Origin of the sequence: Agromyces allii, from assembly GCF_009749385.1 — a bacterium.
GTDB classification, from domain to species: domain Bacteria; phylum Actinomycetota; class Actinomycetes; order Actinomycetales; family Microbacteriaceae; genus Agromyces; species Agromyces allii.
Genome location: NZ_WBIN01000003.1, coordinates 56,388 through 168,520 on the forward strand (window position 1 = coordinate 56,388; position 112,133 = coordinate 168,520).

The window sequence follows — 112,133 nt, forward strand, 5'->3', positions numbered from 1 at the left end:
CCCGGCGCCAATCGTCCGAACGGCCAGTGGAAGGTCGACGGCACGGCCCCGCTCAACGGCAACGAGGAGTGGAAGCAGGTCGACAACGGCCTCGCCGTCCGCGGTCGCATCGAGGAGATCTACTCCAAGGGCGGCTTCGCGTCGATCGACCCGACCGACCTGCACGGCCGGTTCCGGGTCTGGGGCCTCTACACGCAGCGCAAGCCGGGCATCGACGGCGGGCGCACCGCGACCCTCGAACCGCACGAGCTCGAAGACGAGTACTTTATGCTGCGCGTCCGCATCGACGGAGGCCAGCTGACCACCGAGCAGCTGCGTGTCATCGGGCAGATCTCGGTCGACTTCGGCCGCGACACCGCCGACCTCACCGACCGCCAGAACGTGCAGCTGCACTGGATCCGCGTCGAGGACGTGCCCGAGATCTGGCGCCGCCTCGAGGCCGTCGGGCTCGGCACGACCGAGGCGTGCGGCGACGTGCCGCGCGTCGTGCTCGGCTCGCCCGTCGCGGGCATCGCGGCCGACGAGCTCATCGACCCGACCCCGCAGATCGACGCCATCACGAGCCGCTTCATCGGCGACGAGACGCTCGCCAACCTGCCGCGCAAGTTCAAGTCCGCGGTCACGGGCCACCCCAGCCAAGACGTCGTGCACGAGATCAACGACGTCGCGTTCGTCGCGGTCGAACACCCCGAGCTCGGCGTCGGCTACGACCTCTGGGTCGGCGGCGGACTCTCGACCGCCCCTCGGCTCGCCGAGCGCCTCGGCGTCTGGGTCTCGCCCGACCGCGTGGCCGAGGCCTGGCACGGCGTCGCGCAGATCTTCCGCGACTACGGCTACCGGCGCCTGCGCAACAAGGCGCGCCTGAAGTTCCTGCTCGCCGACTGGGGCACCGAGAAGTTCCGCCAGGTGCTCGAGACCGAGTACCTCGACTCCCCGCTGCCCGACGGCCCCGCGGCACCCAAGCCGCTCGCGCACGGCGACCACGTCGGCGTGCACCGCCAGAAGGACGGCCGCTTCTACGTGGGCGCCACGCCGATCGTCGGCCGCGTCTCGGGCCCGACGCTCGTGAAGCTCGCCGAGCTCGTCGAGGCTCACGGCTCGTCGCGGCTGCGCACCACGCCGCACCAGAAGCTCGTCATCCTCGACATCCCCGAGACCCAAGTCGAGTCGCTCATCACCGGGCTCGACGAGCTCGGCCTCTCGGCGCGGCCGAGCCTCATCCGCCGCGGCACCATCGCGTGCACGGGCATCGAGTTCTGCAAGCTCGCGATCGTCGAGACGAAGGCCTTCGCGACCGCGGCCGTGCTCGACCTCGAGCGCACGCTCGACGGCTTCGACCTGCCGCACCCGATCAGCCTGCACGTCAACGGCTGCCCGAACTCGTGCGCCCGCATCCAGACGGCCGACATCGGCCTCAAGGGCCAGCTCGTCATGAACGACGCCGGCGAGCAGGTTCCCGGCTACCAGGTGCACCTCGGCGGCGGGCTCGCCACGGCCGACCGCGAAGAGGCCGGCCTCGGTCGCACCGTCCGCGGCCTCAAGGTCGAGGCCGACGGCATCGCCGAGTACGTCGAGCGGGTCGTGAAGCGCTTCCTCGACGACCGCGACGCCGTGGGCGACGAGACGTTCGCCGAGTGGGCGCACCGGGCCGACGAGGAGGTGCTGCGATGAGCGTGTCGCTCGCCCCCCGCACCGCGACGCTGCGCAGCCACGACGAGCTGCGGGCCCTCGCCGAGGCGGGCGACGCCGAACTCCGCAGCCTGGCCGACGACGAGGCATCCGCCTACGAGGTCATCGCCTGGGTCGCACGCAACTTCGATGCGGATGCCGCGGCGGTCGCCTGCTCGATGGCCGACGCGGTGCTGCCGCACGTCGTCGCGCAGTCGCTGCCGGGCGTCGACGTGCTCTTCCTCGACACGGGCTACCACTTCGCGAAGACGTACGAGACGCGCGACCTCGTGGCCGACGCGCTCGACGTGCGCGTGGTCGACGTGCTGCCCGAGCTCACCGTCGCCGAGCAGAACGCGCAGTTCGGAACCGACCTGTTCGCGCGCGACGCGGCCGAGTGCTGCGCGATGCGCAAGGTCGCCCCGCTGCACGACGCGCTCGGCGGCTACGAGCTGTGGTTCACGGGCGTGCGGCGCGACGAGGCCCCCACGCGCACGAACACGCCCCTCGTCACCTGGGACGAGCGCAACGGACTGGTCAAGGTCAACCCGCTCGCGGCCTGGAGCTTCGACGAGCTGATCGACTACTCCAACGCGTTCGGCGTGCCCGTGAACGACCTGTTGACGCAGGGGTACCCGTCGATCGGCTGCGAGCCGTGCACGAAGAAGGTCGCCCCCGGCGAAGACCCGAGATCCGGCCGATGGGCCGGCCTCGACAAGACGGAATGCGGGTTGCACGTATGAGCGCCACCGAGACCGTGCCCGTCGCCGAGGGCATCGACACGCTCGACGCCCTCGAGGCCGAGGCGATCCACATCATCCGCGAGGTCGTCGCCGAGTTCGAGCGCCCCGTGCTGCTGTTCTCGGGCGGCAAGGACTCCGTGCTCGTGCTGCACCTGGCCGCGAAGGCGTTCTGGCCGGCCAAGGTGCCGTTCCCGGTGCTGCACGTCGACACGGGCCACAACTTCCCCGAGGTCATCGAGTTCCGCGACCGCACGGTCGAACGGCTCGGGCTGCGGCTCGAGGTCGCCTCCGTGCAGGACTACCTCGACGACGGTCGCCTGTCCGAGCGCGCCGACGGCACCCGCAACCCGCTGCAGACGCAGCCGCTGCTCGACGGCATCGCCGCGGGCCGGCACGACGCGGTCTTCGGCGGCGCCCGTCGTGATGAAGACAAGGCGCGCGCCAAGGAGCGCATCCTGAGCCTCCGCGACGAGTTCGGCCAGTGGGACCCCCGCAACCAGCGCCCCGAGCTCTGGGACCTCTACAACGGCCGCCACACGGTCGGCCAGCACGTGCGCGCGTTCCCCATCTCGAACTGGACCGAGCTCGACGTGTGGCGCTACATCGAGCGCGAGGGCATCGAGCTGCCGCCGCTCTACTACGCGCACGAGCGCGAGGTGTACCTCCGCGACGGCATGTGGCGCGCGATCTCCGACGTCTCCCCCGCGCGGGCCGACGAGACGGTCGAGCGCCGCATCGTGCGCTACCGCACGGTGGGCGACATGAGCTGCACGGGTGCGGTGGAGTCCGACGCGGCATCCGTCGGCGACGTCGTGCGCGAGATCGCCCTCTCGACGCTGACCGAACGCGGAGCCACGCGTGCCGACGACCGCATCTCGGAGGCCGCCATGGAGGACCGCAAGAAGGACGGGTACTTCTGATGGGCGCACTGCTCCGCTTCGCCACCGCCGGGTCCGTCGACGACGGCAAGTCCACCCTCGTGGGCCGCCTGCTGCACGACTCCAAGGCGATCCTCGCCGACCAGCTCGAGTCGGTCACGCGCACGAGCGCCGAGCGCGGCTTCGGCGGCGAGCCCGGTGCGATCGACTTCGCACTGCTCACCGACGGCCTGCGCGCCGAGCGCGAGCAGGGCATCACGATCGACGTCGCCTACCGATACTTCTCGACGGGCCGCCGGTCGTTCATCCTCGCCGACTGCCCGGGGCACGTGCAGTACACGCGCAACATGGTCACGGGCGCGACCACGGCCGACGCGGTCGTCGTGCTCGTCGACGCGCGCAACGGCGTGCTCGAGCAGACCCGCCGCCACCTCGCCGTCGTCGCGCTGCTGCGCGTGCCGCACGTGATCATCGCGGTCAACAAGATCGACCTGCTCGACTACTCGCAGTCCGCCTACGACACGGTGGCCTCGGATGTCGCCGCGCTCGCGCGCGAGCTCGGCCTCGCCGACACGCACGTGATCCCGGTCTCGGCCCTCGCGGGCGACAACATCGTCGACCGGTCGGCGAACACGCCCTGGTTCGACGGCCCGAGCCTGCTCGAGCTCCTCGAGACGCTCCCGTCGCTCGACGAGCTCGAGACCGAGTTCGAGGCGCTGCGCATGCCCGTGCAGCTCGTGATCCGGCCGCAGGGGTCGCTCGCGCACGACGTCGCCGACGCCGAGGCGTTCCGCGACTACCGGGCGTTCGCCGGGCGCATCGCCTCCGGGACCGTGCGCGTCGGAGACCGGGTGCAGGTGTTCCCGGGCGGCGCGACGACGACCGTCACGGGCATCGACGCCGGGTCGACGACGGTCGAGGCGGCATCCGCCCCCCGCTCGGTCTCGCTGCGACTGGCCGACCAGCTCGACGCCGCACGCGGTGCCGTCATCGTCGCCGAGGGCGCGCTGCCCACCCCGCGCCGCGAGCTCGACGCCTCGGTGTTCTGGCTCGGCGCGACGCCGCTGCGGCCCGGCGCCCGCGTGCTCGTGAAGTCGGGCACCAGCACGGTGCAGGCGCTCGTCACCGACATCGTCGGACGCCGCGACCTCGACACGCTCGCCCTCGAACCGGCCGGCGCCCTCGAGATCAACGACATCGGCCAGGTGCGCGTGCGCCTCGCCGCCGAACTCCCCGTCGAGGAGTACTCGACGCACCGCCGAGCGGGCGCGTTCCTCGTGATCGACCCGCAGTCGGGCTACACGCTCGCGGCCGGCATCGTGACCGAAGCTCCGCCCGCCTCCCCCGAGGCCGTGGCCGAAGCCGAAGCAGCCGCCGCGTGGGTCGCCGTATGAGCGGCACGAGCGGCAGCCGGGCCCGCACCCGCACGATCGCTGGCCTCGTCGGCGGGCTCCTGCTCGCAGCCGCGATCGTCGCCACCGCCGTGATCGCCGGGGGCCTCGCATGAGCGCAGCCTCGAACACCGATGGAACCCTGACGGCGCACGTCGCCGCCGCCCGGCCGCGCCCCGCCGTCGGGCGCGTCACGCTCGTCGGCGCCGGCCCGGGCGACGCCGGACTGCTGACGATCCGCGGCCTGCGCGCCCTCGAGGCCGCCGACGTCATCGTCGCCGACCGCCTCGGCGCCCGCTCGGTGCTCGACGGGCTCGCCGATGAGGGTGTCGAGCTCACGGCCGAGGTCGTCGACGTCGGCAAGCTGCCCGGCCACCACGCCGTGCCCCAGGACGCGATCAACGCGCTCCTCGTCGCGCTTGCACGCGACGGCAAGCAGGTCGTGCGCCTCAAGGGCGGCGACCCGTTCGTCTTCGGCCGCGGCGGCGAGGAGGTCGCCTTCTGCCAGGAGGCCGGCATCGCCGTCGAGGTCGTACCCGGCATCACGAGCGCGATCTCGGTTCCGGCGATCGCGGGCATCCCGCTCACGCACCGCGGGCTCGCGACGACCTTCACCGTCGTCACCGGGCACGACCAGATCCAGTCCCTCGGCGGCGGCCGCGACCACACGGTCGTGCTGCTCATGGGCGTCGGCACGCTCGCGAACTCGGCCATCACGCTCTCCCGGGGCGAGCGCGGCCGTGAATGCCCTGTGGCCGTCATCGAAGACGGCTACGGCTCAGGTCAGCGTGTCACAGTGGGTACGCTCGACACGATCGCACTGCAGGCGGCCCGCCGCGGCATCCGCTCGCCCGCAGTCGTCGTCGTCGGCGACGTGGTGACCCTGAGCCCCTACGCACCAGAAGCCATCACGTCCGCGGCCGGCGCGCCTGCCGCGATCACCTCCCCCGAGGCCCCCGCCTCCGCAGACCGAAAGACCACGCAGCCATGACTCTCTCCCTCCGCGTCGCGATCATCGGCGCCGGCCCAGCCGGCATCTACGCCGGCAACATCCTGAACCGCCAGGTCACCGAGGCCGGCGGCGAGGTCGCGATCGACCTGTACGAGTCACTGCCCGCGCCCTACGGCCTGATCCGGTACGGCGTGGCGCCCGACCACCCCCGCATCAAGGGCATCGTCAACTCGCTGCACGAGATGCTCGACGCGGGCACGATCCGCCTCATCGGCAACGTCGAGGTCGGCCGCGACGTCACGGTCGCCGAACTGCAGGAGCGCTACGACGCCGTCATCTTCGCCACGGGCGCCCTGCGCGACGCCCCCCTGAACATCCCCGGCATCGACCTGCCCGGCTCGTACGGCGCCGCCGACTTCGTGGCCTGGTACGACGGCCACCCCGACGTGCCCCGCACCTGGCCGCTCGAGGCCCAGTCGATCGCCGTCATCGGCAACGGCAACGTCGCGCTCGACGTCGCCCGAGTGCTCGCGAAGCACCCGAAGGACCTGCTGTCGACGGATGTCCCGGCGAACGTCGTCGAGGGCCTCGAGGCCTCGCCCGTCACCGACGTGCACGTCTTCGGCCGCCGCGGCCCCGGCCACGTGAAGTTCACGCCCATCGAGCTGCGCGAGCTCGGCGAGGTGCCCGACGTCGACGTCATCGTCTACGACGCCGACTTCGAGCGCGCCGCGAACGACCCGCACGCCGAGCAGCTGTTCGCCTCGAACAACCAGGTCAAGGTCATGACCCGCACGCTCAACGGATGGCGCAAGCCCGCCGACCACGAGTACACCGCCTCGCGTCGCCTGCACCTGCACTTCCTGCACGCCCCCGTCGAGGTGCTCGGCACCGACGCCGTCGAGGCCGTGCGCTTCGAGCTCACCCGCCCCGTCGGCGACGGCTCGGTCGAGGGCACCGGCGAGTTCACCGACATCCCCGTGCAGGCGATCTACCGCGCCGTCGGCTACGCGAGCTCGCCCGTCGACGGCGTGCCGTTCGACGAGCGCAAGGCCGTGATCCCCAACGAGGGCGGCCGCGTGGTCGACGCGTCGGGCGCGCACCTGCCCGGCGTATACGCGACCGGCTGGATCAAGCGCGGCCCCGTCGGCCTCATCGGCCACACGAAGGGCGACGCGCTCGAGACCATCACGAACCTGGTGGCGGATGCCGCGGCGGGCTCGCTCCCGGCGGCCCTCGTCGACGCGGCCGACGGCGAAGAGATCTTCGCGCTGCTCGACTCGCGCGACGTCGCCTACACGACCTGGAACGGCTGGCTCGCGCTCGACGCCCACGAACGCGCGCTCGGCGAGGCGTTCGAGGCGCCCGAGCACTACGGCGACGTCGTGCGCGAACGCGTCAAGGTCGTCGCCCGCGACGAGCAGGTCGGCATCTCCCGCGACGGGGCCCTGGTCGTCTCGTGACCTACGTCATCGCGCTGCCGTGCGTCGACGTCAAGGATCGCGCCTGCATCGACGAGTGCCCGGTCGACTGCATCTACGAGGGTGAGCGTTCGCTCTACATCCACCCCGACGAATGCGTCGACTGCGGGGCCTGCGAACCGGTCTGCCCCGTCGAGGCCATCTACTACGAAGACGACCTCCCCGACGAATGGGCCGACTACTACAAGGCCAACGTCGAGTTCTTCGACGACCTCGGCTCGCCCGGCGGCGCCGCCAAGGTCGGCGTCATCGCGAAGGACCACCCCGTCATCGCGGTGCTGCCCCCGCAGGCGCATTAGTCCGCGCGTCGCCCGACGGGTTCCTCAGAACCCGTCGGGCGGCACCAGGGGCGGCAGGCCCGGTGTGCTCGTGACCGTCGCGGGGAGCCCTTCGGCGACGAACGCGGCGGACACCGCGAGCACGACGTCCGAGGTCGCCCTCACCCCGACCGCCGGATCGTGCCAGTACTGGAGGCGGGCGATGACCCGGCCCGGCGAGATCGACTGCACGACGGTCTGCACACGCTCGCGATCGATCCCCCCGACCGAGGCGGCGGCATCCCTCGCGCGCTCGAGCACGTGGTCGGCGGCATCGGCGCGGCCGCCGAGCTCGACGCGCACCTGCACCTCGCTGCGACGCGAGCCGCTGCGGGTGTGGTTGACCAGCGCGTCGGCCAGCAGCTTGGCGTTCGGCACGTGGACCGTGCGCCCGTCGACGGTGATCAGGATGACGGTCCGCGAATTCAGGTCGACGACGGTGCCGATGATCGGCTCCCCGTCGGGGCCCTCGACCATGATCTCGTCGCCCGCGACGACGGGCCGTCGCGTCTGGATGAGCACGCTCGCGGCGAAGTTGTCGGCGACGCCGCGGAGCACCAGCACGACGATGACGCCGACGGCCAGCAGGATCGCGATCAGCGGCTGCACGTTGGCACCGAGGAACGCGAGCGCGACGCCGATCCCGAGGAGGATCAGCAACGAACGCGTGAACCGGGTGACGAACGTCCGAACGCCGTCGGGAAGGTTCGGCACCCGACCGAGGACGGCCGACATCCCCTTGCCCGCGAAGTACGCGCCGACCCAACCGGCGATGAGCGCGATGACGGCGAAGAGCACCTGTCGCCAGGTGATCGTCGACTCGGCGAGCTGACTCAGGTCCACTCCGTCAGGATAGGAGCGCGGAGGCTCGCCGTCGGGCAGCCGCGCAGGCTGATCAGTCGACGAGCCACGCCCCGAGCGCCTCGCGGAACGCGTCGGGCTGCTCGACCCACGGGTAATGGCCGCAGTCGGCGAGCACGCGCAGGTCGGCGTCGAGCGCGGCCGCGTACGCCTCGACCGGCGCTACCCCCGAGAGGATGTCGGCGTCGCCGGCGATGACGAGCGTCGGCACGCGCGGCGCCGCGAGGATCCGGGCGGCCGCGTCATCCGGGACGCCCGTGAACCACGCCTCGACGGCGGCGAGCTCCCAATCGCCCACGGTGCTGTGCACGCGTTCGCGTGCGGTCCAGTGCGCGTACCCGGCCGGCCCCTCGACGGCTCGGGCCGCATCCCATTGCCGCTGGTCGACCGGCTGCGCACCGGTGAGCGACTCGAGCGCCGCGAACACCGCTGGATCGCCGCGGCGCCCGCCGATCGCATCGCCGTCCCACGCGGCATCCGTGAGCCATGCCGCGGCCGGAGTGACCAGTGCGAGACGTTGCAGCCGATCGGGGAAGCGAGCGGATGCCGCGAGCACGAGCCTCGTTCCGGCGGAGTGCCCGACGGCGTCGAACCGCTCGAGCCCGAGGTGGTCGGCGAGCGCGACCAGGTCGTCGGCATCGGCCCACCAGCCGTTGGAACGCCCGCCCGTGGTCGGTGTTCCGCGAGGATGCAGCACGACGAGCGACCGATCGGCGCCCGCGCCCGCGAGGTCTTCGAGGTAGTCGACGCCACGGCACGGCCCGCCCGGCACGACGAGCGCGGGCGGGAGGTCGGAGTCGACCGCGCCGATGGTCGAGTACGCGAGGTCGGTGCCGTCAGCGGCCGAGAAGGTCTGCACCCGCCGACCCTACCGGCGCCGGCCGACGATCCGATCCGGGCCACGGCGTCGGCGACAGCCGCCTCCCCGTGTCATCGGTCGTCGCTCCCGCCGAGGCGGTTCCCAGCACGTCGCGCATCGCCGAGAGCCCGCGTGCGAGGTCGGCCATGGTCGGCGCGCCGAGGCTGAGCCGCACGCCGCCGACCCGCTGCTGCAGATCGGCCAGCATCGAGTCGGGGTCGGTCACGAGCACGCCGGCGGCGTCGGCCGAACGTGCGACCGAGCGGGCGCGCTCCGGCGCCATCGGAAGGTAGACGTGGTAGCCGGACGCAGGCGCGACGAACAGGGCGGGGCCGAGCACGTCTCGCGCGAGCGCGATGCGCCTGGCTCCCTCGTCGCGGATCGAGGCGCGCACCGTGGTGGCGATGCCGGCGCTCACGAGCTCGTCGAGCAGCACGCAGATGAGCGGCGAGACCGGCAGGCCCAGGGCTCGCACCGCCTCGGCGATGCGGGGCCGGAATGCGCACGGCGGCTTGATCATGCCGACCCGGATCGCGGGGCTGAGGGCCTTCGACGCGCTGCTCACGTGGAACGTGCGCTCGGGCGCGAGCGAGACCAGCGCCGGCGCGCTGCGCTCTTCGGAGAGCGCGTAGACGTCGTCCTCGATGATGAACACGTCGTGCAGGCGCGCGACGCGCACGAGCTCGCGCCGACGCGAGGCGCACATCGTCGCGGCGGTCGGGTTCTGGAGGGTCGGCGTGACGTAGACCACCGGACGGGGCCCGCCGGCGCGTGCGTGCTCGTGCAGCCTGCGGTCGAGCAGGTCGGGCCGCATGCCCTGCCGATCGACCGGGACGCCGTGCAGCCGGTGACCGGCGAGCCGCGCGTAGCTCAGCGCACCGTGGAACGTGACCTCCTCGGTGAAAACGGGCACCGGGCGACCTCCCGGGGCCCCGCTGCTGAGTGCCATGAGCACGGCCGCGATGCCCTGTTGGGCGCCGTGCGCCAGCACGAGGTCTTCGGGCGCGAGGTCGAGTCCGCTCGCCGCGATCCAGGCGGCGGCCGACCTGCGGTACTCGAGGCGTCCGCCGGGCGGACCGCACGCCGAGAGCACCTCGGCGTCGACGCGGTGCGCGCTCGCGGCGAGCGCCTCGGCGATGACGTCGTCGGAGAGCATGCGCGGCGGCATGTTCATCGCGAGGTCGATGCTGCTAGCCGGCTGCTCGGCCCGGTAGCTCACGAACGTGCCGCGTCCGTGGGTTCCGCGCACGAGCCCGCGCAGCCCGAGCTCGGCGTAGGCCTTCGTCACCGTGCCGAGCGCGACGCCGAGCTGTTCGGCGAGCGCACGGTGCGGCGGCAGGCGCTCGCCCTCGGCGACGACCCCGTCGAGGATGTCCTCGGCGAGCGCCGAGACGAGTCGCTCCGACGTCGTCGCCGTTCCGGCGGCGAGCCGCGGCGACCAGCCCGATGAGACGCGCATGCCCGCTCCCTTCGCACGGAAGTGTCGTGTGACACTTTGCCGGAATCGGCCCGAGTGTCTCACCATCGTCGCACACGGGAATGGACGCCGAGCCTCGGCATCCGGATTCCCTCAGACGAAGGAGGCTGCCGTGCCCGTCGGATCAGGAGCCGTGCTCGGGATCGCGCTCGTCGCCCTCGCGATGGTGCTCACCCCGGGGCCGAACATGCTCTACCTGGCCTCGCGCAGCCTCTCGCAGGGCACCTCAGCGGGTTTCGTGTCACTCGGCGGCACCGCGGTCGGGTTCGTCGTGTACCTCACGATGGCCAACCTCGGCCTCGCCGCGGTGTTCGTCGTGGTGCCGTGGCTCTACACCGCCCTCAAGGTCGCCGGTGCCCTGTACCTGCTGTACCTCGCCATCCGGGCCGTCTCACCCGGCGGCATCGGACTGTTCGAGGTGCGGGACCTCGCCCGCGACACGAACGCCCGCCTCTTCTCGATGGGGCTCGCCACCAATTTGCTGAACCCCAAGGCCGCGATCATGTACGTCGCGCTCATCCCGCAGTTCATCGTGCCCGCGCACGGCCAGGTCGTCGCCCAGGGGTTCATCCTCGGCGGCGTGCAGATCGCGGTCAGCATGGCCGTGAACAGCCTCATCATCGTCGCCGCCGGGGCGATCGCCGCCTTCCTGCGCCGACGGCCGCGATGGCTGACCTGGCAGCGGCGTGCGACGGCGACGCTGCTCGCGGGCGTCGGCATCGGGCTCCTCGTCGAGGCCCCCGCGCCCGCGACGACGGCCGGCTAGCGACATTCCAGGCAACCCGCCACCCCTACGGAAGGACCGACATGACCTGCGAACTCGCCTCCGCCGAGCCGATCCGCATCGCGCCCGCCTGCGCGGACCTGATCGCACGCCTCCCGCTCGAGCAGGCCGGTTCCCAGGCCCGAAGCCGCCGCGAGTCGATCGGCCGCGCATGGCGTGCCGTGGTCGCGCGACTGCGCGACGTGCTGCGGCCCGATCCGGTCGATCTGCTCGACGACTACCCCGAGTCGGAGCGGGCCCGCGCCCTCGGGCGGCAGTTCGCCGCCCTGCACTGGGTGAACCGCTGAGCGGATCGTGTGCTCCGACACGGGCGACGGATGCCGCGGCGCGGCGCCGAACGCCCGCTACCGCTTCTGGTCGGCCGGCCCCGAGAGCTTCTGCGCGATGTAGATCGGGATGATCGACACGAGCACGAGCACGACGGCGATGACCGAGACGATGGGCGCCTGATTCGGTCGGAACATGTTGTTGAGGATGAAGATGGGCAGCGTCGTGACCCCGGAGCCCGCGGTGAACGTGGTCACGATGATCTCGTCGAACGAGAGCGCGAACGCGAGCAGGCCGCCGGCGAGCAGCGCCGACCGCAGCTGCGGGAACGTGACGAGCCGGAACGTGGTCCAGACGCCCGCGCCGAGGTCGGCGGAGGCCTCCTCGAGGTTCGTGCCCTGCCGGCGCAGGCGCGCGATCACGTTGTTGAAGACCGTCACGATGCAGAAGGTGGCGTGCGCGATCACGACGGTCCAGATCGAGAGCGGCACGCCCATGATCGTGCGGAAGAAGTTGTTCAGCGCGATGCCGGTGATGATGCCGGGCAGGGCGATCGGCAGGATCACGAGCAGGCTGATCGCCTCTCGCCCGAAGAACGCGAACCGCTGGAGGGCGAACGAGATGAGCGTGCCGAGCACGAGCGCGATGATCGTCGAGATGATCGCGACCTGCACGCTCGTCAGCACCGCCTCGAGCGCGCCGGCGCTCTGGAAGGCCTTCACCCACCACTCGAACGTGAATCCGGGCGGCGGCCACGTGAGCGAGGTCGACGTCGAGAACGAGTTCACGAGCACGACGAACAGCGGCACGTAGACCACCACGAGGATGATCGCGGTGATGACGCCGAGCGTGACGCGAGCGGGTCGGGAGAGGCGCATCCGTCTGCCTTAGAGGTTGTCGAGGGCGCCGGTGCGGCGCACGAGGAACAGGTAGCCGAAGATGATCACGATCGGGATGAGCGCGATCGCGGACGCCAGCGGGAGGTTGTTCGCGGCGCCCACGTTCGTGTAGACGAGGTTGCCGAGCATCTGGTTCGCGCCGCCGACGATGTTCACGGTGATGTAGTCGCCGAGCGAGAGCGAGAAGCTGAAGATCGTGCCGGCGATGATCGCCGGCAGGATGAGCGGGAAGACCACGAGCCGCAGGGTCGACCAGGACTTGCCGCCGAGGTCTCCCGAGGCTTCGAGCAGCGAGTCGGGCACGCGCTCGAGTCCGGCGTAGATCGGCAGGATCACGTAGGGCAGCCACAGGTACGACAGGGTGATGATCGTGGCCGGGAGCCCGTAGCCGGGTGTGTGCCCGCCGAACGGCGCGAGCAGCCACTCGAGGATGCCGTCTTGGGAGAGCACCGAGCGCCAGGCGTAGGCCTTCACGAGGTACGACGCCCAGAGCGGCGTGAGCACGAGGATCACGAGCACGCGCTGCATGCGCGGCGACGCGACCTTCGCCATGAAGTAGGCGATGGGCAGGGCGAGCAGCACGTCGATGATCGTCACGGCGAGCGCGACCCCGACCGTGCGCACGGTCACCGTCTGGTAGAGCGAGCCGGTGACGACGGTGATGATGTTGTCGAGCGTGAACTCGGTCGTGATCTCGCCCGTGAAGCTGTCGACCGACCAGAAGGCCGTGACGAGCAGCAGTGCGAGCGCGACGATGTAGACCACGACGAGCCAGAACAGGGGTGCCGCCAGGAGCAGCGCCAACCGCGTGCGCGGGTGGGTCGTGAGGAAGGCGGAGCCCGCCCGCGCCGCAGAGCGATGCGGACGGGACTCCACTGAGGCCGAGGTCATCAGCCCTTGATCTCCTGCCACGCGGCGGTCCATGCGGCGTAGTCGGTGCACGTGACATCCGTGCGACCGTCGAGGCACTTCTCGATGGGCGTGGTCCAGTACCAGATCTGCGACGCGTAGTCGGCGTCACCGGCGTGGTAGGCCTCGCAGTCGTCGCGGAAGTCGCACGCCGCGTCGGACGAGGGGGCCTCGCCGAAGTAGGCGGTCGCGGTGGCGTTCGCCTCGGGGCTGGCGATGTAGTCGAGCCACGCGTACGCGCAGTTCGGGTTCTTCGCCTCGGACGCGATCATCCAGGTGTCGGACCATCCGGTCGCGCCCTCTTCAGGCAGCACGACGTCGGTCGGCGCACCCTCGCCCGCGAGCACGTTCTGGATGACCTGCCAGCTCGTGCCGACGACGCTGTCGCCGGTCGTGAAGGCCTGGATCTCCTTGAGGTAGTCCGACCAGTACTCGCCCACGCTCTCGCGCTGCGTCTTCAGCAGGTCGACGGCCGCAGCGAGCTGGTCTTCATCCAGCGAGTACGGGTTCTCGATGCCGAGGTCGGGCTGGTGGGCCATCAGGTAGACCGCGGCATCCGCGATGTAGATGGGCGAGTCGTAGGCCGTGACCTTGCCCGCGTTCTCGGAGGCCTTGTCGAACACGACGTCCCACGAGGTGGGCGCGGTCGGGAACTGCTCCGTGTTGTACATGAGCAGGTTGGCGCCGTAGCCGTGCGGCACGCCGTAGGCGACGCCGTCGACCGAGTTCCACGGCTGGTCCTTGAGGAAGTCGTAGATGCCGGCGTAGTTCGGGATGAGCTCGGTGTTCACCGGCGCGACGTCGCCGCCCGCGATGAGACGCAGGGTCGCGTCGCCCGAGGCGGAGACCACGTCGTAGTCGCCCGTCTTCATGAGGTTCAGCGCCTCGTCGGACGTGCCGAACGTCTTGGTCGTGACCTCGCAGCCGGTCTCCTCGACGAACGGGGTGACCCAGTCGACGGTGGGGTCGTTGGTGCCGTCTTCGACGTAGCCGGGCCACGCGAGGATCGAGACCTGGCCCTCGTTCTCGCCGAGTTCGGTCGCGGCGTCGCCGCCCGAGTCGCCGGAGCCGCTCGAGGTGCCGCAGGCCGTGAGCAACGCGACCGAGGCGATCGCGAGGCCGACGACCGCGCCACGGCGGGCCGTGTGCGGAATGCGCTTCATGGTTCTCTCCTTCTGTGTGGGACTGCAGGGGTGGTGCTGAGCTGCGGTTTCGGTTCAGGCGACGGATGCCGCGGCATCCGCCTCGCTCGATGAAGCTGCGGGTGCCAGCGACACGACGTCGGCGTCGTGCCAGCTCACGTGCACGCGGTCGCCGCGGTCGCCGGCGGCGAGCCCTCGGCGGTCGTTCTGCGCGAGCACGGTCACGCGGGCGCCGGCGTCGAGGTCGATCACGGTGCGGATGCCGCTGCCGAGGTAGATGACCTCGACCACGGTGCCCGGGGCGCTGCGCACGCCGTCGCCCGTCTCGGGTTCGGCGGTGACGACGAGCTTCTCGGGGCGCACGGAGTGCTCGCCGCTTCGCCCGAGGAGGGCCCGCGAGCGTTCGTCGTCGAAGAGGTTCGAGGTGCCGACGAACCCGGCGACGAACCGAGAGCCGGGCCGCTCGTAGAGTTCGGCCGGCGTGCCGAGCTGCTCGATGCGGCCGTCGTTGAACACGGCGACCCGGTCGGAGAGGGTGAGCGCCTCCTCCTGGTCGTGCGTGACGAAGATGAAGGTGATGCCGAGGTCGCGCTGGATCTGCTTGAGCTCGACCTGCATCTGCTCGCGGAGCTTGAGGTCGAGGGCGCCGAGCGGCTCGTCGAGCAGCAGCACCTTGGGCTCGACGACGGTGGCGCGGGCGAGGGCGACGCGCTGGCGCTGGCCGCCCGAGAGCTGCGAGGGCTTGCGGTCGCCCATCTGCTCGAGGCGCACGGAGGCGAGGGCGCGGCGGGCGCGCTCGGTGCGCTCCTTCTTGCCGATGCCCCGCACGCGCAGGCCGTAGGCGACGTTGTCGAGCACGCTCATGTGCGGGAACAGCGCGTAGTCCTGGAACACGGTGTTCACGTCGCGGTCGAACGGCGCGCGCTTGGTGACGTCTTCGCCGAAGAGCTCGATGGTGCCACCCGTGGGCTGCTCGAACCCGGCGATGAGTCGCAGCACGGTGGTCTTGCCCGAGCCGGAGGGGCCGAGCATCGAGAAGAACTCCCCGGCCGCGATCTCGAGGTCGACGTGGTCGACGGCGGTCACGGCACCGAACTCCTTGGTGAGTCCGGTCAGCCTGATCGCCGGCTGGCTGTCGGTCATGCGTTGCTCCTTCGCGAGGCGTGTTCAAAATCATATGGATCCAGATGTCTGATTCCAGACCTCCGTGTTACGGTCGTGTCACAGTTTTCGAGCCGGACCCTGGAGGGCGGATGCCGCACGCAGCCGGCCGGACCGACGCCACCCGAGCCGTGGTCTTCGCCCCGCTCGAGGGCGCCGGGCGCGCCGAACTCGTCGAACAGCGCATCACCGACGCGATCGTCGCGGGCGTGCTGCGTGACGGAGAGCGCCTGCCCAGCGAGTCGGATCTCGCCGGGCGGCTCGGCGTCGCCGTCGTCACCGCCCGCGAGGCGCTCGTCGCCCTGCGCGACAACGGGCTCGTGCACACCCGTCGCGGCCGCGACGGCGGCAGCTTCGTCACCTTCGATCCGGATGCCTCGACCCGCATCGTCGAGCGCCGGCTGAGAGCGCTCAGCCGGGTCGAGCTCCGCGACCTGTCGCTGCACTACTCGGCGATCGCGGGCATGGCCGCCGAGGTCGCCGCCGACCGCGCGAGCGACGACGACCTCGCCAGCCTGGCCGACATCGACGCCCGCGCCGACCTCGCGACCGCCGGCGGAGCCCGCCGTGCGGTCGGCCGATTCCAGCTCGAGGTCGCCGCCGTGAGCCAGTCGCCGCGCCTCGTGCAGGAGGAACTGCGCCTGCAGGCCGAGGCCGGCCCCTTGCTCTGGATGTGCCTGCGGGAGGAAGATGCTCGTGATCGCAGCCGCAGCGTGCGGCTCGACGTGATCCAGGCCATCCGCGACGTGCAACCCGAACGTGCACGACGCGTCACGACGGAGCACATCGCCCAGGCGGTGCAGTGGCTGGTCGACGAGAAGTCCCGAATCGACCAGGCGTCGCACCCCGCCGGCGGTGCGGCATCCGCCCTCGACGCCCTCGACGCGGCATCCGTCACCCCGATGGAGCACCGCACCGGCGCGGACCAGGCGGTACCGGCTGAGCCGGCGGAAGCAGCGGAAGGAACCCCCGCGTGAGCACCACCCTCGATCTCGCGGCCGAGCACATCGCCCGGCGCGTGGCGTCGACGATCGAGCCCCTCCTGGCCATGGTCGACGGATGGCGCGGAGTGCTCGAAGCCGAACTCTCCGGCCCGTTCGCCGGCGCCCTCACCGGATCGTCCACCGCGCAGGCGGCCACGCTCGACGCCGTCGTCGAGGCGCTCGTGGGCGCCGAGCTCGAGCGCGACGGCGCCCTCATCACGGGTGCGGGCTTCGTGGCCTCGCCCGGGTTCCTCGCCGATGCGCAGTGGCATCTCGCCTGGTGGCTGAGCAGCGCGAACTCGTTCGGCACGGGCGCCGGCACCGGCACGGGGGCGGCCGGCGCGGCTCCGACGCTGCGGCGGCTCGAGGCCGTGAGCGACCCCGACTCCGAGCAGTTCCGCGACTACACGACGCTCGAGTGGTGGCGCGTTCCCGCACGCACGGGTCGCCGCCACCTGACCGGCCCCTACGTCGACTACCTCTGCACCGACGACTACACGGTCACGATCACGACGCCCGTCATGGCCGACGGCGAGATGGTCGGCGTCGTGGGCACCGACGCGTACGTCGCCCGGCTCGAGCGCGAGCTGCTGCCCGTGCTGCGCGAGTGGGGCGGCGCGTGCACGCTCGTGAACGCGTCGGGCCGCATCCTCGCCTCGACCGACTCTCGCCGGGCGACCGGCGCGCTGCTCCGGCTCGACGGGCTGTCCGAGGCGCTCGCCCCGCTCCACGAGGAGCACCCCGGGCATGCCGCACTGCTCGGCGGCGGGGAGTTCGTGCTGCCCTGCGGCGACACGACGCTCGCGCTCGTCGCGGAGGCGCCGGCCTAACCGCGCAGCGCGGCGCCCGGCGTGAGCACGAGCTCGGCGATCGCGGGGTCGCCGCCGAGCGAGACGAGCCGGTCGCGGTAGGCGCGTCGCGCCCGCGCGTAGTGCACGTCGCTCTCGCGGATCACGGCCATGAGGTTCATCCACTCGAACGTGCCCTGCAGCTCGAACGCGAGCTGCTCGGGATCGTCGAGCCCGGGCAGCTCGCCCTGCTTCACCGCGAATCCGGCCGAGGCGGCGAGGTAGCCGAGCCAGCTCTCGAGCTGGTCGGCGAGGGCATCGCGAACGGGGCCCGCCTTGGCGTGGAAGTCGGCCGCAGACGCCGAGAAGAAGCATCCGCCCGGGAACACCCGGTCCTGCGAGTACGCCACGACGCTGTCGAGCAGCGCGGTCAGGCGACGGATGCCGCGGGGCTGCACGCGCGCGGGCTCGATCACGGTCGCGGTGAACCGCTCGGTGGCGGCGACGATCGTGGCGAGCTGCAACTGCTCCTTGGAGCCGAAGAGCGTGGCGATGCCGCTCTTGCTGACGGATGCCGCGGACGCGAGCCGTCCGATCGAGAGGCCGTCGAGCCCTTCGAGCGAGGCCAGGTCGGCGGCGGCGTCGAGCACGTGGCGCCGGGAGGCGTCTCCCCTGGCGCGGCGTCCGTCGATCGAGCGGCCCTCCGTCATCGTCATGTCTTGCAGTTTACGCACGAACGTTCGTACACTCTACGTACGAACGTTCGTAGAGTTTCTGGAGGCACCCCGTGAGCGCACCGGCATCCGACACCGCGTCGATCCCGACCATGACCGACCCGGTGCGCGTGGTTCGTGCAGACCCGCGGGCGGGCACACGCGCGCCCCTCGCCCCGGCGACGGCACCGCCCGCGACGCCGCTCGCACTGAAAGCGGTGGCCGGCGGCATCCGGCTGGCGTCCTCGATCTCGCCCGAGCTCGGTGCCCGGCTCGCACTGCCGTTGTTCATGCGCGTCGGACGTCGCGTGACGGTCGCGGAGGCCGACGCCGGCACGCATGCCGAGGCCCGCCGCGGACGCGTGCGCATCCCCGGCATCCGCCGTTCGGGCGTCGACGTCGTGACCTACGAGTGGGGCGGCGGGCCCGACGTCGTCGTGCTCGCGCACGGCTGGCAGTCGCGCGCGAGCGTGTTCGCGCCGCTCGTGCGGGAGCTCCGCAGCGAGGGCTTCCGCGTCGTCGCGTTCGACGCCCCCGCGAACGGCGACTCCGACGGACGCGGCACCTACCTGGTCGACCACCTCGACATCCTCGCGGCGCTGCAGCAGCGATACGGCCGGTTCCACGCGCTGATCGGGCACTCCTTCGGCGGCACGGCCTCGCTGCTCGCCCCGGCCGAGGGCATCGACACGCGTCGCGTGGCGTCCATCGCGGCCGCGGGCTCTGCCCACGTGTTCGTCGACGAGTTCGGCACCCTGGTCGGACTCGACGCGCCGACCCGCGACGCGCTCGCCCGCGGATTCGTGCGCCGGCTCTTCGCCGACGTCGAGAACCCGTTCGAGCACTACTCGGCGCTCGCGCACCCGCTGCCCGAGGGCATGCCGCTGCTCGTCGTGCACGACCGCGGCGACCGCCGGGTGCCGTTCGCCGAGGCGCCGAAGATCGCCGCTGCGAACCCCGGGCGCACGCGCTTCGTGCCGACCGAAGGGCTCGGGCACAACCGCATCCTGCGGGCCGACGTCACGCTCGACGCCGTCGTCGAGTTCGTCACGGCGCCGGATGCCGCGCTGCAGGCGCCCGGCGCGTAGAGGCTCCCGCGTAGCCGCCCACCGTTTGCCGGGGCGGCACCTGCCTCGTCCAGCTCACCTCGGCGGGAGGGGATCGCGCCGGGGGGAGGATCCCCGGGCCGGAATCGCCCTCCCACGCCGCCGATCTCCTCCCGTGGCAACGGCCTGCGGCGCGCCCGGAACGCGTCGCTACGCGCCGAAGCCCCAGGGCTGCGCGCCCGCGTAGGTGGTCGCGCGGGCGCCGGCCGCGACGGCGGCGGTGAGCGCATCCGCCCTGCTCGCCCCCGCGGCGAGCGCCGCCACGAGCGCCCCGGCGAACGCGTCGCCCGCACCCGTGGTGTCGACGACGTCGACCGGGCCCGACGCGGCATCCACTCCGCCCCATCTCGCGCCCGCTGCGCCGAGGGTCACGCAGGCGTCCGCGGGCGACCCCAGGGCGACCCACTCGTGCTCGTTGACGATGACGACATCGGCCAGTTCGAGCAGGGCGGATGCCGCGGGCGAGACGGGCGACGCATTCAGCACCGTGAGCGCGCCGAGCGCCCGTCCCCGGCGAAGCACGGCCTCGGCGACGGCCGGCGCGAGCTCGAGCTGGCTGACCACGACGGCGGCGTCATCGGGGATCGCGCGCGCCGCGGCATCCGCCTCGATGCCGCCGTTCGCCCCGGCGACGACGATGATGCTGTTCTCGCCCGACGCGGCGACCGTGATGAACGCCTGGCCGGTCGGCCGGTCGGCGTCGACCGCGATGGCCGACACGTCGACGCCGTGCTCGGCGAGGCGTTCGACGTAGCGGCGGCCGAGGTCGTCGTCGCCGACCCGCCCGATGAGCAGCACGTCGGCGCCCGCCGCGGCGGCACCGGCCGCGAGATTCGCGCCCTTGCCGCCCGGCAGCAGCTCGACGTCGAGGCCGAGCACGGTCTCGCCGGGCGCCGGATGCGCCTCGACGCGCACCACCGAATCGACGTTGATCGACCCCACCACCACCACGCGCGCACCCATGCCGGGAGCCTACCGGCGCACCGGTTGGCACGCTTCGCGACGACCTCGACCTCGACCTCGCCCGTTCAGCCGACGGATGCCGCGGCGCACCGCGCGAGACCGCTGCGGCCGCCCGCGGCGAACGCCGCCCGCTGTCGCTCGGCACCCGACCCGCGGGCGAGCAGCGCCGCGACGGCTTCGGGGCATCCGTCGTCGGCGTCGTGCATGGCGAGGGCGGATGCCACGACCTCGGCGAGCGGCGCCATCCGCCCCTGCACGGGGTCGGGCACCGTCGCGGCGAACCCGTCGCGTGCGGCCGCCCACACGGCGGCGTCGAGCACCTCGCCGCTGAACGGGACGACCTGTGCCGACGCGGCGGCCGCGGCATCCGTCACGCCACCGGCATCCGTCGCCCGAGCGGCCCGTGCACCGCTCAGGATGCCGTCGGCGATGCGGCGGCAGAGCAGGGCGATCGTGACGCTGTCGGCGGCGTCGAGCTGCGCATCGGCCACCCTCAGTTCGACCGTCGGCAGGTGGTGCGAGGCGCGCAGCAGCCAGGCGATCAGCGGGCGATCGCGTGTGGCGCCAATGCCCACGAGGTCGTCGATGCGGCGCTCGTAGTCGTCGGCATCGGCGAAGGGCGCCGGAATGCCGGCCGTGGTCCACCGCCGGAGCACGATCGTGCGCCAACTCGCGAAGCCCGTGTCGGCGGTGCGCCAGTAGGGGGAGTTCGCGGCGAGCGCGGTGAGCATGGGGATCCACGCGCGCAGGCCGTTGAGCACGCGCACCCGGTCTTCACGGTCGTCGATGCCGACGTGCACGTGCAGGCCGCACACCTGGTGGTCGTCGATCATCGCGCCGATGTCGTGCTGGATGTGCGAGTACCGGGCCTCGGGCGTCACCGTCGGCGCCCGACCTGCGTCGAACGGGGTGCCCGTCGACGCAGCGTGCACCCCGAGGGCGACCGCGATGCCGTCGAGCGCGGCCCGGAACGCCTCGAGCTGCTGCACCGCCTCCGCGCCGTCGGTGCAGACGCCGGTCGCGATCTCGACCTGCGAGGCGAGGAACTCCGACGTCGCACCGGCGAATCCGGCGGCGTGCAGCGCGGCGATCGCCTGCGGAGCGAGCGGCACCGGCCGCAGCGTCACCGGATCGAGGAGCACGAACTCCTCCTCGATGCCGAAGGTCGTGACCGCGCGAGCGCTCGCACGCGAGGCCTCGACCTCGGGCGCCGGATCGTTCGCAGGCGAGGGCTCGGGCACGGTGCGCATCGCGGGCTCGATCGTCGTCATGTCTCATGCCTACCCGTCGGATCGGATCGCCGCGAGGGCTTGACCTCGGCGTCAGCCGAGCCCGGGTCGCTGCAGCGCGGCGAGGGCACGGGCCAGCGCGTACCGGGTGCGCCCGGTCGGCGTGCGGGGGTCGTAACCGAGCGTCTCGGCGAGGGCGTCGAGCCTCGCCTGCACGCTCGAGTGGTGCATGCCCAGGGCGGATGCCGCCTGCCGCACGCTTCCGGCGTCGGCGAACGCGTCGAGCACGGCCAGGGCACGCGGGTCGAGGGCGGCCAGCGCCGAAGCATCCGGATGCCGTTCGTCGTGGCGATCGGCGGCCTCGGCCAGGAGCAGGAGGGCACCGAGCTGGGCCGCATCGACCGCGGGCTCCGCAGCCGTGCCCAGCCGCAACGCGATGAGCGCCGACGCGAACGACTCGGGCAGCCGTTCGGCGGGGCCGCCGAGGCCGATGCCCGCGCGCAGGCCCGCCGGCACGACCGCCGGCCCGTCGACGAGCACCACGCGCACGAGTCCGCGCGCCGTGGCGACGACGGCGGCCGGTCCGTCGGCGGGCGGCGGCCCATCTGGGAGCGACACCACGACGCGCACGTCGGGCGCGCAGTCCAGCCTCAGCTTCGTCGCGGCCACGGCACGCTCGGATGCCGCGGCGCCCGCCGTGACCACGACCTCGACCGCGGCATCCGCGGTGTTCGACCTGCGGGCCGACGTGATCGCGACGGCGAGGGCGAGCCGCTCGAGCACCATCGCGTCGTTCGCGTGCGCGGGCCCGGTGCGCTCGAGCCAGACCAGCGAGCCGTCGCTCGTCTCGCGCGACGGCCAGGCGGATGCCGCGGCATCCGTCGTTCCGAGGGGTTCGCCGTCGGGCGCGACGCGCTTGACCCGGGTCGACGACCGGGCGGCGTAGCCTGCGACCGCCCCCGAGAGCACGGCCGCCCCGCGGAGCAGGGAATCGGGGCCGACTCCGCCCGCGACGAGCGCATCGAAGTACGAGACGACCTTGAGCGTCTCGCTCGCCTCCGGGTCGAGCGCAGTCAGACGACCGACGAGTTCTTGCATGGCGGGCTCCATCGCGCGTGTGCGCCCCACCCTAATCGAGCAGGGGCGGGATGTCTCCGCGGTCGCGGACGGGTGGGCAGGCGTGCGTGCCGCCCGCGACCGCGGAAGCTCTGGCCCGGATCAGACCCCGAGGATGCGGGCGACCCAGTTCATGCGCGCCGCGACCGAGGCGCGGGAGACCGCCGCATGCGGGGCCATCATGTCGAAGCCGTGGAACCCGCCGTTCCAGACGTGCAGCTCGGCCTCGCCGCCGGCCGCCCAGATGCGGCTCGCGTAGGCGACGTCCTCGTCGCGGAACACCTCGGCGCTGCCGCAGTCGATGTAGGCGGGCGGCAGGCCCGAGAGATCGGTCGCCCGCGCGGGGGCGGCGTAGATCGAGACGTCGTCGGTGCCGCGGCGGTCGCCGAGCAGTGCGTTCCAGCCGGTCAGGTTCGAACCGCGATCCCACACGCCGACGCCGTCGATCTGCTCGGTCGAGACCGTCAGGTCGCGGTCATCGATCATCGGGCAGATCAGCAGCTGGCCGGCGAGCGCGGGGCCGCTCCGATCGCGCGCGAGCAGGGCGGTGCCCGCCGCGAGCCCGCCGCCGGCGCTGCCGCCCGCGATGATGAGGCGGTCGGCGTCGATGCCGAGCTCCTCGAGGTTCGCGCCCGTCCAGGCCAGGCCCGCGTAGCAGTCCTCGACGGGGTACGGGTCGGGGAACTCGGGGGCGAGCCGGTACTCCACCGTGACGACCACGGCATTCTGCTGCTCGATCAGGTCGAAGAACATCGGGACGCCCAGCCAGCGATCGCCGATGATCATGCCGCCGCCGTGGGTGTGGAAGATGCCGGGGCCCGTGCCGGTGCGGCCCGGCCGCTCGATCACGCTCACCACGATGTCGTCGCCCGCGTGCCCCGCGATCGTCACGTCGCGCACGACGAGGCCGCGCTCGGCGATCTCGGCGAGCACCGCCTCTCCCGCGAAGCCCGAGCGCATGGCCGGGATCAGCTCGGGGGTGAACGTCACGGGCATCTGCTCGCGGATCAGCGTGAGCGCCGCCTCCAGCTCGGGGTCGAACGGCGGTCGGGGGCGGGTCGCGGTCGTCGTGGTGGTCATCGGTGAACTCCTCGATCGTGCGTCACCTCGTCGTGACGTCTGCACCGATCATCCGCGCGGGCACGCGGCATCCGGAACCGACGATCGTAGCCCGATCAGCCGAGTTCACCCGCCAGTCGGCGGATCAGGAGAAGAACGCGTTGGCCCGCTTCGACCAGAGCAGGATCAGGCCGATCACCGGGAACAGCGCCGAGAAGAGCCCGCTCCAGAACGCGCCGAGCGTGATGAGCCAGATCGCCGTCGCGATGTTGAGCACGAAGATGATCGTGACGATGATGCGCGCCGCGTTCGAACCGCGGAACAGGCCGAGGCTCACGACGACCGTCACGATGCCGAGGATGATCGCCCACACGCCGGCGCCGAAGTTGCCGCCGCCCGGCAGGATCTGGAAGAACCCGGAGACCACCTGCAGCGCCCCAGAGATCCATGCGAGCACGGCGACGAGCGTCACGCCGCCCGGTCGTTCACCAGCCATGTCGGTACCCCCTTGCTCCGGCCGTGCGCGAACGCGCCGACTCGAGCCACACGGTACTCCCACGAGCGCAGCCGAGGGGCGTTCGGCGCGCCATGCGACGTGCCGCGGCCGGCGGCAGGTCTCGGGCCCCCGCCTCAGCCGGTCTCAGGCGCCGAGCGACCCCGCGTCGGTCGCGCCGACATCCGTGCGGTGGAAGTTGTGGAACGACCGCGACGCCGTGGGGCCGCGCTGGCCCTGGTACCGGGAGCTGTACTCGGCCGAACCGTAGGGCCGCTCGCTCGGCGACGACAGGCGGAAGAAGCACATCTGCCCGATCTTCATGCCCGGCCAGAGCTTGATCGGCAGCGTCGCGACGTTGCTGAGCTCGAGCGTGACATGGCCGGTGAAGCCGGGGTCGATGAAGCCGGCCGTCGAGTGCGTGAGCAGGCCGAGGCGCCCCAGCGAGCTCTTGCCCTCGAGGCGTGCGGCCACGTCGTCGGGCAGGGTCACGGCCTCGTACGTCGACGCGAGCACGAACTCGCCCGGGTGAAGGATGAACGCCTCGTCGGGCCGCACCTCGATGAGATGCGTGAGCTCCGGCTGGTCTTCGGCCGGATCGATGAACGGGTACTTGTGGTTGTCGAACAGCCGGAAGTACCGGTCGAGCCGCACGTCGACGCTGCTCGGCTGGAGCATCGCCGGATCGGACGGTTCGAGGCGCACGCGCCCGAGTTCGAGTTCGGCACGGATGTCGCGGTCGGAGAGCAGCACGGGTTCAGCCTAGCGACGGGCTGTCGAGGTCGCGCGGCTCGCTGGTGCGACTCCATGCGGGCGTCAGTGCGGCGAACGGAACGACTCGTCGGGCAGCAGTGCCGTCTCGGCACGACATCCGTACTCGCCCGGGAGCAGCAGCACCTCGGGGACCGCCAGCGCCTCGGAGACGCCGCCCTCGGCGCGGATCAAGAGGCAGTCGTTCGCGTCGCTCATCGAGAATCCGATACGGGATCCCTCGCGGACGACCTGCGGCTCCGCGACCGGCGGGCCACCGGGCTCGGCGAGAAGGCGCGCGTCGATCTCGGCGGCGAGCTGTTCGGCGGATTCGTCGAGGCCGGCGCCGTCGAGCACCTCGAGAACGACCTGCTCGGCCCCCTCCGGAATGACCGGTCGTGGATCCGCGGGAGGAGTCAGCACCACGGGATCCGCCGGACAGTCGACCGCCTGCGCCGTGCGCTCGCCGAACCCCCAGCGATCGAACTCGACGCGCACGCAGTACTCGGTGACCGGTGATCCCTGCTCCGAAACGAGGACCAAGCGGCTGGCGAGCACGAGGCCCCCGACGGGGTCCTCCCATGCGGCGTCCTCGTTCGGCTCGATGGCGACCAATCGGAGCGGGGTGGCCTGATCGGGCGACCCCTCGTTCCAGCCTGATCGAGGCTGCGGCTCGATCCCCGTATCGCCGAGGAGGAGAACGATTCGGCGGGCGTACTCGTTGAGCGCGTCCGACGGCTGCGCGAGCCCGGACGATTGCGAGACGAAGCCGGCCTCGTCTGCCACCTCCGCCGCCTGCGCCGCCAGCCTGTCGTGCAGGCGCCGCTCAGCGGGCGGCGCGCACCCCGTGAGCGCAGAGACCGCGGCGATCGCGCCGATGACGCAGATAACCCGGATGCCCCGTTGCAGATCCCCCATCGGCCCAGCCTCCCGCACCGTCGATGCGTGTTTCGGAATATGCCGGGACGCCCTTCGTCGCCATCGAATTCCTCGCTCCGCTCACCGGCCTTGCTACGATGGTCACCGCTGCACCTTCGGATGCCGCACGCCGATGTAGTTCAATGGCAGAACTTCTGCTTCCCAAGCAGATAGCGCGGGTTCGATTCCCGTCATCGGCTCCACAACCCGTTCACGCCCGGAAATCCGGGAAAGTACCGGAGTTCCGTGATGAGCGATGAGTTCAGACCCTTTCGCGGTAGAAATGTGCACTCGTGCCACTCCGCCACACGAAAGGTTGTCCCCGAATGCGTTCGCCTCACTCAAGCGGACGCCGCGGCGCCTCACGTTCCGTGAGCCCGGGGCCGCTGCCTCGCTTTCCAACCTCACGAGCCGGACAACGCCGTACTCGCGCTCACACGCGTCGAGCATCCGGTAGATCCCGACCGGCCCCTCGACGGCCGCGAGAATCGGACGCCACTCCGGATCGTCACGGGCCATGCCAACTGCGTGAAGAGTTGCACGTGTGGGTCGATGAGCCAGATGAGACTCAACGATTGATCGGAGCGCAACAACTCACGCAGTATGCCCTACGCGGCGGAATACGAGCGCAAGAGCCTTTGGTCGCCTCGGCGGTCGGGGGGCACTGTCGCGCTCACCGCGTCTGAAGGTCGGTCCGAGCGATACCTACGGCTGAGACGGCAAATTCGGTCGCCCGGCATTCGATGTTCGGTTTCGTTCTCCAAAATGTTGGTGACCGCCCGTAGAGTTTCTTCAGGTAGTTGACGACGCGACCGTACGAGATCGAATAGGCAAACTATCTGCTCACAGCGAACTCGGCCCCAAAAAGCCGACGCGGCTGACAGCGTGTGAAACACGAGAAGCCCACCTCATGGCGGGCTTCTCGCAAGGAATATTCAAACCAGCCGGTTGCCGCCGGCACTAGTTGATAGGAACCTTATTGGGTACCCACTCGCACCATCCTACCCACATCCCCCAACGCTCCGGCAAGCCTTCCGGGAAGCCGAAGCACCGATATGAGGGACCCTTCACACACGGCTTTCGCGTGATGACGAAGGGCATCACACAAGTCATCGGGGCATCTGCGGCCCTCGTCGCCTCGTGCGCTGGCCTCGCGCTCGCGCTGCCTCCGATCCTGCCGTACCTCTTCTAGACGGGTGACACAGGGCTCGTCGCATCGTCGGCGAGCCCCGCGTCACCCATCGCTCACAGGGCGCCGAAAATCATTCGCGCACCCCGTCAGACAGGCAGCCTGACACGTCACGTGTCACTCCACGACGTGCTCACTCCGAACGCTTGCCTTGCGCACTCGTGCGCACTCCCGGAGTACGCAAAGGGGGTAGGCGAGGTCAATTGGCGTCAGAGTAGGCATGAGAAGGGTAGCCCTTAATGGCCGGTGAACCTGGAGATTCCCCCGGTTTGACTGGTTGCCAGGATTGTGACCCGAGGAGTCCCCCGAGCAGATAGCCCGGGTTCGATTCCCGTCATCGGCTCCACACCGAGGCCCCGTCCGACACAGCGTGAACCGCGTCGCACGGGGCCTCGTGGTTTCCCGGCTGCTCCGATCGGCTACGCGAGCACGTACCCGTCCTCGCCGTGCTGCGCCACGTCGACGCCCGCGAGCTCGTCGGCGTTCTGCACGCGGAAGCCGATCGTCTTCTCGATCCCGGTGCCGATGAGCCAGGTTATGCCGAAGGAATAGATCGCGACGGCGGTCGAAGCGATGACCTGCACGATCAGCTGTTCGAAGTTGCCGCTGAAGAGGAGGCCGGTGTCGGTCGCGAAGAAGCCGAGGAACCAGCATCCGATCAGGCCGCCGATGCCGTGCAGCGCGACGACGTCGAGCGAGTCGTCGAACCCGAGCTTGTACTTGAGCTCGATCGCGAACGCGCAGACGGCGCCGGCGATCACGCCGAGCAGGATCGACCAGCCGGGGGTGAGCGAGTAGCAGGCGGGCGTGATCGCGACCAGACCGGCGATCGCGCCGGAGCCTGCGCCGATCGAGGTCGCCTTGCCGTCCTTCGCGCGCTCCACGAGCACCCAGCCGAGGATGCCCGCAGCCGCCGCGACGAAGGTGTTCAGGATGATCCGACCGAGGCCGTCGAAGCCCGCGGTGGCCGCCGCTCCGCCGTTGAATCCGAACCATCCGACGATCAGGATCGCGACGCCGATCAGGGTCAGCGGCACGTTGTGCGGCTGGTGGGCGCCCTTCGCGAAGCCGATCCGCTTGCCGAGCACGAGGGCCAGGGCGAGCGCTGCGGCCGCGGCGTTGATGTGCACGGCGGTGCCGCCTGCGTAGTCGATCGTCGTGGTCGAGAAGCCGAGCGTGTCGCCGAGCGCGTAGATCCAGCCGGTCGGCGTGCCGTCGGCGTCGAAGCCCCACACCCATCCCTGCACCGGGAAGTACACGAGGGTGACCCAGATACCGGCGAAGAGCATCCAGGGTCCGAAGCGGGCTCGGTCGGCGATCGCACCCGAGACCAGCGCGGTGGTCGCGATGGCGAAGGTCGCGCCGTAGAACACCGCCAACAGGGTGCCGTTGTCGTCGGCCGAGGCCATCGCACTGAGGCCGATGTCGGCGAAGGGGTTGCCGAGCAGGCCGGGAATCAGGTTCCCCTCACCGGGTGACATGAGGCCCATGTTGTAGCCGTAGAGCACCCAGAGCACGCCGACGAGGCCCATCGCCCCGAAGCTCATCATCATCATGCTGACGACCGATTTCGCCTTGACCATGCCTCCGTAGAAGAAGGCGATGCCGGGCGTCATGAACAGGACGATCGCGCCGGCGACGAGGTACCAGGCGAGGTTTCCGCTATCCATCAGTGGGGTTCCTTTCGGGGGTCGGGTGGTTCGGGTGGTTCGGGTGTCGCAGTGGATCGGTGGGTCGGGTGAGGTGCGAGTCGAATGCGGTCGAATGCGGTCGAATGCGGTCGATGTTCCGGGTGAGATCAGCGGGTCGGATGTCGCGGGTCGGGCGTCATGCCCCGGATGTCGCGTCCGGGCGCACGCGCAGCACGGCCCACACGTCTTCGGGGCAAGCCGTGATGCGCGCCGTCCACGGTGGGAGGACCACGCTGCCCGGCGGCAGCGGTCGGGCCTCGGGCGCCGAGGCGGTGCCGGTGAGCACGACGACCGCCGCGACATCCGCTTCGGTGCCGGCGCTCGATCCGAGACCGGCGAGCATCGCGCCGGACCCGATCGAGACGGCCCAATCGGCGCCGACGAGCGATCGACGCAGCATGACGTTCACGACCGTCGCCGGCCGGTCGCCGGAGTCGGCGGTGACGCGATCCTCGCCCCGGAACGCGATGCCCTCGTGCTGCGCCGCCCGGTGGCCGACGCCATCGATCTCGAGGTGCAGCCCGCCGTGGTCGAGCGGGATCAGCAGCCGGTCGAACCCCGTGAACTCCGAAAAGGCCGCACGCCCGTCGATCTCGGCGAGGCTGATGCGCCAAGCGGGGCGCGCCACCAGCACGCGCGTGACGCCCCTGCCGTTCCGCCATGGCTCTGCCGCGACATCCGCCGGGCGGACGACCCCGAGTGCGGTGCGAGCAGCGGGGGTCATGGCCGGCCTATCGGGTGAGCAGGTGCTCGAGCACGTCGGCGAGTGCGTCGACGCCCGCGGCGACGTCGGCGGGCTCGGCCGACTCGGCCGGGGTGTGCGAGGCGCCGCTCGGGTTGCGGACGAACAGCATGCCCGTGGAGATGCTCGATGCGAGCACGCCCGCATCGTGGCCCGCCCCCGTGTCGAGCACGGGGGCGCCGGGCAGCACGGCCTGCATGCGATCGCGCAGCTCCGGGTCGAACGACACGGTCGGCGAGAACGACTGCTCGGTCACCGCGAGCGTGCAGTCCTCGGCCTCGGCCGCCCGGCGGGCGTCGGCGACGACCTGCTCCACGATGAGGTGCACCTGCTCCTCCGAGCGATGGCGCACGTCGATCCAGAGGTCGACGGCCGAGGCGATGACGTTCGTCCCGCCCGGCACCACCTTGATGCGCCCGACGGTGCCGCGGGCATCGTCGACGGCGAGCGCGCGCTGCCGAACGCTGCGGATCGCTTCGGATGCCACGACCACCGGGTCGCTCCGGTCGGCCATTCGCGTGGCGCCCGCATGGTCGCCGCGACCCTCGATCCGCAGATGCCAGCGGCCGTGCGCGATGATCGCGCCGGCGAGCGCGACGGGCTGGTCGAGGTCGACGAGCCCGCGGCCCTGCTCGACGTGGAGTTCGACGAAGGCCGAGATGTCGCCCAGGCGATCCGGGTCCGGGCCGATGCCGGAGGCGTCGAAGCCCGCGCCCGCGGCGACCTCGTCGAACGTCGAGCCCGAGTCGTCGACCAGCGCGTGCACCCGCTCCGGCGCCACCGCCCCCGCGAGGAGCCGGGAACCGAGGCACGCGATGCCGAACCTCGACCCCTCCTCCTCGGGGAAGACCGCGACGGCGAGCGGCCGCACCGGACGGACGCCGCGATCCCGCAGCAGATCGACGGCCGCGAGCGCGCTCGCGACGCCCAGCGGCCCGTCGAAGTTGCCGCCGCCGGGCACCGAGTCGAGATGCGAGCCCGTCACGATCACGTCGCGTCGTACCGGCGCCGGTGCGCCGGAGTCCGACGGCCCCGGCACGTCCCACCATGCCCAGATGACGCCGTTCCGGTCGGTATCGACCGTCAATCCGCGAGCCGCGGCGTGGGCCGCGAACCAGCTCCGCAGGCGCAGCTCGGCGGGCGAGAACACCGGACGCGTGTAGCCGCCGCGATCGGGATCGAGGCCGATCCCCTCGATCTCGGCCAGCAGCGCGTTCGCATCGCCGCGCGTGCCCGTGACGCTCGCGGCGAGGTCGATCTCGCCCGTGACGACGGCCGCGCCGCTCATGCCGCCACCGCGAACCGCTGCCCGGCCGCACGGAACCGCTCGGCGGCCTGCCCCGACCCGGCCACGAGGTCGAGCACCAGCTCGCCGAGCAGCGGCGCGAACTTCGCGCCCTGCCCGGAACAGGGCGACACGACGGTGATGCCCTCGGCGCGGTCGATGATCATGTCGTCGCGCGGCACGTTCGTGAACAGGCACGTGGTCTCCGCATAGGGTTCGGGCGCCATGCCCGGCGCGAACCGTTCGACGAACCCGACCACGCGCGCGCGGTTTGCCGCGTCGATCACGCCGTCCTGATCGCGAGCGGAGGGGATCACCCGACCTGCGTTGTACTCGGCGATCTTCTGCCCGCGGAAGTCCGCGTCGCGCCCGCCGGGCAGGCTGTACGTCTGGATGTCCTCGCCCTTGTAGATGAACGTCGGCCAGGAGGTGGCCGCGTCGGGAGGGGTCTCGCCCTGCTGCCGCTCGTCGCGGTACCGGAAGTGGAACGCGTTCTCCTGCCGCACCTCGAACTGCGGCAGTGCGTCCAGGAACCCGGTCGGCAGGTCGAGCCCGTCGAGCAGGGCCGGCAGCCAGCCGCCCGCCGCGACGATCACCTGCTGCGCATGCACGGTCTCGCCGGTCGCCGAGGTGACGAGGTACCCGGTGGAGGCGCGACGCACGGTCGCGGCCTCCCAGCGGAGGCGAACCTCGGCCCCCGCCACCTGCGCCAGCTCGAGCATCGTCTCCACCGAGCGCTCGGCGTCGATGACCCCGGCCCCCGGGTGCCAGAGCACCTCGGTGTCGAAGTCGAGCTGCGGCCATCTGGCCTGCGCCTCGGCGCTGCCGAGCAGCTCGTGCTCGACGCCCGTCGCCGCCAGCACTCGTGCGAGGCCGCGCGGGTCGCGGACCGCACCGAAGTCGAGCGAGCCGCTCGGGGTGATCAGGCGCCGTCCGCTCGCCGCCTCGAGCTCGTCCCAGCCGGGCTTGGCCTGCATGACGAGGCGAGCGTAGAAGGGATCGGGGTAGGCGTACCGGAAGATGCGGGCGGAACCGTGCGAGCTGCCGAGGGCCGAGGCAGGCACGTCGCGCTCGAGCACGATCACGTCCGCACCGGACTGGGCCAGCCGCCAGGCCGCAGCGGCTCCGGTCAAACCGGCGCCGATGACCGCGTAGGTCGCCGATTCGGCCCTCGGGTTCGGGTTCGGAAGGTCGTCCATGGGTTCGCGGATCTCGTTGGACATGGCTCAGGCCAGATCCGGCGTGTTCCAGAGGTTCAGCTTCGTGCCGATGCCCAGCTCGACGGCGTTCTCGTAGACGGTCTTCGCCCAGGCCACGTCTTCGACGCCCATGCCGCCGACGCTGAAGAGCACGGGCTGCTCATCGAACTCTCGCCCGACCGCGCTGCCGTCGAAGACATCGCCGATGTTGACGACCTTGGACTCGTCGAGCTCGCCCGCGTCGATGAGGTCCTGCCAGTACAGCCCGATCATGCCGAAGGCGGTCTCGTGCGACGGCGCCGGGTACTCCTCGGCCCAGGCCTCGTAGATCTTCTTCGCGTCGGCGATGAGCCGCGCCTTGCCCGAGAGGGTGTACTCCTTGTCCATGCGGAGGTTCGCGGGCAGGCTCAGGAACGCACCGGGCTTGATCCAGTCGCCGTCGATGTACGGGTAGTTCTCCGATCCGACGAGTCCGGTCACGGCCTCAGACACGATGTCGGAGTCGCGAACGGCCGCTTCGACCGAGTCGGCGATCTCGATGGTGGTGAACTGCGGGTAATGCGTCTTGACGTAGGTCGCGAACGCCTCGGAGGTCGATCGACGGCGCCCGTTGATTCGGATCGTGTCGAGCGTCGGGCGCGCCGTCGTCATGGCGTGCAGCGCGCTCTTGTTCATCGCGCCCGGGCCGATGATGCCGAGCGACGTCGCGTTCACCGGGGCGAGCTTCTTCGCGGCCGCACCCGGAACCGCGGCGGTGCGGTAGGCGCTCTCGAGGTTGCCCGACATGATCGCGAACGGTGCACCCGTCTGCTTGTCGTTCAGCACGATGAGGTGGATGGATCGCGGCAGCCCCTGCTCGCGGTTGTCGATGTTCGAGCCGTACCACTTGACGCCCGCGGTGTCGAAGCGCCCGCCGAGGTAGGCGGCCATCGCCATGAACCGGCGGTCGGCGGCATCGAGCGGCATCGTCGGGAAGGGCGAGCTCTGCGGAAAGCTGATCTGCGCGCCGTGGGAGTTCGCCGAGTTGCCGGCCATGCGATAGTCGCCCTTCGCGACGAGGATCAGCACCTCCTCCATGACGTCCATGCAGCGCGCCATATCCTTCACGCCGGCCGCGATCACCTCGGGCTCGCTGAGGTAGAGCATGTCGATGCGGGTGCTGGAAGCGGTGTCGGAAGTCATTCGTCGGTCCTTCAACTCGGGAAGCATGTGATCAGAAAACCCACCCGGACAACGCCCGGTCAAATACCAGTTTCGACGTGGATTGAGAGCGATTCGCTCGCAATCCACATGTAACGGCGCCGTAATACGAGGCCCGTACCGTGCCGCCATGGAACTGCGTCAACTGCGCTACTTCGTGGCCGTCGCCGACGAGCTCCACTTCGGGCGCGCGGCACGACGGCTGCACATGTCGCAGCCTCCGCTGAGCGTGCAGGTCGCCCGTCTCGAGCAGGAGGTCGGGGTGCCGCTGTTCGAACGCAGCACCCGGCGGGTGACGCTTACCGCGGCCGGCCGCCACCTGCAGGCGAGAGCCCGCCGGATCCTCGACGAGGCCGAGTCGGTCCGCACCGAGATGCGCGACTTCGCCGACGGCCTGGCGGGCGAGCTCACCGCCGGATTCGTCAGCTCGGCGAACTACACGGTGCTGCCCGGGGTCGTCCAGCTGTTCCGGGCGAGGCGGGCCGGGGTCTCGCTCTCGCTGGTTCCGCTCACCTCGGGCGAGCAGCTCGAGCGGCTGAGCGACGGCTCGCTCGACGTGGGCATCGTGCGCGACGAGGTGCCCGACGCGGAGGCGACGGATGTCTCGGCCGCGGCCTTGGCCACCGAGGTCGTCTTCGAGGAACGACTCGTCGCCTGCCTCCCGATCGACCACCCGCTTGCGGGGCTCGACGAGGTGACCGCGACGCAGATCCTCGAGGTTCCCTTGATCTCCTATCCGAGGTCGTTGATGCGCGGCTACGTCGACCGGGTCTCCGAGGTGCTGGCGCACGCGGGCGGTGCCGCGAACGTGGTCGAGGAGGTCGTGCATCAGGAGACGGCCCTCGGATTCGTCGCCGCGGGGGTGGGTGCCAGCATCCTGCCCGAGTCGGTCAGACAGCTGGTTCCGCCGTCGATCGCCGTGGTGCAGCTCGCCGGATCCCCGACGACGCGGCTGCTCGCGGCGCGATCAGCCCGTCCGGCGAACGGCGCCGTCTGCGCCGCGTTCGTCGGCTGCCTGCACGACGCCGCGCGCGAGCTGAGGGTGGGTTAGCCTGCAACCATGGTCGAGAGCGCCCAGCACAAGGAACACCGCATCTTCGGCATGACGTTCGCGAGCCTCTACCCGCTCTACGTGCAGAAGGTCGAGCGCAAGGGCCACAGCAGCAGCGAGGTCGACGAGGTGCTCGCCTGGCTCACCGGCTACGACAAGGGCGGACTCGATCGCGTCATCGCCGACGGCACCGACCTGCGCACGTTCTTCGCCGAGGCGCCGGCCATGAACTCGAACACGTCGCTCATCACGGGCGTCATCTGCGGCATGCGGGTCGAGGAGATCGAAGATCCGCTCATGCAGAAGATCCGTTACATGGACAAGCTGGTCGACGAGGTCGCGCGCGGCAAGAAGATGACGTCGATCCTACGATCGGCCTAGCTGCCAGCCGACGCACGATCCTTCGAGGTCACGATCCCTCGAAGTCACCGATCGACGCTGGCCATGTTCACCTCGTCGTGCCGCTCTCCCGCAGCGGGTTCGAGCGCGTCGAGTCGATCGATCTGATCGGCCGTCAGCTCGACCAGATCGGCCGCGGTGTTCTCCTCGACCCGCGCGACACGACGGGTGCCCGGGATCGGTGCGATGTCGCCGCCCCGCGTGAGCAGCCACGCGAGCGCGGTCTGCGCCGAGGTCGCACCCGACTCCGCGCCGATCGCCCGCACTTCGTCGACGATGCGGAGGTTGCGCGAGAAGTTCTCGCCAGTGAACCGCGGATTCGTCTTGCGCCAGTCGTCGTCGGCGAAGTCGTCGACGGTGCGCACCTGACCGGTCAGCAGTCCGTGTCCGAGCGGCGAGTACGGCACGAGCCCGATGCCGAGTTCGCGGAGCAGCGGCAGGATCTCGTCCTCGACGTCTCGCGTCCAGAGCGAGTACTCGGTCTGCAGCGCGGACACGGGCTGCACGGCGTGGGCCCGGCGGATCGTTTCGGGCGAAGCCTCGGAGAGTCCGAAGTGCAGCACCTTGCCCTCGGCGATCAGTTCGGCGACCGCACCGGCGGTCTCCTCGATGGGCACCGCGCGGTCCACCCGGTGCTGGTAGAACAGGTCGATCCGATCGGTTCCGAGACGTCGCAACGACCCCTCGACGGCCGCCCGGATGTTGGCTGCGCTGCTGTCGGTCACGCCCGGTCCACCGCCCGAGTGGGAGACGAGACCGAACTTCGTCGCCACCACGACCTCGTCGCGTCGGCCCCTGATCGCCGCCCCGACGACCCCCTCGCTGTGGAAGGGCCCGTAGATCTCGGCCGTGTCGATGTGGGTCACGCCGAGGTCGAGCGCCCGGTGGATCGTGCGGATCGACTCGCCGTCATCGACGGCGCCCTCGGTCGTGTAGGTGCCGGCCATGGTCATCGCGCCGAGTCCGATGCGTGAGACGTCGAGGCTGCCGAGGTGTGCGTGCTTCATGGGTCTTCTCCTGTCATGACCGGTGCGGTCGGAGTTCCAGTCAAGATCGCGCCGCTTCGACTGGGGAGTCACCACCTATCCGGTTAATGCCAGTGCCGGCCTCGGAGAAGACGGCGGGCGTACATTCGGGGCATGGACGCGGCATCCGACATTCGCGAGTTCCTGACCTCGCGACGGGCCAGGCTCACTCCCGCGGATGCCGGTCTGCCGAACTTCGGCGGTCGCCGCCGAGTGCCCGGCCTTCGACGCGAGGAGGTCGCGCTGCTCGCCGGCATGAGCGTCGAGTACTACGTGCGCCTCGAGCGCGGCAACGCCACCGGCGTCTCCGAAGCCGTGCTCGACGGCGTGATCCGTGCGCTGCAGCTCGACGATGCCGAACGCGCGCATCTGCACGACCTGGTGCGCACCGCGAACGAAGGCGCCCATCCGCGTCGTCGACGGGCGAGCGCTCGCTCACAGCAGGTGAGGCCGGGGGTGCGCCAACTCCTGGACGCCATGACCGACGTGCCCGCGTTCGTGCAGAACGGCCGTCTCGACATCCTCGCCATCAATCAGCTCGGCGAGGCGGTGTTCTCCGTGCTCTACGTGCAGCCGCAACGACCCGCGAATTTCGCCCGCTTCGTGTTCCTCGACCCGCGCTCCGGCGCGTACTACCGGGATTGGGACGACGCCGCCCGCCAGACCGTCGCGCTCCTGCGATCGGAGGCAGGCCGGTCGCCGCACGACCGCGCGCTCAGCGACCTCATCGGCGAGCTCTCGACGCGGAGCGACCGGTTTGCGGTGCTGTGGGCCTCCCACGACGTGCGCGACCACCGCACCGGGGCCAAGCGCATCACCCACCCCGTCGTCGGCGACCTCGACCTGGACTACGAGGTCATGGATCTCTCGACGGATCGCGGCCTGCAGCTCATCGCGTACAGCGCGGCACCCGGGTCGCTCACCGCCGACGCCCTCAGGCTCCTGAGCAGCTGGTCGGCGACGCGCGACGAGGCGAACCGGATGGAACCCGCCGCGGACGAGTGAGTGGCAGCCGCCGCAGTGGGCAGACCACGCAGACGTAGTCTGAGTCGATGCAGAACACCGCCGATGCCGCCGATACGGGCAGCGAAACCGACGACGGCCGTCGCGCCTCGCTCGTCGCGATGATCTCGGGCGACCCCGAACGGCTGCGACGACGCAGCATCTCGCTGGGTGTCGCCCGCGACGACGCCGACGACGTCGCGCAGACCGTGCTGCTCCGGGCATGGCGCTCGATCGAACGCCTGCACGCGCCCGAGGTCGGCCAGATGTGCTCGTGGCTCGACACCATCGCGCGCAACGCGGCGATCGACCTCGCGCGTCAGAAGGCGCGGCGCCCGGCGGTTCGGCTCGACGACGGCTTCGGCTCCGCAGACGGCGGCGGTGCGGATGCCGCGGGCGGGCGTGGCGCATCCGGCGGCGTCGTCGTGGCCTCCGCGGCGAACGTGTCGGGCGAGGTCGAGACGCGCCTGCTCCTCGACGGCGCCCTGCAGGCGATCAACGCGCTGCCCGAGTCGCTGCGGCGGCCGTTGCTGCTGAGCGTCGCCGACGAGCTGCCCGCCGCCGAGATCGCCGAGCGGCTCGGCATCACCACCGCGGCGGTCAGGCAGCGCATCACGCGGGCGCGCAAGGCGATCGCGGGCTGCCGGGAATCGGGCATGTCCGACGCGTGCGCCGTGCCCGCGGCATCCGGCAAGCCCGCGGCATCCTGAACCTCAGGCGGTGCCGAACGGGTTGTCGACCGCGTAGCGCCAGCCGTGCGCCTCGTCGAAGACGGCGACATCGGCCGTGGTTCCGGCGAGCGCGATCTCGGAGCCGTCGGGGCCAGTGCCGGTGATGGTCCAGTCCGCGATCGCGAGACCGGTGTCGCCGCTCTGGAAGACGTGGCGAACGGTCATGGCGATGGGCAGGTTCAGGCCGAGGAACTGCTCGAGGGCGCCGCGCACCGCGGCCTCGCCCTGCACGGGGTGGCCGGGCGCAGGCACGAACACCACGTCGTCGACGTTGAGCGCCATCAGGCCGTCGAGGTCGCGGGCGTTGAAGCGGTCGGCGAACGCGAGGTTGAGCTGGTCGAGCGAGGTGACGGGCGTTGCGGTGGTGCTGGTCACGAGTGCGGTCCTTTCACGGGTGGGGCCGACCCGCTGCCGGCCTCTACGGTGGAAGACGCCGCCCTCCTCGGCGTTGTGACATGTCGGACTGGTCCTCGGCGCGGTTCCGTGGCGGTCGTACGATGCGTGCATGACACGGCAGCAGCGCTGGCAGCAGTTCATGGACTGGCCGTTGACGGCCGCCGCCCTGATCTTCCTCGTCGCGTACTCGTGGGAAGTGATCGGCGACCTCGACGGGCCCGAGGCGGTGATCGCGGAGTCCGTCATCTGGGCGACCTGGGCGGTGTTCGTGCTCGACTACGTCGTCAACCTCACGCTCGCCACCCGCCGATGGCACTGGTTCACCCGGCACATCTTCGATCTGCTCGTGGTCGTGCTGCCGATGCTGCGGCCCCTGCGCATGCTGCGCCTGGTGACGATCCTCGCGGTGCTCCAGCGAACGACCGGCGGCGCGATCCGCGGGCGCGTGGTGGTCTACGCGGCGGGCGCGTCGCTGCTCCTCGTCTACGTCGCCGCCCTGGCCGCGCTCGACGCCGAGCGCGATCACGGGTCGATCCAGACGCTCGGCGAGGGCCTCTGGTGGGCGTTCGTGACGATCACGACCGTGGGCTACGGCGACCTGTACCCGGTGACGCCGACCGGCCAGCTCGTCGCCGTCGGCGTGATGGTGGCCGGCATCGCGCTGATCGGCGTCGTGACGGCGACCCTCGCGTCGTGGATCGTCGAGAAGGTCAGCGTGCAGCAGGAGGTCGAGGAGGCGATCACCCGCGCCCACGTCGAGACGCTGACCGAGGAGATCCGCAAGCTGCGCGAGCTCGTGTCGTCGAAGCTCTGAATCCGGGCGCCCCGCACGCCCACCATCCGGCGCCCGACCTGTCGGTTCGCGCAGCAGGGTCAGGCTCGCGCGGTCGTCTGCGAGCGAGCGGATGCCGCGGCCCACGCGCGCCCGATGATCGCCGCCGAGACGACGGCCGCGGCGATCATGCCGAGCCCGACCACGACGCTCGCCACGGCCGGAGTCGAGGCCCAGAGGATCGCGCCGACGACCGAGGCGACCAGGCCGACGGCGACGAACCCCGCGAGAGGTGCCCACACGCGCACCGCTGCCGCCGAGGCCGCTGCGGCGACGAGGAGCGCACCGCCGACGAGCGCGAGGAACGCCCCGACCGGCATGGCCGGCGCGAGCGGTACCCAGACGAACGCGAGGATCGCGAGCACGAGCGTGCGCGGGCCGTTCCCGCTTCGGCCCGCGGAGCCGGCGACGGCCACCGCGATCACGGCGAGCAGTTGCGCGAGCACGAGGCCAACGATCGTGACCGTCGAGATCCACATGCCGACGGATGCTGCGAGCAGGCCTCCGACGATGAACGCGAGCCAGGCGATCACGAACGCCGAGAACGCCAGCAGGAGGGGACCGCGGGCGAGCACGCGCGCGTACTCGGCGGGCCCGAATCGCGGCAGGTACGGCGAGGCGCCGGCCGGGGCCGCATCGCGCACGTCGACTTCGACGTCGGCGTCGTGGCGCGCGACGTCGCCGCCCTCGAGCTGGGTGACGAGCGAGTTCTCGAGCACGGTGAGGGCGTTGCCCTCGTCTCGCGCCGACATCCGCTCGTCGAACCAGGGGCCGTCGACCGGACCGTCGAGCCTGACCGTCGGGTACTGGCCGTACACGCCGACGCTGCCGCGATACGCCTCGAACGTGAGCACGCGCGCGCCCGTCGCCGTGGTCTGGTCGATGACCCGCAGCTGCTTGTCGTCGCGGAGTGCGAACGCGTAGGTGCGCGGAGTCTCGCCCGTGCGATCGCGCAGCTCACCGGCGATGCGCAGGGCGAGGGGTCGGGCGTTCGGCTTGGTCACTGGGCCTCCACAAGCGACCACCCTACTGAGCGGGCGATGACCGCAGGGCGCGGATTCGCGACATCCGCACCCTGCGGCGACGATCGCCTAGCTCGGGGTGCCGACCGGCTCGACCGCGGCCTCGGGCGCCTCGGCCCCTGCCGTGAGCGCGGCGCGCAGTGCGGCGCCGAGCTCGGCGTCGACGTTCGTCCAGTAGGCGATCGCGCGCTCGCGGATGTCGGGGCGCGTCACGCCGCCGACGGCGCCCGTGATGGTCGTGAGGAACCGCTCGCGCGCTGCGTCGTCGAACACCTCGCGGTAGAGCGCGCCGGCCTGGCCGAAGTCGCTGTCGTCGGCGTGCAGGGTCGCGGCGGCGCGCACGAGCTCGCCGTCGGACTCCCACGAGCCCTCGCCCGCGCGGGCCGGGTCGGCGACCGGGCCGCCGAAGCTGTTCGGCGCGTACACCGGCGCGGTGGGCGCGTTGAAGCCGTGACGCTGGGCGCCGTCCTGCGAGTAGTTGTGCACCGGCGCGGCGTGCGGGGCGTTCACCGGGATCTGGTTGTAGTTGGTGCCGACGCGGTACCGCTGCGCGTCGGGGTAGCTGAACACGCGCGCCATCAGCATCTTGTCGGGGCTGATGTCGGTGCCGGGCACCTGGTTCGCGGGCGAGAACGCGGCCTGCTCGATCTCGGCGAAGTGGTTCTGCGGGTTGCGGTTCAGCGTGAAGTGACCGACCGGGATCAGCGGGTAGTCGCTGTGCGGCCACACCTTCGTGAGGTCGAACGGGTTGAAGCGGTACCCGGCGGCGTCGGCGTAGGGCATGACCTGCACCTTGACGTCCCACGTGGGGAACTCGCCGCGCTCGATCGCCTCGTAGAGGTCGCGCCGGTAGAAGTCCGCATCCGCACCGGCGATCGCCTCGGCCTCGATGCCGTCGATGTTCTCGACGCCCTGACGCGCGATGAAGTGGTACTTCACCCAGAAGCGCTCGCCCTCGGCGTTGATCCACTGGTACGTGTGCGAGCCGTAGCCGTTCACGTGACGCCACGACTTCGGCAGGCCGCGGTCGCCCATGAGGTAGGTGACCTGGTGGGCCGACTCGGGCGAGAGGGTCCAGAAGTCCCACTGCATGTCGGCGTCGCGCAGGCCCGAGCCCGGCAGGCGCTTCTGCGAGTGGATGAAGTCGGGGAACTTGATCGCGTCGCGGATGAAGAACACCGGGGTGTTGTTGCCGACGATGTCGAGGTTGCCCTCGGTCGTGTAGAACTTCAGCGCGAAGCCGCGCACGTCGCGCCACGTGTCGGGCGAGCCCATCTCGCCGGCGACCGATGAGAAGCGCAGCAGCGTCTCGCTCGTCGCGCCGGGCTGGAACACCGCCGCACGCGTGTAGGCCGAGACGTCCTCGGTCACGACGAGCTCGCCGAACGCGCCGCCGCCCTTCGCGTGCACGATGCGCTCGGGGATGCGCTCGCGGTTGAACTGGGCGAGCTTCTCGACGAGGTACCGGTCGTGCAGCGCGGTGGCGCCGTCGGCTCCGGCGGTCAGCGAGTGCGCGTCGCTCGCGACCGGGGTTCCGGTCTGGGTGGTCGTGTAGTGCTCGTGCATGGTGCTCCTTCTGTTCGGTAGGGCGAACTGTTCGGTAGGGATCGCGCGGAGCGGATGCCGCGGCATCCGTATTCCGGCGCGACGAACGGACCGCCCGTGGTGGGCGGTGCGATGCGATGCGCTTACTCGGCGGTGGTGTCGTTCGCCTGGCAGTCGGGGCAGAGGCCCCAGAACGTGACCTCGGCCGTCTGGATCGCGAATCCGGACGTCGTGGACGGGGTCAGGCACGGCGCATGGCCGACGACGCAGTCCACATCGGCGACCGCTCCGCACCGGGAGCAGACGACGTGGTGGTGGTTGTCGTCGATGCGCCGCTCGTAGAGCGCCGCAGACCCCGCCGGCTCGATGCGGCGGATGAGGCCCGCCGCGGTGAGGTCGGCGAGGATGTTGTGCACCGACTGGATCGACGTCTTGGGCAGGTCGCGGGATATCGCCCGCAGCACCTGCTCGGCGTCGGAGTGCGCCATGGAGTCCAGCGCCTCGAGGACGGCGACCCGGCCAGTGGTCGCCTTGAGCCCGGCACTGCGCAATGCCGAGTCGAGCGTGGTCTCCATGCCTTCGACCCTACCCCACTTGTTTTGAATTACTCAAAACTACTGACGGGCGACTCCCAGTCTCGCGGGCGCCCGTTTTGCTACGTTGAGCGGGCCCCGCCCATCGACGAGGACCGCCCCATGATCGCCTCCGCCGCACCCGCACCCGCACCCACGCCCCCGCTCGCGCGCCTGCGCCGTGCGGTGCTGATCGCGGCGCTCGTGGTGGGCACGATCGTCGGCCTGCTGATCTCGCACGCCGACGACCTGCGGCACGACCTCGTGACGGGGGCGGGTGCGGGTGCCGCGACCGCGACCGCGACCGCGACCGCGATCCATCACGCATCGGATGCCTCGGCCGGGCCGAGCACGTCGACCGCCGGCATCGCAGCGGGCACGGCGGAAGCGACCGTCGCGACCGCCATCGGTCAGCCCGCCGAGGCACCGCACGGAGACCCGCTCGCCGTCTGCCTCACGGTCGCCGCCTGCTTCGCCGTGCTGCTGCTCGGCCTCATCGGGCTGCGACGACTGCCGGCGGCGTTGCGGTTCCTCGCGCGCACGAACGCCGTGCCACCGGCATCCGCACCGTTCGACCTGCCCGCGTCCGTCGAGCGCCGCAAGCTCTGCGTCTTCCTGATCTAGGACCCGGCCTCGGCGTCGACGCGCTTCCGCGCGCCCGGACGCCACGAGAGCCGAGCACGAGATTCCGACGTATCGGCCGACCGCGACGGTCGGCAGGGAGAAGCACGACCATGACCGAACGCATCACCGCGCCCACCGACCAGACCCGCCCCGCCCGCTCGCGGCGCCTGCTCTGGATCAACCTCGCCGCCATCGGCGGACTCATCCTGATCACCGCCGTCGCCCTGTTCGCCATGACGACGGCGGACACCGGCGCAGCTCCTGCCGCACAGGACCCCGCGACCGCCGAGGTCGTACGGCCCGACAGCCACGTGCTCGGCGAGCCCGGCCGCGGCAATGCCGTGCTCGTCGAGTTCCTCGACTTCGAGTGCGAGGCGTGCGGTGCCGCCTACCCGTTCGTGGAGTCGCTGCGCGAGCGCTACGACGGCCAGGTCACGTTCGTGACCCGGTACTTCCCGATCGAGGCGCACCAGAACGCCATGAACGCCGCGATCGCCGCGGAGGCCGCCGCCCGTCAGGGCGCGTTCGTCGAGATGTACCGGATGCTGTTCGTGACGCAGGCCCAGTGGGGCGAGCAGTCGGAGTCGAAGGCGCCGCTCTTCCGGCAGTACGCCGAGGGCCTCGGGCTCGATCTCGCGCAGTACGACCGCGACGTCGCCGACCCCGCGACCGAGCAGCGCGTGCGCGCCGACCAGGCCGAGGGCGCCGCACTCGGCGTGGTCGGCACACCGACCTTCTTCCTCAACGGCGAACGGCTCGAACTCGAGTCGGCCGACGACCTGACCGACGCGCTCGACGCGGCCCTCGCCGAGGGCTGACCCGCCGACATGCCGGTCGAGGAGGCGCGCCGGCGCCGTATCGAGACCAGCGGCCCGCTCGACGGCTGGTCTCGATACGCTCCGCTACTCGACCGGCGGACCGGCCGGGGCAACCTCGTCGAACTCCTCGATCGTCCACTCGTCGCGCCACGAGATGTACGGGCGGTCGCCGTCGAAGCGGATCGGCAGCCACACGTAGTCGGCGAGCGAGGTGTCAGGCTCGCCGAGGTCGATGGCGCCCCACTCGCGCGGCCCCTCGTGCTCGACGTCGAACACCTGCTCGAACAGCGCCGGGATGTCGGGCAGGTCGTCGGGCGGCGAGACGATCCAGCGGTCGGCGATCGCGATGTACAGGTCGCGGCGGTGAGGGTGCTTGAAGATCGACGAGATCTGCGATCGGAACGAGGTGCGCGACTCGTCGTCGGGGTGGGCGTCGCCGAGCACGGTCCACGGCCCGTGGTACGAGTCGGCGGCCGCGAACTCCGACGGGTTCGGGAAGTATCCCGTCGTGCCCGAGGTCGCGAGGTAGTGCCGCCCCTTGCGACGGAAGTACGCGGGCGCCTCGCGCACGAACGGCGGCTGCAACCGCGGGAAGTGCGTCGAGTAGTAGCCCGAGACATCCGTGTAGTCGTCGGTGAGATCGGCGACGATGAGCTCGCTGTGCACGCGCTCGAAGACGTAGTACGCCTTGCCGTCGGAGGGCTCGACGACGAGGTCGAAGTCGCCGGCGTTCATGCCGAGCGGCTTGATGCCGCGGGTCACGAGCTCGTAGGGGCCCGTGATCTCGTCGGCGGTGAAGACGCTCGAGCGCTGCTCGCCGTTGCGGTGCATGACCTTGACCCAGCAGACGAACTTGCCGGTCGCCGCGTTGTGGATGATGTGCGGGCGGTCGGCGAGCTGCGCCGGGTGCAGCGGGTGCGTCTCGTCGTCGAGCACGGGCGGCAGGATCGTGCCGAGGTCGTCCCAGTTGTAGAGGTCCCTCGACGAGTAGGCGCGCACGCCCCAATGCCAGATGCCGTTGCCGGGGGCGGTCTTCTCCTTGTTCTCGCCGAACCAGTAGAAGGTGTCGCCGACGGTGATGATCGACCCGCCGTGGGTGTGGATCCGGTTGCCGTTCGTGTCGAGCCACGGCTGACCCGGCTTGATCGAGTGCTGCACGTGCGTCCTTTCGGAGGTGGGTTCATCGGGTTCGTTCGTCATGAGGCGTCGACCGCCGCGTCCACGGGTGCTTCGGCGACGGATGCCGCGGGCGCGACCTCGTCCTCGTGCGGCCCGCCTCGCCAGCGCCGCCGGGGTCGAGGCGGGTCGGATGCCGCATCCCGCACGGCGCACGTGAAGGTGTGCCGCCCGGCACCGAGGCCGCGCACCTCGCTGCCGTCGGGCAGGTGCACCCTCGCGGTTGCGCCGACCGGGATCAGCACCTCGAGCGTGAACGACTCGCCGTCGCGGCGCCACGACGAGCTCGCGAGCCCGAGCGGGCCGAGGTGGCTCGCCGAGGCCTGCGTGAGTCCGCCGCCGGGGCGCGGGGCGATCCGCAGCTGCGTTCCGCCGGGGGCCGCCGTGTCGAGTCCGGCGATGACCCGGTGCATGAACCCGGCGACCGCGCCGAGCGCGTAGTGGTTGAACGAGGTCATGTCGCCGGGGTTCACGGTGCCGTCGGGCAGCATGCTGTCCCAGCGCTCCCAGATCGTGGTCGCACCCATGCCGACCTGGTAGAGCCACGACGGCAGCTGGTCCTGCAGCAGCAGGTGGTACGCGGCATCCATCGCCCCCGCCTTGGCGAGCGCGTCGCAGATGATGGGCGTGCCCACGAACCCCGTGCTGATGCGGTAGTCGTTCTCGGCGACGAGCTCGACGAGCCGTTCGCCGGCGCGGTGCTCCTGCTCGGCGGTGGCGAACAGGTCGAACACGACGGCGAGCGCGATCGAGGTCGGGGTGTCGCTCACGATGCGCCCGGCGGGCGACAGGTACTCGGCACGGAACGCGGCGAGCGCGCGCTCGGCGATGCCCCGGTAGCGCGCTTCGTCGACGTCGCGCCCGAGCAGGGCCGCGGTGTCGGCCATGATCCGCGCGGTGCGCACGTGGTAGGCCGTGGCGACCAGGTGCTTGTCGGTGTGCGACTGGCCGGGGTTGTCCGGCGGCGCGGCCGGGTCGAGCCAGTCTCCGAGCTGGAATCCGGTGTTCCAGAGTCCCGTCCCGCCCGTGAGCCCGTCGACAAGGTCGACCCACGCGCGCATGCTGTCGTACTGGTCGACGAGCACGCGCGGGTCGCCGTCGTGCTGGTACAGCTCCCACGGCACGATCACCGCGGCATCCCCCCACGCGGCCGTCGGGAAGTTCGGGAACCCGCACTCGATCCACGGCACGAAGTTCGGCACGTGCCCCTGCTCGGCCTGCTCGACGGCGACGTCGCGCAGCCAGCCCGCGAGCGTGCCGTGCGCCGCGTAGAGCCGCAGCGCGGTGGGCGCGAACACCTGGATGTCGCCGGTCCAGCCGAGGCGCTCATCGCGCTGCGGGCAGTCGGTCGGCAGGTCGACGAAGTTGTCGCGCATGCTCCACACGACGTTCTCGTGCAGGCGGTTCAGCGCCGGATGCGAGCTCTCGAACCAGCCGGTGCGCACCATCTCGGTGTGCACGACGAGCGCCTCGACGTCGACCGAATCGGGGTCGCCGGGCCAGTTCTCGAGCTCGGCGTAGCGGAAGCCGTGGATCGTGAACCGCGGCGTCCAGGTCTCGAGGGCATGGCCGCCGTCGGCCCCGTCGTCGGCCCGGTCCGGCCCGGCGCACACGTACTCGTCGATCGACACGGCGGCGCGCAGGGGGCGGATGCCGAGGGCGCCGTTCTCGAGCACCTCGGCGTGGTGCAGCCGCACCGTGTGGCCTGCCGGCCCGCGAAGGCGGATGCGCAGCTTGCCCGACACGTTCTGGCCGAAGTCCAGGCGGATGCGCCCGCCGTCGAGACGCTCGATCGTCTGCGGTCGCAGCGCCTCGATGACCCGCACGGGCGGGCCGGTGGGCGGCTCGAGCTGCGCGTCGAACCCGTCGAGCGGCAGCAGGTGCGGCGTCGCCCATTCGGCGTCGTCGAAGTCGGGGCGGCTCCACCCGTCGGGCAGCAGGCGCGCGTCGTACCGTTCGCCCTCGTAGAGGCCGACCTCGGTGATGGGCGACGGATGCCACGACCACGCGTCCTCGAGCGGCACGCGCACGACCTGCCCGTCGTCGAGCGTGAGCTCGAGCTGCAGCAGCAGCGAGGCATCCGCGCCGTAGACGTTCCAGAGGCCGCCGTCGAAGCCGATGCGGCCGCGGTACCAGCCGTCGGCCAGCCAGGCGCCGATGGTGTTGCGACCCTCGTGGATCGCGTCGGTCACGTCGTACGTCTGCGTGCGCAGCCGGTGGCGATAGCTCGTCCAGCCGGGCGACAGGAGGTCCGCCGAAACGGGCGACCCGTTGAGCTCGAGCTCGTACACGCCGTGGGCGCTCGAGTACACGCGGGCCCGGCGGATGCGCCCGGGGTCGACGCCGAGGTCGGCGGCATCCCAGGTGGCGCGCAGCAGGTAACCCGGGCGCAGGGTCGCCGGTTCGGCGGCCGTGCTCGGGGCGCGCACGGGCTCGGCCGGCGACGGCGAGACGAACGGCACGGCCCAGTCGGCCCGGTCGAGCAGGCCGGCCTCGACGCGCACGGACGCGCTCCACGCGGCATCCGACATCGCAGCCCGCACCCGCATGAGCCCGCCCTCGCGCGAGCGCAGCTCGCCGAACGGCCACGCGACGAGCCGGGTCGAGCCCGATGTCGTGACCGAGCGTTCGACCCGGCCGTCGTCGCGCTCCAGTTCGAGCTCCCACGCGTCGGCGGGTGCCAACGCGATCCACGAGAGTCGCGGACTCGGCTCGCCGATCCCCAGGCCCTCGAGACCCCGGCGGTTCTCGAGCCAGACCTCGCCGACCACGGGCCGATTCGACCCGGGGGCCGACGCCTCGGCATCCAGAACCTGATGGTGCTGCCGCGTCATCCCTTCACCGACCCTGCCGTCAGGCCCTTCATGACCTGCTGGTTGAGGAACAGGTAGAGCATGAGCGTGCCGAACACGCTCACCGCGATCGCCGCGAACGTCGGGCCGTACTGCACCGCACCGTACTGGCCCGTGAAGTTCAGCAGCCCGACCTGGATCGTGCGCAGGCTGCTGCTCGTCGTGAACGTCAGCGCGATGAGCAGGTCGTTCCAGAGGAAGAAGAACTGCACGAGGCCGACCGTGAAGATCGCGTTGCGCACGAGTGGCAGACCCACGCTCCAGAACGCACGGAGCATGCTCGCGCCGTCGAGCGTCGCCGCCTCGAAGATCTCGCGGGGAACCGTGCGGAAGAACGTCGCCATCATGAACACCGTGAGCGGCAGGCCGATGGCGGTGTACGTGAGGATCAGCGGCCAGAGGCTGCCCGTGAGCCCGGTGCGGAAGTAGATCGTGAACAGCGGCAGCAGGATCATCTGCGCGGGCACCATGATGCCCGCGAGGAAGAGCAGGAGCACCGGGCCCCGGCCCTTCCAGACCAGCACCTCGAGCGCGAAGCCCGCGGCGACGCCGAACAGCAGGATGAAGAACAGCGACGGGAACACCGCGAGCACGCTGTTGACGATGTACTGGCCGAAGTTGCCGGTCGTGAAGACCTCGACGTAGTTGTCGAACGACCACGACGAGGGCAGCGCCCAGAACGGCTCGTTGAGGAACTCGGACTGGGTCTTGAACGACCCGAGGAGCATCCAGACCATCGGGTAGATCTCGATGACGAGCAGGACGGCGATGATCGCGCGCAGCGGCAGCCGGGCGAAGAAGTCGCGAGCGCCTCGGCGCCGACGGGGTTCCCTGGGCGATGAGATCGCGACGGTGTGCAGCTCGAGGTGGCGGGAGTCGGTGGTGGCGGACACGGGTCAGCCCTTCGTGAGGTCCCGGCGCGTGGACCGGAAGATGAAGACGGTGAACAGCAGGCAGAGGATCGTCAGCATGAGCGCGATCGTCGAGCCGTAGCCGTAGTCGCCGTACGTGAACGAGGTCTGGAACATGTAGAGGGTCAGCGGTGTGGTCGCGTTGCCCGGCCCGCCGTTCGTCAACGCGACGACGGTGTCGAAGACCTTGAGCGTGCCGTTGATGCTGAAGATGAGCGACGAGAGCAGCACCGGGAGCGACAGCGGCAGCACGATGCTGCGCACGAGCTTCCAGCCGTGGGCGCCGTCGAGTCGCGCCGACTCGAGCAGCTCGTCGGGGATGTCGACGAGGCCGGCGTAGAGCAGCACGGCGTAGAAGCCCATCGACCGCCAGAGGTCCATGAGGATCACGATCCAGAACGAGGCGTCGGGCGTGCCGAACCAGTCGACGGAGGCGATGCCGAACGAGTTGAGCAGGGCGTTCACCGGGCCGGTGGTCGGCGCCGCCTCGAAGAGCCGCTGGAACAGCAGTGCGACCGCCACGGTCGGCAGCACGACCGGGAAGAACACGATCGTGCGGATCAGGCTCGACGCCTTGCGCAGCCAGAACACGTAGAGCAGGGCCAGGCCGTAGCCGACCGCGACCTGCAGCACCGTGAGCACGAGCGCGTACTTCAGCGTGAAGCCGATCGCCTCCCACGCCGCGGGGTCGGAGAAGAAGGTCGCGAAGTTGTCGAAGCCGGTGAACTGGAACCCGATGATCGGGTTGCCGTCCATCACCGTGTAGCCGAGCGACCACACGATGGGCACGAGCATGATGAGGCTGTAGACGAGCAGTGCCGGCCCGAGCAGGATCAGGATGGTGCGCTTGTCGCCGAGTGCTTTGTCCATGGGATGACAATCTGGTTCGGCCGCCGTGGGCGGCGGTGCTGTTCTGCCGCCGTGGGCGACGGTTCCCGGGCCGCTGTTCGGCGGCGCGCGGGAACGGGAATCGGTGGGGGCATCGCCGGGCCGTGACGGATGCCGCGGCCCGGCGACGCTGCGATGGCGGGCGTCAGCCCTGGTCGTTCGCAGACTGCACGAGGTCCATGAACTCCGCGCCTGTGAGGGTGCCGTTGCCGAGGCCGCCGCCGTTGGTCTGGCTGACGGTCGTGCCCTTCGAGGTGAAGAGCGCCTCGAACCAGAGCACGCTCGACGGGGCGTTCGCGATGACGTCCTGCACGGTCTGCGTGGTCTCGGGCAGGTCGGCCGGCGGGTTCTCGAGCGCGAAGCCCGAGACGACGCCGCTGTCGGCGAGCACGGTGTCGCCGTAGTTCTCGGCGATGCACTTGAGCCAGTCGGCCGTGGTGTCGGTGTAGCCGTTCGTCGACAGCATCACCGGGATGCCCACGTTCGCGGGGACCTGGTCGATGCTGCCGGCGCCGCCCTCGACATCCGGGAACTGCGCGAAGCCGACGTTGTCGACGCCGATCTGGTTCTGCTCGGCGTCGTTGAAGTTCGCGAGCGCCCAGCTGCCCATGTAGAAGAAGGCGGCGCCGCCGGTGAGGAACTGGTTCATCGCGGCGTTGTAGTCGACCGAGCCGACGGCGTCGCCGAAGTAGCCGGCCTTGCCGAGCTCGGCCACGGCGTCGGCTGCGGCGACGTACTCGGGGTCGGTGAGCTTCGCGTCGCCGTCGGCGACCTTCTTCAGCGCGTCGGGGCCGAGGTCGCGCACGATGTAGTCGCCGACGAGGCGCGTGACCGGCCAGCCGTCCTTGCCCGCGGCGGCGAAGGGCTGCACGCCGGCGGCGTCGAGCGTGGCGGCCGCGTCGACGAGGTCGCCCCACGTCGTCGGCGCCTCGATGCCGTTGTCGGCGAGGAGCTGCTTGTTGTACCAGAAGCCCTCGATGTTCAGCTCGGTCGGCAGCGCATAGAGCGTGTCGCCGCCGTAGAGCGCCTTGATGGTCGATTCGGCGGCCGGAAGGATCTTGTCGGCGACGCCGAGGTCGTCGAGCGCCTTCGAGAGGTCCTGCACCTGGCCGGCGTCGATGAACTGCTGCATGAGCGACGGGGTGCCGGCGGCCATCGACATGTCCGAGAGGGCGCCCTGGCCGGCGAGGAGCTGGAGCTTCTGGTCCCACTGCGTGCCCGCGATGCTGTCGGTGGTGAGCGGAGCGGCCTTCTCCTCGGCCGCGCACTGGTCGCCGCCGAGGGTCTCGAGCGTCTTCACGATGGTCGTGTTCTCGGTCTGCCCGAGGTAGGTGAACGTCTTGTCGTCGCCGCCCGCGCTGCTGCCGCCGTCGGCGGGGCCGCACGCGGTCAGCGCCAGCGCTCCGGCTCCGAGCAGTGCGCCGAGGGGCAGCAGTCGCCGCCGCATGGATGCTGTGGTCACGATTCCTCCTTGAATGTGGCGCCGATTGAAGCGCTTCACCGATAAGATAGCCACCGATTCGGGAATTGTCACGCGAACTTGATCACATTCTTGAAACGCTTCATTCCGTTGCGCCACCATCGGCGGCTAGCGTGGGAGCATACGAAGGAACTGGCGGTCACCAGCCGCGCAGCCGCACACGGAGGTGCACCATCCCCGCTGAACGACGACGAGCCGCACGGGCCCAGCCCGGCATGGCCGATGTCGCGCGCCACGCCGGCGTAGCGATCGGCACCGTCTCGAACACGCTGAACAACCCCGACAAGGTCTCCGAATCCACGCGTCGCCGCGTGCTCGCCTCGATCGCGGAGCTCGGGTTCGTGCGCAACGACGCCGCCCGCTCGCTCGCCGCGGGCAGCAGCACCACCGTCGGCCTCGTGCTCGCCGACCTCGACAACTCCTTCTTCGTCGACATCGCCCGCGGCGCCGAATCCCTGCTGCGCCAGCACGGCATGAACCTGCTCATCGCGAACACCGACGTCGACCCCGCACGCGAGCAACGCAACCTCGAGCTCTTCGAGGAGTCCCGCGTCGCCGGAATCCTGATCGCGCCGACGCCCTGGGTCGCACCCCGCCTTCCGGCGGTCCGCAGCACGCCCCTCGTCTACGTCAACGCCGAGCCCATCGACGCCCTCCACTCGGGCGTGGTCGTCGACGAACGCCAGGGCGGCTACCTCGCCGCGCGGCACCTCATCGACCTCGGGCGCACCCGGCTCGCCTTCGTCGGCGGCCCGTTCCTCCTGAACGCCGTCGCCGCGCGCCACGAGGGCGCGCTCCGCGCCGTCGCCGAGAGCACGGGCGTCACCCTCGAGACGATCGAGACGCGCGGCGTCAACATCCCGCACGGGCGCCAGGCCGCGCGCGACATCGTCGACGGCGGCGCCGGGAGGTTCGACGGCGTCGTCGCGGCATCCGACCTGCTCGCAATCGGCTGCATCCAGGTCTTCGACGAGCAGCCCGGGTTCAACGTGCCGGCCGACCTCGCGATCACGGGCTACGACAACAACCACTTCGTGTCCGAGAGCGCGACGCCGGTCAGCACCATCGCCCAGCCCGGCGAGGAGATGGGGCGCGTCGCCGCGCAGATGCTCATCAACCAGATCGTCGAACCCGGCACCGCGCTCCCCCGCACCGTCGCCCTCGTGCCGCACCTCATCGCGCGGCGCTCGACCCTCGGCGAGGCCTGGCGCCGCGACTGACGCCCGGCCGGACCCGCCCGGCTCAGCCCCGCGGCGGCGTCACCCCGACGCGCACGTGCCGACCCGAGGCCGCGTCCTCGAGGGCGCGATCGAGTTCCTCGAGCGGGTAGGCCGTGCCGACCAGGCGTTCGAGCGGCACCGTGCGGTACGACCGTTCGAGGAACTCCACGGCGCGTACCAGCTGGGCGGGCGTGTAGTTGTGCACGCCCTTCAGCGTCAACAGTCGTCGCACGATCGACTCGGCGTCGACGGGGATCGCCGGGCCCGGCGAGACGCTGCCGACGAGCACGACGGCACCGCCGACGCCGACACGGCGGATCACGGTCTCGACGGCGGCAGGTGCGCCGGAGGCCTCGATCGCGACGAGGATCTCGATGAGGCCTCGCTGCGCGCGCACGGCGAGCACCTCGTCCAAGTGCTCGGGGGCGCCCTTCTTCGCCTTCGGGTCGGAGGCGATCGCACCGAGGCGACGGGCCAGCGCCCGGCGGGTCGCGTCGGGGTCGGAGAGGATCACCTCCGCCCCGGCTTCGACGGCCATCGCGGCCGCGGAGAGCCCGACCATGCCGCCGCCCGTGATGAGCAGCAGCGCTCCGTCGAGCTCGACGGTCTCCGCGGCCGCCTCGATGGCGGCGACGGCGGTGGCGGTGGCGCACGAGGCGGCCGCTGCTACCTCGGCGGGGAGGGCCTCGTCGACGACCACGATGGACGAGCCTGCGCGAACGTGCACGTGGGTCGCGAACCCGCCCGTGAGCTCCCATCCCCTCGAGATGCGCTCGTGGCCGTACTTCGCGAGGGCTCGGCACTTCTGCGGGATGCCGCGGGCGCAGCGGTCGCACGAACCGCAGCTGACGGCGACGGACCACACGACGCGGTCGCCGAGCTCGAGCGCGGTGCCGTCGGCGCGGGTCGCGCCGTCGCCCAGCGCCACCACGCGACCCACCTGCTCGTGGCCGAGCACGAGCGGCGACGGGGCCGAGCGGTCGCCGCGCACCGTGTGCACGTCGGAGCCGCACACGGTCGCGTACTCGACCTGCACGAGCGCGTCGCCGGGCGCCAGACGGATGCCGGGCGTCGCCACCGATTCGTGCGGCGAGCCGGGCTCGTTCCACACCATCGCGACGGGCGAGGGCGAGACGTTCACGTCGAGCCCGGCCGGGAGCGTCAGGGTCATGTCGTCACTCGCCGCGGAGGCCGAGCAGCACGGGCAGGTCGCGGATGCCGTCGATCACGGCGTGGGCGCCCGCGTCGAGCAGCGCGGCGCGATCGTGCGCGCCGGTGAGCACGCCGACCACGAGGCCGGCGCCGGCACGGGTGCCGGCCTCGATGTCGCTGCGGGTGTCGCCGACGACGATCATCGACGCGACGCTCGTCGTGCCCGAACGCAGCAGCGCGGTGAGCGGCAGGTCGGGGTACGGGCGGCCGCGGCCGGCGTCCACCGGCGACAGCGCCAGCTCCGCCAGGTCGTGCCAGCCGAGCGCCTCGATGAGCGCATCGCGCGTCGTCGGCGCGAAGCCGGTCGTGAAGGCGACGGATGCCCCGGCGGCCCGGAGCTCTCGGATCACCTCGGCCGCGCCATCGACCTCCGCGACGCCGTCGCGCACGACGATCTCGGCGTAGGCCTCCTCGAACGCCGCGTTGGCGCGCTGGGCCGCAGCCTCGTCGCCGTCGGCGAGCACGCGGAAGACCTCGATCTTCGACTGCCCCATGGTGTCGCGCACGTACTGCAGCGAGCGCTCGAAGTCGTCACCGGTGGCGATGCCGCTGCGCTCCGCGGCGAGCGCGAACGCTTGCTCGACGGCGCCGTCGTCGATCACGGTGGTGCCGGCCATGTCGAGCACGACGAGTTCGAACGCGCCCAGGGCGCGCGCCTCGGTGGGTTCGGAGACCTCGCGGGGTGCGTCGTCGCGTGCGGAGATCGGTTCGGTGGTCATGCTGTGCCTTTCAGAGCGGTGATGGTGGCGCGGTCGCCGGTGATTCCGGCCACGACGTGCTCGGCGAGCCCGAGGCCGGTGGTCATGCCGATGCCCGTGGTCGCCGCGATGACGCTGACGCCGGGCTCGGGTCGTTCGATGAGGAAGTCCGAGGGGCCGCTCGCGTAGACGCCCTGCCAGCGCTCGAGCACGCGCACCTCCCGCAGCCCGAAGAGCTCGCGTGTGACGTCGAGCAGGGCCTCGAAGGCGGTCTCGGGCTGGAACGGCGCGATCGCCGTGCCGCGGTAGTGGGTGTCGCCGACGATGAGCGAGCCGTCGGGGAGCTGCGTGTACATCTGGTTCAGGTCGAGCGCGGCGAGCATCGGATCCTCGGCGTGGAGTCGTCGCTTCAGCGCGCCTGCGGCGTCGGTCGCGGCGAATCCGCCGTACCGCACGAGCGACCATCCGGTGAGCAGCGGCGACGCCAGCGGGGCCGACAGGTCGGCCGCGACGCGCAGCATGTCGAGACCGCATCGCTCGATGCCGTGCCGCTCGGCGAGGTCGGGGTAGAGCAGGTCGAGGTCGTGATTGGCCGCGACGACGATCTCGCCGGCGTCGATGGGGCCGCGGCTCGTCTCGACGCGACCCGGTCGAACGGCGCCGACGGCCGTGCGGTTGCGGAACTCCACGCCCGTGCGGGCCAGGTGCGCGGAGATCGCACCGAGCGCCTGCCTCGGGTTCGCCTGCAGGTCCAGCGGCAGGAAGGCGCCGCCCACGGCGACCCCGGGCGCGATCGGCAGCCGCGCATCGGTCTCGGCGGCCGTGAGCAGCTCGACCTCGGCGCCGCGTGCATCGGCGAACTCGGCGAGCACGGCGAACTCGTCGTCGCGACGGGCGGCGATCAGCGTGCCCGCCTCGCGCACCCAGACGCCGGCGTCGGCCGCCAGCTTCAGCCAGATCTCTCGGGAGGCCATGGCGAGCTCGCGGGCCGTGCCGTGCTGGGGCGTGAAGCAGAGGTGTCCGAAGTTGCGGATCGAGGCGCCGGTCGGCTCGCTGCCGCGCTCGATCACCACGACCCGCTGCCCGCGCTCGACTGCGGCGAGCGCGACGCCGAGTCCGATGACCCCCGAGCCCACGACGGCGACGTCGAAGTGCTCGATGCCCGCTCCCCCGCTCAACGGAACACCCGCCGCATCCACACGGCGAGGCCCTCGACGACGAGCACCGTGGCGAGGATCATCAGCACGATCGCCGTGACGACCGCGTAGTTCGATCCCTGGCCAGCGTTCAGCAGGTAGTAGCCCACGCCGCCGCCGCCAACGATGCCGAGGATCGTCGCCGCGCGGATGTTCGTGTCGAGCAGGTAGAAGCTGTGGCCGATCAGCGCGCGACGGCCCTGCGGCAGCGTCGCCGAGGCGTAGACCTGGCCGCGCGTGGCTCCGGCGGCCCTGAGCGCCCGCTCGGGCCCTGCCTTGACCTCCTCGAACGAGTCGGCGATGAGCTTGCCGAGCAGCCCGATGCCGCCGAACGCGAGGGCGATGGTGCCCGCCTGGCTCCCGAGTCCCGTGATGACGATCAGGATGATGGCGAGGATCACCTCGGGCACCCCGCGGATGATCACGAGCAGCAGTCGCATCGATCCGCGAACGCCGCCGTTCGGCGCCACGTTGCGTGCGGCCAGCGACCCGATGACCACCGAGAACACGAACGAGAGCAGGGTCGCGGCGAGGGCGATGCCGATCGTCGTGGCCATCGCGCCGAACATCGTCTCGGCGTCGTAGTTGCCGAAGCTCGGCGGCCAGAACTGCACGGCGATCGCGGGCACCTTCGCCCAGAAGGTGATGAGGTCGCTCCAGCGGATGTCGCAGACGAGCACGCTGCCCACGACGACGAGCACCGCGATCCACCCCCAGGCGGTGTTGCGCACGCGGGCGCCGGTCCACGGGCGGCGGAGCGCCGCTTCGAGGTCGGATGCCGCGGCCGGCGCGGTGCGCACGGGTGCCGCCGGTCGAGGAGCCGACGAAGGAGGCGTATCGAGGCCGTTCGCAGCGCGGGTCTCGATACGGCGCCGCGCGCCTACTCGACCGGCGAGTTGCACGACCCGGTCGCCCAGGCCGCGGCCCGTGGGCGCGACGCCGAGCATGGCCTTGCGCACGACGCTCGAGACGATCTCCATGACCACGCAGAGGGCGAACATGACGAGGGCGATGCCGAGGCCGAGCGAGTAGTCCAGCGACTTGAACGCGTACGACATCTCGAGGCCGAGGCCGGCGACGCCGACGTAGCCGAGCACGACCGAGCCGCGCAGGTTGATGTCGTTGCGGTGCAGCACGGTCGCGACCCACGAGGGCAGCACCTGGGGCAGGATGCCGCTCGTGAACTCCTGCACCTTCGAGCCGCCGGCGGCGCGGATGGCGAGACGCGGCCCCTCGTCGATCTGCTCGATCGCGTCGGCGAAGAGCTTGGAGATCATGCCGATCGAGTGGATGCCGATGGCGAGGATGCCGGGCAGGGTGCCGATCGAGAACATGAGCACGAACACCATGGCGAGCACGACGTCGGGGATCGCGCGGGTGAGCACGGTGACGAATCGTCCGAACGCCTGCCACGCCGCGCCTGGCGTGGTGTTCGAGGCCGCGATGTAGGCGACCGGAACCGAGACGACGGCGGCGAAGAGCGTGCCGCAGAGCACGAGGCCGACGGTGAGGCCCGTGAGGTGGAGGAGCTCGCCGAACTCGGGGAACTCGATGGTGCCGACGCGGGCGAAGAAGCGCTCGGCGTGGCCCCAGCTCTCGATCATGCCCGTGATCGAGATGCCCGACTCCATCAGGGCGACGATCGCGACGACCACGATCGCGACGAGCGTGGTGCCTGCGGCGATGCGCTCGGGCGAGACGACGCGCTTCGGTGCGCGCTCGGCGATCGAGACATCCGGCTCGGGGTGCGAACCGGGGTCGGAGCCCGGTCGGAGGGGTGCGGTCAGCGTGGTCACGAGTGCGCGGCCGATCGCGCTTCGGCCATAGGCGAGACGGCGGGCGAGACGACGGGCGAGGCGAGTTCGGTGTCGATGGCCTGCAGCTCGCCGGTCGAGGTCGCGACGCGGCCGTAGACCTCCATGACCTGCGCCTTCGAGAGACCGGAGGCCGGGGTGTCGAGCACGACCTCGCCGTGGCGGAGTCCGACGATGCGATCGCCCCACGACAGCGCGAGGTCGACCTGATGCAGGCTGCACACGACGGTGAGCCCGGCATCCATCGCGATCTCGCGGATGAGCGCCATGACCTGCGCGCTCGATTCGGGGTCGAGCGAGGCGACGGGCTCGTCGGCGAGGAGGATCTCGGGGTTCTGCATGAGCGCGCGGGCGATGGCGACGCGCTGCTGCTGGCCGCCCGAGAGGGTGTCGGCGCGCTGGTACGCGCGGTCGAGCAGGCCGACGCGGTCGAGGTGGCCGAGGGCCACGAGCTTGAGGCGGCGCGGGTAGGCCCACAGTCCGAGTCGCGGGCCGCGGAGCTCGGCGAGCGCGCCGGTGAGCACGTTCTCGAGCACCGTCAGCGACGGCACGAGCTCGAACTGCTGGAAGACGAAGCCGACCCGGCTGCGCAGGGCGCGGAGGCGCCGCCCCGTGAGGGACGGCACCTCCTCGCCGAGCACGCGGACCCGACCCGAGGTGGGAGCCTCGAGCCCGACGACCTGCCGCAGCAGCGTCGACTTGCCCGAGCCCGAGAGTCCGAGCAGCACGACGATCTCGCCCGGCTCCACCCGGAGTGCGGCCTCGCGCAGGGCGACGGTGCGTCCGTACTCCTTGGTGAGGGCTTCGATCTCGATGACGGATGTCTCGCTCATGTCATGCTCCGGTCGGGTCGGGTTCGGTCGTGGCCGGTGTGGCGGTCGGGCTGGCCGGTCGGGTCAGATGCCGGGCGTCAGCCCTGGCACTGCTCCGCTTCGGTCTTCTCGCAGATGTCGCGGATGGTGTCGTAGTACGCGTCGTCGACCGGCGAAGTCGCGAAGAATACGCTGCGGAACCCGTCGGAGTCGGCCGACTCGACGCCCGAGGCGATGATGTCGTCGATGGTGACCTGGCCGAGGATCTCGGTCAGCTGCGCCTTGAGCTCGTCGGGGAGCGTGTCGGAGACGACGACCGGGGCACCGGGAACCATGGTCTCGGCGACGACGGTGACCTTGTCGCTCTTGGCGACCTCGCTGTCCTCGGCGAAGCCGGCGTCGCACTCGACGCCTTCGCCGACCTTGGTCACCGAGACGTCGTGCTTGCCGGCGAACACGGGCGTGACGTCGTTCTCGGGGTCGATGCCCTCTTCGAGCAGGTTGTACGAGGGGAAGAGGTAGCCCGAGGTCGACGACGGGTCGACGAAGCAGACCTTCTTGCCCTTGAAGCCCGCGAGGTCGGTGATGGCGCTGCCCTTGGGCACGATCGCCTGCGAGTAGTACCCGGGCTCCTGACCCTCTTCGGTGATGATCGACGAGATCGGGGTGATCGCCGCACCGTTGTTCTTCGCGGTGACGTACGTGAAGCCCGAGAACGAGGCGACGTCGATCTTGCCGGCGACCGCGGCCTCGATGAGGGCGGCGTAGTCGGTCGACTCGTGGTACTCGACGGTCTTGCCGGTCTCCTGGGCGATGTAGTCCATGAGCGGCTGGTAGTTGGTCTCGGTGTCGACCGAGTCGGGGACGACGCCGAACACGAGCGTGTTCTCGTCGACGGCGAACGAGCCGGTGTCTCCTGACGTGCTGGTGCCGGCTTCAGCGGTGCTGGAGCACGCGGCGAGGGTGACGGCGAGCGCTCCCACGCCGACGAGGGCGAGGAGGGAGCGGGTGAAGCGCGTGGACATGGTGGCCTTTCAGGCAGTGGTTCCGGTTGGGGACGTCGGCAATGCTGCCATCCCGGATCGGGGTTATATACCTAACTTGCGTCCTATTCACTCGGTGTTCACGCGGGATGCCGCGAGATGAACACTTCGCAGCCACGCACTCCGGGTTCGGTATGCCGAAGTAATATGCCTATGTGCCCATCAGTGTCTACAAAGCCATCGCCGACGACCTCCGACAGCGCATCGCGAGCGGACAGCTCGCGCCCGGAGACGACGTGCCGACCGAAGGCGAGCTCGCCCAGCAGTGGAGCACCTCGCGCGGACCGATCCGCAACGCCCTCGCCGAGCTCCGCGCCGAGGGCCTCATCGAGACGACCCGCGGCCGTCCGAGCCGCGTCGTGCGGCGCAAGGCCCACCAGGCCGTCGACGTCTCGATCCCGTTCACGAAGTGGGCGCGCGAGATGGGCGCGGCGCCCGGCGCGCACACCCAGGAGGTCTCCCTCCGGCGCGCCGACGACGACCACGTCGAACTCCTCCGCATCGAGCCAGGCGAGCTGATCGTCGAGGTGACCCGTCTTCGCACCCTCGACGGGCGCCCCACGATGCTCGAGCGCCTCGCATTCATCGAAGAGGTGGGGCGGGTGCTCTTCGACGTCGACCTCGACACGGTCTCGATCACCGACTACCTCGCCGAGCGCGGGCATCCGTACGCCGAGGTCGACCACGAGATCGACGCGGTCGCCGCCGACGAGCTCGACGCCCGCCTGCTCGAGGTCGAGGTCGGCTCGCCGATCCTGCGCCTGCGACGCGTGACGCGCGGCCGCGACGGGCGCGTGTTCGAGGCCTCCGACGACCGCTACCGCAGCGACATCGTGCGCTTCACCGTCTCGGCCTCCGGGCGCGCGATCTCGGGCGAGCACTTCATCCGCCCGGTCGGCGAGTGAGTCGACGGGCGATCACGCCGCGATCAGCAGCACCCCCGCGACGACGATGACGGATGCCGCGATCCGCGCCCATCCGCGGCCCTCGCGCAGCACGAGCGCACCGAACGCGCTGACGAGCACGACGCTGACCTCGCGCATGGGTGCCACGAGGGCCACCGGCGCGAGCGTCACGGCGACGAGCACGAGGATGTACGAGAGCGGCGACAGCGCGCCGAACACGAGGATGCGCACCCAGTGCGTTCGCCCCACCGCCCCGAGCTCCCGACGTCGACGCCCCAGCAGCGCCGAGAACAGCACGAGCTCGCCGAACGTGCAGCCGACCATGAACGCCACCGGCGGCACGTCCCACGCACGCACGACGTTCGCGTCCCAGAGCGTGTAGGCGGCGATCGCGACGCCGGTCGCGACGCCCCAGAGGATCGCGGGGTCCGGGCCCCGACGACGGGTCCCGGTGCCCTCGGCCGCGAATCCACCGCGAACCGAGCCGCGATCGAGCAGCCCGATGACGACGACCCCGGCGAGGATCGCCGCGATGCCCACGAGCGCCCAGCCCGACGGCCGCTCGCCGAGCGCGAGCACCGCGACGAGCACCGTGATCAGCGGGCCCGTGCCGCGGGCCGTGGCATAGACGGTCGACAGCATCCCGGTGGCGTACCCGCGCTGGAGCACGAGCATGTACCCGCAGTGCAGCACGGCCGAGACGCCGGCGCCCAACGCGAGGCCACCGACATCCGCAGTGCCCATGCCGCCCGTGAACGGCACCAGCGGAAGCCAGACGAGTGCGCTCGCCAGGGCGCCCCACCAGAGGAACGGCATGCCGATACGGCTGACGCCGTGGGCGAGGATGTTCCACGCCGAGTGGCACACGGCGGCGGCGAGGACGAGGACGAGCGCAGGAACGGACACGGGACCCTTCGGTGCGTCGCGGGCGCGACGAACGGGGTCCTCCGGGCTTTTGTCCTGTCAGATGACGGCCCCCTCTGGCGGCGGCCGTGGCGCCGCTCGGACCAGTCGGATCTCTCGATCCCGGAACCCTAGGCGCTATCGCGGATCACGGTAGCACGACGACGTGTCGTGTTCAGGCGCGGTCGTGGAGGGTGATGCGGTAGCCGTCGGGGTCGGCGAACGTGAAGGTGCGACCGAACGGCCCGTCGATCGGGGCCGTCACGATCGTCTGACCGTCGGCGACGAGGGCGTCGTGGATGGCCTGGACCTCGGTCGCGTGCAGCCAGATCGCCGCGCCGATGCCCGGCTGTTCGACGGACGCCAGATCGGTGCCGGGAACGACCTCGCGCAGCGCGAACGCGATCGGCGTCGTCTCGAACACCACGGCATGGGGAGGGCCCGCCGGCGAACGGACGAGGCCGAGGTACTGCTCGTAGAAGGCCTGCGACGCGACGAGGTCGCTGGCCTGGAGGGAGATGAAATCGGGGCCGGTTGCGGGCATGGTCGCGCTCCTGTCTGTCGTGTCAGTTTTCTGACATCGACCAGTGTATGTCAAACTACTGACATGAGCGCGAACCGAGTCGGCATCGACCTCGACACCTCGCTGGGCTACCTGCTGAAGGAGGCCTCGAGCGCCCTCCGCGCGTCGATGGAGGCGGTGCTCCGGCCGCTGGGAATGACCATCACGCACTACTCGTGCCTCGAACTGCTGGCCCAGCGCCCCGGCCTGTCGAACTCCGAGCTCGCGCGCGGCGCGTTCGTGACGCGGCAGTCGATGAACGTGCTGCTCCAGGCCCTCGAGCGCGACGGCTTCGTGACCAGACCCGCTGAGGCCGCGGTCGGCAAGGTCCTGCCGACGACCCTCACGCCTCGAGGTCGACGGAGCCTCGAAGCGGCCACCGCCGCGGTCCGTTCCGTCGAGATCAGGATGCTCGGCGGCATGACCGACGACGAGCAGGCCGACGCGCTCAGGGCGCTCCGCAGCATGATCCACGCCCTCCGAGACGACGACGGGGCGCCGCCGAGCACTCCGCCGGTCGAGTAGGCGCGTCGGCGCCGTCTCGAGACCGGCGCCACGCCGTCAGTCGCTCGGCGGGCGGCGCAACCGCTTCACGTCGGTGCGCTGCTTCTTCGCTTTCAGGCGCCGCTCCTTGGCGCCGCGGCTCGGCTTCGTCGGTCGTCGCGACGGCGACGGCGGGCGCAGGGCATCGGCCACGACGGCGGCCAGTCGAGCGAGCGCGGCCTCCCGGTTGCGCAGCTGTGCACGATGCTCGGAGGCCGCGATCGTCAGGACTCCGTCGGCGATTCGCCCGCCCAAGCCCTCGAGGATCCGCTCGCGCTGGAGCTCGGAGAGCACCGCCGAACCCGCCACGTCCCACACGAGTTCGACGCGGGAGTCGGTGGTGTTCACCCCCTGCCCGCCGGGACCGGACGACCGCGAGAAGCGCCACGACAGCTCGGACTCGGGGATCGTGAGCCCCGAGTTCACCCGGAGGTCGGGACGATGGGCGGCGGGCATGCTCCCATCATCCACGCTCCGGCCGCACCGGGCGCGGGTCGAGCTCGAACCCGCGGACGAACCGCGTCCCCGCCGAGTCGGACTCGACGGGGACGCTCAGGTCTCGCAGGGTGTGGCGACGGCTCAGTGCACGCCGCGGAACCGGCGGAGCAGCAGGCTGTTGCCCACGACGAACACCGACGAGAACGCCATGGCCGCGCCCGCGACGAGCGGGTTCAGCATGCCGAGCATGGCGACGGGGATCGCCGCGATGTTGTAAGCGAAGGCCCAGAACAGGTTGCCCTTGATCGTGCCGAGCGTGCGCCGCGAGAGGCGGATCGCGTCGACGACGGCCACGAGGTCGCTGCGCACGAGGGTCAGGTCGCTCGCCTCGATCGCGACGTCGGTGCCCGAGCCCATCGCGATGCCGAGGTCCGCGGTCGCGAGCGCGACGGCGTCGTTCACGCCGTCGCCCACCATGGCGACCACGCGGCCGTCGGCCTGCAGCGCACGCACGATCTCGGCCTTCTCAGCCGGCAGCACGCCGGCGCGCACGTCGTCGATGCCGACCTCGGCCGCAACGGCGCGCGCCACGCGCTCGTTGTCGCCCGTGAGCAGCATCGGTCGAAGGCCCAGGGCCTTCAGCTGTGCGACCGCGGCCGCGCTGTTCGGCTTGACCGTGTCGTTCACGCTCAGGATGCCGCGAGCCACGCCGTCCCACGCGACCGCGACGACCGTGCCGCCGGCCGCCTCGAGCTCGGCCTGTCGCCGTTCGAGCACGTCGGGCAGGTCGACGGCCCACTGCTCGGCGAGCCACGCGGATCGGCCCACGAGCACGAGTCTGCCGTCGACCACGGCCTGCACGCCGAGGCCCTGCGTAGAGGCGAACGACTCGACGGGAGGCAGGGCTCCCTGCGCCGCGGATTCCGAAGGCACGACGGCGGCGGCCGTCGCGGCTGCCGCGATCGCCCGCGCGATCGGGTGCTCCGAGCCGGACTCGGCGGCCCCCGCGAAGCGCAGCACCTCGGCCTCACTCTCGCCCGCCGCGGGAGCGACCTCGGCGAGCGACATCCGCCCGCTCGTGACCGTGCCGGTCTTGTCGAGCAGGATCGTGTCGACGCGACGGGTGGACTCGAGGATCTGCGGGCCCTTGATCAGGATGCCGAGCTGTGCGCCGCGCGCGGTGCCGACCAGCAGCGCCATGGGCGTCGCGAGGCCGAGCGCGCAGGGGCACGCGACGATGAGCGTCGCGACGGCCGCCGTGAACGCGACCTCGGGGCCGTAGCCGGCGAGCAGCCAGCCGACGAGGGCGGCGAGCGAGAGGCCGATCACGATCGGCACGAACACCGCCGAGACGCGATCGGCGAGGCGCTGCACGTCGGCCTTGCCGGTCTGCGCCTGCTCGACGAGCCGGGCCATGGCCGCGAGCTCGGTGTCGGCGCCGACGCGCGTCGCACGCACGACCAGGCGGCCCCCGACGTTGATCGTCGCGCCCACCACGGCGTCGCCCGGCACGACCTCGGCCGGCACCGACTCGCCCGTGAGCATGCTCTCGTCGACGGCCGACGCGCCCTCGACCACGACGCCGTCGGTGGCGATCTTCTCGCCGGGGCGCACGACGAACCGGTCGTCGACCGCGAGGTCCGCCACCGGCATCCGCACCTCCACGCCGTCGCGGAGCACGGATGCCTCGCTGGCGCCCATCTCGAGCAGGGCCGAGATCGCCGCGGTCGAGCTGCGCTTGGCGCGCGCCTCGGCGTAGCGGCCGGCGAGCACGAACACCGTGACCGCGGCGGCGACCTCGAGGTAGATCTCGTCGGCGCCGCCCCCGGGTGCCGTGAACAGCTCGAACGTCATGGTCATGCCCGGCATGCCCGCGTGCCCGAAGAACAGCGCGTACGCCGACCAGGCGAGCGCCGCGAGCACGCCCACGCTGATGAGCGTGTCCATGGTGGCGGCGCCGTGGCGCAGGTTGATCCACGCGGCGCGGTGGAACGGCCACGCACCCCACAGGGCCACCGGCGCGGCGAGCGCGAACGCGAGCCACTGCCAGTTCGTGAACTGCAGCGCCGGGATCATCGACAGCGCGACGACCGGTACCGCGAGCACGGTCGACACGATCAGGCGCTGACGAAGGGATGCCGCGTCGCCGTGATCGTGCGCTCCCCCGCCGCCCTGCGACTCGCCGTGCGAGCCCTGCGCACCGTGCTCGTCGTGCGCGACGACCGCGCCGTGCGAGTCGTGCGGGCGCGCGACGGGTGCCGCGACCTTCGGCTTCGGAAGCTCGGCGGTGTAGCCCGTGGCCTCGACCGTGGCGATGGCGTCGTCGACGCTGACGCCCTCGGGCAGCAGCACGCTCGCCTTCTCGGTCGCGTAGTTGACGGTGGCCTCGACGCCGGGCATGCGGTTGAGCTTCTTCTCGACGCGCGCCGCGCACGACGCGCAGGTCATGCCGCCGACCAGCAGGTCGACCTGCTGCGCGGTCATGATGCCAGGTCGGCCAGTTCGTAGCCGGCCTCGTCGATGGCGGATGCGACCTGGTCGGCGTCGAGGGCGGCCGAGCTCTGCACGGTCACGCGGGATACCCCGCCCGCCACGAGCTCGACGTCGACCGAGGCGACGCCGTCGAGGCGGCCGAGCTCGCCCGTCACCGCGCCAACGCAGTGCGAGCAGGTCATGCCGGCCACGCCGTAGGTCGAGGTGGTGACGCTCGCGTCGTGGGTGCTCATGTGTTCCTCCTGAAGTTCTGGACAGGTACCCCCATGGGGTATTCATCTGGACACAACGGTACCCCACCGGGGTCTATTCCACATCTGCGGGAATTCGCGAGTGGGCGATCTCGGTGGCTCGATGCAGCTCGGAACGACCGGAATCGCCCGTTCGCGAATGCGGCCGGCGCAGCGCTGCAACGCCGTGCACCAGCGCGGCGGCATGGCCTCAGGTGGCGGGCGGCGGGCAGGCGGCGAGCTTCGTCATGTTCGTGGTCGCCTGCTCGAGCGACCACGGAAGCTCCACGAGCGGGGCCTCGGCGCCGGCCGCGGCATCCGCCTTCGACCCGATGGAGGCCAGCGCGAACGCGGCCTCGCGCACGAAGGCGTCGGTCGAGCTGGAGTTGTTCAGCACGAGCACGACCGTGAGCCCCGACGAGGCGTCGGTGAGCGCGGCCGTCAGCATGCCGGCCGTCTCGCTGACATCGCCGCGCATCGGCCCGTACGACGCGCCGCCGATGCCGGCGCCGTACCAGGACTGCGGCGCGCCGGCCACCGGCTGCACGTCCCACTGATCGGCCTTGACGCTGTCGGAGAGGAGCGCGCCCGTGGCGAACGCCTCGCTGAACCGCCGGAGGTCTTCGAGCGTCGTCGTCGCGCCGGCCGCCTCGGCGCCCATCGAGGTCGACTGGTCGGACTGGTCGAGGCGGGTCGCGCAGTCGACCTTGCCGTCACCCGTGAGCGCCGAGGAGTACGCCCCGAGCAGCCCACGGCCTTGGTCGTCGGGGGCGGGGATCGACGTGTCGTCGATGCCGAGCGGTTCGAACACGTACTGCTCGGCGAGCTCCTCCCACGACTTGCCGGTGTGGCGCTCGATGCCCATCGCGGCGAGCAGCACGCCAGTGCGGGACTCCTTCACCGTCGCGCCCGGGGCGCCCGTTCGTGCGAGACCCATGCCCGCTGCGACGAGCTCGTTGTTCGACCAGGTGCGCACCGGGTTCGTGAGGAAGATGCCCTCGAGGTTCGCGTAGTAGTCGGCGACGCCCGAGTTGTGCCGGCAGAGCTGCTCGTAGGTGATGCCGTCGAGCGAGGGGATCCAGTCGACGTCGTCGGCCACCTCGTCGCTCAGCTCGAGCTGCCCGTCGTCGACGAGCTTCAGCACGATCGCGCACGTCAGCTCCGACGTGAGCGTGCCCATGCGGAACGGCGTGCCGACCGTCGTCGCGGCCGCACCCTCGTCGAAGGAGACGGTTCCGGTCGCCGCGGTCCACTCCCCGGCCCATGGCGCCCAGACGCCCGCGATGCCGCCGCTCGCGCCCGTCAGCGCGACGGCCTGCTCGAGCACGCCCTGCAGCGCATCGGCCGTCTCGGGGCCGAGCTGGGCGTCGACCGGGTCGAACTGCGCGGCCGGATCGGTCGGGCCGAACGAGCAGCCCTGCAGCCCGAGTGCGAGCACGACGAACGCTGCGGCGGTGATGCCCCATCTCCGCCGTCGGTTCCCCCGTCGAGTGGCCACAAGCCCCCCTAGCTGTGTCTCGACGAGATTCTAACCCGGGGCGGCTGGTCAGATGCTCAGGAGGCCGAGCCGATCTCTCGGTGGGCTCCGGACATGAAGCGTTCGACCGCGGCGTCGACGATGATGTCGCTGGGTCGCAGCGGCCGGCTGAGGTAGAGACCGTCGAGCGAGGTGAGGCGGCTGAGCGCCACGTAGGTCTGCCCGGGGCTGAAGACGCGCGTGCCGAGATCGACGATCGCGGCGTCGTAGCTCGCGCCCTGCGACTTGTGGATCGTGACCGCCCACGCGAGCCGCAGCGGGAACTGCGTGAACTCGGCCACGATCTGCCGTTCGAGCTTCTTGCGCGCTGGGTCCCACGAGTACTTGTACTTCTCCCAGGTGGCGGGCTCGACCTCGTGCTCCTCGCCGTCGACCTCGACGCGGAGTTCGCGATCGAGGCGGGTCACGGTGCCGATGGTGCCGTTCACCCAGCGCTGGCCGTCGGGCCCGATGGCCGTGTCGTTGCGCAGGAACATCACCTGCGCGCCCACCTTGAGCTCGAGGCGCTCGTCGGCCGGGAACGCCCTGCCGCCGAAGTCGCCGGTGACGTCGGCCTCGTTGGCCTTCGAGGTGCCGGGCAGCCGGTGCAGCTGGGTCGCGTTGATGCGGTTGACGGTGCCGTTCGTCGTGGCGAGGGTGATGGCGCCGTGCTCGGGCAGTGGGCGCCGGGCACCGATGCCGTTCAGGACTCCGGCGATCTCGGCGGTGACCATGCCGTGACGCACCGCGTTCAGCATGTGCTTGAACTCGGCGTCGTGCTGGCGGTGCACCTCGCCGAGCTCGAAGATGCGCAGGTCGGTCTCGCGCCACACCTTGGCGTCGAAGAACCACATGGAGTCGTAGGTGTCGGCGAAGTAGGCCCGCTCGTCGCCGTCGCCCGGCACGGGGGCCAGCTGGTAGGGGTCGCCGAAGAGCACGACCTGCACGCCGCCGAACGGCTCGTGCTTGCGCTGCCTCGCCTGCCGCAGCGCGCGGTCCATGGCGTCCATCAGGTCGGCGTTGACCATCGAGATCTCGTCGATCACGAGGGTGTCGATCGCGTTCAGGATCTTGCGGACGGCGTCGTTCTGGTCGATCTCGCGGTCGGCGATGACCCCGATCGGCAGCCGGAACAACGAGTGGATCGTCTGCCCGCCGACGTTCAGCGCCGCGACGCCCGTCGGCGCGCAGATCACGATCTGCTTCTGCGTGTTCCAGTTGAGGTGGTTCAGCAGCGTGGACTTGCCGGTGCCGGCCCTACCCGTGACGAACACGTGGTCGCGGGTGCCCTCGATCGCCTCGAAGACCGCGGTCTGCTCGCGGGTGAGGGTGGGGGCCACGGGTTCTCCGGCAGGTCGGATCCGGTTTGCGGATCGGGCTCGAGGGTGGCGCCGGCCGGCGCGATCCCACTGTAACCGGGCGACGCGGGTTCGACGGGTCCTCCGTTCCGAGATGTGCAGCCCCCGTGCAGATCGGCTTCGCCTGTGGAGGGGCGGATGCCGCGGCGCGGCCAAGCCGGGCTCGCACGACCCGTGCCGAGCGCTCGCCTTCGGCTCCCGGCATGCGTCGCCGCCTAGACTGACGGGGTGACTGGCTCGGGGGTTCGCAGAGGCCGGCTCTCACCGCTGTCGATCGCCGGGTGGGCCGCGCTGGCCATGCTGCTCGCGACTGCGTTCGTCGCCGCGCTCGGCGGCCTGAACCAGACCACGTACGGCGCGGCGAACTTCGTGGAGCGCTATCTCTCGGCCATCGCCGACGACGACCTCGCCACGGCCATCACCACGCCGGGCGTGGCACTCGATGACGACGAGCTCACGGCGAAGGGCCTGCCGACCGACATCTCCACGGCCATGCTGCGTTCCGACGTGATCGAGGCGGGGCCCGAAGACGTGCGCATCGTCGACGACGTGAAGCACGACGACGGCACGCACACCGTCACAGCCAGTTACCGGCTCGACACGGCGATCCTGCAGACCTCCTTCGACATCCGCCCCATCGAACCGCTCTACGGACTCCTGAACCGGTGGGAGTTCGTCGAGAGCCCGATCGCCGTGATCGACGTGACCGCCGCCCACAACCCGCTCTTCACGGTCGGCGACCTCACCCTCGACACCCGGGCCCTGAAGTCGGGCGACGAGCTGACCGCGTTCAGCCAGACGGCGCCCTACCTCGCGATCGCCCCCGCCGCCTACGAGTTCAGCTTCAGCGACACCCTCGTCGCCGCCGTGCCCGTGCCGCTGGCGACCGAGCCCGGCGTGCGCGTCCCCGTCACCGTCGATGCGCAGCCCACGGCCGACTTCGTCGCCCGCGTGCAGACCCAGGTCGACGCCTACCTCGACGACTGCGCGAAGCAGACCGTGCTGCAGCCCGCGGGGTGCCCCTTCGGCATCGAGATCGACGACCGCGTGCTCGGCGACCCGACGTGGTCGATCGTCGAGTACCCCGCCGTCACGCTCACGGCGGGCGAGACGGCCTTCGAGATGCCCGCGACCGACGGCATGGCCCACATCTCGGTCGAGGTGCAGTCGCTCTTCGACGGCGACATCTCGCAGCTCGAGGAGGACCGCGCGTTCCGGCTCGCCCTCAGCGCCACGATCCGCCCTGATGGCAGCATCGCGATCCAGCTGCAGCAGACCGACTGACGCGTGGCGCGCCCGGCCCGGCCGGGTCGACGGGCCGCGCTCAGTCCTGCCGGTCGCGCGCGGCCATGGCCGCGAGCCGTGCGTTGTACGCCTCGAGTTCGGCATCGCCGGTGCGGTCGGCGTGCCGATCGTGCCGCTTCGACTCCTTCTGGTCGCTGCGCGACCACTGCACCGCCACGGTGATCGCGAGCGCGACCGTCGGGATCTCGCCGATCGACCACGCGAGGCCGCCGCCCATCTGCTGGTCGACGAGCGCATCGGTGCCCCAGCCCATGGCGCCGTACCAGTCGGCGAGCAGCAGGCCCGCGCTCGACATGATCGCGAGGCCGAAGAACGCGTGCAGCGCCATGGTGCCGAGCAGCAGCACGAGACGGAACGCGTACGGCAGTCGGTAGGGCACCGGGTCGATGCCGATGAGCGACTGCACGAACAGGTACCCCGTGATGAGGAAGTGCACGATCATCCACTCGTGGCCGATGTGGTCGACCATCGTCCAGCGGAACAGCGGCGAGTAGTAGAACACCCAGAGCGATCCGGCGAACAGCACGGCCGCGACGATCGGGTTCGCGATGATTCCGGCGAACTTCGAGTGCACCGCGAGCAGGATCCACTCGCGGCCGCCGCGGGAGCCGTCTTTGCGGGCCCTGATCGCACGCGCGGCGAGCGTGACCGGGGCGCCCGGAACGAGCAGCACGGGCACGGCCATGGTCAGCACCATGTGCGCGGCCATGTGCGCCGAGAACAGGTACTGCTCGTAGGCGTTCACGCCGCCGTTCGTGATGTACGCGAGCAGCAGCATGCCCGCGACCCACAGCACCGAGCGGTACACGGGCCACTTGTCGCCGCGACGGCGAAGCCGCCACACTCCCGCCAGGTAGAAGAAGATGCCGAAGCCGCAGCCCAGGATCCACAGCAGGTCGAGGTTCCACTCGGTGAAGTAGCGGTACAGGTCGGGCCACGGCGGCAGCGGTTCGCCCGTGAGGATCTCGGCGGGCGTCTGCGCGATGACCCCCGGCTGCTCGGCGACCGGCGTCGCGGTGCGTGCGAGAGCCGCGGCCACGCCCGACGCGAGTCCCATGAATCCGAGTTCGGCGACCACGAGGATCCAGAACTCGGAGATGCGGGATGCCGGGCGGTCGGCCTTGCCCGCAGCGCCCGCACGCGACATCCGCCCGATGAGGTATCGGCGCTGGATGGCCCCGAACCCGCCGAGTGCCAGCAGGCCGAGCAGCTTCACGATCACGAGCACGCCGTAGGGGGTGCTCAGCTGGTCCCACGTGCCGATGCGGAGCGCGGCGTTGGCATAGCCCGAGACCGCGACGACGATGAAGCAGATGAGCGCGACCGTCGAGTAGCGCGCGAGCACGACCGGCAGGCGCGCGCCGTCGAGCTCGTTGCGCAGCAGCACGATCGTGAGCAGGCCGCCGAGCCAGACGGCGGCGAAGACGAGGTGCAGGCCGAGCGACGTGATGGCCGCGCTGTGGCCCGCGGTGCCCGCCGAATGCCCCTGCTGCGCCATGGGCACGAGCGAGACCACCGCGAGCACCGCCACGAACACGAGCGCCGTGTGGTTGCGCACCGCGAAGCAGAGCACCGTGACGGCGGCGCCCACGAGCGTCGTCGTGAGCCACGCCTGCCCGAGCGGGATCGTGGTGAGGAACTGGCCGAGCTGCGCGCCGAACGTGTCGCCGAAGCTCAGCTGCACACCCGTGACGACGAGGAACGTGAGCAGGCCGGTCACGGCACTGGCCACGGTGAACAGGGCTGCGGATGCCGCGGCGACGTCGAGTGCGACATCGAACTCGCGCTTCTTCGGGGTCAGCGCCCAGACGGCGAGCATGAGCGCGCCGATCATGCCGGCCGCGCTCAGGTTGACGACGAGCTTCGCGATCGGCAGACCCCAGCGGGCGAACGGCCCTGGATCTTGAATCAGCTGCGGCGCGGCTCCCCCGCCGTACGCGAGGGCCGCGACCGTCGCCGCGACGGCGACGACGATGAGGACGGCAGGGCCGAACACGCGGACTGAGCGGGGCACCGGACAAGCCTACGCGGCGCACGGGGCCCGCCCGGCCACAGGAGGTTACGGCGTGGAGGAAGCGGGCGGCGGCGAACAGCCGCGCACCGCGAGCCGAGACATCCGCGCCCCGACACGACGAAGGGCGCCCGGCCGAAGCCGGACGCCCCTCGGGGTCGCGAAGACGTGGTTACTTCGCGGCGGCCTTGAGCTTGGAGCCGGCCGAGACCTTCACCGAGTAGCCGGCCGGGATCTGGATCTCGGCGCCGGTCTGCGGGTTGCGGCCGGTGCGGGCTGCACGGTGCGTGCGCTCGACGGCGAGCCAGCCCGGGATGGAGACCTTGGTGCCGGCGCCCACGGACTCGGCGAGAGCCTCGAAGAGCCCGCCGAGAACGGCGTCGACGGTGGCCTGGCTCTGTCCGGTCGACGCTGCGACCTTCGCGACGAGCTCGGTCTTGTTGAGCGACTTGTCAGCCATTGAATGTCCTCCTCGGACCTTCGCTGTTCTGTACAGCATCTTGTGAGTTCTCGGGAACGATCGTTCAACCGCCCCCGTGGCCGATCGGGCCGCCTCGAATGTAGCAGAGAAGCCCGGAAACTCGCGGATTTCCAGCCTTTTCAGGCATGGAAGTCCCGGCGTGTCGCCCCATGACGACACCGGGGACGCCGAAAGGGGCGCCCCGGGAAACCCGGGACGCCCCTCTCGAAAGCGTGAAGCTAGATGATTACCAGCTCGACTTCGTGATGCCGGGCAGCTCGCCACGGTGCGCCATGTCACGGAAGCGGACGCGCGAGACGCCGAACTTCGTGAGGACACCGCGGGGGCGGCCGTCGATGGCGTCACGCGAACGCACGCGGATGGGCGATGCGTTGCGGGGCAGCTTCTGGAGGCCGACGCGAGCAGCCTCGCGGGACTCGTCGGTGCCGTTCGGGTCGATGAGGGCCTTCTTCAGCTCGAGGCGCTTCGCCGCGTAGCGGTCGACGATCACCTTGCGCTGCTCGTTGCGCGCGATCTTGCTCTTCTTCGCCATTGTTTAGCGCTCCTCTCGGAAATCGACGTGCTTGCGGATCACCGGGTCGTACTTCTTGAGCACGAGACGGTCGGGGTTGTTGCGACGGTTCTTGCGGGTCACGTAGGTGAACCCGGTGCCGGCCGTCGAACGGAGCTTGATGATGGGACGAATGTCCTGCTGCTTCGCCATTAGAGCTTCACCCCACGAGCCTGGATGTCCTTGACGACCTTTTCGATGCCACGGGCGTCGATCACCTTGATGCCCTTGGCGGACACGTTCAGGGTGACGCTACGACGGAGCGAGGGCACGTAGTAGGTCTTCTTCTGCACGTTCGGGTCGAAGCGGCGCTTCGTCCGGCGGTGCGAGTGCGAGATGTTGTGACCGAAGCCGGGAACGGCTCCAGTCACCTGGCACACTGCTGCCATTGGTCTTTCCTCCAATACCGAGGGGCGGATGCCCCTCCCAAGGTCTCTTGTCTGCTGACCTCCCACGCCGAAACCCGCGATTTCTCGCGGTACTCGAAGGGGGATGGTCGCGGTCTGGGTAGTGGATGTACCCAGCCAAAGGAACAGCCTACCAGAGAGGCTGATCACGGCCGAATCGGGCGGATGCCGCGTGCGGGCGCCTCGGCGGTGGTATCCCTGACTGGAGACATCCCCCTTCCGGGGACACCATCTGAACGAAGGAACGAGGCGACGTGGCACCACGCTCGGATTCGCAGCGCGTCACCGTCATCGGAGCCGGCGTGATCGGGCTCTCGATCGCCGTCGAACTCGCCGACGCCGGCCATGACGTCACCGTCGTCGCCGACACGGACACCATGCAGACCGTGTCTGCGGTGGCGGCCGCCGTGTGGTTCCCGTATCGGAGCGAACGCTCGCCGATGGCCGACGAGCTCCTGCGCAGCTCGTTCGCCCGATTCTCGCGCCTCTCCACCGATCCCGCCGCCGGCGTCGAGATGCGCGCGGGCACGGTCGTGGAGCGCATTCCGTCCACCGATCGCTCGTGGGCCGCGGACGTGCCGGGCGCCGTCGAGGCCGACCCGAGGCTGTTGCCCGCGGGAGCGAGCTCGGGCATCCGTGCCACCCTGCCGCTCGTCGTGATCCCGGCGTACCTACCGTGGCTGCGTGCGCAGGCGCTCTCCCGGGGCGTCGCGTTCGAGCGCCGCACGGTCACCCGACTGGGCGAGCTCGTCGGCGGCGCCGACACCGTCGTCATCGCGGGCGGCATCCGCGGCGGCGAACTGCTCGGCGGCGATGCCGACGTCTTCCCGGTCAGGGGCCAGGTGGTCCACGTCGCGAACCCCGGACTCACCGACTGGATCATCGACAACGACGACCCGGCGGGCGTGACCTACGTGTTCCCACGCCGCGACGACGTCGTGATCGGCGGCACCTCGATCGACGGCTCGTGGGATCTCCGGGTCGACGTCGACACGGAGCTGGCGATCCTCGAACGCGCGGCGGCGCTCGTGCCGGCGATCGCCGGGCAGCCGGTCGTCGGGCGCGCGGTCGGGTTGCGGCCCGCCCGCCCGACCATCCGGCTCGAGCGCGTGACGCAGCACGAGCTCCCCGTCATCGCCGCCTACGGCCACGGCGGCGCAGGGGTTACGCTGTCGTGGGGCACGGCCGAACGGGTTCGGGCGATGCTCGACGACGAGGGCTGAGACGACGAGAACCGAGGGTGGCGGATGCCGCGGCATCCGTCGCTCCTCGGTTCGGGTCGTGAGGCGCAGCGCTACCGGGTGAGCGTCGCCACGTATGCGTTGTTCGCGGCGATCCACTGCTCGACGACGGGGCCGTAGTCATCGGTCGCGTCGCCGTTGAACATCGCGTTCTCGAGCGAGTAGAGCAGCGCGGAGTCCATCGAGAACGACGTCAGCCAGCCCGCGAGGGTCGGGTGCGTCTCCTCGAACGACGCGGCGCCGAACGAGTGGATGCCCTCCGATCCGCCCAGCGCACCCTCGGGGTCCTCGAGGTCCTTGATCGCGAAGGCGTCGTAGGCCCAGTGCGGGCTCCACAGCGTCACGGCGATGTTCTCGCCGGCGTCGGTCGCCGCGGTCAGCTCCGAGAGCATCGCGGGCGTCGAGCTGGTGAGGTACTCCAGGTCGTCGAGGCCGTAGGCGGGAATGACCGCCTCGCTCGTGACCCGGTTCAGGCCCGAGCCCGGCTCGATGCCGACGAGGCGGTTGTCGAACAGGTCGGCGTTGGCCGCGAGCTCGTCGAGGGAGTCGATCGGCGCGTCGGCGTTCACGGCGATCGTGAGCTTCGCGTCGTTGTTCCACGCGCCGAGGTCGACGATGTCGTCGCCGTACTCCTCGACGTAGTCGGCGTGCGTGGTCGGCAGCCAGGTGTCGAGGGTCACGTCGTAGTCGTCGCTCGCGAGGCCGCTGTACACGGGCGCCGGGTCGGCGTACTCGAGCGTGACGTCGTAGCCCTGCTTGGTGAGGATCGCCTTCCAGAGCTCGCTCGCGGCGACGCCCTCGTCCCAGCCGTTGAACACGGCGATGGTGACGTCCTTCTGATCGCCGTTGGCGAGGGTCTCGGCCTCGGCGTCGGTCGAGCATCCGGCGAGCACGAGTGCCGAGACGGCGCTCAGGGCGAGGGCTCCGGTGAGGGTGGACTTCTTCATGGGTGTTCCTTTCATCCCGCGGGCTGTGGGTCGCGGGTGTGGGGTTCAGGTCCGGTGCGCACGGTGTCGTGCGTCATGCGCCGTGCGCGGGTGGGCGAGCGTGCGGCGGTGGGTGAGCGTGCGGCGGTGCGTGGCGGTGCGTCAGGCGGCGACGGATGCCGCGGGCACGGGGGTCTCGTCCACATCGGGCCGCGCCGCGGCATCCGTCGACCGCGAGGTCGTGTCGCGTCGGCGACGGCCCGCGCCGAGCGCACCCGTGATGCGGTCGAGGATGATCGCGAGGATCACGACCGAGAGGCCGGCCTCGAAGCCGAGGGCCACGTCGATGCGGTTGAGCGAGGCGACCACGTCGCCGCCGAGCCCGCCGGCGCCGACCATGCCGGCGATGACGACCATCGAGAGCGAGAGCATGATGACCTGGTTCACGCCCGCCATGATGCTCGGCATCGCGAGCGGCAGCTGGATCTGACGCAGGATGCGGCCGCGCGAGGCGCCGAACGCATGGCCGGCCTCGACGACCTCGGAGTCGACCCCGCGGATGCCGAGCTCGGTCAGGCGCACGCCGGGGGCCATCGCGAACACGATGGTCGCGACGATGCCCGGCACGACGCCCACGCGGAACAGGATCAGCGCGGGAATGAGGTAGACGAACGCCGGCATGGTCTGCATGAAGTCGAGCACGGGGCGCACGATCCTCGACGCGAGGTCGGATCCGGCGGTCCAGATGCCGACGGGCACGGCGAGCGCGATCGCGATGGCGCTCGCGACGAGCACGAGCGCGAGCGACTCCATGGCGTGCTCCCACTGGTCCACGCCGACGATCACGAGGAGGCCGAGGGCGGTGCCGAGCGAGAGCTTCCAGCCCTTCAGCACCCAGGCGAGGGCGGCGAGCGCGAGGATCACGACCCAGAACGGCGGCGTGACGAGCACGAACTCGACCGCGTCGTAGAACGCGAGGAACACGGTGCGCACGATCGAGAAGAACCAGCCGAGGGTGTCGGTCAGCACGTCGATGAAGCCCTCGGCGAGGTCGCCGAGCGGCAGTCGGAAGTCGTTCACGATGCGCTCCCCTCGATCAGGGCGAGCTCGTCGACCGGCAGCGGGGTGTCCGGTGGAGCGGCGGCCGCCGTCTCGCGCAGGGTCGCGGTCATGACCTCCGCCGACACCGTCGCCGGCGTCTGCAGCACCTGCAGCTCGGCCGTGTCGGTGGGCACGTTGCCCAGCGCGGCGAGCAGCGTGACCCGGGGGACCGCGCCGAGCAGGCGACCCTCGTCGTCGACGACGGCGAGCGGGAGCTCCTGCTCGACGGAGCTCTCGAAGAGCTCGGAGAGATGCACGTCGGGGCCGACCGCGGCGAAGTCGGCCGAGATCGCGCCGTCGAGCGAACGCTCGCCGCGGCGCACGAGGCGAAGCACGTCGCGGTCGTGCGCGACGCCGAGCAGCTTGCGACCGGAGGCCACGACGAAGACCATCGAGGTCTGCAGGTCGCGCATCGCCCGCAGTGCGGCGCGCGGGCCGGCGGCGGCCGACGCGAGGGCCCGCGGAGCCTCCATGACGTTGCCGGCGGTGAGCACGCGAGCACGGTCGACGTCCTGCACGAACTGGGCCACGTAGTCGTCGGCCGGGTCGGTGAGGATCTCCTCGGCCGTGCCGATTTGCACCACGCGGCCGTCGCGCATGACCGCGATGCGATCGCCGAGGAACATCGCCTCGTTCAGGTCGTGGGTGATGAAGACGATGGTCTTGCCGAGCTCCTGCTGCAGCTCGACGAGCTGCTCCTGCATCTCGCGGCGGATGAGCGGGTCGAGCGCGCTGAACGCCTCGTCCATCAGCAGGATGTCGGCGTCGGCCGCGAGGGCGCGGGCCAGGCCGACGCGCTGCTGCATGCCGCCCGAGAGCTCGGACGGGAACCGGTGCCCCCAGTCGGCGAGGCCGACGCGCTCGAGCACCCGTTCGGCGCGCTCGCGGCGCTCGGATGCGGGCACGCCCTGGATCTCGAGTCCGTACGCGGTGTTGTCGAGCACCGAGAGGTGCGGCAGCAGCGCGAAGTGCTGGAACACCATCGCGACGTGCTTGCGACGGATGCCGCGGAGCCGGCGCGGTGCGACACCGGTGAGGGTCTCCCCCATCACCGTCACCGTGCCCGCGGTCGGCTCGACGAGCCCGTTGAGCATGCGGATCAGGCTCGACTTGCCCGAGCCCGAGAGGCCCATGACGACGAAGATCTCGCCCTGGCGCACGTCGAAGTCGACGTCGATGACCGCGGCGGTGCCGAGGCCGGCGAGCTCGGCGCGGGTGGCCCCGTCGCGCAGGCGTTCGAGCGCCTCGGCCGGCCGGCGACCGTAGAACTTGGTCAGGCCGCGCACCTCGAGGGCGTTCGGAGCGGGTGCGTTCGGAGCGGGTGCGTTCGGGGCGGGTGATTCGGCGGTGTCGTGGTGTTCAGCGGTGCTGCGGTGTTCGGAGGTGCTGTGGTGCTCGGCGATGCTGTGTCGCTCGATGGTGTGGTGCTGTTCGGGCATCGAAAGGTGCTCCAATGGCACGTGCGGATTCCGCAGCCGGGTGCAGGGTGGCAGGCGGGTGCGCACGCGTCACGGCCGGGTTCAGGCGATCCGGGATCCGGGACTCAAGCACCGACGTCTCGTCGTGCGAATCCCGGCTCCAGCGCGCACCGCCATCGGGGCGGTGCACCACGCTCGGAACCGTACGACCCCCGTCGTGGAAACCGCCGGAGCGGGTCTCACGCGAAGGGCGCGGACTGGGTGGGTCGGCCCGTCAGGGCCGTCGTCAACCGTATGGCCCTCGAACAGGGGTCACCAAATCGTCGTTTGAGAAACCCTCACTGATCTGGGCTTCTCCGATACTCACGCCTTCGGGATCGAACGCCGCGAGAGCAGCGCCGCGGTGAAGAAGCAGAGCGCGCCGATCGCCGTCCCGAGGTTCGCCCAGATCTCGTTGAGGAGGTCGCCGGAGTCCGGGATCACATAGGCTCCGACCGCCGAGACGGCGAAGGCGATCGAGCCGACCGCGTTCAGCCCGGTGCCGTGCCAGGTGCGCGCATCGGGGTCCCAGAGTCGACCACGGTGCTTCGTCGCGATGATCGCGAGCGTGCTCGAGATCAGGAAGGCGAGCGAACCCCATGCGTCCGGTCGCCACCCGGCGCCGACGGCGTCGGGCCTGGCGATGGCCGCGGCGAGCGCGGCTCCCGTCGAGATGTTGAAGAGCAGGGTCCCGGCGAACTGCACGGCCGCAGCCCACCAGTCGGCGCGGTCGGCGGCGTTCATCTCCGCATGCGGCGCGACGCGGCCGCTGAGGCTGAGCTGGATGAACGCGGCCAGCGTGAAGAGGACCGACCCGACCACAAAGGTCACGTTGGTGCCGACGGCGCCGAGCCGGTCCGCGTACCAGGGCAGGGCGCCCGCGAAGAAGCAGGCCGAGCCCGCCGCGAAGCCCCAGGCCTCCCGGCGAAGCCGGCGCACGGTGTCGACGCGCGGTCGGATCGTCTCCCCCACGTGTGCGGTCCTTCGTCTGCGGTCAGTGGTGGAAGGTCGGTCCGAGCCCGGGGTGCGGCATCGGCGACTCGAGCGAGTCGAGGAAGTCCGTCTCGATGCGGATGTCGCGCAGGAGGTCCTCGGCCAGGTCGTGGCTGAGCCCGTTGCGGCTGACGATGCGCATCACGGTCTGGTCGGCCTGCTCGCCCGACAGCGGGTACGCCGGCACGAGCCATCCGCGGATCCGGAGGCGCTCGGACAGGTGGTAGAGCGTCCACTTGTCGGTGTGGCCGGGCTTCAACCGCCATGCGAAGACGGGGATGTCGCTGCCGTCGGTCAGCAGCTCGTACGCGTCCATGCGGCCGATGGCGCCCGACAGGTAGCGCGCGACATCCTGCGTCGTCTGCTGGATCTCCCGATAGCCGTTCCGGCCGAGGCGGAGGAACCGGTAGTACTGGAGCAGCACCTGCGCGCCCGGCCGCGAGAAGTTGAGTGCGAACGTCGGCATCTCGCCGCCCAGGTAGCTCACCCGGAACACCAGGTCGTCGGGCAAGGCAGCGACGTTGCGCCAGACGACCCAGCCGACGCCCGGGTAGACGAGCCCGTACTTGTGCCCGGACGTGTTGATCGACTGCACGCGCTCGACCCGGAAGTCCCACTCGAGCTCCGGCTGCAGGAAGGGCGCGATCATGGCCCCCGATGCGCCGTCGATGTGCATCGGGATGTCGAGGCCGGTCTTCGCCTGGATCTCATCGAGCTTCGCGGAGATCGCGGTGACCGGCTCGTAGGCGCCCGTGTAGGTGACGCCCATGAGCGCGACCACGCCGATCGTGTTCTCGTCGACGACGTCCTCGAGACCGGTGCCGTCCATGAGCGGATGCTCGTCGGTCGTCGGGATGAGCCGCATCTCGACGTCGAAGTAGTTGCAGAACTTCTCCCAGCAGACCTGCACGGCCGAGCTCATGATGAGGTTCGGCTTCTCGGTCGGCTTTCCGGCCGCACGCCGTGCGTGCTGCCACCGGCGCTTGAGCGCGAGGCCGCCCAGCATGCACGCCTCCGACGACCCGATGGTCGAGGTGCCGATCGCGTCGTGATGGTCGGGCGCGTGCCAGAGATCCGCCAGGATCCGCCAGCAGTACTCCTCGATCGCGGCGGTCGCGGGGTACTCGTCCTTGTCGATCATGTTCTTGTCGAACGCCTCGGCGTAGAGGCGGTCGGCGTGCTCGTCCATCCACGTGCCGACGAACGTCGCGAGGTTGAGCCTGGCGTTTCCGTCGAGCATCATCTCGTCGCTGACGATGCGGTAGGCGGTCTCGGGCAGCATCGATCCCTCGGGGATCTCGGTGTAGCGCGCCGTCGTCGACTCGCCGATGCGACTGAAGGTGGGCAGGAGTGCTTCGTCCGGTGCGGCCATGGTCTCTCCTTCGAGCGGTCGGACGGCCCGAGTCTGCGAGCGCAGGAACCGGGGGCCGACGACCGTGAAGGTGCTGCTCCCCCGGGCGGCCACCGTCTACCCGCCAGAGAATACGCCGACCGCGCCGGGTACGACACCCCTCGATCGGGTTATGGGTGGTCGGATGCCGCCGGCGGGCCCATCGCGGCGCTCAGGGGGCGGCGCGACCGGGCGCCGCCGGGGCGGGATGGGGCGCGGCGCGGCGCGGCCGACTCAGCGGGCTTCGGCCGCGAGCAGCACCGTGCAGTCGGCGCAGAGGCCGAACACGTCGACGACGTGGGCCGCACGCGTGAACCCGTGCTCGGCGGCGACGCGCTGCGCCCAGGCCTCGACCTCGTCGGCCTCGATCTCGACGGTGCGCCCGCAGTTGCGGCAGATCAGGTGGTGGTGGTGGCCCGTGGTGCTGCACGCGCGGTAGAGCGCCTCGCCGTCGGGCGACTGCAGCGAGTCGGCCTCGCCCGTGGTCGCGAGGTCGCCGAGCGCGCGGTAGACGGTGGCGAGCCCGATCGGGGAGCCGCTCGCATGCAGCGACGAGTGCAGCGCCTGCGCGCTGATGAACCCGTCGGTGCCGTCGAGGGCCTCTCGAACGGCTTCGCGTTGCCAGGTGTTGCGCTTCATGCGGTGCGTGCGTCCTCTGCGGTCTCCACGGGAATCGCGGATGCCCTCCACGGTAGCGCGCGCAGCTTGGAACCGCCGAGTGCGATCAGCAGGAACGCCGTCGCCGTGAGCACGATCGCCGGCCCGGCGGCGATCGCGAACGCCCGCGAGGCGAGCACGCCGAGCACTCCGGATGCCGCCCCGATCACGGGTGCGACCACGAGCATGCCTCGGTAGGTCGACGTCACGACCCGGGCTGCGGCGGCGGGTGCCGCGATGAGCGCGATCGCGAGGATCGCCCCGACGGCGGGCAGCGCGCTCACGACCGTCGCGGCCGTGAGGGCGAGCACGAGCAGCTCGACGGGCCACTCCCGGTACCCGGCCGCGCGGAATCCGGCCTGGTCGAACGTCGAGAACACGATGCGACGACCGAAGAGCACGACGAGCACGAGTGCGGCGACGGCGACGCTCGCGGCGAGCACGATGTCTGCGTCGGTCACCGTGAGGATCGAGCCGACGAGCAGCGACTCGGGCTGCACCGGCAGGCTCGGCACGACGGCCGCGAGGATCGCCCCGGCCGCGAATCCGCCGGTGAGCACGATGCCCGCCGCGACCTGCGCACCCTGGTTGCGCACACGCGCGATGCCGGTCATCACGAGCACGAGGACGACGGATGCCGCGGCGGCACCGAGCGGAACGCTCACGCCGAGCGCGGCCGCCGCGACGGCCCCGGGATAGGTGCCGTGCGTGAGCGCCTGCGCGAAGAAGGTTCGCCTGCGCAGCACCACGAGGCATCCGACGAAGCCGCCGAGGGCGCCGATGACGATGGCGGCGAGCATCGCGCGTTCGAAGTAGCTCATGCGGCGCGCTCCCCCACGGCTCGGGTGGATGGCGCGCCCGATGCGGACGGGCCGGCCGGGGTCGTGCCCGCGCCCGCGCGGCGCCGGGCTGCGTCGCGCGCCAGGCGAACGAGGAGCACGATCGCGTAGGCGAGCACGAACACCGCGACGATCGTGCTGCCGGCCGGCAGGTCGACGCCGGCGCCGACGCTCGCGGCGAACCCCGTCGCGAGCCCGAGCCACGAGGCGAGGGCCGCGAAGATCCCGGCGACGGGGAACAGCAGCCATAGCCGACCGGTCACGAGCCGTGCGGCAGCACCGGGCACCACGAGCAGGGCGAGCACGAGCAGCGAGCCGACCGTGCTCGCGCCCGCGACGACGACGAGCGCGACGGCCACGTTGAGCGCGAGATCGAGGCCGAAGGCCGAGTCGCCCGCAGCGCGGCTGCCCGCCGGGTCGAAGGCGCGGAACACCTGCTGCTTGGCCGTGAGCGCGACGAGCAGGAGCGCGATCGCCGAGACGACGACGAGGGGCACCACGTCGGAGGGCGGGATCGTGAGCACGCGGCCGAAGAGCAGCTCCTCGAGGGCGCCCGCGTAGTCGTCGCTCTTGGAGACCACGATGACGCCGATGCTGAACGCCGCGGTCAGCACGACGGCGATGCCCGCGTCATTCGCGACGCCCGACCGCATGAGCCAGGTGAGCAGCACCGCGCCGATGAGCGCCGCGATCGCCGCACCGGGGAGCACGCCGGCCGAGCCGCCGACCGCGAGACCGACGGCGAGCCCCGGGAACACCGCGTGCGTCAGCCCGTCGCTGATGAACTCGAGCCCGCGCAGGTTCACCAGCACGCCGACGACGCCGGCGATGACCGAGAGCACGAGCATCACGAGCAGGGCGCGGCCCATGAACGGCAGGGCGAAGGCGCCGAAGAGCGCGTCTCCGAGGCTCATGCGCCGCTCCCCCGCGCCGTTCGCCGCGAGTATTCCGTGCGCGGCATCAATGCCCCTCGTGACCGGGCACGACGAGCGTGTGCTCGTCGATCTCGACCTCGACGCCCTCGAAGCACCGCTGCACGTTCGCGAGGGTGAGCGCGTCGGAGACCGGACCGAACGCGTTCTGGCGCCCGTTCACGAGCAGCACGAGATCGCACACCTCACGGGCGAGCTCGAGGTCGTGGGTCGACACGAGCACGGCAACGCCGTCGGCCTTCAGACGGCGGAGCGTCGCGACGAGCGCGTCGCGGTTCGGCTGGTCGAGCCCGTTGAACGGCTCGTCGAGCAGCAGCAGGCGCGGATCGGCGGCGAGGGCCCTGGCGAGCAGGCCGCGCTGGCGCTGACCGCCCGAGAGCGAACCGAAGCGCTTCGCGGCGAACTCGCCGAGTCCGACCGTCTCGAGCGCGTGCCGCACCGCCTCGCGGTCGGCACGGCCGGGCCAACGCAGCAGCCCCAATCGGCGGTACCGCCCCTGCATCACGACCTGCTCGAGGCTGATCGGGAAGTCGATGTCGAACTCGATGGTCTGCGGCAGGAAGCCGACCATGCCTCGATCGGCATGCGATGCGTCCCGGCCCGCGTCGCCGAGCGCCATGCGCCCGTGCGTGAGCGGCACGAGACCGAGCACGCCGCGGAGGAGGGTCGACTTGCCCGCGCCGTTCGGTCCGATGAGGGCGACGGCCTCGCCGGGGGCGATGGCGAAGTCGAGCTCGCTGACGCCGTCGCCGCCGGGGTACGTGAACGCGGCCTCCTCGAAGGTCAGCACCGCGTTCGAACTCATGGGGTCATCCTTGCAGCGACGCCGGGAGCGCGGAAGGCTCCACGCCCCACGACTCGACGATCAGGCGCGTGTTGTGGATCTGCGAGCCGACGTAGGTCGCCCCCTCGGTACCCGCCTCTCCGAGCGAGTCGCCGTAGAGCGCGTCGGGGCCCGAGTACACCGTGACGCCCGCCTCGCGGGCGATCGCCTCTGCGGCCTTGGGCGACAGCGAGGCCTCGGAGAAGACCGCCTTCGTGCCGGTCGCCGTGATGGCGGCCACGAGCTCGTCGATCTCGGCCGCGCTCGGTTCGGCGTTGTCGTCGAAGCTCGGGATCACGCTGCCGACGAAGTCGAGGTCGTACGCATCGACGTAGTAGGTGAAGGCGTCGTGGTTGGTCACGAGCAGACGCTCTCCCTCGGGCACCTGGTCGACGCTCTGCTCGATCCAGTCGTCGAGGTCGTGCAGCCGGCCCAGGTAGGCCGTCTCTGCGGCATCGAGCGCCGCGACGTCGATGCCCTGAAGGCGCGCGAGACCGTCGGCGATGTTCTCGACCATGTCCTCGGCGAGCTCGGGGTCGGTCCAGATGTGCGGATTGCCCGCCCCGTGATCGTGATCGTGATCGTCGGTCGCGGCATCCGTCGCCGAGTCGTCGTGATCGTCGGCATCGTCGTCGGCGTGATCGTGGTCGTGGTCGTCGGTCGCGAAGAGTTCGATGCCCGTGCTCGCGTCGATGAGCACGCCGTCGAACCCGGCCGCCTTCAGCGCGTCGTCGAGCCAGGACTCGAGCCCGGCACCGTTCATGACGACGGCGTCGGCGTCGGCGAGGGCGAGCAACTGTGCGGCCGACGGGTCGAAGCTGTGCGCGCTCTGGCCGGGGGAGAGCAGCTGGGTCACCTCGGCGCCGTCGCCCACGAGCTCGTGCACGAAGTCGCCGACCTGGGTCGTGGTCGCGACGATCTGCAGGCCCTGCGCATCGCCGGATGCCGCGGGGGAGGCGCACCCGGACAGCACCAGCGCCCCGGCGCCGATCGTCGCCAGGGCGGCGAGGGTCGGCAGCTTGCGGGGGGATCGGGGCGCGGAGTGGCTCATGACCTCGAACCTACGCTTATTGATAATGATTGTCAAAACCATCACGACGTGTTGCGTGCCGGTGAAATGTGTCCGACCGACCCTCGCACTTGTCGGTCGCCCGTGCGAACATGAAGCACGTGGACACGACCACCCCCTCACTCACGCTTCGCCCGTTCACCGTCGACGACGCCGAGCGTCTGCTCTCCGGCGAGGTCGACCCGCGCGACGGCTGGGAGGGCGGCTACTCCTTCACCGAGGAGCCCGAACTGCTGCGCGAGTACGTCGACGCGGTGCGCGCCTCCGGCGATCCGACGCCCTTCGGCCCCTACCTCGTGCACCTCGTCGACGGCGGCGTCACGGGTGCTGCGGTCGGCGGCGTGAACCTCTTCGGCCCGCTCTCCGACGACGGCGCGATCGAGTTCGCCTTCGCGCTCGTTCCCGCCGCCCGCGGGCGCGGTCTCGCCGACCAGGTCGTGCGCGAGGCGCTCGCGCTCGCCCGGGCCAACGGGGCCCGCATCGTGCGGGCCGAGGCCGAGATCGCCAACCTTCCCGCACGACGCGTGCTCGAACGCTCCGGCATGCTCGAGAGCGTTCGCACGGCCGAGGCGATCACCTACGAGATCCGATTCTGACGCCGGCGTTCCGACCGTGACCCCGACGGCGAACCCGCCGGTCGAGTAGGCGCGCCGGCGCCGCATCGAGGCCGGCCCCGCCCGCTACTCCAGCAGCAGCGCCGGCTCCTCGATGATCGACGCGACATCGGCGACGAAGCGCGACACGACGTCGCCGTCGACCACCCGGTGGTCGAACGAGCCGCCGATCGTCGTCACGAAGCGCGGACGCACCTCGCCGTCGACGACCCACGGCTTCTGCTTGATCGTGCCGAGCGCGACGATGCCGACCTCGCCGGGGTTCAGGATCGGCGTGCCGGTGTCCATGCCGAACACGCCGATGTTCGTGATGGTGATCGTGCCGCCCTGCATCTCGGCCGGCTGCGTCTTGCCCTCGCGGGCCGTGAGCGTCAGCTGCTCGAGTGCGGTGGCGAGCTCGACCATCGACATGTCCTGCGCGTTCTTGACGTTCGGCACGATGAGCCCCCTGGGGGTCGCCGCGGCGATGCCGAGGTTCACGTAGTGCTTCACGATGATCTCGTCGTCGGTCCACTGCGCGTTGACGGTGGGGTTGCGGCGAACCGCCCACAGCATCGCCTTGGCCATGATGAGCAGCGGTGAGATCCTGACGCCGGCGTAGTCGGGCGACGCCTTGAGCCGCTTCAGGTACTCCATGGTGCGCGTCGCGTCGACATCGACGAACACGGATACATGCGGTGCGGAGTATGCGCTCTGCACCATCGCAGCGGCGATCGCCTTGCGCACGCCCTTGACGGGAATGCGGGTCTCGCGGTCCGACGGAGCCTCGGGCGTCTGGATGTTGCGGAACACGCTCGCCTGGCTCGCCTCGCGGATCACGTCATCGCGCGTGATGTCGCCGATCGGCCCGGTGGGGGAGACCCGCGACAGGTCGACCCCGAGGTCCTTCGCGAGCTTGCGGATCGGCGGCTTCGCGATCACGGGCACGCCCGAGTCGGGACGGGGCGCCACGGGAGCGGCGCCGGCCGTGGGGGCCTGCGCGACGACGGGCGCGGGGGGCGGCGTCGGTGCGAGGTGCTCGTGCGCGCCGCCGGGCGAGGGATGCCGCTGCCGACGTCGTGTGCCCGTGGGGCCGGATGCTCCGTGGCCGACGAGCACGGCGCCGCCGCCCTCCGACGGGGCAGCCGCGTGCGACGCGACCGTGGCGGGTGCCGCAGCAGCGGCAGGAGCGGCCGAGGGCGCCGCCGCCGCACCGGGCGCAGCAGCAGCGGCGGGCTGGGCAGACGCAGGCGCGGGTGCAGCAGGGGCGCCCGCGGCATCCGCCGTCTGGACCACGAGGATCGGCGTGCCGACGTCGACCGTGGCGCCTTCATCGACCAGCAGCTCGGTGACGACGCCCTCGAAGGCGCTCGGCAGCTCGACGAGCGACTTCGCCGTCTCGATCTCGACGAAGACCTGGTCGAGCACGATGGCGTCGCCCGGCGCGACACGCCATTGGACGATCTCGGCCTCGGTGAGTCCTTCACCGACGTCGGGCAACGGGAACCGGATCTCAGTCATGTGTCCACCCTCGCAGTCGATCTATGCCGTCGACGTCATATCGATTCGTGTCGCCGTCAGTACGCGAGCGCACGGTCGACGGCTTCGAGCACCCGGTCGGGGCTCGGCAGGTACTCGGTCTCGAGCGCGGCCGGCGGGAACGGCGTGTCGAAGCTCGACACGCGCAGCACGGGGGCCTCGAGCGAGTAGAACGCGCGCTCGGCGACGGTCGCGGCGATCTCGGACCCGACGCTGACCGAGCCGTAGGCCTCTTGAGCGACGACGAGTCGCCCGGTGCGGCCGACCGATTCGAGCAGGGGTCCGTAGTCGATGGGGGAGAGCGAGCGCAGGTCGACGACCTCGATGCTCGTGCCCTCGCCCGCGGCGATGTCGGCAGCCTGCAGCAGGGTCGAGATCATCGCGCCGTGACCGACGACCGTGACGTCGGTGCCCGAGCGGATGATGCGGCTCGAGTGCAGCGGCACGCCCGAGTGATCGAGATCGATCGGACCCTTCGGCCAGTAGCGGCTCTTCGGCTCGAAGAACAGCACGGGATCGTTCGAGGCGATGGCCTCCTGGATCATCCAGTACGCGTCGTGCGGGCTCGACGGGCTCACGACCCGGAGGCCGGGCGTGTGCGCGAAGTAGGCCTCCGGGCTCTCCTGGTGGTGCTCGATCGAGCCGATGTGCCCGCCGTAGGGCACGCGGATGACGATCGGCATCGACAGCGATCCGTCGTGGCGGAGCGTCATGCGCGCCAGCTGCGTCGTGATCTGATCGAACGCCGGGAAGATGAAGCCGTCGAACTGGATCTCGATGACGGGCCGGTAGCCGCGCATCGCGAGGCCGATGGCCGTGCCGACGATGCCCGACTCGGCGAGCGGCGTGTCGAGCACGCGGTGATCGCCGAACTCGGCCTGGAGCCCTTCCGTCACACGGAAGACGCCGCCGAGCGGGCCGATGTCCTCGCCCATCAGCAGCACCTTGTCGTCGGCGCGGAGGGCTTCACGCAGGCCCGCGGTGATGGCCTTGGCCATCGAGAGCGTCTGCACGCCCTTCACACCGGGCTCCGCGGATGCCGCGGGGTCGCCGCTCACGGGACCCGGCACGTTCGACTCGGTCGCCGCGACCGGCTCGACCGCGCCGGCCTGCAGCTGCTCCTCGATGTCGGTGCTCATGCTGCGCCTCCTTCGAATCCGGTCTCGAACGCCTGGAGCCACGCCGCCTGCTCGACCATGAGCGGGTGCGGCTCGCTGTACACGTGCTCGAAGATGGTCTCGCGCGTCGGCACGGTCACCTCGAGGGCGCGTTTGCGGACGTCGCTCGCGACATCCGCCGCCTCTTCATCGGCGGAGGCGAAGAACTCGGCCGAGGCGCCGCGGGACTCGAGCCACGCGCGGTAGCGGATGATCGGGTCGCGCTCGGCCCAGTAGGCGACCTCGTCGTCGGTGCGGTACTTCGTGGGGTCGTCGGCCGTGGTGTGCGCACCCATGCGGTAGGTGAGCGCCTCGATGAAGCTCGGGCCCTGTCCCGCGCGCGCCTCTTCGAGGGCGACGCGCGTGGCGGCGTAGCTCACGAGCACGTCGTTGCCGTCGATGCGCAGGCTCGGCATGCCGAACCCGCCGCCGCGGAGCGAGAGCGGCGTGCGCGACTGGCGCGACACGGGCACCGAGATCGCCCACTGGTTGTTCTGCACGAAGAAGACCTCGGGCGTCTGATAGCTCGCCGCGAAGACGAGCGCCTCGCTCGCGTCGCCCTGCGACGTCGAACCGTCGCCGTAGTACACGAGCACGGCGGCATCGGTCTCGGGGTCGCCGGTGCCCGAAGCGCCGTCGAACTTGATGCCCATGGCGTAGCCCGTGGCGTGCAGCGTCTGCGACGCGAGCACGAGCGTGTAGAGGTGGAAGTTGCCGTTCTCGGCCGGGTTCCATCCGCCGAGCGTCGCGCCCCGCAGCAGGCCGAGGATGCGCACGGGGTCGAGCCCTCGGATCATGCCGACGATGTGCTCGCGGTACGACGGGAAGATGTGGTCCTGCGGGCGGGAGGCGCGCGCGGATCCCACCTGAGCGGCCTCCTGGCCGTGGCTCGGCACCCACAGGGCGAGCTGGCCCTGCCGCTGCAGGTTCGCGCCCGTGATGTCGATGCGACGCGAGATGACCATGTCCCGGTGGAACTGCTCGAGCGTCGCGTCGTCGAGCGCCTCGATCAGCGGGAGGTAGGCCTCGGCCTCGGGGGAGGGCCGGAGCGCTCCCTCGGGGGTCAGCAGTTGCACCGTCGGCGCGGTGAATTCTCGTTCCTGGGCGACCACGGGTTTCACGCTACCCGCTACTTCGGGTGCCCTTCTTGTGAACCCGGTACAAGCTCTCCGAGAATCCCGAGGAGGATATCCACAGACTCGTGCTCGCCGATCGAGACTCGAATGCCCTCGGGCGGGAACGCGCGCACGACGACGCCCGCGTCGAACAGCCGCTCGGCGACCGCGGTCGTGTCGGCTCCCGTCGGCAGCCAGATGAAGTTGCCCTGCGCGTCGGGCACGGGCCAGCCCTGCGCGAGGAGGGCCTGATGCAGCCGGGTGCGGCGCTCGACGATCTCGGCCACCCTGGCCAGCAGCTCGGCCTCTGCCTCGAGCGAGGCGATGCCCGCAGCGCCCGCCGCGGCGGTGACGCCGAGCGGGATCGCCGTCGCGCGCGCGGCGTCGAGGATCCCGACGGGGCCGATCGCGTAGCCGACCCGCAGGCCCGCGAGACCGTAGGCCTTCGAGAAGGTGCGCAGCACCACGAGGTTCGGGTAACGCCCGATGAGGGTTCGCCCGTCGACGGATGCCCCGTCGCGCACGAACTCGACGTAGGCCTCGTCGAGCAGCACGAGCAGGTCGCTCGGCACGCGCGCCATGAACGCCTCGAACTCGTCGGCGGTGACCGTGACGCCCGTGGGGTTGTTGGGGGAGCACACGATGACCACGCGCGTGCGATCGGTGATCGCGTCGGCCATGGCGTCGAGGTCGTGCCCGTGGTCTGCGCGGTTCGGGATCTGCACGCTCGTGGCGCCCGAGACGGTGACGAGTCCGGGGTAGGCCTCGAACGAACGCCAGGAGTAGACGACCTCGTCGCCGGGGGCGGCCGCCGCGAGGATGAACTGGGCGAGCAGCGCGACCGAGCCGTCGCCGATGAGCACCTCGTCGGCCGTGACGCCGAACCGCTCTCCGAGCTTCTCGCGGAGCGCGAGGGCCGTCGCGTCGGGGTATCGGTTGATCTGCGTCGCGGTCGCCGCGACCGCCTCGGCCACGCCCGGCAGCGGGTCGAACGGATTCTCGTTGCTCGAGAGCTTGTAGCCCTCGGCGGGCGCGGGGCGCCCCTGACGATACGGCGGGAGGGCGGCGATCTCAGGACGCAGGCGGATGCCCGGCGTCGTCGACTCGGGATTGGTCACGGAATCCACGCTACCTTCTCGCCCATCGTCGGTCGCGTCTGGGAGAGTTGGCCCATGCGGTTCATCATCAAGGTCCTGGTCGTCGCATTCGCCCTCTGGCTCACGACCCTGCTCGTCGACGGCGTCAACGTCGTGCCCTACGAGGAGACGAGCGTCGGCACCGTGCTGACCTACCTGCTCGTCGCGCTGATCTTCGGTCTCGTGAACGCCATCGTCGGCACGTTCATCCGCATCGTGGCCTTCCCGCTGTACGTGCTGACCCTCGGGCTCATCTCGTTCATCGTGAACGGCCTGCTCCTCATGATCGTCGACTGGTTCAGCGACCTCATGGGCTTCGGCCTCGTCGTCGAGTCGTTCTGGTGGGGCGTGCTCGGCGCACTCGTGCTCGGCCTCTTCAGCTGGCTCATCGGCCTCGTGGTACGGCCGAGCCGGGACTGACACCGGGTCTGAACCCGGCCGTCAGGCCGGGCTCGAAGTTCGGCTCGAAGCCCGACGAGAAGTCCGCCGGTTCCGGCTCGACGCGCTCGGCGTGCCATCGAGTCCGCTCACCGATCGTGCCGGCCGTGAACTCCCGGATCTGCTCGCGGCCCGCGACGAGCCCCGGGTCGGCGGCGTCGTCCATCATCGCGGCGGTCGCGCCGTACGCCGGGATCTGGTGGGCCGGCAGCAGCTTCTCGCCGTCGTACCCGTCGGGATGGACCCGGCGCGACACGACGATCACATGCGACGGATGCCCGGCTGCGGCCGTCGCGGGAACGGGATCGTCCTCGTTCTCGGCCGAGATGAACGGCACACCGGGAGGTATGGGTGCCGACGCGACCGGTCCGCCGAAGTTCACCCCGGCGACGACCTCGAGCTCCGGGTCGGCGGCGAGCCCGGCGGCGATGACGCCGCCGCCCGAGTGGCCGACGGCCAGGATGGGATCGCCGGGCTCGGCTCCCGCAGCCGCGAGCGCCTGCCGCACGGCCCGCTCCGCGCCGGCCGAGCTCGCACCGAACCGCCTCAGCGCATCGAGGGCCGAGTCGTCGGCGATGCCGTGCACGTTCGAGGACATGTCGTTCGTCTCGGCGCCGGCCTCCAACGTGAAGTCGACCGTGCCGCCGATGTAGACGACGAACCGGTTCTCGCCATCGACCACGAAGCGCTCGACGGTGATCTGCGCCTCGCCGTCGCTCGGCGGGATCCGCCCGACGAGGTCTTCGTACCCGTCGGGCGGCGGAACCGCGGCATTCGACGGCGGAGGCGCGACGGCGGGGTCGCGCGCCGTTCCGGTCGTCACCTGCTGGACCCGAACGGGCCCGTCGACCAGCGTGCGTCCCGACCCGATGCCGAGCACCGAGAGGAGCCCGGCTGCGCCGAGGATCATCGACGCCGACTCGGGGGCGTCGATCGTCGGCCCGATCGCCCACCCGCCGGGCACGCGGAGCGCTGCGAGCACGAACTCGTCGGCGTGGTCGGCGAACGTTCGCACGAGCCGCACGAACGCCGGGTCGTTCAACACGCCCCGGTTCTCGACGAGCCACTGCTCGAGTGCGGTCTCGATCGCCCGGCCCGGATCACCGCCCAGCGCCTTCGCGACGCCGAACGCAGCCATGGCCGGCAACGCGACCTCCGTGAGACCGGCCGCCGCTCGGCCGACGGCGAGCGGAACGAGGAAGCCGAGCAGGGTCGCCCCGATCGAACCTCCGACGTCCCAGAGCGAACCGACGAACCGCTCGGTCTCGCCGTACCGCTCGGCCGATTCCTCGAGCGCGAGACGCACCGACGAGATCCGGGCCGCGACGTCGTCGAGTTCGATGCCCGCCTGCCGCATGGTCAACCCCGGCCAGGGGAGTTCGCCGCTGACCGAGACCTCTCCCTCGAGTGACCACGATCGCGTCTGGAGGGCGGCGAAGCCCTCGATCCACTCCTGCACGATCGCCTCGGCCGAGGCGAGCCGACTCGCGTCGGCGAAGAGGGCGTCGATCGCGACGGCCGTCGATCCGCCCCCGGAGACGGTGAGATCGTCGCTCATGAGACGGGACGGGATGCCAGCGCCGCTTCCTGTTCGTCGAGCCTCGCCTGCAGGACCTCGAGGCACGACGAGAGCCCGAGTTCGGCCGTCGTCAACGTGGCCGAGATCGAGGTCAGCGCCTCGGCGACGCCGACGAGCACCTCGGCGTAGGCCGTGCCGGCCTCGGAGCACCAGGAGACCGGCGCCTCAGGCAGCCGGGTTCGCGCGCCGGCGCCCACCTCTTCGGCGAGCGCGGTCACCGCATCCCGGTGACGCCTGACCTCGTCGACCTGTTCGGATGTCACCGCGGTGCCGGTGATCAGTGCCAGGACCGCCTCGTCGTAGGAACTCATCGCGCCAGTCTGGTGAGGGCGTACGGATGCCGGTGGCGCGCGACATCCGTCGGTGGGATCGTCTGGTCGAACACGGCCTGTTGAGGACGGGCCGCGAACGATGGCCGCCACGCCGGCCGCGCGGATTCATCCCGCCTCGGCCACCACGTCGGCGAGCACGCGTGCACCGAGCCGCCCGAGCGGACTGCCCGCGTCGGTCTCGGCCACCATCGCCGTCGCCATCACGAGCGCCCACCCTCGGGCCCGCTCCCAGGTCGCGGCGTCGATGCCCGCCGCGGGACCCGCGAGCGCATCGATCCGCTGTCGGAACGCGGCTCTCCCGGGGGGCCCGAACGTCAGCCACGCCGTGGCGAGGTCGGTCGCGGGGTCGCCCGACGTGAGGTCGCCGAAGTCCACGACGGCCGCGAGCGACCCGTCTTCGCACAGCAGCAGGTTGCCGGGGTGCAGGTCGCCGTGCAGCCACACGGGCGGTCCCCGCCAGACGGATGCCGCGAGCGCACGTTCCCAGGCACGACCCACGGCGTCGGGGCGGGCCACGCGTCCGCCGGCGAGCCGATCGCGCACCGAGGCGTCGCGCACAGCGAGCGGCACCCCGCGGAACGGGTTGACGGGGGCGTCGGCGGGCGCGGGCACCCCGAGCGCGACGACGAAGCCGGCCAACGCTTCGGCTGCGGCATCCCGGACCGAGGTCTCGAACTCGAGGGCGGGCGAGCCCGGGAGCCACGGCACGATGCTCCACGGCGCGTCGTACCCGAGCTCGGGGGCCGGGCGTCCGGTGCGCACGGGCGCGGGCACCGGCACGGGCAGCCGGCCGGCGAGACGGGGCAGCCACTGCTGCTCGTGCAGCGCGAGCCGGATCGCGATGTCGCGCCGCGGCATCCGCACCGCGAGAGAGTCACCGTCACCGGCGCTGCCGTCGCCCAACCGGAACATGACGTTGTCCCAGCCGTTCGCGACCCGGCGCACGGGTGCGACGAGGTCGGGATGCTGCGCTGCGAGGAGTCGGCGGACGAGCTCCTCGTCGGGATGCAGGTCGGCCTCGGGGGCATCGCCCATGGTCCTCACTCCTTCCGACGCTCGTCAGCGTACGCGGGCCGCGTACGCTCATCCGCCCCGCCCGGTCGCCCGAGAATTCTGCTGCGCCCGACGCGCATCGCCGCCAGAATGGAGGGCATGACGCGTGCGGACGCCGCAGGGGGTATCGCGCAGCCGTTCCGAGTGTCATTCGTCTGCACCGGCAACATCTGCCGGTCGCCGATGGCCGAGGCCGTGCTGCGCTCGCTCGCCGAACGCGAGGGGCTCTCCTCGCGCATCCAGATCGAGTCGGCGGCGACCGGCGACTGGCACGTCGGCGAGCAGGCCGACCTCCGCACCGTGGCCGCCCTCGAGCGCGCGGGCTACGACGGGTCGCGGCATCGTGCCCGCCAGTTCGACGCGACCGACTTCCCGAACCTCGACCTCGTGGTCGCCTTCGATCGCGGGCAGGCCCGCATCCTGCGCAACTGGGCGCACGACTCGGCCGACCAGCAGAAGGTGCGATTGCTGCTGGAGTTCGACGCCGAACTGGCCGCCCTGCAAGACGTTCCCGACCCCTACTACTCCGACGGGGCGGCCTTCGATCGAGTTCTTGGGATGATAGAGCAGGCGACGCTGGCGCTGTTCCGCCAACTCGCTCCCGCTCTCAGACAAGGAATCCGATGACCACGCTGCCTCCTCAGCCGCTCAGCCCGCTCGACGGACGGTACCGTTCCGCCGTCGGAACGCTCGGCGAACACCTCTCCGAAGCCGGCCTCAACCGCGCTCGCGTGCACGTCGAGGTCGAATGGCTCATCGCGCAGACCGACCGCGGGTTCTTCGGCACCTCGCCGCTCACCGACGACCAGAAGGCGGCCCTCCGCCGCGTCGTCACCGACTTCGGCCAGCCCGACATCGACGAGCTCGCCACCCTCGAGGCAACCACGCGTCACGACGTGAAGGCGGTCGAGTACTACGTGCGCCGCCGCCTCAGCGACCTGAACCTCGACCACCTCGCCGAGCTCACGCACTTCGCGTGCACCAGCGAAGACATCAACAACCTCTCGTACGCGGTGACCGTGCGCGACGCCGTGCAGCAGGTGTGGCTGCCGAAGTACCGCGCCGTCATCGCGACGATCGCCGAGCTCGCCCGCGCCCATCGCGATGACGCGATGCTCTCGCGCACGCACGGCCAGCCGGCGACGCCCTCGACCATGGGCAAGGAGCTCGCGGTCTTCGTCTACCGCCTCGAGCGCATCGCGAAGCAGGTCGAGGCGAGCGAGTACCTCGGCAAGTTCTCCGGCGCGACCGGCACGTTCTCGGCGCATGTGGTCGCGGCTCCGGATGTCTCGTGGCCCGAGGTGTCGCGCGACTTCGTCGAGTCGCTCGGCCTCACTTGGAACCCGCTCACGACGCAGATCGAGTCGCACGACTGGCAGGCCGAGCTCTACGGCCGCATCTCGCACGCGAACCGCGTGCTGCACAACCTCGCGACCGACATCTGGACGTACATCTCGCTCGGCATCTTCCGGCAGACGCCCGTCGCCGGTGCCACCGGCTCGTCGACCATGCCGCACAAGGTCAACCCGATCCGCTTCGAGAACGCCGAGGCGAACCTCGAACTCTCGAGCGCCGTGCTCGACTCGCTCGCCGCGACGCTCGTCACCTCGCGCCTCCAGCGCGACCTCACCGACTCGAGCGCCCAGCGCAACATCGGCCTCGGCTTCGGGCACTCGATGCTCGCACTCGACAACATCCAGCGCGGCCTGGGCGAGATCGACCTCGACCTCGCGGTGCTCGCCGCAGACCTCGACGGCAACTGGGAGGTGCTCGGCGAGGCGATCCAGACGGTCATCCGCGCCGAGGTCGCCGCCGGCCGCTCGAGCATCGCCGACCCGTACGCGCTCCTCAAGGAGCTCACGCGCGGCAAGCGCATCGGCCAGGCCGACCTCGTCGAGTTCGTGAACGGCCTCGAGATCGGCGACGACGCGAAGCAGCGCCTGCTCGCGCTCACGCCCGGCACGTACACGGGCATCGCGTCGAGCCTGGTCGACCACATCTGATCTGCCCGGGCGTGCGCCGGGCCTCCGGCGTGCGCCCGTAGCCAGGCGCCGGCCGCCGCACGCACGTTCGGGAGGAGATCGCCGCGAGCGGAGGACCGCATCGCGGTTCCGCTCCTCCCGCGGCGCTCATCTCCTCCCGAGCGTTCGGGAGCGACGGGCGCGGCGTCGGCACACCTCGCCGGGTCGCGAACCGGGCGGGGTCAGTGACCCTTGGGGGCCTCGGGCGCATCAGGGGCGCCGGGCGCATCGCCCGCAGGCGCGTCGCCCTCGCGGGCCGCCCGGGCAGCGGCGTCTTCATCGAGTTCGGCCGACTCCGCGGCATCCGGCTTGATGGTCATCGCGAGGAGTGCGAGCACCACGAGCACGATGATGAACACGCCGCCCGTGCCGATGGCCGCGAGCACGATGTCGCGCGTGGCGACGAGCGCGATGACGCCGACGAAGATCGCGGCGATGGCCGCGCCGCCGACGTACTCCGCCGGGCGGAGCACCTCGCGCCGGCTCGGCTGGTAGTCGCCAGATGGCTTGCTCACGAGAGTTGCTCCGATCCGGATGCCTGGGTGTCGGCCGCGGCGGCCCACTTCAGCGAGAACCCGCCGATGAGCAGGTAGACGCCGAGGATCACGAGGTAGCCACCGATGAGGCCGACCGCGGTGACCGTGTCGGGCGGCAGCAGGAGGAAGACGATCGCGAGGATCGCGGTGAACCCGCCCGCGGCGATCCAGTCGCGGGCGGCCGGCGTGCGGCCGCGACCGCGGAGCCCCGCGTAGAGCTCGAGGAAGCCGGTGACGGCGGCCCACGCGCTCACGAGGAAGAGCAGGAACGCGAGCCCGCCGGGCACGGTGAGGGCCAGCAGGCCGGCCACGACCGTGACGACGGCGTTGATCGCGAAGATCGAGCGGATGCCGCGATCCTCGATGAGGCGCAGCGACAGCGCCCCGACGACCAGGCCCGACACGACCGCCCAGGCGCCGAACGCGACCAGGCCGAGCGAGGCGGAGTGGTCTTGCGAGAACGTGATGACGGCGGCGGGCACGAGGGCCAGGAGTCCGCGGACGACCGGGGCGACCCAGTAACGGGCGCGCTCCGGGGCGGCATCGCGGGCGGTGGCCACGGCGACCTCTTTCACTTCGGAGGGGGGTACCGATCCATCCTACGTGTCGCGGCCCCGCGAACCTGAGAGCACGTCGGCGGCAGCATCCCGCAATCCGCGCAGCCGATCTCGAGCGTCGACCCACTCACCGAAGGGAGCCGTGGTCTCGAGCCACCCTCCCGTCCGAATGACGATCAGGCGAATCGTCGCCTTCCGCTCGCGGTCGCGGACTCCCAACGTGAGGGCCGCTCGATGCCGGTCGGCCTTGTGCGTGCGGCCATCCTTGGCGAGGTTGATGGTGCGGACGGCCGACCACGGGATCTCGGCGAGAATCCAGTCCTCCGTCATGCCGCACCAGATCCGGATCGAGTCCGCGGTGCCTTCGATCGTCCAACGACCGTCGATCTCGACTGGGCCGTCATTCGCCCGGAATCGCAGGATCTCGCCGATCGAGGTCGCATCGCTGTGTGCGGCGAAGACGACGTGGTCTGCGCCCTCCCGCCTGAGCCGCTGGACCCGTTGTGCGCTGCGCTTGACGATCGGCCTCAAGACGATGCTGGTCACGACCACGACGGCCAAGAGGCCGACGACCACCGCGATGTAGGCAGCGAAGACCGGGACTCCGGCGAACCAGACGGCAGCACCGAGAACGACGACGAGGAGTACCAACGGCGCCGGCGTCGCCGGTTTGGTCTGGAGCCCCAGGTCTTTGGCGCGGAGCGAGGTCATCCCGCGAATATATCCGTAGACCGACGCTCAGAGCGCCCGCAAGATGTCCTCGACGCGGTCCTTCGCGTCGCCGAAGAGCATCTGCGTGTTGTCGCGGGTGAACAGGGGGTTCGCGACGCCCGCGTAGCCGGCGGCCATCGAGCGCTTGAACACGATCACGTCGGAGGCCTCCCAGACGCGCAGCACGGGCATGCCGGCGATCGGGCTGCCGGGATCTTCGGCCGCGGCGGGGTTCACGGTGTCGTTCGCGCCGATCACGAGCACGACGGAGGTGCCGGCGAAGTCGTCGTTGATCTCGTCCATCTCCTCGACGACGTCGTACGGCACCTTCGCCTCGGCGAGGAGCACGTTCATGTGTCCGGGGAGGCGGCCGGCGACGGGGTGGATGCCGAAGCGCACGTCCACGCCGCGTTCGCGGAGCTTCGCGGTGAGGTCGGCGACGGGGTGCTGCGCCTGGGCGACGGCCATGCCGTAGCCGGGCGTGATGATCACGCTGGTCGCGTCGCGAAGCAGCGCGGCGGCATCCGTCGCCGTGATCTCGTGGATCTCGCCCTGCACCTCGCCCGAGGAGGTGGGCGCGGCGATGCCGAACCCGCCGGCGATGACCGAGATGAACGACCGGTTCATGGCCTTGCACATGATGTACGAGAGGTAGGCACCCGAGGAGCCGACGAGCGCGCCGGTCACGATGAGCAGGTCGTTGTTCAGCAGGAAGCCGGCCGCCGCCGCCGCCCAGCCCGAGTAGCTGTTCAGCATCGAGATGACGACGGGCATGTCTCCGCCGCCGATGGACGCGACGAGGTGCCAGCCGAGCGCCAGCGCGAGCGCGGTGACGACGACGAGCAGCCACAGTTCGGGCGTGATGACGTACCAGACGGTGAGCGCGACGAACGCGACGAGCGCGCCGAGGTTCAGCGCGTTCTTCCCGGGCAGCATGAGCGGTGCCGACTTCATGCGCGCCGACAGCTTGAGGAACGCGACGATCGAGCCGGTGAAGGTGACGGCGCCGATGAAGACGCCGATGAAGACCTCGGCGTGGTGGATGTCGAGCAGGGCGCCGCTGAGTCCGGATGTCTCGAGCGCGCCGTTCCAGCCGACGAGCACGGCTGCGAGGCCGACGAAGCTGTGCAGCAGCGCGATGAGCTCCGGCATGCCGGTCATCTCGACGACCCGGGCGCGCCAGAGTCCGATCGCGCCGCCGATGACGACGGCGGCCGCGAGCAGGCTCAGGCCGAGCGTCGCCTGCGGCGACCCCCAGGCATCCGACACGACGACGCCGACGGTGGCGACGAGGGCGATGGCCATGCCGGCGATGCCGTAGCCGACACCGGCCTTGGCGGTTTCATGCCGGCTGAGCCCCGCGAGGCTCAGGATGAACAGCAGCGCGGCGACGATGTAGGCGGCTCCGGCGATGGAGGCGGGGGTCAGGAGTGCGGTGGTTTCGGGCACGGTGGGGGCTCCTCGGCGAGTTCAGCGCGTCGCGGTCAGTGGCTGCGGCGGTCAGCCGAGGCGTTCGGTCCGGCGTCGGGTCCGGCAGATGCCGGTGCCGGTCCTCGCGAGAACATCGCGAGCATGCGTCTGGTCACGGCGAAACCGCCGAAGATGTTGATCGCCGCGAGCAGCACCGCGACCGCGGCGAGCACCTGCACCACCGGCTCGGAACTCGTGATCTGCACCATCGCGCCGACGATGATGATGCCCGAGATGGCGTTCGTCACGCTCATGAGGGGCGTGTGCAGCGCGTGCGCGACCTTGCCGATCACGTAGAAGCCGACGACGACCGACAGCACGAGCACGGTGAAGTGCTGGGGGAGCGGGGCCGGAGCGATCGCATTGACCGCGAACAGGGCCGCGATGCCCAGCGCGACGAGCAACACCTTCTTGACCGGTGTCATGGGTTTGCGCGCGGGCTTGGCGGGCGCGGCCGACGCATCCGGCGCGCCTGCGCCCGCGGATGCCGCGGCGGGAGCCGCCGACACCTGCACGGGCGGGGGCGGCCAGGTGACCGCACCGGGCTGGGCGACGGTGACCGAGCGCTGCACGACGTCGTCGAAGTCGAGCACGAGCTTTCCGTCCTTGCCCGGCGTGAGGAGCTTGAGCAGGTTCACGACGTTCGTGCCGTAGAGCTGCGAGGCCTGCGTGGGCAGGCGCGAGGCGAGATCCGTGTAGCCGAGGATCACGACCCCGTTCGGCGTGACGATGCGCTCGCCCGCGACCGAGCCCGCGACGTTGCCGCCCTGTCCCGCCGCCATGTCGACGATGACGCTGCCCGAGCGCATGCTCGCGACATCCGCCGCCGTGATGAGCTTGGGCGCCGGGCGGCCCGGGATCAGTGCGGTCGTGATGATGATGTCGACGTCGGCCGCCTGCTCCGAGTAGATCTCGGCGGCACGGCGGTCGTAGTCCTCGCTCGTGGCCTTCGCGTAGCCGTCGGTGGACTGCATCTGCTCGGCGACCTCGACCGCGAGGTACGAGCCGCCGATCGACTTCACCTGGTCGGCGACCTCTGGCCGCGGGTCGGTGGCCCGCACGATCGCCCCGAGGCTGGAGGCCGCGCCGATCGCCGCGAGCCCGGCGACGCCCGCGCCGGCGACGAGCACCTTGGCCGGCGGAACCTTGCCCGCGGCCGTGACCTGCCCGGTGAAGAAGCGTCCGAACTCGTGCGCGGCTTCGATGACCGCCCGGTAGCCCGAGATGTTCGACATCGAGCTCAACACGTCCATCGACTGGGCGCGCGAGATGCGCGGAACGGCGTCCATGGCGAGCGCGGTCACGCCGCGATCGGCGAGCGCCTGCAGCAGTTCGGGCTTGAACGCGGGCGCGAGGAGGCCGATGAGCGTGGCATCGGGGGAGAGCGCCGCGATGTCGGCATCGGTCGGTGCGTTGACCATGAGCACGACCGCGCTGCCGAGCGCTGTGGCCCGGTCGGTGATCTCGGCGCCCGCCTCGACGTAGGCGGCGTCGGGGAACGCCGAACGCGCTCCAGCGCCCGCCTCGACGGCGACCTCGTACCCGAGGGCGACGAGCTGATTCACCGTCGCGGGCGTCGCGGCGACGCGCGACTCGGGGCTGTGCTCGGTCACGATCCCGATGCGGGACATGGGTGCTCCTTCACGTCGAGGCGCCCGCGGGTGCGGCGCTGCGGCTTGGACGGCCGGCGCCTCGGGTGCACGAAGGTGCGGTGCGGCGACGGTGCTGCGAGCACCACCATAGGCGCTGTTCGGCCCAGCAGGCAGCACCTTCAGATGCGTTCCGCGGATGCCGGTGGCGGCCGTTCGGGTGGTCGTGCTCGGGGATCAGCGTAGGGGCCGTCGTCGGCCCCTACGCCGATGTTTCGTCACGCTGATCGTGAAGGATCCGCGATTCTTTCACCCAGCAGAAATGCCGGGACGCTCGCGGGCGCTCCGGTCACTCGATGGCGTCGTCGGCCCTCGTGCGCGGGGCGGTGTCGCCGTGCGCGGGGATCAGGCCGAAGTCGGTGAGCAGTTCGCCCATCTGCGTGTTGTCGAGCTTGTCGAGCACGCGACCCTTGACGAAGTTCGGTCCGGGGATGTGCACGGCCTCGCCATCGGCCAGACGGTTGGTGGCCTTGAGCAGCCACCGGATGTCGTACGTCGAGTTGAAGACCTCGGGCACTCCGCGGTCGACGCCCAGCAGCTGGTACGCGGCCTCCATGCCCGTGCGCACGGAGTACTCGGTCGTGAAGATCGTGTCGCGCGTCGTCTCGGCGAACTGGCCGATGAACGCGAAGTTCACGGCACCCTCGGGCACGACGTCGGGGCGATCCCCAGCCCTCCGCGGCATGAAGAACGAGTCGATGTACGGCATCATCACGGGCACCGCGGTGGCGGCGTTCGCCGCGAGCTCTGGGATGTCCTCCACGGGAACGCCCAGGTGGAACAGCCACTCCTGCGTGATCTCCTCGCCGGTGCACTCCTGCATCGTCTTCTTCACGTAGTCGCCCGGCACATCGGAGAACAGCGAGTAGAACCACACCACGATCTCATCGGGGGACTGGTTCTTGAAGTGCGGCTGGCGGTTGACCGTCCAGCTGAGCAGCCAGCTCGAGTCCTTGGCGGTGACGATGCCGCCCGTGACGACCTTGCCGCTGAACGGGTCGCGCTGGGCGATCTTCTCGATGTAGGCGGGGATGCGCCGGTCGAGCGTCGTGATCGTCGCGGACTCCCACTTCGTCTCGTCGAAGTTGCCGGCGAAGACGTCGGGGTGCCCGAACGCCGCATCCTTCGCGGCGATCCTGCGCCACAGGTCCCAGGCAGGTGCGGGACCGGTCTTGAGCACGGCCGGAGTCTTGTGGTCGCCCTCGTCGGAGTTCTCGGTGAGCGAGCCGATCGTGGCGAGCACGAGGTCGTTCTCACCGAGGTCGACGCCGCCGTCGCCGTGCTCGTCGACCCAGTGGATGCGGGTCGCCTGCTTGCGATCGGCCGTGATATTGAAGTCGATGTCGGTCACGGTCGTCGAGAACCGGAAGGTGACGCCCTGGTCGAGCAGCCACCGGTACATGGGCAGCACGAGCGACTCGTACTGGTTGTACTTGGTGAACTTGAGGGCCGACAGGTCGGGCAGTCCGCCGATGTGGTGGATGAACCGGTGCAGGTAGAGCTTCATCTCGAGGGCGGAGTGCCACTCCTCGAACGCGAACATCGTGCGCCAGTACAGCCAGAAGTTGCTCGCGAGGAAGTCTGCTCCGAAGACGTCCGTGATGCGCTTGCCCTCCACCTGCTCGCGGGTCGCGAGGATGATGTTCACGATGTCCTTCTGCGCCTTGGCGCTCAGCGTGAACAGCTTGTCGGTGTGGGCGTCCTGCCCCTGCTTCTCGGTCACCCGGCAGAGCGAGTAGTTCGGGTCGTCCTTGTTGAGCCAGGAGAACTCGTCGAGCACGCTCGCGCCCTCGATCTCGATCGACGGGATGGTGCGGAAGAGATCCCACAGGCATTCCATGTGGTCCTCCATCTCGCGACCGCCGCGGATGACGAAACCCTTCTTCGGCTTCCTGATGCCGTCGAGCGCACCGCCCGGCAGATCGAGCTCCTCGAGGATCGTGATCTTCTCGCCGGGCAACTGCCCGTCGCGGATCATGAACACCGCCGACGACATCGACGCGAGGCCCGCCCCGACGAACCAGGCCGACTTCTCGTCGACCCCCTCGGGCTTGCGCGGGCGCGCGAAGGCCTCGTAGTTTCCGCTGCTGTAGTACATGCATCTCCCCCCGGATCGTCGCACTGCGACGGCGCGCAGCACCGTCTTCAACGCTATCGAGCGGATGCCGCGGGCGCACGTGCCCGGTCGTGCACGTGTGTGCGTGTTCACCTTCCGGTCGTGTGCGGGCCCTCCTCCTGTCGGGGCGACGGCTCGCATTCCGTCCGGTAAGTTCGGATATCGAACGCGGAGGCAAGGGGGCAGCATGGCGGCAGAGGGCACGAGCGGCGCCGGATCGCAGACGCTGAGCCGCGGCATCCGGCTGCTCGAACTGCTCGCCGATGCCGACCGCAACCTCTCCATCGACGAGCTCGCCGCACAGCTGGGCGTGCACCGCTCGGTCGCCTACCGGCTGCTGCGCACGCTCGAGGACCACGGCCTCGTCGCACGCGACAGCGCCGGCCGCATCACGCTCGGCACCGGGCTCGCCGCCCTCGCCTCGGGGGTCGCGCGCGACCTGCAGCAGGTCGCCCTGCCTGAGCTCAGCGAGGTCGCGAACGAGCTCGGCATGACCTGCCTCCTCGCGGTGCAGGTCGACGCCGACGAGGCCGCGACGCTCGTGAGCGCGGCACCCCGCCAGAGCATGGCGGTCGTGTCGTACCGCCCGGGACACCGGCATCCGCTCACCCGGGGAGGCCCCGGCAAGGCGATCCTGCTGTCGCTGCCCGAGGCCTCATGGGCGGATGCCGCGACGTCGGCGTTGCGCGCCGAGATCGCCGAGAGCCGCGAACGCGGGTACGCCGTGAGCCACGACGAGGTCGTGCCCTCGCTGCGGTCGGTCGCGGTGCCGCTGGTACTGCCCGGACAGCCCGCGGCGGCGATCGCGGTGATCCACGTGTCGTTCGCGCGCCCCGAGGCCGAGATCGCCGCGCGCCTCACCGCCGCCGCCGCGAGCGTGCGCCGCGCCTACGGCGCCTGACCGCGGCATCCGCTCGGCGAACAGGTCGATGGTCGCGGGCCAGGGGCGACACCGCGATGGCGACGTGTCCGCGAGCGCCATGCCTGCTGGGACCGATGCCGCGAAGTAGGCGGGCGCAGCTCTCGGAATGCCGGCGGTTTCGGGCTCGACGTCTCGATGCATGTTCTGGGCGCGTGAAAGGAACATGCGTGGTGCGACATTTCCAAGGTATGCGAGTGAGGCGTTGGAGGTACGCAGGCGCGATTGCGGCCGTCTCGATACTCGTGCTGAGCGGCTGCTCGAATTCTCCGCCGCCCGCGAGTTCTTCTGCGACCACGGCCTCGGGTTGGGTTGCCCTCGATGATGTTCCGCTGACAGGCCGAGTGGGGCCGGCTGTCGTCTGGACCGGGACCGAGGTCATCGTCGCGGGCGGCGACACCGGCCCACCGTGTCCGCCGAACGCTGACTGCGTATCGAACCAGCAGGCACGCGATGGCGCCGCGCTCGACCCGGCGACCGGACGGTGGAGGCGCATATCCGACGCCCCGGTCGACATCCCGCCATACGCATCGGCGGCGTATGCCGACGGCCGCGCGCTCATCCTCGCCTCGACAGGAGACGAACGCCGGCTCCTGAGTTACGACGTGGACACGGATCGATGGGACCGCATCAACCTCCCCGACGACGCGCCACGAGCACTGGTGGGCGACGGAGACCGAGTCCTCCTGGCGTCGACATCGGACGAGCACGGCCGCTTCGCGGATTTCATCCTGGATGTCGAGACCGGCGCGTGGTCGCAGCTTACCGCCGATCCGCTCGGCCAGATCTTCGATCGGGTACTCACACCCACGCCCGATGGACTGGTTCTGACCGGCAAGCAGCTCGTCGAGGACCCCGGAGCTGATGGACCGGCGCTCACGATCGCCGCATGGCTCGATCGGCGATCGGGCAAGTGGTCACGACTCCCCGACACGGAACAGATCGGGGGCTGGCGGTGGGCCTGGACCGGCACCCGCCTCGTCGATCCGACACTGGGCGGTGGTGATGGCGGCGAAGTCGGGAGCTGGGACCGCTCGTACCCGTACGGAGGCGCGATCTCGGTGCCCGACGGACAGTGGTCGCCATTGCCGGAGCCACCCTCACCACGACAGGATCACTGGCTCACCGATACGGCCGGTGGACGGTTCTCGTTCAGTGGCGGCTATGTCTACGACGATCGGCGATCGTCGTGGACTCCGATCGACCGCCCGGACCATGCGCCCCAGCACGCCGATGCCGCCGTCTGGGCCGACGATCGACTCGTCGTCGTCGGCGGCACCGACTGGAACGACGCAGGGGGCACCATCAGCAGCCAGACCTGGATATTCGACCCCGAACCGAGCAGATGAGGAGCCCGATCGCGCCCGCGCGGTGAGCTTCCCGGCTCAACTGACCGAATCGGGCACCCGCCCGCGATGCTCGGTAGCTTGCTCGTATGGAATCCTCTTCGCCGGCGTCATCGGCGTCCTCTGCGCTTGCGACCATTGGCCACACGGCTGCAGCACCCGAGTCCCTTGTGGAACTCGGGCGTCATCGACAGAACGGTCCCCGATGAGAATCGACCTCGAACGAATCGACATCCACGCCGCAGACCACTACGGGAGGAAGCGGAGTATCGAGGTCGACGAACGGATGCTGCTTTCCGAGCTCGTTGAAACGGTCTGCGGTCCGTTCCTGCCCGAGCTCGACTGGGCCACCTGGACCATCCGAGCCGAGCGCTCCGGCACCTACGGGGACATCGCCCGGACCGGCGGCCGAGACGAGCCCCCGCACCTGCTCATCCAGGACGCATCACTCCTCGAAGTGACGAACGGCGCGCCGGAGTTGCGCATCTTTTGTCTCCTCACCGAGGGCTGACTGCACGCCGACCGATCGGTGATCACCACAGGCGCTCGGCATCGAGGACAATGAGCAGATGCCCCGTCGCCTCCCCACTGAACGCCAAGCTTGGGGCGCGGGCCTCATCGTCGCCGGAATCGGGGTGCTGCTCTGGCTCGGCTGCCTCTTCATGATGGTCCGCGTCGGCTGGGACCTCTCGATGGAGGTCGGCTCCGGCGGCGGCGGGCGCAACGGGGGCGTACGGGTGCCGGCCGGCGTGGCGCTGGCGATCCTCGGCCTGCTGGGGCTGGGGTGCGTCGCGCTCGGCGGCCTCGTCACGCGGAACGCGCTCCGAGACATCCGCGACGAAAGCTGAGTGACCAGACCTGCGCCCGTGGTGCCGCCGGATCGGCGACGCTACGCGGCGGGTTCGTGCTGTTCCGCCTGCTTCCGTGCCGACCGCCTGAGCGCGGCGCCGACGACGATCGCGACAGCGCCGAACATGATCCAGATCAGGCCGACGGTCACCGGGAGGGCCGCCTCTGAAGGGGTCAACCCGTTCGGCAGCGCACCGATCAGCATCACCACCGCCAGAACGAGCCCGAATGCCGTGAGCGTCAGCCCGATCGTGGTGAGGTAGGTCGGCGCCTTCGAGGGGTGTGAGGGAGCACTCGGCTTGGGCATGCTTGAAACTGTAGCCAGAGATTGCCGCGACGACACGCTCCGGCCTCGAACCGATGCCGACCGCTCAGCGCGCCAGCAGCGCCCCCTTGAAGAACTCGGCGAGCTCCGCTGTCGCCGAGAGCGGCAGCACCTGCGCGACGTAGTGGTCGGGGCGCACGACGACGACCACGCCGTCGCGTGAGAGGCCGCGCTCCTCGAAGATGTCGTGCTCGGGGTCGGCCCCGTAGACCTTCTCGTAGTCGGTGAGGCCGAACGGCCCGGTCGCGGGCCGGAACACCGCGGGCGCCTGCATGAGGTCCACCGCTCCGTGCGGCTGCTGGTAGACGACCTTCACGTCGAACACGTCGTCGAAGCTGCCGCCGTCGGGCACGTGCACGGCCAAGGGCGAGTCGGATGCCTCGGCGAGCCAGTTCGCCCACGATGCCAGCGCCGAGTCATCCGCCCGTGAGATCGCGCCGTCGGCGAAGGCGTAGATGCGCCACCGGCCGTCGGCTCGATGGTGGTGCCCGAGGTGCACGGGATTGCCGTCGCACACGCGCGAGACGGGCGCCGACTTGAAGCGCTTGCCGACGGGGAACCCGGTCGCGAGCTCCTGGTGCTGCTGCGAGCCGACGATCATCGAGGGCTCGTACTGCGTCATGAACCCGGCCGGGAACTCGAAGGTGCGCACGTAGAAGTCCTCGAGCTCGGCCGGGTCGCCGAGGTCTTCGGGCTTGGTCGCCATGAGCTTCGACCATTCGCGGTCGAAGTCGATGAGCTCCTTCGCGACCACGTGCCGCTCGGCGTGGTAGGTCTCGAGCAGGGCGGCGTCGGCTCGGCCGTCGAGCACGTGGCCGAGCTTCCAGCCGATGTTCCAGCCGTCCTGCATCGAGACGTTCATGCCCTGGCCGGCCTTGGCGCTGTGCGTGTGGCAGGCGTCGCCCGTTATGAACACGCGCGGCGTGCGGGTGCCCTGTTCGTCGAGGGGCACGTCGTCGAAGCGGTCGGTGACGCGGTGACCGACCTCGTAGACCGAGTGCCACGGCACGTTGCGCACGTCGAGCGAGTACGGGTGCAGGATGTCGTTCGCCTTCGCGATGACCTGCTCGAGCGTCGTCTGGCGCACGGCGCCGTGATCGTCTGCGGCGACCTCGCCGAGGTCGACGTACATGCGGAACAGCTGGCCGCCCTCGCGCGGGATGAGCAGGATGTTGCCCGCCTCCGACTGGATCGAGCACTTGGTGCGGATGTCGGGGAAGTCGGTGACCGCGAGCGTGTCCATGACCCCCCACGCGTGGAACGACTGCGCGCCCACGTGCTGTGCGCCGATCGCCTCGCGCACCTTGCTGCGCGCGCCGTCGGCACCGATGACGTACTTGGCGCGCACGATGCGGCGCTCACCCGTGAGCTCGCCGTCGAGGGCGACCGCATGCGAGGCGTCGCCCGCCCCGACCCCCACGCCCGTGGCGCGCTCGAGGGTGACGGTCACGGGGTACTCGGGCAGCGAACCCGGCTCGCCGTCGGCGCCGGGCTGCGCGACCTCGAGCGCCACGAACTCCCACCCGTAGTCGGGCACGACACGGCCGGGGGAGTTGTGCGCGTACTCGGCGAAGTAGTCGAGCACGCGCGCCTGGTTCACGATCAGGTGCGGGAACTCGCTGATGCCCGTCGGGTCGTCGGGCGTGACGGCCGCGCGGTGGATGTTCGCGCGGTTCTCGGGGTCGGGCTTCCAGAACGCCATCTCGGTGATGCGGTACGCCTCGGCGATGATGCGCTCGGCGAACCCGAAGGCCTGGAACGTCTCGACGCTGCGCGCCTGGATGCCGTCGGCCTGCCCGATCGCGAGCCGACCTCCGCGCCGCTCCACGATGCGGGTCGAGACGCCGGGGAACTGCGCGAGCTGCGCCGCGGCGACCATGCCGGCCGGGCCCGAGCCGACGATGAGCACGTCGACCTCGTCGGGCAGCTCCTCGGGGCGGTCGAGCCCGATGCCTGCCGCCGGCTCGATGCGCGGGTCTCCGGACACGTAGCCGTGGTGGTGGAACTGCACGGGCTCTCCTCACGTCGTCGTGGTGGGTGTATGCGATCCCCTTCGTGTTCGATAAACGAACACGTAATTCTCATATCGCTCAGCCAGTGTAGGTCGCGGGCGCGACGACGACAAGCGGATGCCGCAGCACGGCGACCTGGTCGGGGTCACCCGCTCGCGACATCCGCTCGCTCGGGGCTCTCGAAGGCTCGGGCCTCAGCCGGCGCTCACGCCTCGGGGATCGGCAGCCCGAACCGCTCGAGTGTGATGTCGACCGGCTCGGGGCCGCGGCGCACACCGAGATCGAGCGCGTCGATGCGTGCCAGCTCGTCGCCCGTCAGCTCGAAGTCGAAGATGTCGAAGTTCTCGGCGATGCGATGAGGGGTCACCGACTTGGGGATCGCCGAGCGACCCTCCTGCACGTGCCAGCGCAGCATGACCTGCACGGGCGACTTGCCGTGCGCGGCGGCGATCTCGGCGATGGTCGGGTCGTCGAGCGTGCTGCCACCCTGACCCTCGCGGTAGAAGGTGATGCCGCCGATGGGCGACCACGCCTGGTTCAGGATGCCGCGCTCATCGTCGAGCGCGAGCACCTCGCGCTGCTGGAAGAACGGGTGGATCTCGAGCTGGTTCACCGCGGGAACGACCTCGGCGACGTCGAGCAGGCGGTGCAGGTGCTCCGGCATGAAGTTGCTCACGCCGATCGCACGCACCTTGCCGTCGGCGTAGAGCGCCTCGAGACCCCGGTACGCCTCGAGCGTGCGCTCGAACGCGGTCGGCAGCGGCTGGTGCAGGATCAGCAGGTCGAGCTGCTCCACGCCGAGCTTCGCCGCGGACTTGTCGAAGGCGTGCACGGTCTCGTCGTAGCCGTAGTCGCTGATCCAGACCTTGGTCTCGAGGAACAGCTCGTCGCGCGCGACCTCCGCCGCCGCGATGGCCCGCCCGATCGCGTGCCCGACCTCGCGCTCGTTCTGGTACGCCGCGGCCGTGTCGATGTGCCGGTAGCCGACGCGCAGCGCCTCGGCGACTGCCGCTTCGGTCTCGTGCGGCGCGGCCTGGTAGACGCCGAAGCCGAGGGTCGGCATCTCGACGCCGTTGTTCAGGGTGAGCGTGGGAATCGTCATGCTCGCCACGCTACGCGCGACCCGCCCGGCGAGGGAGGCACAGACGGTACCCGTCACCGCGCCCGCGACCCTATTCTGGCGAGCGGATGTCTCGACCCACCGCCCATCGAAAGGATCCGCCATGCCCGCCGCCCTGATCGAGGTGCGTCGCGAGTACACCGCGACCGAGGAGGTCGCCATCATGGACGCCGTGCACGCCGCACTCGTCGCCGCGTTCCGCATCCCGCCCGAGGATCGCGACGTGCGACTGGTCGCGCACGCACCGCACCGCTTCGCATGCTCGCCGGATGTCGCGCAGCCCGAGTACCGCACCCTCGTGACGATCGACTGCTTCGCCGGCCGCTCGGTCGAGGCGAAGCGTGCGCTCTACGCGGCGATCGTCGAACGGCTCGAACCGCTCGGCATCCCGCGCGATCACGTCACGACGATCGTGCACGACGTGCCGCGCGAGAGCTGGGGCCTCATGGGCGGTACCGCCGCGAGCGACGTCGACCTGGGCTTCGACGTGAACGTCTGAGTCATCTTCCGCCGCAACCGCCCTGACGCCGCTGCAGAGGACGATACTGTGCGCATGCCGATCGATGCGTCGCGTGCGGGGTGCCCCCGTGGCGACTGACACCCCTCTCGGGAGTTACCTCCGTGCGCGCCGAGTGCTCGTGCGACCCGAAGACGTCGGGATCCGCGTCGGCGTCGAGCGGCGACGGGTCGACGGCCTGCGCCGTGAAGAGGTCGCGATCCTCGCCGGCATCAGCACCGAGTACTACCTGCGCCTCGAGCAGGGTCGTGAGACGCATCCGTCCGATCAGGTGCTCGACGCACTCGCCCGGGCGCTGCGCCTCGACGACGCCGCCCGACGCTACCTGCACGAGCTCGCGCGGCCGGCGCCCGACCCGCACGACGGCATCGACGAGGTCGACGAGCACGTGCAGTGGCTCATCGACTCGTGGCCGACCACCTCGGCCGTCGTGCACAACCGCTACCTCGACGTGCTCGCCACCAATGCGCTCGCCAGGGCCCTGAGCCCGAACTACCGCGTCGGCGTGAACAACCTCGCCTCGCTGCTCACCGACCCCGCCGACCGTGCGCTGCATGAAGGGTGGGAGGGGCTCACGGAGCGCTCGGTCGCCCTCTTCCGCTCGATGTTCGGCCTGCGCAGCCACGACGCCCGCCTCCGCGCGATGGTCGACGAGCTCTCGAGGTCGAGCGACCGGTTCCGCGAGCTCTGGCGGCGCAACGACGTCGCGCAGATCACCGACGGCGTTCACGTGCTCAGACATCCGGATGCCGGTGCGCTGACCCTGCACTTCATGCGCGTTCCCGTGGCGGGCACCGACGGCCACACGATCTACCTCTACCAGGCCGAGCCCGGCTCGCCCTCGGCCGAGAAGTTCGCGGCCCTCGCCGCCGGAGGAGCCGACGGCACCGACGGCACCGCCGGCACCGCGCGCGCTGCTCGGGGGTAGTCGCAGGGACAGGCGGGCCACCCCGCAACGCGACTACCGTCGCGCCCATGGATCTCGATCTGACCGACAAGGTCGCAGTGGTCACCGGCGCGAGCAAGGGCATCGGCCTCGCGGTCACCCGGGCGCTCGTCGCCGAGGGGGCGCGGGTCGTCGCCGGAGCCCGCACCATCACCGACGAACTCGTGGCGCTGTCCGACACCGGCCACGTCATGGCCGTGTCGGTCGACCTCTCGACGACCGACGGGCCGGCCGAGCTCGTGGCGAGGGCGGCGCACTTCGGCGGACTCGACATCCTCGTCAACAACGTCGGCGCGGTGACGCCGCGCACCGAGGGATTCCTGGCGGTGACCGACGAGGACTGGCTCGCCACCTTCAACCTCACGCTCATGGCGGGCGTGCGCACCACGCGGGCGGCGATTCCGCTGCTGCTCGAGCGAGGCGCCGGCAACGTCGTCACGATCGCCTCGGTCAACGCCTACCTGCCCGACCCCGGGGTGATCGACTACGCGGCGACGAAGGCGGCCGTCTGGAACCTGTCGAAGTCGCTCTCGAAGGAGTACGGTCCGCGCGGGCTGCGCTTCAACACGATCAGCCCCGGACCGGTCTCGACGCCGCTCTGGCTCGGCGAGACGGGCGTCGCGGCGACGATCGCCGCGAGCATGGGCGTCTCGTTCGACGAGGCGCGCGAGCGCATCATCGAGGCCGGCGGGGGTTTCTCGACCGGCCGCTTCACCGAACCCGAGGAGGTCGCCGACCTCGTGCTGCTGCTCGCGAGCCGGCGTGCCGGCAACGTCACGGGCGCCGACTTCCTCATCGACGGCGGGCTCACGAAAGAGCTCTGACCGCATCGCCCATCACCACGAAGGAGCTTCACCATGTCCAAGACCCCGGTCGTCTTCATCCACGGCCTCTGGATCCACGCCTCGGCGTGGGCGCCCTGGCAGGAGTTGTTCGCCGCCAACGGCTACGAGCCGTTCGCGCCCGGCTGGCCCGGCGATGCCGACACCGTCGAGGCCACCCGCGCCAACGCGGCGGACCTCGACGACGTCGGCATCGAGCAGATCTGCCACCACTACGCCGACTTCATCGACACGCTCGACGCCAAGCCCATCGTCGTCGGCCACTCGTTCGGCGGCCTGATCGCGCAGGAGCTGCTCGCGAACGACCTCGCGATCGCGGGCGTCGCGATCGACCCGGCCCCGATCAAGGGCGTGAAGACCTTGCCGTTCTCGCAGCTGCGCTCGGGCTTCCCGGTGCTCGGCAACCCCGCGAACAAGAAGCGCACGGTCGCGCTGACCGCGAAGCAGTTCCGCTACAGCTTCGGCAATGCGATCTCCGAGGAGGAGTCCGACGCCCTGTTCGAGGCCTGGACGATTCCCGGGCCCGGCCGCCCGCTCTTCGAGGACGCGACGGCCAACTTCACGCGCAATTCCCCCGCGACGGTCGACACCCACACCGCGGTCCGCGGTCCGCTGCTGCTCATCTCGGGCACCGAAGACCACACCGTGCCGAAGGCCGTGACGAAGGAGGTGCTCGGCCTGTACGCCGACAACCCCTCGTCGCTCACCGAGTACCGCGAGTTCGAGGGCCGCGGCCACTCGCTCACGATCGACGGCGGGTGGAAGGATGTCGCGGACGCCACGCTCGAGTGGCTCGCCTCGCAGCGGCTCGCCGCCGAGGGCGCGACCGCCCCGTAACCACCGCCCACGCACGCACCCGTGCCCGCGCCGCTCCCGTTTCGGGCGGTCAGCGGGTGCGGGTGCGCTCCCCACGACCCGCGGACGCGGCATCCGCCCCGACGATCGGGATCGACTGCGTGACGACCGCGTCGACGACCATCGAGCCGTCGGTGGGGCCGATGATCGCGACCGCCGTGGTCTCGGTCGGCACGGCCGGCTGCACGGGCAGTCGCCCGAGCCGCCGGTGCTCGCGCACGTACGCCGGCACGAGCAGCACGACCGCGCCGAGCCAGGCGAGCGGGTTGCTCCACACGACGCCGACGAACCCGATGAGGCTGCCGAGCACGACCGCGGCCGCGACCCGCATGACGAGCTCGACGACCCCGGTCACAGTCGGGATCAGCGTGTGGCCGAGACCCTGCAGGGCGCCGCGCAGCACGAAGAGCACGCCGAGGGCCGAATAGCTGAGGCCGTTGATGACGAGCATCAGGGTCGCCTGGTGCACGACCTCGTCGGAGCCGTCGCCGACGAAGAGCCGCACGAGCGCCGATCCGAACACGACGAGCAGGGCGCCGAGCACGATCGAGAGCACGATCGACATCCACGTCGCCTCGACGACCCCGCGGCGGATGCGGTCGGGGCGGCCGCCGCCGAGGTTCTGCGCGGCGTACATCGACACCGCGAGGCCCAGCGACTGCAGCAGGGCCACCGCGAGCCCGTCGACGCGCGACGCCGTCGTGTACGCGGCGACCGCGTCGGCTCCGAGTTCGTTGA

111 protein-coding genes and 1 tRNA gene (2 of these 112 cut by a window edge) are annotated in these 112,133 nt (G+C 70.9%); 37 read left to right on the forward strand and 75 right to left on the reverse strand.

Translation table 11 applies throughout. From position 1 onward, the window contains the following. The 7 genes from GQR16_RS04945 to fdxA form a co-directional block, all read left to right on the forward strand. Positions 1 to 1,671, forward strand: the 3' portion of a protein-coding gene (locus tag GQR16_RS04945) for a nitrite/sulfite reductase (protein ID WP_157414052.1). Its footprint begins 138 nt before the window's first position; only the last 1,671 of its 1,809 coding nucleotides appear in the window; the start codon falls outside the window, past its left edge; it ends in the stop codon at positions 1,669 to 1,671. After that, on the forward strand, positions 1,668 to 2,411 hold the full coding sequence (locus tag GQR16_RS04950; RefSeq protein WP_157414053.1) for a phosphoadenylyl-sulfate reductase: 744 nt from the start codon (positions 1,668 to 1,670) through the stop codon (positions 2,409 to 2,411). The genes GQR16_RS04945 and GQR16_RS04950 overlap by 4 nt, the downstream gene beginning before the upstream one ends. Further along, positions 2,408 to 3,331, forward strand: a complete 924-nt coding sequence (gene cysD, locus GQR16_RS04955) for a sulfate adenylyltransferase subunit CysD (protein WP_246200530.1) — start codon at positions 2,408 to 2,410, stop codon at positions 3,329 to 3,331. The genes GQR16_RS04950 and cysD overlap by 4 nt, the downstream gene beginning before the upstream one ends. Next, a complete protein-coding gene (locus tag GQR16_RS04960; protein WP_157414055.1) occupies positions 3,331 to 4,683 on the forward strand; it encodes a sulfate adenylyltransferase subunit 1 in 1,353 nt (450 codons plus the stop codon). The genes cysD and GQR16_RS04960 overlap by 1 nt, the downstream gene beginning before the upstream one ends. Positions 4,684 to 4,792: 109 nt before the next feature. Further along, a complete protein-coding gene (gene cobA, locus GQR16_RS04965) occupies positions 4,793 to 5,671 on the forward strand; it encodes a uroporphyrinogen-III C-methyltransferase (protein ID WP_157414056.1) in 879 nt (292 codons plus the stop codon). Continuing rightward, positions 5,668 to 7,095: an FAD-dependent oxidoreductase gene (locus tag GQR16_RS04970; protein ID WP_157414057.1), complete on the forward strand. Its 1,428-nt coding sequence runs from the start codon at positions 5,668 to 5,670 to the stop codon at positions 7,093 to 7,095. The genes cobA and GQR16_RS04970 overlap by 4 nt, the downstream gene beginning before the upstream one ends. Next, a complete protein-coding gene (gene fdxA / locus GQR16_RS04975; RefSeq protein WP_116081304.1) occupies positions 7,092 to 7,412 on the forward strand; it encodes a ferredoxin in 321 nt (106 codons plus the stop codon). The genes GQR16_RS04970 and fdxA overlap by 4 nt, the downstream gene beginning before the upstream one ends. A 24-nt stretch (positions 7,413 to 7,436) precedes the next feature. Here fdxA and GQR16_RS04980 read toward each other — a convergent pair whose 3' ends face one another. Genes GQR16_RS04980 through GQR16_RS04990 form a run of 3 tightly spaced genes read right to left on the reverse strand, consistent with a single transcriptional unit; the run spans position 7,437 to position 10,609 of the window. Next, positions 7,437 to 8,273, reverse strand: coding sequence for a mechanosensitive ion channel family protein (locus tag GQR16_RS04980; RefSeq protein ID WP_157414058.1), 837 nt, complete (start codon positions 8,271 to 8,273; stop codon positions 7,437 to 7,439). Between the two features lie 52 nt (positions 8,274 to 8,325). Then, positions 8,326 to 9,150 carry an alpha/beta fold hydrolase gene (locus GQR16_RS04985; protein ID WP_157414059.1) on the reverse strand — a complete coding sequence of 275 codons (825 nt, stop codon included), beginning with the start codon at positions 9,148 to 9,150 and terminating at the stop codon, positions 8,326 to 8,328. Beyond that, a complete protein-coding gene (locus GQR16_RS04990) occupies positions 9,128 to 10,609 on the reverse strand; it encodes an aminotransferase-like domain-containing protein (RefSeq protein WP_170298417.1) in 1,482 nt (493 codons plus the stop codon). The genes GQR16_RS04985 and GQR16_RS04990 overlap by 23 nt, the downstream gene beginning before the upstream one ends. A 130-nt stretch (positions 10,610 to 10,739) precedes the next feature. On the opposite strand from GQR16_RS04990, the gene GQR16_RS04995 reads away from it, so the two are divergent. Both GQR16_RS04995 and GQR16_RS05000 read left to right on the forward strand, forming a co-directional pair. Continuing rightward, positions 10,740 to 11,393, forward strand: a complete 654-nt coding sequence (locus tag GQR16_RS04995) for a LysE family translocator (protein ID WP_246200531.1) — start codon at positions 10,740 to 10,742, stop codon at positions 11,391 to 11,393. 41 nt (positions 11,394 to 11,434) lie between these two features. Continuing rightward, on the forward strand, positions 11,435 to 11,698 hold the full coding sequence (locus GQR16_RS05000; protein ID WP_157414061.1) for a hypothetical protein: 264 nt from the start codon (positions 11,435 to 11,437) through the stop codon (positions 11,696 to 11,698). A 57-nt stretch (positions 11,699 to 11,755) separates the two neighbouring features. On the opposite strand, the gene GQR16_RS05005 is transcribed toward GQR16_RS05000, so the two are convergent. From GQR16_RS05005 to GQR16_RS05020, 4 genes are read right to left on the reverse strand one after another with little or no spacing between them, the layout of a single operon-like run. Then, a complete protein-coding gene (locus tag GQR16_RS05005; protein ID WP_157414062.1) occupies positions 11,756 to 12,556 on the reverse strand; it encodes an ABC transporter permease in 801 nt (266 codons plus the stop codon). 9 nt (positions 12,557 to 12,565) lie between these two features. Then, complete coding sequence (locus tag GQR16_RS05010) at positions 12,566 to 13,468, reverse strand: ABC transporter permease (protein ID WP_157414063.1); 903 nt, start codon at positions 13,466 to 13,468, stop codon at positions 12,566 to 12,568. Beyond that, positions 13,468 to 14,649 (reverse strand): ABC transporter substrate-binding protein, encoded by a 1,182-nt coding sequence (locus GQR16_RS05015; RefSeq protein WP_157414064.1) that lies wholly within the window; start codon positions 14,647 to 14,649, stop codon positions 13,468 to 13,470. Before GQR16_RS05015 ends, GQR16_RS05010 begins: the two co-directional genes overlap by 1 nt. A 54-nt stretch (positions 14,650 to 14,703) precedes the next feature. Further along, positions 14,704 to 15,771 (reverse strand): ABC transporter ATP-binding protein, encoded by a 1,068-nt coding sequence (locus tag GQR16_RS05020; protein ID WP_157414065.1) that lies wholly within the window; start codon positions 15,769 to 15,771, stop codon positions 14,704 to 14,706. 110 nt (positions 15,772 to 15,881) lie between these two features. On the opposite strand from GQR16_RS05020, the gene GQR16_RS05025 reads away from it, so the two are divergent. Both GQR16_RS05025 and GQR16_RS05030 read left to right on the forward strand, forming a co-directional pair. Further along, positions 15,882 to 16,766, forward strand: coding sequence for a FadR/GntR family transcriptional regulator (locus GQR16_RS05025; RefSeq protein ID WP_157414066.1), 885 nt, complete (start codon positions 15,882 to 15,884; stop codon positions 16,764 to 16,766). Continuing rightward, positions 16,763 to 17,602 carry a PDC sensor domain-containing protein gene (locus GQR16_RS05030; RefSeq protein WP_157414067.1) on the forward strand — a complete coding sequence of 280 codons (840 nt, stop codon included), beginning with the start codon at positions 16,763 to 16,765 and terminating at the stop codon, positions 17,600 to 17,602. The genes GQR16_RS05025 and GQR16_RS05030 overlap by 4 nt, the downstream gene beginning before the upstream one ends. Here GQR16_RS05030 and GQR16_RS05035 read toward each other — a convergent pair. Continuing rightward, complete coding sequence (locus tag GQR16_RS05035; protein WP_246200532.1) at positions 17,599 to 18,276, reverse strand: TetR/AcrR family transcriptional regulator; 678 nt, start codon at positions 18,274 to 18,276, stop codon at positions 17,599 to 17,601. The two genes, GQR16_RS05030 and GQR16_RS05035, sit on opposite strands and share 4 nt — an antisense overlap. A gap of 71 nt (positions 18,277 to 18,347) precedes the next feature. Here GQR16_RS05035 and GQR16_RS05040 point away from each other — a divergent pair, with 71 nt between their 5' ends. Beyond that, positions 18,348 to 19,361 (forward strand): alpha/beta hydrolase family protein, encoded by a 1,014-nt coding sequence (locus GQR16_RS05040; RefSeq protein WP_157414068.1) that lies wholly within the window; start codon positions 18,348 to 18,350, stop codon positions 19,359 to 19,361. A gap of 168 nt (positions 19,362 to 19,529) precedes the next feature. On the opposite strand, the gene GQR16_RS05045 is transcribed toward GQR16_RS05040, so the two are convergent. The 7 genes from GQR16_RS05045 to GQR16_RS05075 form a co-directional block, all read right to left on the reverse strand. After that, complete coding sequence (locus tag GQR16_RS05045) at positions 19,530 to 20,342, reverse strand: PfkB family carbohydrate kinase (protein ID WP_157414069.1); 813 nt, start codon at positions 20,340 to 20,342, stop codon at positions 19,530 to 19,532. Positions 20,343 to 20,407: 65 nt separating this feature from the next. Next, positions 20,408 to 21,613, reverse strand: a complete 1,206-nt coding sequence (locus GQR16_RS05050) for a carboxylate-amine ligase (protein WP_157414070.1) — start codon at positions 21,611 to 21,613, stop codon at positions 20,408 to 20,410. A gap of 51 nt (positions 21,614 to 21,664) precedes the next feature. Further along, positions 21,665 to 22,669, reverse strand: coding sequence for a helix-turn-helix domain-containing protein (locus GQR16_RS05055; RefSeq protein WP_246200534.1), 1,005 nt, complete (start codon positions 22,667 to 22,669; stop codon positions 21,665 to 21,667). Between the two features lie 120 nt (positions 22,670 to 22,789). Further along, entirely contained in the window at positions 22,790 to 23,767 is a 978-nt protein-coding gene (locus GQR16_RS05060; protein WP_157414072.1) for an alpha/beta hydrolase, read from the reverse strand. Between the two features lie 124 nt (positions 23,768 to 23,891). Then, positions 23,892 to 24,242 (reverse strand): hypothetical protein, encoded by a 351-nt coding sequence (locus GQR16_RS05065; protein WP_157414073.1) that lies wholly within the window; start codon positions 24,240 to 24,242, stop codon positions 23,892 to 23,894. A 144-nt stretch (positions 24,243 to 24,386) separates the two neighbouring features. Next, entirely contained in the window at positions 24,387 to 24,992 is a 606-nt protein-coding gene (dcd, locus tag GQR16_RS05070) for a dCTP deaminase (protein WP_067880724.1), read from the reverse strand. 63 nt (positions 24,993 to 25,055) lie between these two features. Next, entirely contained in the window at positions 25,056 to 25,907 is an 852-nt protein-coding gene (locus GQR16_RS05075) for a hypothetical protein (RefSeq protein WP_157414074.1), read from the reverse strand. 129 nt (positions 25,908 to 26,036) lie between these two features. Between GQR16_RS05075 and GQR16_RS05080 the strand changes: the two genes are divergently transcribed. Further along, positions 26,037 to 26,110, forward strand: a tRNA-Gly gene (locus GQR16_RS05080). 1,405 nt (positions 26,111 to 27,515) lie between these two features. On the opposite strand, the gene GQR16_RS05085 is transcribed toward GQR16_RS05080, so the two are convergent. From GQR16_RS05085 to GQR16_RS05105, 5 genes are all read right to left on the reverse strand, one after another. Continuing rightward, complete coding sequence (locus GQR16_RS05085) at positions 27,516 to 28,766, reverse strand: ammonium transporter (protein WP_157414075.1); 1,251 nt, start codon at positions 28,764 to 28,766, stop codon at positions 27,516 to 27,518. Between the two features lie 157 nt (positions 28,767 to 28,923). Further along, positions 28,924 to 29,511, reverse strand: a complete 588-nt coding sequence (locus GQR16_RS05090) for a HutD family protein (protein WP_157414076.1) — start codon at positions 29,509 to 29,511, stop codon at positions 28,924 to 28,926. Positions 29,512 to 29,518: 7 nt separating this feature from the next. Then, entirely contained in the window at positions 29,519 to 30,817 is a 1,299-nt protein-coding gene (locus tag GQR16_RS05095; protein WP_157414077.1) for an allantoate amidohydrolase, read from the reverse strand. Beyond that, the gene (locus GQR16_RS05100; protein ID WP_246200535.1) at positions 30,814 to 32,037 is read right to left on the reverse strand and encodes an FAD-dependent oxidoreductase; all 1,224 of its coding nucleotides are present in this window, start codon (positions 32,035 to 32,037) and stop codon (positions 30,814 to 30,816) included. The genes GQR16_RS05095 and GQR16_RS05100 overlap by 4 nt, the downstream gene beginning before the upstream one ends. Before the next feature lie 3 nt (positions 32,038 to 32,040). After that, entirely contained in the window at positions 32,041 to 33,195 is a 1,155-nt protein-coding gene (locus tag GQR16_RS05105; protein WP_157414078.1) for a tyramine oxidase subunit B, read from the reverse strand. 148 nt (positions 33,196 to 33,343) lie between these two features. On the opposite strand from GQR16_RS05105, the gene GQR16_RS05110 reads away from it, so the two are divergent. Beyond that, positions 33,344 to 34,264, forward strand: a complete 921-nt coding sequence (locus GQR16_RS05110) for a LysR family transcriptional regulator (protein WP_157414079.1) — start codon at positions 33,344 to 33,346, stop codon at positions 34,262 to 34,264. 9 nt (positions 34,265 to 34,273) lie between these two features. Further along, positions 34,274 to 34,645, forward strand: coding sequence for a DUF2200 domain-containing protein (locus tag GQR16_RS05115; RefSeq protein WP_246200537.1), 372 nt, complete (start codon positions 34,274 to 34,276; stop codon positions 34,643 to 34,645). A 44-nt stretch (positions 34,646 to 34,689) separates the two neighbouring features. On the opposite strand, the gene GQR16_RS05120 is transcribed toward GQR16_RS05115, so the two are convergent. Then, a complete protein-coding gene (locus tag GQR16_RS05120; protein WP_157414080.1) occupies positions 34,690 to 35,670 on the reverse strand; it encodes an aldo/keto reductase in 981 nt (326 codons plus the stop codon). A 132-nt stretch (positions 35,671 to 35,802) separates the two neighbouring features. Here GQR16_RS05120 and GQR16_RS05125 point away from each other — a divergent pair, with 132 nt between their 5' ends. Next, positions 35,803 to 36,693, forward strand: coding sequence for a helix-turn-helix transcriptional regulator (locus tag GQR16_RS05125; protein WP_157414081.1), 891 nt, complete (start codon positions 35,803 to 35,805; stop codon positions 36,691 to 36,693). 47 nt (positions 36,694 to 36,740) lie between these two features. Further along, complete coding sequence (locus tag GQR16_RS05130) at positions 36,741 to 37,400, forward strand: RNA polymerase sigma factor (protein WP_157414082.1); 660 nt, start codon at positions 36,741 to 36,743, stop codon at positions 37,398 to 37,400. A gap of 3 nt (positions 37,401 to 37,403) precedes the next feature. On the opposite strand, the gene GQR16_RS05135 is transcribed toward GQR16_RS05130, so the two are convergent. Then, positions 37,404 to 37,796: a YybH family protein gene (locus tag GQR16_RS05135; protein WP_157414083.1), complete on the reverse strand. Its 393-nt coding sequence runs from the start codon at positions 37,794 to 37,796 to the stop codon at positions 37,404 to 37,406. A gap of 130 nt (positions 37,797 to 37,926) precedes the next feature. Between GQR16_RS05135 and GQR16_RS05140 the strand changes: the two genes are divergently transcribed. Further along, on the forward strand, positions 37,927 to 38,631 hold the full coding sequence (locus GQR16_RS05140; protein ID WP_157414084.1) for a potassium channel family protein: 705 nt from the start codon (positions 37,927 to 37,929) through the stop codon (positions 38,629 to 38,631). A 59-nt stretch (positions 38,632 to 38,690) separates the two neighbouring features. Here GQR16_RS05140 and GQR16_RS05145 read toward each other — a convergent pair whose 3' ends face one another. From GQR16_RS05145 to GQR16_RS05155, 3 genes are all read right to left on the reverse strand, one after another. After that, positions 38,691 to 39,653, reverse strand: coding sequence for a hypothetical protein (locus tag GQR16_RS05145; RefSeq protein ID WP_157414085.1), 963 nt, complete (start codon positions 39,651 to 39,653; stop codon positions 38,691 to 38,693). 87 nt (positions 39,654 to 39,740) lie between these two features. Continuing rightward, entirely contained in the window at positions 39,741 to 41,237 is a 1,497-nt protein-coding gene (locus GQR16_RS05150; protein ID WP_157414086.1) for a catalase, read from the reverse strand. A 122-nt stretch (positions 41,238 to 41,359) separates the two neighbouring features. Then, positions 41,360 to 41,791, reverse strand: coding sequence for a Fur family transcriptional regulator (locus GQR16_RS05155; protein WP_157414087.1), 432 nt, complete (start codon positions 41,789 to 41,791; stop codon positions 41,360 to 41,362). 120 nt (positions 41,792 to 41,911) lie between these two features. Here GQR16_RS05155 and GQR16_RS05160 point away from each other — a divergent pair, with 120 nt between their 5' ends. Beyond that, complete coding sequence (locus tag GQR16_RS05160; RefSeq protein WP_157414088.1) at positions 41,912 to 42,412, forward strand: hypothetical protein; 501 nt, start codon at positions 41,912 to 41,914, stop codon at positions 42,410 to 42,412. A gap of 110 nt (positions 42,413 to 42,522) precedes the next feature. Beyond that, complete coding sequence (locus tag GQR16_RS05165) at positions 42,523 to 43,230, forward strand: DsbA family protein (RefSeq protein WP_157414089.1); 708 nt, start codon at positions 42,523 to 42,525, stop codon at positions 43,228 to 43,230. An 84-nt stretch (positions 43,231 to 43,314) separates the two neighbouring features. Here GQR16_RS05165 and GQR16_RS05170 read toward each other — a convergent pair whose 3' ends face one another. The 5 genes from GQR16_RS05170 to GQR16_RS05190 form a co-directional block, all read right to left on the reverse strand. Beyond that, a complete protein-coding gene (locus GQR16_RS05170; RefSeq protein ID WP_246200539.1) occupies positions 43,315 to 44,388 on the reverse strand; it encodes a family 43 glycosylhydrolase in 1,074 nt (357 codons plus the stop codon). Between the two features lie 38 nt (positions 44,389 to 44,426). Continuing rightward, entirely contained in the window at positions 44,427 to 47,177 is a 2,751-nt protein-coding gene (locus tag GQR16_RS05175) for an alpha-L-rhamnosidase (protein WP_246200541.1), read from the reverse strand. A gap of 59 nt (positions 47,178 to 47,236) precedes the next feature. Further along, entirely contained in the window at positions 47,237 to 48,151 is a 915-nt protein-coding gene (locus GQR16_RS05180) for a carbohydrate ABC transporter permease (protein ID WP_246200543.1), read from the reverse strand. 3 nt (positions 48,152 to 48,154) lie between these two features. Continuing rightward, positions 48,155 to 49,039 (reverse strand): carbohydrate ABC transporter permease, encoded by an 885-nt coding sequence (locus GQR16_RS05185; RefSeq protein WP_157414092.1) that lies wholly within the window; start codon positions 49,037 to 49,039, stop codon positions 48,155 to 48,157. A gap of 163 nt (positions 49,040 to 49,202) precedes the next feature. Then, positions 49,203 to 50,519: an ABC transporter substrate-binding protein gene (locus GQR16_RS05190; protein WP_246200545.1), complete on the reverse strand. Its 1,317-nt coding sequence runs from the start codon at positions 50,517 to 50,519 to the stop codon at positions 49,203 to 49,205. A gap of 233 nt (positions 50,520 to 50,752) precedes the next feature. On the opposite strand from GQR16_RS05190, the gene GQR16_RS05195 reads away from it, so the two are divergent. Further along, positions 50,753 to 51,757, forward strand: coding sequence for a LacI family DNA-binding transcriptional regulator (locus GQR16_RS05195; RefSeq protein ID WP_157414093.1), 1,005 nt, complete (start codon positions 50,753 to 50,755; stop codon positions 51,755 to 51,757). Between the two features lie 22 nt (positions 51,758 to 51,779). On the opposite strand, the gene GQR16_RS05200 is transcribed toward GQR16_RS05195, so the two are convergent. The 6 genes from GQR16_RS05200 to GQR16_RS05225 all read right to left on the reverse strand — a co-directional run bounded on the left by GQR16_RS05200 (position 51,780) and on the right by GQR16_RS05225 (position 58,514). Further along, positions 51,780 to 52,928: an alcohol dehydrogenase catalytic domain-containing protein gene (locus GQR16_RS05200; RefSeq protein WP_157414094.1), complete on the reverse strand. Its 1,149-nt coding sequence runs from the start codon at positions 52,926 to 52,928 to the stop codon at positions 51,780 to 51,782. A gap of 4 nt (positions 52,929 to 52,932) precedes the next feature. After that, positions 52,933 to 53,688 (reverse strand): phosphonatase-like hydrolase, encoded by a 756-nt coding sequence (locus GQR16_RS05205; RefSeq protein ID WP_157414095.1) that lies wholly within the window; start codon positions 53,686 to 53,688, stop codon positions 52,933 to 52,935. Then, complete coding sequence (locus GQR16_RS05210; protein ID WP_157414096.1) at positions 53,685 to 54,845, reverse strand: TIGR03364 family FAD-dependent oxidoreductase; 1,161 nt, start codon at positions 54,843 to 54,845, stop codon at positions 53,685 to 53,687. The genes GQR16_RS05205 and GQR16_RS05210 overlap by 4 nt, the downstream gene beginning before the upstream one ends. Beyond that, positions 54,842 to 56,659, reverse strand: a complete 1,818-nt coding sequence (locus GQR16_RS05215) for a PhnE/PtxC family ABC transporter permease (protein WP_246200546.1) — start codon at positions 56,657 to 56,659, stop codon at positions 54,842 to 54,844. The genes GQR16_RS05210 and GQR16_RS05215 overlap by 4 nt, the downstream gene beginning before the upstream one ends. Further along, entirely contained in the window at positions 56,656 to 57,510 is an 855-nt protein-coding gene (gene phnC, locus GQR16_RS05220; RefSeq protein WP_157414097.1) for a phosphonate ABC transporter ATP-binding protein, read from the reverse strand. The genes GQR16_RS05215 and phnC overlap by 4 nt, the downstream gene beginning before the upstream one ends. 77 nt (positions 57,511 to 57,587) lie before the next feature. Next, a complete protein-coding gene (locus GQR16_RS05225; RefSeq protein WP_157414098.1) occupies positions 57,588 to 58,514 on the reverse strand; it encodes a phosphate/phosphite/phosphonate ABC transporter substrate-binding protein in 927 nt (308 codons plus the stop codon). A gap of 173 nt (positions 58,515 to 58,687) precedes the next feature. On the opposite strand from GQR16_RS05225, the gene GQR16_RS05230 reads away from it, so the two are divergent. Next, positions 58,688 to 59,437: a GntR family transcriptional regulator gene (locus GQR16_RS05230; protein WP_157414099.1), complete on the forward strand. Its 750-nt coding sequence runs from the start codon at positions 58,688 to 58,690 to the stop codon at positions 59,435 to 59,437. Positions 59,438 to 59,449: 12 nt separating this feature from the next. Here the strand turns inward: GQR16_RS05230 and GQR16_RS05235 are convergent, their stop codons facing one another. Continuing rightward, positions 59,450 to 60,343: an EamA family transporter gene (locus tag GQR16_RS05235; protein ID WP_157414100.1), complete on the reverse strand. Its 894-nt coding sequence runs from the start codon at positions 60,341 to 60,343 to the stop codon at positions 59,450 to 59,452. A gap of 172 nt (positions 60,344 to 60,515) precedes the next feature. Beyond that, positions 60,516 to 60,884 carry a VOC family protein gene (locus GQR16_RS05240; protein WP_157414101.1) on the reverse strand — a complete coding sequence of 123 codons (369 nt, stop codon included), beginning with the start codon at positions 60,882 to 60,884 and terminating at the stop codon, positions 60,516 to 60,518. A gap of 63 nt (positions 60,885 to 60,947) precedes the next feature. On the opposite strand from GQR16_RS05240, the gene GQR16_RS05245 reads away from it, so the two are divergent. Continuing rightward, entirely contained in the window at positions 60,948 to 61,427 is a 480-nt protein-coding gene (locus GQR16_RS05245) for a MarR family winged helix-turn-helix transcriptional regulator (RefSeq protein ID WP_157414102.1), read from the forward strand. A 36-nt stretch (positions 61,428 to 61,463) separates the two neighbouring features. On the opposite strand, the gene arfB is transcribed toward GQR16_RS05245, so the two are convergent. The 5 genes from arfB to GQR16_RS05270 all read right to left on the reverse strand — a co-directional run bounded on the left by arfB (position 61,464) and on the right by GQR16_RS05270 (position 67,462). Beyond that, entirely contained in the window at positions 61,464 to 61,901 is a 438-nt protein-coding gene (gene arfB / locus GQR16_RS05250; protein WP_157414103.1) for an alternative ribosome rescue aminoacyl-tRNA hydrolase ArfB, read from the reverse strand. Positions 61,902 to 62,024: 123 nt separating this feature from the next. Further along, the gene (locus tag GQR16_RS05255; RefSeq protein ID WP_157414104.1) at positions 62,025 to 64,367 is read right to left on the reverse strand and encodes a heavy metal translocating P-type ATPase; all 2,343 of its coding nucleotides are present in this window, start codon (positions 64,365 to 64,367) and stop codon (positions 62,025 to 62,027) included. Next, the gene (locus GQR16_RS05260) at positions 64,364 to 64,609 is read right to left on the reverse strand and encodes a heavy-metal-associated domain-containing protein (RefSeq protein ID WP_157414105.1); all 246 of its coding nucleotides are present in this window, start codon (positions 64,607 to 64,609) and stop codon (positions 64,364 to 64,366) included. Before GQR16_RS05260 ends, GQR16_RS05255 begins: the two co-directional genes overlap by 4 nt. Before the next feature lie 208 nt (positions 64,610 to 64,817). Beyond that, a complete protein-coding gene (locus tag GQR16_RS05265; protein WP_157414106.1) occupies positions 64,818 to 66,104 on the reverse strand; it encodes a serine hydrolase domain-containing protein in 1,287 nt (428 codons plus the stop codon). A gap of 56 nt (positions 66,105 to 66,160) precedes the next feature. After that, positions 66,161 to 67,462, reverse strand: a complete 1,302-nt coding sequence (locus GQR16_RS05270; protein ID WP_157414107.1) for an ATP-dependent DNA helicase — start codon at positions 67,460 to 67,462, stop codon at positions 66,161 to 66,163. A 246-nt stretch (positions 67,463 to 67,708) separates the two neighbouring features. Here GQR16_RS05270 and GQR16_RS05275 point away from each other — a divergent pair, with 246 nt between their 5' ends. Further along, the gene (locus GQR16_RS05275) at positions 67,709 to 68,764 is read left to right on the forward strand and encodes a hypothetical protein (protein WP_157414108.1); all 1,056 of its coding nucleotides are present in this window, start codon (positions 67,709 to 67,711) and stop codon (positions 68,762 to 68,764) included. Positions 68,765 to 68,804: 40 nt separating this feature from the next. Here GQR16_RS05275 and GQR16_RS05280 read toward each other — a convergent pair whose 3' ends face one another. The 5 genes from GQR16_RS05280 to rpmB form a co-directional block, all read right to left on the reverse strand. Further along, on the reverse strand, positions 68,805 to 70,799 hold the full coding sequence (locus tag GQR16_RS05280) for a bifunctional copper resistance protein CopD/cytochrome c oxidase assembly protein (RefSeq protein ID WP_211373443.1): 1,995 nt from the start codon (positions 70,797 to 70,799) through the stop codon (positions 68,805 to 68,807). A 169-nt stretch (positions 70,800 to 70,968) separates the two neighbouring features. After that, positions 70,969 to 71,256 (reverse strand): HU family DNA-binding protein, encoded by a 288-nt coding sequence (locus tag GQR16_RS05285; protein WP_055853964.1) that lies wholly within the window; start codon positions 71,254 to 71,256, stop codon positions 70,969 to 70,971. Between the two features lie 247 nt (positions 71,257 to 71,503). Beyond that, positions 71,504 to 71,809: a 30S ribosomal protein S14 gene (gene rpsN, locus GQR16_RS05290; protein WP_156998430.1), complete on the reverse strand. Its 306-nt coding sequence runs from the start codon at positions 71,807 to 71,809 to the stop codon at positions 71,504 to 71,506. A gap of 3 nt (positions 71,810 to 71,812) precedes the next feature. Continuing rightward, on the reverse strand, positions 71,813 to 71,980 hold the full coding sequence (gene rpmG / locus GQR16_RS05295) for a 50S ribosomal protein L33 (RefSeq protein WP_067880809.1): 168 nt from the start codon (positions 71,978 to 71,980) through the stop codon (positions 71,813 to 71,815). Then, a complete protein-coding gene (gene rpmB, locus GQR16_RS05300) occupies positions 71,980 to 72,216 on the reverse strand; it encodes a 50S ribosomal protein L28 (protein ID WP_067880812.1) in 237 nt (78 codons plus the stop codon). The genes rpmG and rpmB overlap by 1 nt, the downstream gene beginning before the upstream one ends. Before the next feature lie 272 nt (positions 72,217 to 72,488). Between rpmB and GQR16_RS05305 the strand changes: the two genes are divergently transcribed. Continuing rightward, entirely contained in the window at positions 72,489 to 73,457 is a 969-nt protein-coding gene (locus GQR16_RS05305) for an FAD-dependent oxidoreductase (RefSeq protein WP_157414109.1), read from the forward strand. A 71-nt stretch (positions 73,458 to 73,528) separates the two neighbouring features. On the opposite strand, the gene GQR16_RS05310 is transcribed toward GQR16_RS05305, so the two are convergent. The 10 genes from GQR16_RS05310 to GQR16_RS05355 form a co-directional block, all read right to left on the reverse strand. Further along, on the reverse strand, positions 73,529 to 74,422 hold the full coding sequence (locus GQR16_RS05310) for a glycine betaine ABC transporter substrate-binding protein (protein WP_157414110.1): 894 nt from the start codon (positions 74,420 to 74,422) through the stop codon (positions 73,529 to 73,531). A 141-nt stretch (positions 74,423 to 74,563) separates the two neighbouring features. Further along, positions 74,564 to 75,481, reverse strand: coding sequence for an ABC transporter permease (locus tag GQR16_RS05315; RefSeq protein ID WP_157414111.1), 918 nt, complete (start codon positions 75,479 to 75,481; stop codon positions 74,564 to 74,566). After that, the gene (locus GQR16_RS05320; protein ID WP_157414112.1) at positions 75,478 to 76,941 is read right to left on the reverse strand and encodes a quaternary amine ABC transporter ATP-binding protein; all 1,464 of its coding nucleotides are present in this window, start codon (positions 76,939 to 76,941) and stop codon (positions 75,478 to 75,480) included. The genes GQR16_RS05315 and GQR16_RS05320 overlap by 4 nt, the downstream gene beginning before the upstream one ends. A 342-nt stretch (positions 76,942 to 77,283) precedes the next feature. Further along, a complete protein-coding gene (locus GQR16_RS05325) occupies positions 77,284 to 77,931 on the reverse strand; it encodes a hypothetical protein (protein WP_246200548.1) in 648 nt (215 codons plus the stop codon). 22 nt (positions 77,932 to 77,953) lie between these two features. Beyond that, on the reverse strand, positions 77,954 to 79,324 hold the full coding sequence (gene gad, locus GQR16_RS05330; protein ID WP_157414113.1) for a glutamate decarboxylase: 1,371 nt from the start codon (positions 79,322 to 79,324) through the stop codon (positions 77,954 to 77,956). A gap of 252 nt (positions 79,325 to 79,576) precedes the next feature. Further along, positions 79,577 to 79,981, reverse strand: coding sequence for a Fur family transcriptional regulator (locus tag GQR16_RS05335; RefSeq protein WP_157414114.1), 405 nt, complete (start codon positions 79,979 to 79,981; stop codon positions 79,577 to 79,579). Further along, complete coding sequence (locus tag GQR16_RS05340) at positions 79,978 to 80,820, reverse strand: metal ABC transporter permease (RefSeq protein ID WP_157414115.1); 843 nt, start codon at positions 80,818 to 80,820, stop codon at positions 79,978 to 79,980. The genes GQR16_RS05335 and GQR16_RS05340 overlap by 4 nt, the downstream gene beginning before the upstream one ends. Further along, the gene (locus GQR16_RS05345) at positions 80,817 to 81,752 is read right to left on the reverse strand and encodes a metal ABC transporter permease (protein ID WP_157414116.1); all 936 of its coding nucleotides are present in this window, start codon (positions 81,750 to 81,752) and stop codon (positions 80,817 to 80,819) included. The genes GQR16_RS05340 and GQR16_RS05345 overlap by 4 nt, the downstream gene beginning before the upstream one ends. Positions 81,753 to 81,798: 46 nt before the next feature. Then, the gene (locus GQR16_RS05350; RefSeq protein ID WP_157414117.1) at positions 81,799 to 82,575 is read right to left on the reverse strand and encodes a metal ABC transporter ATP-binding protein; all 777 of its coding nucleotides are present in this window, start codon (positions 82,573 to 82,575) and stop codon (positions 81,799 to 81,801) included. A gap of 4 nt (positions 82,576 to 82,579) precedes the next feature. Further along, positions 82,580 to 83,644 carry a metal ABC transporter substrate-binding protein gene (locus GQR16_RS05355; protein ID WP_157414118.1) on the reverse strand — a complete coding sequence of 355 codons (1,065 nt, stop codon included), beginning with the start codon at positions 83,642 to 83,644 and terminating at the stop codon, positions 82,580 to 82,582. Positions 83,645 to 83,763: 119 nt separating this feature from the next. Between GQR16_RS05355 and GQR16_RS05360 the strand changes: the two genes are divergently transcribed. After that, positions 83,764 to 84,258, forward strand: coding sequence for a GNAT family N-acetyltransferase (locus GQR16_RS05360; protein ID WP_170298418.1), 495 nt, complete (start codon positions 83,764 to 83,766; stop codon positions 84,256 to 84,258). A gap of 84 nt (positions 84,259 to 84,342) precedes the next feature. On the opposite strand, the gene GQR16_RS05365 is transcribed toward GQR16_RS05360, so the two are convergent. The 4 genes from GQR16_RS05365 to GQR16_RS05380 all read right to left on the reverse strand — a co-directional run bounded on the left by GQR16_RS05365 (position 84,343) and on the right by GQR16_RS05380 (position 89,184). Next, positions 84,343 to 85,776: a dihydrolipoamide acetyltransferase family protein gene (locus GQR16_RS05365; RefSeq protein WP_157414120.1), complete on the reverse strand. Its 1,434-nt coding sequence runs from the start codon at positions 85,774 to 85,776 to the stop codon at positions 84,343 to 84,345. A 56-nt stretch (positions 85,777 to 85,832) separates the two neighbouring features. Continuing rightward, positions 85,833 to 86,792: an alpha-ketoacid dehydrogenase subunit beta gene (locus GQR16_RS05370; RefSeq protein ID WP_157414302.1), complete on the reverse strand. Its 960-nt coding sequence runs from the start codon at positions 86,790 to 86,792 to the stop codon at positions 85,833 to 85,835. 137 nt (positions 86,793 to 86,929) lie between these two features. Further along, positions 86,930 to 88,063 (reverse strand): thiamine pyrophosphate-dependent dehydrogenase E1 component subunit alpha, encoded by a 1,134-nt coding sequence (locus GQR16_RS05375; protein WP_157414121.1) that lies wholly within the window; start codon positions 88,061 to 88,063, stop codon positions 86,930 to 86,932. Between the two features lie 17 nt (positions 88,064 to 88,080). Next, complete coding sequence (locus GQR16_RS05380) at positions 88,081 to 89,184, reverse strand: histidinol-phosphate transaminase (RefSeq protein WP_246200550.1); 1,104 nt, start codon at positions 89,182 to 89,184, stop codon at positions 88,081 to 88,083. A gap of 54 nt (positions 89,185 to 89,238) precedes the next feature. On the opposite strand from GQR16_RS05380, the gene GQR16_RS05385 reads away from it, so the two are divergent. Beyond that, positions 89,239 to 89,622, forward strand: coding sequence for a phage holin family protein (locus GQR16_RS05385; RefSeq protein ID WP_157414122.1), 384 nt, complete (start codon positions 89,239 to 89,241; stop codon positions 89,620 to 89,622). Here GQR16_RS05385 and GQR16_RS05390 read toward each other — a convergent pair. The 3 genes from GQR16_RS05390 to GQR16_RS05400 all read right to left on the reverse strand — a co-directional run bounded on the left by GQR16_RS05390 (position 89,588) and on the right by GQR16_RS05400 (position 92,586). Further along, a complete protein-coding gene (locus GQR16_RS05390) occupies positions 89,588 to 91,198 on the reverse strand; it encodes an alpha/beta fold hydrolase (RefSeq protein ID WP_157414123.1) in 1,611 nt (536 codons plus the stop codon). The genes GQR16_RS05385 and GQR16_RS05390 overlap by 35 nt on opposite strands. After that, entirely contained in the window at positions 91,195 to 91,530 is a 336-nt protein-coding gene (locus GQR16_RS05395; protein WP_157414124.1) for a hypothetical protein, read from the reverse strand. Before GQR16_RS05395 ends, GQR16_RS05390 begins: the two co-directional genes overlap by 4 nt. 126 nt (positions 91,531 to 91,656) lie before the next feature. Beyond that, a complete protein-coding gene (locus GQR16_RS05400; protein ID WP_157414125.1) occupies positions 91,657 to 92,586 on the reverse strand; it encodes an aminoglycoside phosphotransferase family protein in 930 nt (309 codons plus the stop codon). Between the two features lie 117 nt (positions 92,587 to 92,703). Between GQR16_RS05400 and GQR16_RS05405 the strand changes: the two genes are divergently transcribed. Then, entirely contained in the window at positions 92,704 to 93,231 is a 528-nt protein-coding gene (locus tag GQR16_RS05405) for a low molecular weight protein-tyrosine-phosphatase (protein ID WP_157414126.1), read from the forward strand. Continuing rightward, complete coding sequence (gene purB, locus GQR16_RS05410) at positions 93,228 to 94,607, forward strand: adenylosuccinate lyase (protein WP_157414127.1); 1,380 nt, start codon at positions 93,228 to 93,230, stop codon at positions 94,605 to 94,607. Before GQR16_RS05405 ends, purB begins: the two co-directional genes overlap by 4 nt. A gap of 200 nt (positions 94,608 to 94,807) precedes the next feature. Here the strand turns inward: purB and GQR16_RS05415 are convergent, their stop codons facing one another. From GQR16_RS05415 to GQR16_RS05440, 6 genes are all read right to left on the reverse strand, one after another. Further along, the gene (locus GQR16_RS05415) at positions 94,808 to 95,140 is read right to left on the reverse strand and encodes a hypothetical protein (RefSeq protein ID WP_211373444.1); all 333 of its coding nucleotides are present in this window, start codon (positions 95,138 to 95,140) and stop codon (positions 94,808 to 94,810) included. After that, positions 95,137 to 95,721: an HdeD family acid-resistance protein gene (locus tag GQR16_RS05420; protein WP_157414128.1), complete on the reverse strand. Its 585-nt coding sequence runs from the start codon at positions 95,719 to 95,721 to the stop codon at positions 95,137 to 95,139. Before GQR16_RS05420 ends, GQR16_RS05415 begins: the two co-directional genes overlap by 4 nt. Positions 95,722 to 95,760: 39 nt before the next feature. After that, positions 95,761 to 96,429 carry a hypothetical protein gene (locus GQR16_RS05425; protein ID WP_157414129.1) on the reverse strand — a complete coding sequence of 223 codons (669 nt, stop codon included), beginning with the start codon at positions 96,427 to 96,429 and terminating at the stop codon, positions 95,761 to 95,763. A 27-nt stretch (positions 96,430 to 96,456) separates the two neighbouring features. Next, positions 96,457 to 97,878: a Re/Si-specific NAD(P)(+) transhydrogenase subunit beta gene (gene pntB, locus GQR16_RS05430; RefSeq protein WP_246200552.1), complete on the reverse strand. Its 1,422-nt coding sequence runs from the start codon at positions 97,876 to 97,878 to the stop codon at positions 96,457 to 96,459. A 35-nt stretch (positions 97,879 to 97,913) separates the two neighbouring features. Continuing rightward, complete coding sequence (locus tag GQR16_RS05435; RefSeq protein ID WP_157414130.1) at positions 97,914 to 99,530, reverse strand: Re/Si-specific NAD(P)(+) transhydrogenase subunit alpha; 1,617 nt, start codon at positions 99,528 to 99,530, stop codon at positions 97,914 to 97,916. A 307-nt stretch (positions 99,531 to 99,837) separates the two neighbouring features. Next, positions 99,838 to 101,646, reverse strand: coding sequence for an oleate hydratase (locus GQR16_RS05440; protein WP_157414131.1), 1,809 nt, complete (start codon positions 101,644 to 101,646; stop codon positions 99,838 to 99,840). A gap of 205 nt (positions 101,647 to 101,851) precedes the next feature. Between GQR16_RS05440 and GQR16_RS05445 the strand changes: the two genes are divergently transcribed. From GQR16_RS05445 to GQR16_RS05460, 4 genes are all read left to right on the forward strand, one after another. Then, a complete protein-coding gene (locus tag GQR16_RS05445; RefSeq protein ID WP_157414132.1) occupies positions 101,852 to 102,565 on the forward strand; it encodes an IclR family transcriptional regulator in 714 nt (237 codons plus the stop codon). Between the two features lie 362 nt (positions 102,566 to 102,927). Continuing rightward, positions 102,928 to 103,932 carry a Kelch repeat-containing protein gene (locus GQR16_RS05450; protein WP_157414133.1) on the forward strand — a complete coding sequence of 335 codons (1,005 nt, stop codon included), beginning with the start codon at positions 102,928 to 102,930 and terminating at the stop codon, positions 103,930 to 103,932. A gap of 202 nt (positions 103,933 to 104,134) precedes the next feature. Further along, entirely contained in the window at positions 104,135 to 104,440 is a 306-nt protein-coding gene (locus GQR16_RS05455) for a hypothetical protein (protein WP_157414134.1), read from the forward strand. A gap of 58 nt (positions 104,441 to 104,498) precedes the next feature. After that, positions 104,499 to 104,777: a hypothetical protein gene (locus GQR16_RS05460; RefSeq protein ID WP_157414135.1), complete on the forward strand. Its 279-nt coding sequence runs from the start codon at positions 104,499 to 104,501 to the stop codon at positions 104,775 to 104,777. A 41-nt stretch (positions 104,778 to 104,818) separates the two neighbouring features. On the opposite strand, the gene GQR16_RS05465 is transcribed toward GQR16_RS05460, so the two are convergent. The 3 genes from GQR16_RS05465 to GQR16_RS05475 form a co-directional block, all read right to left on the reverse strand. Continuing rightward, on the reverse strand, positions 104,819 to 105,085 hold the full coding sequence (locus tag GQR16_RS05465; protein ID WP_157414136.1) for a hypothetical protein: 267 nt from the start codon (positions 105,083 to 105,085) through the stop codon (positions 104,819 to 104,821). Between the two features lie 64 nt (positions 105,086 to 105,149). Beyond that, positions 105,150 to 107,114: an FAD-binding monooxygenase gene (locus GQR16_RS05470; protein ID WP_157414137.1), complete on the reverse strand. Its 1,965-nt coding sequence runs from the start codon at positions 107,112 to 107,114 to the stop codon at positions 105,150 to 105,152. Between the two features lie 206 nt (positions 107,115 to 107,320). Then, positions 107,321 to 108,217 carry an aldo/keto reductase gene (locus GQR16_RS05475; RefSeq protein ID WP_157414138.1) on the reverse strand — a complete coding sequence of 299 codons (897 nt, stop codon included), beginning with the start codon at positions 108,215 to 108,217 and terminating at the stop codon, positions 107,321 to 107,323. 121 nt (positions 108,218 to 108,338) lie between these two features. On the opposite strand from GQR16_RS05475, the gene GQR16_RS05480 reads away from it, so the two are divergent. From GQR16_RS05480 to GQR16_RS05495, 4 genes are all read left to right on the forward strand, one after another. Then, complete coding sequence (locus tag GQR16_RS05480) at positions 108,339 to 108,734, forward strand: tautomerase family protein (RefSeq protein WP_157414139.1); 396 nt, start codon at positions 108,339 to 108,341, stop codon at positions 108,732 to 108,734. Positions 108,735 to 108,822: 88 nt separating this feature from the next. After that, positions 108,823 to 109,680 (forward strand): helix-turn-helix transcriptional regulator, encoded by an 858-nt coding sequence (locus GQR16_RS05485; RefSeq protein ID WP_211373445.1) that lies wholly within the window; start codon positions 108,823 to 108,825, stop codon positions 109,678 to 109,680. Positions 109,681 to 109,727: 47 nt separating this feature from the next. Then, positions 109,728 to 110,522, forward strand: a complete 795-nt coding sequence (locus GQR16_RS05490; protein ID WP_157414141.1) for an oxidoreductase — start codon at positions 109,728 to 109,730, stop codon at positions 110,520 to 110,522. 33 nt (positions 110,523 to 110,555) lie between these two features. Continuing rightward, entirely contained in the window at positions 110,556 to 111,377 is an 822-nt protein-coding gene (locus GQR16_RS05495) for an alpha/beta hydrolase (protein WP_157414142.1), read from the forward strand. A gap of 49 nt (positions 111,378 to 111,426) precedes the next feature. Here GQR16_RS05495 and GQR16_RS05500 read toward each other — a convergent pair whose 3' ends face one another. Next, positions 111,427 to 112,133, reverse strand: partial view of an MATE family efflux transporter gene (locus tag GQR16_RS05500; RefSeq protein ID WP_157414143.1) — the end only. It continues 781 nt past the right edge of the window; the window shows 707 of its 1,488 coding nt (coding positions 782–1,488); its start codon lies beyond the right edge, outside the window — the gene reads right to left on this strand; the stop codon is at positions 111,427 to 111,429.

What these genes read in the sequence shown, in the direction of transcription:
- GQR16_RS04960 (WP_157414055.1), top strand. Translation starts at nt 3,331, where the DNA reads ATGGGCGCACTGCTCCGCTTCGCCACCGCCGGGTCCGTCGACGACGGC.
- GQR16_RS05095 (WP_157414077.1), bottom strand. Translation starts at nt 30,817, where the DNA reads ATGAGCGGCGCGGCCGTCGTCACGGGCGAGATCGACCTCGCCGCGAGC.
- GQR16_RS05115 (WP_246200537.1), top strand. Translation starts at nt 34,274, where the DNA reads ATGGTCGAGAGCGCCCAGCACAAGGAACACCGCATCTTCGGCATGACG.
- GQR16_RS05390 (WP_157414123.1), bottom strand. Translation starts at nt 91,198, where the DNA reads ATGAGCGACGATCTCACCGTCTCCGGGGGCGGATCGACGGCCGTCGCG.
- GQR16_RS05005 (WP_157414062.1), bottom strand. Translation starts at nt 12,556, where the DNA reads ATGCGCCTCTCCCGACCCGCTCGCGTCACGCTCGGCGTCATCACCGCG.
- GQR16_RS05340 (WP_157414115.1), bottom strand. Translation starts at nt 80,820, where the DNA reads ATGAGCTACTTCGAACGCGCGATGCTCGCCGCCATCGTCATCGGCGCC.
- GQR16_RS05260 (WP_157414105.1), bottom strand. Translation starts at nt 64,609, where the DNA reads ATGAGCACCCACGACGCGAGCGTCACCACCTCGACCTACGGCGTGGCC.
- GQR16_RS05395 (WP_157414124.1), bottom strand. Translation starts at nt 91,530, where the DNA reads ATGAGTTCCTACGACGAGGCGGTCCTGGCACTGATCACCGGCACCGCG.
- GQR16_RS05400 (WP_157414125.1), bottom strand. Translation starts at nt 92,586, where the DNA reads ATGGGCGATGCCCCCGAGGCCGACCTGCATCCCGACGAGGAGCTCGTC.
- GQR16_RS05155 (WP_157414087.1), bottom strand. Translation starts at nt 41,791, where the DNA reads ATGGAGACCACGCTCGACTCGGCATTGCGCAGTGCCGGGCTCAAGGCG.
- arfB (WP_157414103.1), bottom strand. Translation starts at nt 61,901, where the DNA reads ATGCCCGCCGCCCATCGTCCCGACCTCCGGGTGAACTCGGGGCTCACG.
- GQR16_RS04970 (WP_157414057.1), top strand. Translation starts at nt 5,668, where the DNA reads ATGACTCTCTCCCTCCGCGTCGCGATCATCGGCGCCGGCCCAGCCGGC.
- GQR16_RS05000 (WP_157414061.1), top strand. Translation starts at nt 11,435, where the DNA reads ATGACCTGCGAACTCGCCTCCGCCGAGCCGATCCGCATCGCGCCCGCC.
- rpmB (WP_067880812.1), bottom strand. Translation starts at nt 72,216, where the DNA reads ATGGCAGCAGTGTGCCAGGTGACTGGAGCCGTTCCCGGCTTCGGTCAC.
- GQR16_RS05355 (WP_157414118.1), bottom strand. Translation starts at nt 83,644, where the DNA reads ATGAGCCACTCCGCGCCCCGATCCCCCCGCAAGCTGCCGACCCTCGCC.
- GQR16_RS05140 (WP_157414084.1), top strand. Translation starts at nt 37,927, where the DNA reads ATGACACGGCAGCAGCGCTGGCAGCAGTTCATGGACTGGCCGTTGACG.
- GQR16_RS05185 (WP_157414092.1), bottom strand. Translation starts at nt 49,039, where the DNA reads ATGGACAAAGCACTCGGCGACAAGCGCACCATCCTGATCCTGCTCGGG.
- phnC (WP_157414097.1), bottom strand. Translation starts at nt 57,510, where the DNA reads ATGAGCGAGACATCCGTCATCGAGATCGAAGCCCTCACCAAGGAGTAC.
- GQR16_RS05455 (WP_157414134.1), top strand. Translation starts at nt 104,135, where the DNA reads ATGAGAATCGACCTCGAACGAATCGACATCCACGCCGCAGACCACTAC.
- GQR16_RS05120 (WP_157414080.1), bottom strand. Translation starts at nt 35,670, where the DNA reads ATGAAGCACGCACACCTCGGCAGCCTCGACGTCTCACGCATCGGACTC.
- GQR16_RS05350 (WP_157414117.1), bottom strand. Translation starts at nt 82,575, where the DNA reads ATGAGTTCGAACGCGGTGCTGACCTTCGAGGAGGCCGCGTTCACGTAC.
- GQR16_RS05445 (WP_157414132.1), top strand. Translation starts at nt 101,852, where the DNA reads ATGGCGGCAGAGGGCACGAGCGGCGCCGGATCGCAGACGCTGAGCCGC.
- GQR16_RS05110 (WP_157414079.1), top strand. Translation starts at nt 33,344, where the DNA reads ATGGAACTGCGTCAACTGCGCTACTTCGTGGCCGTCGCCGACGAGCTC.
- GQR16_RS05475 (WP_157414138.1), bottom strand. Translation starts at nt 108,217, where the DNA reads ATGACGATTCCCACGCTCACCCTGAACAACGGCGTCGAGATGCCGACC.
- GQR16_RS05480 (WP_157414139.1), top strand. Translation starts at nt 108,339, where the DNA reads ATGCCCGCCGCCCTGATCGAGGTGCGTCGCGAGTACACCGCGACCGAG.
- GQR16_RS05200 (WP_157414094.1), bottom strand. Translation starts at nt 52,928, where the DNA reads ATGACCCTGACGCTCCCGGCCGGGCTCGACGTGAACGTCTCGCCCTCG.
- gad (WP_157414113.1), bottom strand. Translation starts at nt 79,324, where the DNA reads ATGGCCGCACCGGACGAAGCACTCCTGCCCACCTTCAGTCGCATCGGC.
- GQR16_RS05010 (WP_157414063.1), bottom strand. Translation starts at nt 13,468, where the DNA reads ATGACCTCGGCCTCAGTGGAGTCCCGTCCGCATCGCTCTGCGGCGCGG.
- GQR16_RS05015 (WP_157414064.1), bottom strand. Translation starts at nt 14,649, where the DNA reads ATGAAGCGCATTCCGCACACGGCCCGCCGTGGCGCGGTCGTCGGCCTC.
- GQR16_RS05050 (WP_157414070.1), bottom strand. Translation starts at nt 21,613, where the DNA reads ATGACGACGATCGAGCCCGCGATGCGCACCGTGCCCGAGCCCTCGCCT.
- GQR16_RS05045 (WP_157414069.1), bottom strand. Translation starts at nt 20,342, where the DNA reads ATGGGTGCGCGCGTGGTGGTGGTGGGGTCGATCAACGTCGATTCGGTG.
- GQR16_RS04990 (WP_170298417.1), bottom strand. Translation starts at nt 10,609, where the DNA reads ATGCGCGTCTCATCGGGCTGGTCGCCGCGGCTCGCCGCCGGAACGGCG.
- GQR16_RS05425 (WP_157414129.1), bottom strand. Translation starts at nt 96,429, where the DNA reads ATGACCTCGCTCCGCGCCAAAGACCTGGGGCTCCAGACCAAACCGGCG.
- GQR16_RS05435 (WP_157414130.1), bottom strand. Translation starts at nt 99,530, where the DNA reads ATGTCCCGCATCGGGATCGTGACCGAGCACAGCCCCGAGTCGCGCGTC.
- rpmG (WP_067880809.1), bottom strand. Translation starts at nt 71,980, where the DNA reads ATGGCGAAGCAGCAGGACATTCGTCCCATCATCAAGCTCCGTTCGACG.
- GQR16_RS05495 (WP_157414142.1), top strand. Translation starts at nt 110,556, where the DNA reads ATGTCCAAGACCCCGGTCGTCTTCATCCACGGCCTCTGGATCCACGCC.
- GQR16_RS05130 (WP_157414082.1), top strand. Translation starts at nt 36,741, where the DNA reads ATGCAGAACACCGCCGATGCCGCCGATACGGGCAGCGAAACCGACGAC.
- cysD (WP_246200530.1), top strand. Translation starts at nt 2,408, where the DNA reads ATGAGCGCCACCGAGACCGTGCCCGTCGCCGAGGGCATCGACACGCTC.
- GQR16_RS05035 (WP_246200532.1), bottom strand. Translation starts at nt 18,276, where the DNA reads ATGACGATGACGGAGGGCCGCTCGATCGACGGACGCCGCGCCAGGGGA.
- GQR16_RS05225 (WP_157414098.1), bottom strand. Translation starts at nt 58,514, where the DNA reads ATGTCCACGCGCTTCACCCGCTCCCTCCTCGCCCTCGTCGGCGTGGGA.
- GQR16_RS05165 (WP_157414089.1), top strand. Translation starts at nt 42,523, where the DNA reads ATGACCGAACGCATCACCGCGCCCACCGACCAGACCCGCCCCGCCCGC.
- rpsN (WP_156998430.1), bottom strand. Translation starts at nt 71,809, where the DNA reads ATGGCGAAGAAGAGCAAGATCGCGCGCAACGAGCAGCGCAAGGTGATC.
- GQR16_RS05150 (WP_157414086.1), bottom strand. Translation starts at nt 41,237, where the DNA reads ATGCACGAGCACTACACGACCACCCAGACCGGAACCCCGGTCGCGAGC.
- GQR16_RS05310 (WP_157414110.1), bottom strand. Translation starts at nt 74,422, where the DNA reads ATGAAGAAGTCCACCCTCACCGGAGCCCTCGCCCTGAGCGCCGTCTCG.
- GQR16_RS05075 (WP_157414074.1), bottom strand. Translation starts at nt 25,907, where the DNA reads ATGGGGGATCTGCAACGGGGCATCCGGGTTATCTGCGTCATCGGCGCG.
- GQR16_RS05245 (WP_157414102.1), top strand. Translation starts at nt 60,948, where the DNA reads ATGAGCGCGAACCGAGTCGGCATCGACCTCGACACCTCGCTGGGCTAC.
- GQR16_RS05090 (WP_157414076.1), bottom strand. Translation starts at nt 29,511, where the DNA reads ATGACCCCCGCTGCTCGCACCGCACTCGGGGTCGTCCGCCCGGCGGAT.
- GQR16_RS05085 (WP_157414075.1), bottom strand. Translation starts at nt 28,766, where the DNA reads ATGGATAGCGGAAACCTCGCCTGGTACCTCGTCGCCGGCGCGATCGTC.
- GQR16_RS05025 (WP_157414066.1), top strand. Translation starts at nt 15,882, where the DNA reads ATGCCGCACGCAGCCGGCCGGACCGACGCCACCCGAGCCGTGGTCTTC.
- GQR16_RS05105 (WP_157414078.1), bottom strand. Translation starts at nt 33,195, where the DNA reads ATGACTTCCGACACCGCTTCCAGCACCCGCATCGACATGCTCTACCTC.
- GQR16_RS05460 (WP_157414135.1), top strand. Translation starts at nt 104,499, where the DNA reads ATGCCCCGTCGCCTCCCCACTGAACGCCAAGCTTGGGGCGCGGGCCTC.
- GQR16_RS04950 (WP_157414053.1), top strand. Translation starts at nt 1,668, where the DNA reads ATGAGCGTGTCGCTCGCCCCCCGCACCGCGACGCTGCGCAGCCACGAC.
- GQR16_RS05440 (WP_157414131.1), bottom strand. Translation starts at nt 101,646, where the DNA reads ATGTACTACAGCAGCGGAAACTACGAGGCCTTCGCGCGCCCGCGCAAG.
- GQR16_RS05125 (WP_157414081.1), top strand. Translation starts at nt 35,803, where the DNA reads ATGGACGCGGCATCCGACATTCGCGAGTTCCTGACCTCGCGACGGGCC.
- GQR16_RS05055 (WP_246200534.1), bottom strand. Translation starts at nt 22,669, where the DNA reads ATGCAAGAACTCGTCGGTCGTCTGACTGCGCTCGACCCGGAGGCGAGC.
- GQR16_RS05100 (WP_246200535.1), bottom strand. Translation starts at nt 32,037, where the DNA reads ATGTCCAACGAGATCCGCGAACCCATGGACGACCTTCCGAACCCGAAC.
- GQR16_RS05205 (WP_157414095.1), bottom strand. Translation starts at nt 53,688, where the DNA reads ATGACCACCGAACCGATCTCCGCACGCGACGACGCACCCCGCGAGGTC.
- purB (WP_157414127.1), top strand. Translation starts at nt 93,228, where the DNA reads ATGACCACGCTGCCTCCTCAGCCGCTCAGCCCGCTCGACGGACGGTAC.
- GQR16_RS05345 (WP_157414116.1), bottom strand. Translation starts at nt 81,752, where the DNA reads ATGAGCCTCGGAGACGCGCTCTTCGGCGCCTTCGCCCTGCCGTTCATG.
- GQR16_RS05285 (WP_055853964.1), bottom strand. Translation starts at nt 71,256, where the DNA reads ATGGCTGACAAGTCGCTCAACAAGACCGAGCTCGTCGCGAAGGTCGCA.
- GQR16_RS05160 (WP_157414088.1), top strand. Translation starts at nt 41,912, where the DNA reads ATGATCGCCTCCGCCGCACCCGCACCCGCACCCACGCCCCCGCTCGCG.
- GQR16_RS05240 (WP_157414101.1), bottom strand. Translation starts at nt 60,884, where the DNA reads ATGCCCGCAACCGGCCCCGATTTCATCTCCCTCCAGGCCAGCGACCTC.
- cobA (WP_157414056.1), top strand. Translation starts at nt 4,793, where the DNA reads ATGAGCGCAGCCTCGAACACCGATGGAACCCTGACGGCGCACGTCGCC.
- GQR16_RS05065 (WP_157414073.1), bottom strand. Translation starts at nt 24,242, where the DNA reads ATGGCTGGTGAACGACCGGGCGGCGTGACGCTCGTCGCCGTGCTCGCA.
- GQR16_RS05370 (WP_157414302.1), bottom strand. Translation starts at nt 86,792, where the DNA reads ATGGCCAAGGCCATCACCGCGGGCCTGCGTGAAGCCCTCCGCGCCGAC.
- GQR16_RS05335 (WP_157414114.1), bottom strand. Translation starts at nt 79,981, where the DNA reads ATGAAGCGCAACACCTGGCAACGCGAAGCCGTTCGAGAGGCCCTCGAC.
- GQR16_RS05255 (WP_157414104.1), bottom strand. Translation starts at nt 64,367, where the DNA reads ATGACCGCGCAGCAGGTCGACCTGCTGGTCGGCGGCATGACCTGCGCG.
- GQR16_RS05365 (WP_157414120.1), bottom strand. Translation starts at nt 85,776, where the DNA reads ATGACTGAGATCCGGTTCCCGTTGCCCGACGTCGGTGAAGGACTCACC.
- GQR16_RS05465 (WP_157414136.1), bottom strand. Translation starts at nt 105,085, where the DNA reads ATGCCCAAGCCGAGTGCTCCCTCACACCCCTCGAAGGCGCCGACCTAC.
- GQR16_RS05020 (WP_157414065.1), bottom strand. Translation starts at nt 15,771, where the DNA reads ATGACCGACAGCCAGCCGGCGATCAGGCTGACCGGACTCACCAAGGAG.
- GQR16_RS05060 (WP_157414072.1), bottom strand. Translation starts at nt 23,767, where the DNA reads ATGACCACCACGACGACCGCGACCCGCCCCCGACCGCCGTTCGACCCC.
- GQR16_RS05490 (WP_157414141.1), top strand. Translation starts at nt 109,728, where the DNA reads ATGGATCTCGATCTGACCGACAAGGTCGCAGTGGTCACCGGCGCGAGC.
- GQR16_RS05405 (WP_157414126.1), top strand. Translation starts at nt 92,704, where the DNA reads ATGACGCGTGCGGACGCCGCAGGGGGTATCGCGCAGCCGTTCCGAGTG.
- GQR16_RS05320 (WP_157414112.1), bottom strand. Translation starts at nt 76,941, where the DNA reads ATGCCCGAACAGCACCACACCATCGAGCGACACAGCATCGCCGAGCAC.
- GQR16_RS05385 (WP_157414122.1), top strand. Translation starts at nt 89,239, where the DNA reads ATGCGGTTCATCATCAAGGTCCTGGTCGTCGCATTCGCCCTCTGGCTC.
- GQR16_RS05195 (WP_157414093.1), top strand. Translation starts at nt 50,753, where the DNA reads ATGGCCGATGTCGCGCGCCACGCCGGCGTAGCGATCGGCACCGTCTCG.